At 27.2% G+C, this 115343-nt stretch carries 106 protein-coding genes and 4 tRNA genes (1 of these 110 running past the window's edge); 66 read left to right on the top strand and 44 right to left on the bottom strand.

Annotated features, from left to right (window positions below; all coding sequences use genetic code 11):
- The 10 genes from ACH5BK_RS11360 to ACH5BK_RS11315 form a co-directional block, all read left to right on the top strand.
- On the top strand, positions 1 to 303 hold the 3' end of the coding sequence (locus ACH5BK_RS11360) for a PhzF family phenazine biosynthesis protein (RefSeq protein ID WP_404307466.1). The gene continues 492 nt to the left of window position 1, outside the view; 303 of the gene's 795 nt are visible here — the last part of the coding sequence; its start codon lies beyond the left edge, outside the window; its stop codon occupies positions 301 to 303.
- Positions 304 to 411: 108 nt separating this feature from the next.
- Positions 412 to 894 (top strand): hypothetical protein, encoded by a 483-nt coding sequence (locus ACH5BK_RS11355; RefSeq protein ID WP_404307464.1) that lies wholly within the window; start codon positions 412 to 414, stop codon positions 892 to 894.
- An 85-nt stretch (positions 895 to 979) separates the two neighbouring features.
- Entirely contained in the window at positions 980 to 1324 is a 345-nt protein-coding gene (locus tag ACH5BK_RS11350; protein WP_404307462.1) for a DUF6394 family protein, read from the top strand.
- Entirely contained in the window at positions 1324 to 3789 is a 2466-nt protein-coding gene (leuS, locus tag ACH5BK_RS11345) for a leucine--tRNA ligase (protein WP_404307460.1), read from the top strand. The genes ACH5BK_RS11350 and leuS overlap by 1 nt, the downstream gene beginning before the upstream one ends.
- A 6-nt stretch (positions 3790 to 3795) precedes the next feature.
- On the top strand, positions 3796 to 4332 hold the full coding sequence (gene lptE / locus ACH5BK_RS11340; protein ID WP_404307458.1) for an LPS assembly lipoprotein LptE: 537 nt from the start codon (positions 3796 to 3798) through the stop codon (positions 4330 to 4332).
- A 5-nt stretch (positions 4333 to 4337) separates the two neighbouring features.
- Positions 4338 to 5507: a bifunctional folylpolyglutamate synthase/dihydrofolate synthase gene (locus ACH5BK_RS11335; protein WP_404307456.1), complete on the top strand. Its 1170-nt coding sequence runs from the start codon at positions 4338 to 4340 to the stop codon at positions 5505 to 5507.
- Positions 5497 to 6399, top strand: a complete 903-nt coding sequence (locus ACH5BK_RS11330; RefSeq protein ID WP_404307454.1) for a M23 family metallopeptidase — start codon at positions 5497 to 5499, stop codon at positions 6397 to 6399. The genes ACH5BK_RS11335 and ACH5BK_RS11330 overlap by 11 nt, the downstream gene beginning before the upstream one ends.
- A complete protein-coding gene (locus tag ACH5BK_RS11325) occupies positions 6345 to 6782 on the top strand; it encodes a polymer-forming cytoskeletal protein (RefSeq protein ID WP_404307452.1) in 438 nt (145 codons plus the stop codon). The genes ACH5BK_RS11330 and ACH5BK_RS11325 overlap by 55 nt, the downstream gene beginning before the upstream one ends.
- Complete coding sequence (locus ACH5BK_RS11320; RefSeq protein ID WP_404307450.1) at positions 6769 to 8883, top strand: TOTE conflict system archaeo-eukaryotic primase domain-containing protein; 2115 nt, start codon at positions 6769 to 6771, stop codon at positions 8881 to 8883. The genes ACH5BK_RS11325 and ACH5BK_RS11320 overlap by 14 nt, the downstream gene beginning before the upstream one ends.
- 12 nt (positions 8884 to 8895) lie before the next feature.
- Entirely contained in the window at positions 8896 to 10509 is a 1614-nt protein-coding gene (locus tag ACH5BK_RS11315; RefSeq protein ID WP_404307448.1) for a cation:proton antiporter, read from the top strand.
- 17 nt (positions 10510 to 10526) lie between these two features.
- Here ACH5BK_RS11315 and ACH5BK_RS11310 read toward each other — a convergent pair whose 3' ends face one another.
- Positions 10527 to 12239, bottom strand: a complete 1713-nt coding sequence (locus ACH5BK_RS11310) for a lysophospholipid acyltransferase family protein (protein ID WP_404307446.1) — start codon at positions 12237 to 12239, stop codon at positions 10527 to 10529.
- 150 nt (positions 12240 to 12389) lie between these two features.
- Here ACH5BK_RS11310 and ACH5BK_RS11305 point away from each other — a divergent pair, with 150 nt between their 5' ends.
- Entirely contained in the window at positions 12390 to 13094 is a 705-nt protein-coding gene (locus tag ACH5BK_RS11305; RefSeq protein WP_404307444.1) for a DUF445 domain-containing protein, read from the top strand.
- A 22-nt stretch (positions 13095 to 13116) separates the two neighbouring features.
- Here ACH5BK_RS11305 and ACH5BK_RS11300 read toward each other — a convergent pair whose 3' ends face one another.
- Genes ACH5BK_RS11300 through ACH5BK_RS11290 form a run of 3 tightly spaced genes read right to left on the bottom strand, consistent with a single transcriptional unit; the run spans position 13117 to position 17395 of the window.
- On the bottom strand, positions 13117 to 14256 hold the full coding sequence (locus tag ACH5BK_RS11300) for a response regulator (RefSeq protein ID WP_404307442.1): 1140 nt from the start codon (positions 14254 to 14256) through the stop codon (positions 13117 to 13119).
- Positions 14243 to 16123, bottom strand: coding sequence for a sensor histidine kinase (locus tag ACH5BK_RS11295; protein ID WP_404307440.1), 1881 nt, complete (start codon positions 16121 to 16123; stop codon positions 14243 to 14245). Before ACH5BK_RS11295 ends, ACH5BK_RS11300 begins: the two co-directional genes overlap by 14 nt.
- Before the next feature lie 12 nt (positions 16124 to 16135).
- Entirely contained in the window at positions 16136 to 17395 is a 1260-nt protein-coding gene (locus tag ACH5BK_RS11290; protein WP_404307438.1) for a PotD/PotF family extracellular solute-binding protein, read from the bottom strand.
- A 146-nt stretch (positions 17396 to 17541) separates the two neighbouring features.
- On the opposite strand from ACH5BK_RS11290, the gene ACH5BK_RS11285 reads away from it, so the two are divergent.
- Both ACH5BK_RS11285 and mfd read left to right on the top strand, forming a co-directional pair.
- Complete coding sequence (locus tag ACH5BK_RS11285) at positions 17542 to 17853, top strand: hypothetical protein (RefSeq protein WP_404307436.1); 312 nt, start codon at positions 17542 to 17544, stop codon at positions 17851 to 17853.
- Positions 17853 to 20840, top strand: coding sequence for a transcription-repair coupling factor (gene mfd / locus ACH5BK_RS11280; protein ID WP_404307434.1), 2988 nt, complete (start codon positions 17853 to 17855; stop codon positions 20838 to 20840). Before ACH5BK_RS11285 ends, mfd begins: the two co-directional genes overlap by 1 nt.
- Before the next feature lie 20 nt (positions 20841 to 20860).
- On the opposite strand, the gene ACH5BK_RS11275 is transcribed toward mfd, so the two are convergent.
- Together ACH5BK_RS11275 and ACH5BK_RS11270 are read right to left on the bottom strand one after the other, a co-directional pair.
- On the bottom strand, positions 20861 to 21193 hold the full coding sequence (locus tag ACH5BK_RS11275) for a hypothetical protein (protein ID WP_404307432.1): 333 nt from the start codon (positions 21191 to 21193) through the stop codon (positions 20861 to 20863).
- Positions 21194 to 21443: 250 nt separating this feature from the next.
- Positions 21444 to 22451 (bottom strand): endonuclease, encoded by a 1008-nt coding sequence (locus ACH5BK_RS11270; protein ID WP_404307430.1) that lies wholly within the window; start codon positions 22449 to 22451, stop codon positions 21444 to 21446.
- Between the two features lie 48 nt (positions 22452 to 22499).
- Between ACH5BK_RS11270 and ACH5BK_RS11265 the strand changes: the two genes are divergently transcribed.
- Positions 22500 to 23738: an NAD(P)/FAD-dependent oxidoreductase gene (locus tag ACH5BK_RS11265; protein ID WP_404307428.1), complete on the top strand. Its 1239-nt coding sequence runs from the start codon at positions 22500 to 22502 to the stop codon at positions 23736 to 23738.
- A gap of 13 nt (positions 23739 to 23751) precedes the next feature.
- Here ACH5BK_RS11265 and ACH5BK_RS11260 read toward each other — a convergent pair whose 3' ends face one another.
- Positions 23752 to 25863 (bottom strand): cache domain-containing protein, encoded by a 2112-nt coding sequence (locus ACH5BK_RS11260; RefSeq protein ID WP_404307426.1) that lies wholly within the window; start codon positions 25861 to 25863, stop codon positions 23752 to 23754.
- Between the two features lie 143 nt (positions 25864 to 26006).
- On the opposite strand from ACH5BK_RS11260, the gene ACH5BK_RS11255 reads away from it, so the two are divergent.
- The 21 genes from ACH5BK_RS11255 to ACH5BK_RS11155 all read left to right on the top strand — a co-directional run bounded on the left by ACH5BK_RS11255 (position 26007) and on the right by ACH5BK_RS11155 (position 46065).
- The gene (locus tag ACH5BK_RS11255) at positions 26007 to 26504 is read left to right on the top strand and encodes a copper chaperone PCu(A)C (RefSeq protein ID WP_404307424.1); all 498 of its coding nucleotides are present in this window, start codon (positions 26007 to 26009) and stop codon (positions 26502 to 26504) included.
- A 3-nt stretch (positions 26505 to 26507) separates the two neighbouring features.
- Positions 26508 to 26975: a hypothetical protein gene (locus tag ACH5BK_RS11250; protein WP_404307422.1), complete on the top strand. Its 468-nt coding sequence runs from the start codon at positions 26508 to 26510 to the stop codon at positions 26973 to 26975.
- Between the two features lie 3 nt (positions 26976 to 26978).
- Positions 26979 to 27548 carry an SCO family protein gene (locus ACH5BK_RS11245; RefSeq protein WP_404307420.1) on the top strand — a complete coding sequence of 190 codons (570 nt, stop codon included), beginning with the start codon at positions 26979 to 26981 and terminating at the stop codon, positions 27546 to 27548.
- A gap of 99 nt (positions 27549 to 27647) precedes the next feature.
- On the top strand, positions 27648 to 28121 hold the full coding sequence (locus tag ACH5BK_RS11240; protein WP_404307418.1) for a Spy/CpxP family protein refolding chaperone: 474 nt from the start codon (positions 27648 to 27650) through the stop codon (positions 28119 to 28121).
- On the top strand, positions 28093 to 28770 hold the full coding sequence (locus ACH5BK_RS11235) for a response regulator transcription factor (RefSeq protein WP_404307416.1): 678 nt from the start codon (positions 28093 to 28095) through the stop codon (positions 28768 to 28770). Before ACH5BK_RS11240 ends, ACH5BK_RS11235 begins: the two co-directional genes overlap by 29 nt.
- Positions 28767 to 30020 (top strand): ArsS family sensor histidine kinase, encoded by a 1254-nt coding sequence (locus tag ACH5BK_RS11230; protein WP_404307414.1) that lies wholly within the window; start codon positions 28767 to 28769, stop codon positions 30018 to 30020. The genes ACH5BK_RS11235 and ACH5BK_RS11230 overlap by 4 nt, the downstream gene beginning before the upstream one ends.
- On the top strand, positions 30008 to 31159 hold the full coding sequence (locus tag ACH5BK_RS11225) for an aminoacetone oxidase family FAD-binding enzyme (RefSeq protein ID WP_404307568.1): 1152 nt from the start codon (positions 30008 to 30010) through the stop codon (positions 31157 to 31159). Before ACH5BK_RS11230 ends, ACH5BK_RS11225 begins: the two co-directional genes overlap by 13 nt.
- 78 nt (positions 31160 to 31237) lie before the next feature.
- Entirely contained in the window at positions 31238 to 32635 is a 1398-nt protein-coding gene (locus tag ACH5BK_RS11220; protein ID WP_404307412.1) for a methyl-accepting chemotaxis protein, read from the top strand.
- A gap of 6 nt (positions 32636 to 32641) precedes the next feature.
- Positions 32642 to 33016: a response regulator gene (locus tag ACH5BK_RS11215; RefSeq protein ID WP_404307566.1), complete on the top strand. Its 375-nt coding sequence runs from the start codon at positions 32642 to 32644 to the stop codon at positions 33014 to 33016.
- A gap of 3 nt (positions 33017 to 33019) precedes the next feature.
- A complete protein-coding gene (locus ACH5BK_RS11210; protein WP_404307410.1) occupies positions 33020 to 35134 on the top strand; it encodes a PAS domain S-box protein in 2115 nt (704 codons plus the stop codon).
- Between the two features lie 3 nt (positions 35135 to 35137).
- Positions 35138 to 37696, top strand: coding sequence for a PAS domain S-box protein (locus ACH5BK_RS11205; protein ID WP_404307408.1), 2559 nt, complete (start codon positions 35138 to 35140; stop codon positions 37694 to 37696).
- A gap of 1 nt (position 37697) precedes the next feature.
- Positions 37698 to 39122, top strand: coding sequence for a hypothetical protein (locus ACH5BK_RS11200; protein ID WP_404307406.1), 1425 nt, complete (start codon positions 37698 to 37700; stop codon positions 39120 to 39122).
- 48 nt (positions 39123 to 39170) lie between these two features.
- Positions 39171 to 39995 (top strand): YmdB family metallophosphoesterase, encoded by an 825-nt coding sequence (locus tag ACH5BK_RS11195; RefSeq protein WP_404307404.1) that lies wholly within the window; start codon positions 39171 to 39173, stop codon positions 39993 to 39995.
- A gap of 1 nt (position 39996) precedes the next feature.
- Positions 39997 to 40629, top strand: a complete 633-nt coding sequence (locus tag ACH5BK_RS11190) for a 3-methyladenine DNA glycosylase (protein WP_404307564.1) — start codon at positions 39997 to 39999, stop codon at positions 40627 to 40629.
- 3 nt (positions 40630 to 40632) lie between these two features.
- Positions 40633 to 41424 (top strand): hypothetical protein, encoded by a 792-nt coding sequence (locus ACH5BK_RS11185; protein WP_404307402.1) that lies wholly within the window; start codon positions 40633 to 40635, stop codon positions 41422 to 41424.
- 5 nt (positions 41425 to 41429) lie between these two features.
- Positions 41430 to 41690: a hypothetical protein gene (locus tag ACH5BK_RS11180; protein ID WP_404307400.1), complete on the top strand. Its 261-nt coding sequence runs from the start codon at positions 41430 to 41432 to the stop codon at positions 41688 to 41690.
- Between the two features lie 25 nt (positions 41691 to 41715).
- The gene (ubiE, locus tag ACH5BK_RS11175; protein ID WP_404307398.1) at positions 41716 to 42426 is read left to right on the top strand and encodes a bifunctional demethylmenaquinone methyltransferase/2-methoxy-6-polyprenyl-1,4-benzoquinol methylase UbiE; all 711 of its coding nucleotides are present in this window, start codon (positions 41716 to 41718) and stop codon (positions 42424 to 42426) included.
- Between the two features lie 21 nt (positions 42427 to 42447).
- Positions 42448 to 43701, top strand: a complete 1254-nt coding sequence (xseA, locus tag ACH5BK_RS11170; protein WP_404307396.1) for an exodeoxyribonuclease VII large subunit — start codon at positions 42448 to 42450, stop codon at positions 43699 to 43701.
- Between the two features lie 120 nt (positions 43702 to 43821).
- A complete protein-coding gene (locus ACH5BK_RS11165; RefSeq protein WP_404307395.1) occupies positions 43822 to 44313 on the top strand; it encodes a chemotaxis protein CheW in 492 nt (163 codons plus the stop codon).
- A gap of 2 nt (positions 44314 to 44315) precedes the next feature.
- Positions 44316 to 44708, top strand: coding sequence for a response regulator (locus ACH5BK_RS11160; protein ID WP_404307393.1), 393 nt, complete (start codon positions 44316 to 44318; stop codon positions 44706 to 44708).
- Between the two features lie 7 nt (positions 44709 to 44715).
- Positions 44716 to 46065: a response regulator gene (locus tag ACH5BK_RS11155; RefSeq protein WP_404307391.1), complete on the top strand. Its 1350-nt coding sequence runs from the start codon at positions 44716 to 44718 to the stop codon at positions 46063 to 46065.
- 15 nt (positions 46066 to 46080) lie between these two features.
- On the opposite strand, the gene ACH5BK_RS11150 is transcribed toward ACH5BK_RS11155, so the two are convergent.
- A complete protein-coding gene (locus ACH5BK_RS11150) occupies positions 46081 to 46602 on the bottom strand; it encodes a peptidylprolyl isomerase (protein WP_404307389.1) in 522 nt (173 codons plus the stop codon).
- Positions 46603 to 46749: 147 nt separating this feature from the next.
- On the opposite strand from ACH5BK_RS11150, the gene ACH5BK_RS11145 reads away from it, so the two are divergent.
- The 6 genes from ACH5BK_RS11145 (at position 46750) to groL (ending at position 50730) form a co-directional block, all read left to right on the top strand.
- Positions 46750 to 47112 carry a (2Fe-2S) ferredoxin domain-containing protein gene (locus ACH5BK_RS11145; RefSeq protein WP_404307387.1) on the top strand — a complete coding sequence of 121 codons (363 nt, stop codon included), beginning with the start codon at positions 46750 to 46752 and terminating at the stop codon, positions 47110 to 47112.
- Positions 47113 to 47129: 17 nt separating this feature from the next.
- On the top strand, positions 47130 to 47513 hold the full coding sequence (gene panD, locus ACH5BK_RS11140) for an aspartate 1-decarboxylase (RefSeq protein ID WP_404307385.1): 384 nt from the start codon (positions 47130 to 47132) through the stop codon (positions 47511 to 47513).
- Positions 47506 to 47826, top strand: a complete 321-nt coding sequence (locus ACH5BK_RS11135) for a YbaB/EbfC family nucleoid-associated protein (RefSeq protein ID WP_404307383.1) — start codon at positions 47506 to 47508, stop codon at positions 47824 to 47826. Before panD ends, ACH5BK_RS11135 begins: the two co-directional genes overlap by 8 nt.
- Before the next feature lie 2 nt (positions 47827 to 47828).
- A complete protein-coding gene (locus ACH5BK_RS11130; protein WP_404307381.1) occupies positions 47829 to 48689 on the top strand; it encodes a polyprenyl synthetase family protein in 861 nt (286 codons plus the stop codon).
- Between the two features lie 141 nt (positions 48690 to 48830).
- Positions 48831 to 49088, top strand: coding sequence for a co-chaperone GroES (groES, locus tag ACH5BK_RS11125; RefSeq protein WP_254577254.1), 258 nt, complete (start codon positions 48831 to 48833; stop codon positions 49086 to 49088).
- 1 nt (position 49089) lies between these two features.
- Positions 49090 to 50730: a chaperonin GroEL gene (gene groL, locus ACH5BK_RS11120; protein WP_404307379.1), complete on the top strand. Its 1641-nt coding sequence runs from the start codon at positions 49090 to 49092 to the stop codon at positions 50728 to 50730.
- Positions 50731 to 50888: 158 nt separating this feature from the next.
- Here groL and ACH5BK_RS11115 read toward each other — a convergent pair whose 3' ends face one another.
- Positions 50889 to 51677: an AraC family transcriptional regulator gene (locus ACH5BK_RS11115; RefSeq protein WP_404307377.1), complete on the bottom strand. Its 789-nt coding sequence runs from the start codon at positions 51675 to 51677 to the stop codon at positions 50889 to 50891.
- Between the two features lie 104 nt (positions 51678 to 51781).
- Here ACH5BK_RS11115 and ACH5BK_RS11110 point away from each other — a divergent pair, with 104 nt between their 5' ends.
- The 3 genes from ACH5BK_RS11110 (at position 51782) to ACH5BK_RS11100 (ending at position 55457) form a co-directional block, all read left to right on the top strand.
- Positions 51782 to 52714, top strand: a complete 933-nt coding sequence (locus ACH5BK_RS11110; RefSeq protein WP_404307375.1) for a multidrug resistance efflux transporter family protein — start codon at positions 51782 to 51784, stop codon at positions 52712 to 52714.
- Positions 52715 to 52848: 134 nt separating this feature from the next.
- The gene (locus ACH5BK_RS11105) at positions 52849 to 54231 is read left to right on the top strand and encodes a methyl-accepting chemotaxis protein (protein WP_404307373.1); all 1383 of its coding nucleotides are present in this window, start codon (positions 52849 to 52851) and stop codon (positions 54229 to 54231) included.
- A 23-nt stretch (positions 54232 to 54254) separates the two neighbouring features.
- A complete protein-coding gene (locus ACH5BK_RS11100) occupies positions 54255 to 55457 on the top strand; it encodes an EAL domain-containing protein (RefSeq protein WP_404307371.1) in 1203 nt (400 codons plus the stop codon).
- Here ACH5BK_RS11100 and ACH5BK_RS11095 read toward each other — a convergent pair.
- Positions 55452 to 56960, bottom strand: coding sequence for an ATP-binding protein (locus ACH5BK_RS11095; protein WP_404307369.1), 1509 nt, complete (start codon positions 56958 to 56960; stop codon positions 55452 to 55454). The two genes, ACH5BK_RS11100 and ACH5BK_RS11095, sit on opposite strands and share 6 nt — an antisense overlap.
- 1 nt (position 56961) lies before the next feature.
- Positions 56962 to 57576, bottom strand: coding sequence for a chemotaxis protein CheC (locus tag ACH5BK_RS11090; protein ID WP_404307367.1), 615 nt, complete (start codon positions 57574 to 57576; stop codon positions 56962 to 56964).
- A 223-nt stretch (positions 57577 to 57799) separates the two neighbouring features.
- Between ACH5BK_RS11090 and ACH5BK_RS11085 the strand changes: the two genes are divergently transcribed.
- Entirely contained in the window at positions 57800 to 58573 is a 774-nt protein-coding gene (locus ACH5BK_RS11085) for an inositol monophosphatase family protein (protein WP_404307365.1), read from the top strand.
- Here the strand turns inward: ACH5BK_RS11085 and ACH5BK_RS11080 are convergent.
- Positions 58554 to 59165 carry a YkgJ family cysteine cluster protein gene (locus ACH5BK_RS11080; RefSeq protein ID WP_404307363.1) on the bottom strand — a complete coding sequence of 204 codons (612 nt, stop codon included), beginning with the start codon at positions 59163 to 59165 and terminating at the stop codon, positions 58554 to 58556. The two genes, ACH5BK_RS11085 and ACH5BK_RS11080, sit on opposite strands and share 20 nt — an antisense overlap.
- Before the next feature lie 127 nt (positions 59166 to 59292).
- Here ACH5BK_RS11080 and glmS point away from each other — a divergent pair, with 127 nt between their 5' ends.
- From glmS to ACH5BK_RS10990, 18 genes are all read left to right on the top strand, one after another.
- Positions 59293 to 61092, top strand: a complete 1800-nt coding sequence (gene glmS / locus ACH5BK_RS11075; protein WP_404307361.1) for a glutamine--fructose-6-phosphate transaminase (isomerizing) — start codon at positions 59293 to 59295, stop codon at positions 61090 to 61092.
- Between the two features lie 207 nt (positions 61093 to 61299).
- Positions 61300 to 62508: a methionine adenosyltransferase gene (metK, locus tag ACH5BK_RS11070; RefSeq protein ID WP_404307359.1), complete on the top strand. Its 1209-nt coding sequence runs from the start codon at positions 61300 to 61302 to the stop codon at positions 62506 to 62508.
- A gap of 21 nt (positions 62509 to 62529) precedes the next feature.
- Positions 62530 to 63399, top strand: coding sequence for an acetyl-CoA carboxylase, carboxyltransferase subunit beta (accD, locus tag ACH5BK_RS11065; RefSeq protein ID WP_404307357.1), 870 nt, complete (start codon positions 62530 to 62532; stop codon positions 63397 to 63399).
- A complete protein-coding gene (locus ACH5BK_RS11060; RefSeq protein ID WP_404307355.1) occupies positions 63399 to 64016 on the top strand; it encodes a thiamine phosphate synthase in 618 nt (205 codons plus the stop codon). The genes accD and ACH5BK_RS11060 overlap by 1 nt, the downstream gene beginning before the upstream one ends.
- A gap of 2 nt (positions 64017 to 64018) precedes the next feature.
- Entirely contained in the window at positions 64019 to 64477 is a 459-nt protein-coding gene (locus ACH5BK_RS11055; RefSeq protein WP_404307353.1) for a 23S rRNA (pseudouridine(1915)-N(3))-methyltransferase RlmH, read from the top strand.
- A 58-nt stretch (positions 64478 to 64535) separates the two neighbouring features.
- Positions 64536 to 64889, top strand: a complete 354-nt coding sequence (gene dksA / locus ACH5BK_RS11050) for an RNA polymerase-binding protein DksA (protein ID WP_404307351.1) — start codon at positions 64536 to 64538, stop codon at positions 64887 to 64889.
- A 15-nt stretch (positions 64890 to 64904) separates the two neighbouring features.
- Positions 64905 to 65918, top strand: coding sequence for a hypothetical protein (locus ACH5BK_RS11045; protein WP_404307349.1), 1014 nt, complete (start codon positions 64905 to 64907; stop codon positions 65916 to 65918).
- On the top strand, positions 65918 to 66850 hold the full coding sequence (locus tag ACH5BK_RS11040; RefSeq protein ID WP_404307347.1) for a tRNA dihydrouridine synthase: 933 nt from the start codon (positions 65918 to 65920) through the stop codon (positions 66848 to 66850). Before ACH5BK_RS11045 ends, ACH5BK_RS11040 begins: the two co-directional genes overlap by 1 nt.
- 90 nt (positions 66851 to 66940) lie before the next feature.
- Positions 66941 to 67756 (top strand): 50S ribosomal protein L11 methyltransferase, encoded by an 816-nt coding sequence (locus tag ACH5BK_RS11035; protein WP_404307345.1) that lies wholly within the window; start codon positions 66941 to 66943, stop codon positions 67754 to 67756.
- A gap of 3 nt (positions 67757 to 67759) precedes the next feature.
- Complete coding sequence (ftsH, locus tag ACH5BK_RS11030) at positions 67760 to 69784, top strand: ATP-dependent zinc metalloprotease FtsH (RefSeq protein WP_404307343.1); 2025 nt, start codon at positions 67760 to 67762, stop codon at positions 69782 to 69784.
- 97 nt (positions 69785 to 69881) lie between these two features.
- The gene (locus tag ACH5BK_RS11025; RefSeq protein ID WP_404307341.1) at positions 69882 to 70772 is read left to right on the top strand and encodes a PhnD/SsuA/transferrin family substrate-binding protein; all 891 of its coding nucleotides are present in this window, start codon (positions 69882 to 69884) and stop codon (positions 70770 to 70772) included.
- Positions 70769 to 72313 (top strand): ATP-binding protein, encoded by a 1545-nt coding sequence (locus ACH5BK_RS11020; RefSeq protein ID WP_404307339.1) that lies wholly within the window; start codon positions 70769 to 70771, stop codon positions 72311 to 72313. Before ACH5BK_RS11025 ends, ACH5BK_RS11020 begins: the two co-directional genes overlap by 4 nt.
- Before the next feature lie 326 nt (positions 72314 to 72639).
- Positions 72640 to 73920 (top strand): diguanylate cyclase, encoded by a 1281-nt coding sequence (locus tag ACH5BK_RS11015; protein WP_404307337.1) that lies wholly within the window; start codon positions 72640 to 72642, stop codon positions 73918 to 73920.
- 257 nt (positions 73921 to 74177) lie between these two features.
- Complete coding sequence (locus tag ACH5BK_RS11010) at positions 74178 to 75731, top strand: 2-isopropylmalate synthase (protein ID WP_404307335.1); 1554 nt, start codon at positions 74178 to 74180, stop codon at positions 75729 to 75731.
- A 163-nt stretch (positions 75732 to 75894) separates the two neighbouring features.
- Positions 75895 to 77898 carry a DUF1538 domain-containing protein gene (locus ACH5BK_RS11005; protein WP_404307333.1) on the top strand — a complete coding sequence of 668 codons (2004 nt, stop codon included), beginning with the start codon at positions 75895 to 75897 and terminating at the stop codon, positions 77896 to 77898.
- The gene (locus tag ACH5BK_RS11000; protein WP_404307331.1) at positions 77861 to 78190 is read left to right on the top strand and encodes a thioredoxin family protein; all 330 of its coding nucleotides are present in this window, start codon (positions 77861 to 77863) and stop codon (positions 78188 to 78190) included. Before ACH5BK_RS11005 ends, ACH5BK_RS11000 begins: the two co-directional genes overlap by 38 nt.
- A 5-nt stretch (positions 78191 to 78195) precedes the next feature.
- On the top strand, positions 78196 to 78615 hold the full coding sequence (locus ACH5BK_RS10995) for a heme-binding domain-containing protein (RefSeq protein WP_404307329.1): 420 nt from the start codon (positions 78196 to 78198) through the stop codon (positions 78613 to 78615).
- A 1-nt stretch (position 78616) separates the two neighbouring features.
- Positions 78617 to 81574: a DNA mismatch repair protein gene (locus tag ACH5BK_RS10990; RefSeq protein WP_404307327.1), complete on the top strand. Its 2958-nt coding sequence runs from the start codon at positions 78617 to 78619 to the stop codon at positions 81572 to 81574.
- 12 nt (positions 81575 to 81586) lie between these two features.
- Here ACH5BK_RS10990 and ACH5BK_RS10985 read toward each other — a convergent pair whose 3' ends face one another.
- From ACH5BK_RS10985 to ACH5BK_RS10920, 14 genes are all read right to left on the bottom strand, one after another.
- Positions 81587 to 82903: an MFS transporter gene (locus ACH5BK_RS10985; protein ID WP_404307325.1), complete on the bottom strand. Its 1317-nt coding sequence runs from the start codon at positions 82901 to 82903 to the stop codon at positions 81587 to 81589.
- Positions 82893 to 83054 carry a protein YpmT gene (gene ypmT / locus ACH5BK_RS10980; RefSeq protein WP_404307323.1) on the bottom strand — a complete coding sequence of 54 codons (162 nt, stop codon included), beginning with the start codon at positions 83052 to 83054 and terminating at the stop codon, positions 82893 to 82895. Before ypmT ends, ACH5BK_RS10985 begins: the two co-directional genes overlap by 11 nt.
- Before the next feature lie 23 nt (positions 83055 to 83077).
- Positions 83078 to 83785: a 1-(5-phosphoribosyl)-5-[(5-phosphoribosylamino)methylideneamino]imidazole-4-carboxamide isomerase gene (gene hisA / locus ACH5BK_RS10975; protein ID WP_404307321.1), complete on the bottom strand. Its 708-nt coding sequence runs from the start codon at positions 83783 to 83785 to the stop codon at positions 83078 to 83080.
- Between the two features lie 38 nt (positions 83786 to 83823).
- Positions 83824 to 84672, bottom strand: a complete 849-nt coding sequence (locus ACH5BK_RS10970; RefSeq protein ID WP_404307319.1) for a TIGR01777 family oxidoreductase — start codon at positions 84670 to 84672, stop codon at positions 83824 to 83826.
- Between the two features lie 23 nt (positions 84673 to 84695).
- Positions 84696 to 85304, bottom strand: coding sequence for an imidazole glycerol phosphate synthase subunit HisH (gene hisH / locus ACH5BK_RS10965; RefSeq protein WP_404307317.1), 609 nt, complete (start codon positions 85302 to 85304; stop codon positions 84696 to 84698).
- Between the two features lie 28 nt (positions 85305 to 85332).
- Positions 85333 to 85905, bottom strand: a complete 573-nt coding sequence (locus tag ACH5BK_RS10960; protein WP_404307315.1) for a ComF family protein — start codon at positions 85903 to 85905, stop codon at positions 85333 to 85335.
- Positions 85906 to 86017: 112 nt separating this feature from the next.
- Entirely contained in the window at positions 86018 to 87805 is a 1788-nt protein-coding gene (gene lepA / locus ACH5BK_RS10955) for a translation elongation factor 4 (RefSeq protein ID WP_404307312.1), read from the bottom strand.
- Positions 87806 to 87932: 127 nt separating this feature from the next.
- Entirely contained in the window at positions 87933 to 89048 is a 1116-nt protein-coding gene (locus ACH5BK_RS10950; protein ID WP_404307310.1) for an OmpA family protein, read from the bottom strand.
- A gap of 143 nt (positions 89049 to 89191) precedes the next feature.
- Positions 89192 to 90286: an OmpA family protein gene (locus ACH5BK_RS10945; RefSeq protein ID WP_404307308.1), complete on the bottom strand. Its 1095-nt coding sequence runs from the start codon at positions 90284 to 90286 to the stop codon at positions 89192 to 89194.
- A 54-nt stretch (positions 90287 to 90340) separates the two neighbouring features.
- Positions 90341 to 91273 (bottom strand): ribose-phosphate pyrophosphokinase, encoded by a 933-nt coding sequence (locus ACH5BK_RS10940; RefSeq protein ID WP_404307306.1) that lies wholly within the window; start codon positions 91271 to 91273, stop codon positions 90341 to 90343.
- Positions 91274 to 91424: 151 nt separating this feature from the next.
- A complete protein-coding gene (gene mnmA, locus ACH5BK_RS10935) occupies positions 91425 to 92459 on the bottom strand; it encodes a tRNA 2-thiouridine(34) synthase MnmA (protein WP_404307304.1) in 1035 nt (344 codons plus the stop codon).
- 164 nt (positions 92460 to 92623) lie between these two features.
- The gene (gene mnmA, locus ACH5BK_RS10930; RefSeq protein WP_404307302.1) at positions 92624 to 93721 is read right to left on the bottom strand and encodes a tRNA 2-thiouridine(34) synthase MnmA; all 1098 of its coding nucleotides are present in this window, start codon (positions 93719 to 93721) and stop codon (positions 92624 to 92626) included.
- 25 nt (positions 93722 to 93746) lie between these two features.
- On the bottom strand, positions 93747 to 94232 hold the full coding sequence (folK, locus tag ACH5BK_RS10925; RefSeq protein ID WP_404307300.1) for a 2-amino-4-hydroxy-6-hydroxymethyldihydropteridine diphosphokinase: 486 nt from the start codon (positions 94230 to 94232) through the stop codon (positions 93747 to 93749).
- Positions 94233 to 94245: 13 nt separating this feature from the next.
- Positions 94246 to 95271 carry a M24 family metallopeptidase gene (locus tag ACH5BK_RS10920; protein ID WP_404307298.1) on the bottom strand — a complete coding sequence of 342 codons (1026 nt, stop codon included), beginning with the start codon at positions 95269 to 95271 and terminating at the stop codon, positions 94246 to 94248.
- Between the two features lie 75 nt (positions 95272 to 95346).
- On the opposite strand from ACH5BK_RS10920, the gene aroQ reads away from it, so the two are divergent.
- Genes aroQ through sppA form a run of 3 tightly spaced genes read left to right on the top strand, consistent with a single transcriptional unit; the run spans position 95347 to position 97935 of the window.
- A complete protein-coding gene (gene aroQ / locus ACH5BK_RS10915; RefSeq protein ID WP_404307296.1) occupies positions 95347 to 95817 on the top strand; it encodes a type II 3-dehydroquinate dehydratase in 471 nt (156 codons plus the stop codon).
- Positions 95818 to 95828: 11 nt separating this feature from the next.
- Positions 95829 to 97052, top strand: coding sequence for a metal-dependent hydrolase (locus tag ACH5BK_RS10910; protein ID WP_404307294.1), 1224 nt, complete (start codon positions 95829 to 95831; stop codon positions 97050 to 97052).
- The gene (gene sppA / locus ACH5BK_RS10905) at positions 97045 to 97935 is read left to right on the top strand and encodes a signal peptide peptidase SppA (protein ID WP_404307292.1); all 891 of its coding nucleotides are present in this window, start codon (positions 97045 to 97047) and stop codon (positions 97933 to 97935) included. The genes ACH5BK_RS10910 and sppA overlap by 8 nt, the downstream gene beginning before the upstream one ends.
- A 79-nt stretch (positions 97936 to 98014) precedes the next feature.
- On the opposite strand, the gene ACH5BK_RS10900 is transcribed toward sppA, so the two are convergent.
- The 18 genes from ACH5BK_RS10900 to ACH5BK_RS10815 form a co-directional block, all read right to left on the bottom strand.
- Positions 98015 to 99217, bottom strand: coding sequence for an acetate/propionate family kinase (locus ACH5BK_RS10900; RefSeq protein ID WP_404307290.1), 1203 nt, complete (start codon positions 99215 to 99217; stop codon positions 98015 to 98017).
- Positions 99218 to 99248: 31 nt separating this feature from the next.
- Positions 99249 to 100244, bottom strand: coding sequence for a phosphate acetyltransferase (pta, locus tag ACH5BK_RS10895; RefSeq protein ID WP_404307288.1), 996 nt, complete (start codon positions 100242 to 100244; stop codon positions 99249 to 99251).
- Positions 100245 to 100563: 319 nt separating this feature from the next.
- Positions 100564 to 101184, bottom strand: a complete 621-nt coding sequence (locus ACH5BK_RS10890) for a 3'-5' exonuclease (RefSeq protein WP_404307286.1) — start codon at positions 101182 to 101184, stop codon at positions 100564 to 100566.
- Positions 101177 to 103018 (bottom strand): putative nucleotidyltransferase substrate binding domain-containing protein, encoded by a 1842-nt coding sequence (locus tag ACH5BK_RS10885; RefSeq protein ID WP_404307284.1) that lies wholly within the window; start codon positions 103016 to 103018, stop codon positions 101177 to 101179. The genes ACH5BK_RS10890 and ACH5BK_RS10885 overlap by 8 nt, the downstream gene beginning before the upstream one ends.
- A gap of 182 nt (positions 103019 to 103200) precedes the next feature.
- The gene (locus ACH5BK_RS10880; RefSeq protein ID WP_404307282.1) at positions 103201 to 104850 is read right to left on the bottom strand and encodes a cation acetate symporter; all 1650 of its coding nucleotides are present in this window, start codon (positions 104848 to 104850) and stop codon (positions 103201 to 103203) included.
- A complete protein-coding gene (locus ACH5BK_RS10875; protein WP_404307280.1) occupies positions 104850 to 105164 on the bottom strand; it encodes a DUF485 domain-containing protein in 315 nt (104 codons plus the stop codon). Before ACH5BK_RS10875 ends, ACH5BK_RS10880 begins: the two co-directional genes overlap by 1 nt.
- A gap of 351 nt (positions 105165 to 105515) precedes the next feature.
- Positions 105516 to 107165, bottom strand: a complete 1650-nt coding sequence (locus ACH5BK_RS10870) for a cation acetate symporter (protein WP_404307278.1) — start codon at positions 107163 to 107165, stop codon at positions 105516 to 105518.
- Positions 107165 to 107479: a DUF485 domain-containing protein gene (locus ACH5BK_RS10865; RefSeq protein WP_404307276.1), complete on the bottom strand. Its 315-nt coding sequence runs from the start codon at positions 107477 to 107479 to the stop codon at positions 107165 to 107167. Before ACH5BK_RS10865 ends, ACH5BK_RS10870 begins: the two co-directional genes overlap by 1 nt.
- A gap of 227 nt (positions 107480 to 107706) precedes the next feature.
- On the bottom strand, positions 107707 to 108339 hold the full coding sequence (locus tag ACH5BK_RS10860; protein ID WP_404307274.1) for a 3'-5' exonuclease: 633 nt from the start codon (positions 108337 to 108339) through the stop codon (positions 107707 to 107709).
- Positions 108339 to 110153 (bottom strand): DUF294 nucleotidyltransferase-like domain-containing protein, encoded by a 1815-nt coding sequence (locus ACH5BK_RS10855; RefSeq protein ID WP_404307272.1) that lies wholly within the window; start codon positions 110151 to 110153, stop codon positions 108339 to 108341. The genes ACH5BK_RS10860 and ACH5BK_RS10855 overlap by 1 nt, the downstream gene beginning before the upstream one ends.
- A gap of 94 nt (positions 110154 to 110247) precedes the next feature.
- Entirely contained in the window at positions 110248 to 112143 is a 1896-nt protein-coding gene (locus ACH5BK_RS10850; RefSeq protein WP_404307270.1) for a sodium:solute symporter family protein, read from the bottom strand.
- Positions 112144 to 112156: 13 nt separating this feature from the next.
- Positions 112157 to 112411 (bottom strand): DUF4212 domain-containing protein, encoded by a 255-nt coding sequence (locus tag ACH5BK_RS10845; RefSeq protein ID WP_404307268.1) that lies wholly within the window; start codon positions 112409 to 112411, stop codon positions 112157 to 112159.
- 178 nt (positions 112412 to 112589) lie between these two features.
- Positions 112590 to 113252 carry a response regulator transcription factor gene (locus ACH5BK_RS10840; protein WP_404307266.1) on the bottom strand — a complete coding sequence of 221 codons (663 nt, stop codon included), beginning with the start codon at positions 113250 to 113252 and terminating at the stop codon, positions 112590 to 112592.
- A complete protein-coding gene (locus ACH5BK_RS10835; protein ID WP_404307264.1) occupies positions 113233 to 114816 on the bottom strand; it encodes a cache domain-containing protein in 1584 nt (527 codons plus the stop codon). Before ACH5BK_RS10835 ends, ACH5BK_RS10840 begins: the two co-directional genes overlap by 20 nt.
- Positions 114817 to 114929: 113 nt before the next feature.
- A tRNA-Asp gene (locus ACH5BK_RS10830) sits at positions 114930 to 115006 on the bottom strand.
- Positions 115007 to 115023: 17 nt separating this feature from the next.
- Positions 115024 to 115099, bottom strand: a tRNA-Val gene (locus tag ACH5BK_RS10825).
- Between the two features lie 28 nt (positions 115100 to 115127).
- Positions 115128 to 115202, bottom strand: a tRNA-Glu gene (locus ACH5BK_RS10820).
- Positions 115203 to 115218: 16 nt separating this feature from the next.
- Positions 115219 to 115294, bottom strand: a tRNA-Lys gene (locus ACH5BK_RS10815).
- Between the last annotated feature and the right edge of the window lie 49 nt (positions 115295 to 115343).

Here is a 115343-nt window from a genome sequence, read left to right as displayed (position 1 = left end):
GTTAATTTAGATGAAATAAAGAAATTAGGACCTTTAGATGTAACTGTTACTGCAAAATCAAATGATTATGATTTTATTACAAGATATTTCTGGCCTGCAAATGGTGGAGAAGAAGACCCTGTTACTGGTTCTATGCACACAGGAGCAGCTCCTTTATGGGCAGAAATATTAAATAAAAATGATTTAATAGCTTTCCAAGCCTCTAAACGTGGAGGTATTTTAAAATGTAAAGTAGATGAAAAAAATGTTACTATTTTAGGTCAAGCAATTAAATATTTAGAAGGTTATATAACAATTAAATAGAAAATAATCAATAACATATAAAATTAATAAGCCCATAATATTGGGCTTTAAAGAAATTTTATATAAAATACATATCTTATATTTATAGATTATAAACCGGAGTTAATTATGAAAACAAACAAACAAGGATTTTTGTATCAATTCAATGATCTTACTTCAAGAAATGGTACAGATTGGTTTTTAGCTCTTACTTGGATTTTTGTATTTGAAATCATTTCTTCTATTATTGAATACAAGTTTTTAGACTACTCTCGAACTTATGTGATTGAAGTAGAACAAGGTATTTTTAGAGAGTTTATAATAGCTGTATTTGTTACTTTTTTCGTATGGCATTTTGTTTATAGTATTATACAAATGCAAAAAAATCAGTTTTATTTCTTAACTATGTATATTGCTTTAATTTTCTATTTTATTATTACAAATGATATGACTTTTAATCTATTATTTCATAATATTATAAACCCTTTTGAGTATAAAATAAATGGATTCACTCCATATACAATGGTGCAGATTTTTATAAAAATTATTATGTTTTACTTATTTATTATGATGATTAAAAGTTTTAAACATAGATTTTTAAATAATTCATAATATCAACAACAAAGCCATTTTTTACCTTTTATTAGATAATATATTTGTTTAAAATTTAAAATAGTACAACTATAAAAGGATAAAAATGGATTGGGGTAAAGTTACTTATATATTCTTTTCACTAATGTCACTTACTACAACAGCAGGTTTTTTATATGAACCAAATGCAATTGCATTATTTATTGCAGCAGGAGTAAATGTAATTTCAACAATTTTAAAAATTGGAGTTAGAAATCTTCTTGCAGCAGAGTTGTTAGCAAGTTCGTTAGTTGCTGATTTACACCTAATTCCAGCATTTATGGTATTAACTTTTATGCACGACTTACCTCTTGCAATTTCTTTAGCGATTGGTGCAGTAGTAGCAAATGTTTTCTCAATAGCTTTAGCCTTAATTGAGAGTGCAAAAATTCAAGATAAGGATGACTTTTAATGGAGTATAATTCAAAACAAGTTGAGCAAAAGTGGCAAAACTTTTGGTCAGAAAATAAATCATTTGAACCAAGTGATGAGCAAACAAAAGATAAAAAATATATCTTAAGTATGTTCCCATATCCAAGTGGTAGGATTCACATGGGACATGTAAGAAATTACTGTTTAGGTGATGCGTTTGCTAGATTTTATAGAAAAGAAAATTTTAATGTTTTACATCCAATTGGATGGGATAGTTTTGGTATGCCAGCAGAAAATGCAGCTATTAAACATAAACTTCATCCTAAAAAATGGACTTATGAAAATATTGACTATATGAGAGATGAACTTAAAGCACTTGGTTTATCTTTTAGCGAAACAAGAGAATTTGCAACATCTGATGAATTATACACAAAGTGGGAACAAGAGTTTATTATAAAAATGTTTGAAGAAGGACTTTTATATAGAAAGTCTACTACAGTAAACTGGTGTCCTCATGACTTAACAGTTTTAGCAAATGAGCAACTAGAAGAGGGTTGTTGTTGGAGATGTGGAACAGAAGTTGTACAAAAAGAGATGCCTGGTTATTATGTAGGTATTACTAAATATGCTCAAGAGTTATTAGATGATTTATCTTCTTTAGAAGATACTTGGCCTTCTCAGGTTTTAACAATGCAAGAAAATTGGATTGGAAGAAGTGAAGGATTAGAGTTTGAATTTGAATTATCAAAAGACTCAAGATATAAATTAAATAGAGAATTTAAAAAATACTCTGTATTTACAACAAGACCTGATACTATTTATGGAGTTTCATACTCAGCTTTAGCACCTGAACATCCAATTGTAAAATATATAGTAGATAATAACTTACTTCCTGATAACAAAATCAAAGCTATTAAAGAAATGCAAAAGGTAAGTGAAAGAGATAGAGCTACACAAGATAAACAAGGTGTTAGTTTAGAGATTGATGTAATGCATCCATTAACAGGAGAAAAAATTCCAGTATGGGTTGCTAATTTTGTATTAGCATCTTATGGTGGTGGAGCAGTTATGGCTGTACCTGCACACGATCAAAGAGACTTTGAATTTGCATCTCAATATTCATTACCTATAAAACAAGTTATAAATACACCAGAAGGTGAGATGATAAACCCAACAGAAGCCTTTACAGGTGAGGGTGAACTTATAAATTCTGAAAGCTTTACAGGGCTTAAAAATACAAAAGCTAAAAAAGCTATCATTTATCATTTTGAACAAAACTCAATTGGTACTAAAAAAATAAATTATAAATTAAGAGATTGGGGTGTTTCAAGACAAAGATATTGGGGAGCACCTATTCCATTTGTACATTGTGATGATTGTGGATTAGTTCCTGAAAAATCAGAGAACTTACCAATTGCTTTACCAGAAGATGTTGAAATCACAGGTGAAGGTAACCCACTTGATACACATCCTACTTGGAAACATACAACTTGTCCTTGTTGTGGAAAACCAGCAGTAAGAGAAACTGATACTTTAGATACATTTGTTCAGTCTTCTTGGTATTTCTTAAGATATGCTACAAATCCAAAAGTTTGGAATGAACAGGGTATTTCTAAAGCTGATAGTGATTATTGGATGGATGTTGATCAGTATATTGGTGGTATTGAACACGCTATCTTACACCTTTTATATGCAAGATTCTTTACAAAAGTATTAAATGATTTAGGATATACAAACTCAAGAGAGCCATTTAAAAGATTACTTACTCAAGGTATGGTACTTAAAGATGGTGCTAAGATGTCAAAATCTAAAGGAAATGTAGTTGATCCTGATTTAATCGTAGAAAAATATGGAGCTGATACAGCTAGAATGTTTATTTTATTTGCTGCACCTCCTACAAAAGAATTAGAGTGGAATGATTCTGCTGTTGAAGGTTCATTTAAATTCATCAAAAAGTTCTATGAGAGAGCTTCTAATGTAACTGCAAAAGGTATTGAAGAGTTTAAAAATATTGATCATTCATCATTATCAAAAGAAGAAAAAGAAGCTAGAAGAAAAGTATATGAAGCACTTCAAAAGTCAAATGATGTATTTGAAAAAACTTATGCTTTCAATACTCTAATTGCAGCTTCAATGGAAGCTATGAATGCACTTCAAGCACAAAAAAATGAAGCAGTATGGGCAGAAGGATATTATATCCTTACAAATATTTTAGAGCCTGTTATTCCTCATGCTTGTTGGGATTTAGCAAACGGCTTATTTAAAAGAGAAAACTTTAACAACTCTTTAGAAGTAAAAGAAGAAGTATTTGCTTTAGATTCAATTACTCTTGCTGTTACAATCAATGGTAAAAAAAGAGCAGAAATTGAAGTAGTACCTGATGCTTCAAAAGAAGATATTTTAGCCCAAGCAAAAGAAGAAGCTTCAAAATGGCTAGAAGGTAAAGATATAATCAAAGAGATTGTAGTAGCAAATAAATTAGTAAACTTAGTTATAAAGGGATAAAGAATAATGAAAAGTATGAATAATCTAAGGAAAGTACTATTTGTACTTTTCACTTTATTATCTACATCTTTTATTTTAAATGGATGTGGATACAAACCCTCAACATATTATGCTAAAAAAGAGATTGGTCAAAAGGTTTTTGTAAAGTTATTTGTAGATTTAAAAGATCCTAGAAATGCTGTAATTATAAAAGATTCTCTAAATCAAGTATTACTTCAAAAGTTAAATACAAATTTAGTTTATGATGAAGCTTTAGCTGATACTATTATGAAAATTAAAATTGGTTCAGTTAATATGCAAGAGTTACAGTATGATAAAGAGGGATATAATAAACTTTATAGAGCCCTTGTTACACTTAATATACAGTATAACAAAGTAAATGAAGAAGTGAAAAATATATCTTTAGAGGGGGAACATAACTTCTCTATTGACGATGGTACAACAATTACAGATACTAAAAGATTTGAAGCTATTAAAAGTGCTGCAAATGATGCTTTAGATGAATTTTTATCAAAGTTAGCAGTTTTATCTTTTGATAAGTAGTTTTTATGACTACTGATTTAAAGCAAGCTAACTTAGAAGAGTTTTTAAAGTATAAAACTCTTTATTATGACAAGATAGACTTTAGTACGGTAAAAAATTCTTGGGAAATACTAAGCCAAAAAATAAAACTTCCTTTTGTAATACATATTGTAGGAACAAATGGAAAAGGAAGTACTGGAAGGTTTTTATCTCATTATCTATATAAAAAAAATTATAAAACATTACACTATAGCTCACCTCATATTGTAAAGTTCAATGAAAGAATATGGATAGATGGAAGTGATGTAAGTGATGAAAAGCTAACTGAAGCTCATAACTTTTTACAAAATATATATGATGTAGATTTACTTTCAAAACTTACATATTTTGAATACACAACACTTCTAGCTATTTACTTATCAAAAGATATGGATTATTTAGTTTTAGAAGCTGGACTTGGTGGTGAGTTTGATGCTACAAATGTAGTACCAAATGATTTGTCTTTAATTACTACTATTGATTTAGACCATCAAAGTTTTTTAGGAAATAGTGTTGAGAAAATAGCTATTACAAAAATGCGTTCAGTTGATACTAAAATGCTTGTTGGCTATCAAATTCATGATGAAGTAAAACAAAGTGCTTTTGAAGTTCAAAAGCAAATTAAAGATGAAAGAAATAAAAATATAAATATAGAATTTGTAAAAGATTTTGATAAATATAATCTAAATGAAAAATTTGCATCGTACTTAAAAAGAAATTTACATTTAGTTATAAAGTGTTTAGAGGAACTTAAAATAGATATTGATATTTCTTTATTTGATGACGTAAAACTTTTTGGTAGATGTCAAAAAATAGCATCTAATATAACTATTGATGTAGGACATAATCCTCTTGCAGCAAGAGTTTTAAAAGAAGAGTTTAAAAATAAAAAAATTACTTTGATATATAATTCTTATGCCGATAAAGATTATGAAGAAGTTTTAAAAATCTTAAAACCCATAATAAAAGAAATATCTATAATTGATATTGATGATAAAAGAATGGCTGAAAAAAATAATTTATTGAAAATTATAAAAGATTTAAATATAATAAATCTTCAAACTATTGAAATAAAAGATGATAAAGAGTATTTAGTTTTTGGGTCTTTTCTTGTAGTAGAGAAATTTCTATCAATGATTGGTTTTAATGAAAAATAGATTAATAATTACTGTTTCGGATATAAAAGGTACTAAGTCATATAATTTACATCAGTTTATAAAAAAAATACTTTTATTTGTTATTATAGCAATTCTTCTTATATTAACTGGAAGTTTTGCTTTTATATCTTATTTAAGTAATGAAGTTGATGAAGTTAGAAAAGATAAAGAGAATCAGCTAAAAGTATTGGCACAAAAAGAAGAAAAACTTGTAGCACAAAATAAGTTTTATTCTATTCAAATAAAAAGTAAAATAAATGATATCGAAGAGTTAAGTTCAAAGCTTGATGAAATTCATACAATTATTGGTGTTGATAAAGACGCTACAACAGAAGAAATTACAAAAAAAACTCTTGAAGCTATGAATATCAATAAAAAAAGATATACCTTAAGGGTTATTCCAAATGGAAAACCTTTAGATAAAATTACAACTTCCTCAGGTTTTGGTTATAGAATTCATCCAATAACTAAAAAAAGGCAGTTTCATAGAGGTTTAGATATACCAGCAAGTAAAAAAACACCAGTTAGAGCTACTGCTGATGGTGTTATAGAATATGTACAATCAAGAAATATAGGCTCTTATGGTAGAGTTATTAGAATAAGTCATAACTTTGGATTTAAAACTGTATTTGCTCATTTAAATAAAACTATGGTAAATGTAGGTCAAGTTGTAAAAAAAGGTGAAATTATTGGTCTTACTGGTAATTCAGGTAGAAGTTCAGGTCCTCATTTACATTATGAAGTAAGATATGCAAATAAAGTTTTAAATCCTAAAAAGTTTATAAAATGGAATTTAAATAATTATAATTACATCTTTAAAAGTGAAAGGAGAGTGCAATGGGAGTCTTTAATAAGTCTAATAAAGGATCAACATCAAATGGAGCAACAGTAGTTGCTGCAGGCACTTGTATAATTGGTGGTATTAGTACAAAAGGTACAGTTCATATTGATGGAAAATTTGAAGGTGTTATTTTAGAAGCTGATGTTATATCAATTGGAACAGAAGGTGAGGTTATTGGAGATATTAAAGCTAATAACTTAGTAGTAAATGGTCTTTTTGATGGTAAGATTGATTGTAATGAAGTTCAAATTTTAGAAGAGGGTAGAGTTATAGGTGAAATGCGATATAACGAACTTGTAATTGACCCTAAGGGAAAGTTTGAAGGAAGAGGAATTAGAAAAAATTCAGAGCTTAAAAGTAGATATAATGAGATTGAACAAAAAATCAATAATATTGTAGTTGGTCCATCAGCAATTGCTCATGAAAAATCTTAAAATAAAACTAGAAGCACTTTATTCTCAAAAGAAGCAAATAGAAGAAGAGATTAATGCTGTAGAAGAACAAATTAAAGAAGAGCTAAAACAGAAAAAAAACTTTACAAAAGATGAAAAAATAGAAATTTTTAAATCTTTATTTGTAGCTAGAAGTGATATTTATGCGAAAAAATGGATAAGTAAAGATGGAAATAAACAAGGTTTTTATCCTGTAACTCAAACTTTCAAAGGGGAAGATTTTCTTCCTTTAACAAATCATGATATAGAAACACACTTAAGAGGCTTATCTCACTTAGCTACTTATTGTATAGACTCAAACAACAACTCTAAATTTATAGCTTTTGAAATACTTGATGAAGATAAATTTAAATTACAAATAGCATTAAACTCTTTAAATATTAGAGCTTATTATGAATTGAATTCGTATAATAGTTTAATAGCATGGATATTTTTTCAAGAGCCAGTTAGTTCAAAAATAGTATATAACTTTGGTAAATTTATAATGAAAAAAGCAAATATTTCTGCTAAGCTTTATCCTAATAAAGAGTTTGCTACAAAAGCCAGCTTAGGATATAGTCTTGAACTTCCTTTGCATTTAAATTATAGAAAAAAGAATAAAACTGTTTTTATAGATGCAAATACAAATAAAATATATGAAGACCAATGGATGGTTTTAAATAGTGCATTAAAAGTAGACAAACAAACTATTTATAAGTTTTCTCAAGTTAGTACTTCTGCTAATGAAGAAAAAGATTTTGGAAATATTGAGTTTCCACTTGATATGATTGAAATGGTTTTATTTGATTTTATTTATATTCCAACTGCTAAGCTATCAAAATCTTTAATAAATAAACTAAAATCTTTTGCATCTTTTGAAAATCCTCAAATAAAAGTATTATTAAGTTTGAGAAAACCTTTGTATAATACTCCTCGAATGATTCAAGGTTTTGAAGAAGATGATACTCATCTTATGTTACCAAGAGGTCTTAAATCAAAAATTATTGATTTCTTTAATGAAAATGCAGTTAAATATACATTTGATGATAAAAGACACTATGAGCAAATACAAACAAAAAAAGTAAAATTTACTTTAAGACCTGAGCAAGATGAGGCAATAAAACAGATTTTGAAGACAGATTTTTCTATTTGTGTTGCTCCTCCTGGTTTTGGAAAGACTTTATTGGGTGCTAAAATGTTTGAAAAAAGAGCAGTTAGTACGATAATAGTAGTAAATAAGAATATGCTTTTAAATCAATGGATTGAAAGATTTGTAGATTATTTTGAATATAATAAAAAAGATATAGGCTATTTAGGAAAAGGTAAAAACAAACTAAATGGCATAATTGATGTGGCAACTATGCAAAGCTTGAAAAATTCTCCTGAGGTAATAAATAACTATTCTTTTGTAATTGTTGATGAATGTCATCATATTCCAGCAGTTACTTTCGAACAAATAATAAAAAACTTCAAAGGGAAATATCTTTTAGGCTTAAGTGCAACACCAAATAGAAAAGATGGTTTACAGCCAATTTTATTTCAGCAATTAGGTGATGTAGCTTATGAATATAAGAAAAAAAGAACCCATAATAACAAACTAAAGATAGTAAGAACTAATTTTGTAAGTCAAGGTGATAATTATGCTACTATAATTAATGAACTTTGCCTTGATGGTGAGAGAAATAACTTAATAATTCAGCAAATAAAAGATAATATAACTAGAAAGATTTTAGTTCTAACAGATAGAATTGAGCATATTAATATTTTAGAAAATATGTTAAATAATGAAAATATTGAATATGTTAGCATCCATGGAAGTATGAATAAAAAAGAACAAGTTGAAAATATGAAAAAAGTTAGTAAGTCTTCTTTGATTTTAGCTACAACCTCATATTTTGGTGAAGGAATTGATTTTCCACATTTAAATACAATTTTATTTGCAACACCAATCTCATATTATGGAAGACTTGTACAATATTTAGGAAGAATTGGAAGAGGAAATCAAGAGTGTTTAGCCATTGATTTTTTAGATTCTAAAAATGCTATGTTAAACTCTGCTTATAAAAAAAGACTTGAAGGTTATAAGCAGATGCACTATAAATAAAGGAGAATATAAATGTTAGGGATTATTGTCTCAACAATTGCAATTGCATTAATAATAAATCTTATTTTAAAAAGATTTCATTTACCTACAATTATCGGATATATTTTTACAGGGACAATTATAGCTTATGCCTTTGAACTTCATGATGCTGTAAATAATCATACTTTAAAAGAAATAGCTGAATTTGGGGTTGTTTTTTTAATGTTTACTATTGGATTAGAGTTTTCAATAGAGCATTTAAAAAAGATGAAAAAAGAGGTTTTTGTTACAGGTAGTTTGCAAATAAGTGTAACTGCTGTATTTGTATTTTTAGTTTGTTATTTTGTAATAGGTCTTTCAACTGAAACTTCTGTAATTATTGGAGCTGCTTTAGCTTTATCTTCTACAGCTATTGTACTTAAAACTTTTAATGAAACGAAAGAAATAAATAGGCCTCATGGTAGACGTGTTTTAGGTATCTTAATTATGCAAGATATTGCAGTAATTCCTATTCTTCTTATGATATCTTTTTTTACAATGGGTGATGATAAAAGTGTAGGGTATATGATATTTGAAACTTTAATTGCAGCGTTTATTTTATTAACACTTCTTTATGTTTCAGGAAAATATTTACTTGAACCTTTTTTAACACTTGTTTCAAAAACAAAAACAGATGAACTTTTTGTAGGTTCAGTTCTTTTACTAGCAATTGGTTCTTCTTATATGGCTCATTATTTTGGTTTTACTTATTCTCTTGGAGCATTTGTAGCAGGTATGATGATAAGTGAAACAAAATTTAAACACCAAGTTGAAGCTGACTTAATACCTTTTAGAAATATTTTACTTGGGGTATTTTTTATTACAGTTGGTATGCAAATAAACTTTACTGTAATTGCTGAATATATTTGGATTATTTTACTTTTACTTCCAGTTTTAATGGGATTAAAATATATTATTATCTACACAATTGTAAGATTTGAAGATAATAAAAGAGTTGCTTTTAAAACAGCTTTATCTTTGATTCAAATAGGGGAGTTTTCACTAGCAATTTTAGAATTAGCTAGAAGTCAGGATTTAGTTGATCCTACTTATTCTCAAATATTAATAGTAACTATTGTAATTTCAATGGTTTTAACACCATTAATTTTAAAGAATTTATCAAAAGCAGCAGCAAAACTTATAAAAGAAGATGTGATGATGATAAATTCAGCACATCATGTTGATGAAGATAAGCAAAACCACGTTGTAGTACTTGGATATGGAAGATTTGGTCAATCAATTGTAAAAGAATTAAAAATGTTAGGACAAGATTATGTTGTAATTGAACATAATATGAAGTTTTATAAAATGGGTGAGCAAAGTGGTGAACCAATTGTATTTGGAAATGCTGCCCATAAACATATATTAAATTCTGTAAATATTAAAAAAGCTTCAGCTGTTATTGTTGCTGTTAATAATCCAGAAGCCTTACAGCTTATATGTCATGCTGTAGATGAGTTAACTCATAATGCAAAAACTATTATAACTGTTACAAGTGAACAAGATAAAAAAGTACTTGAAGGCTTACACTTAGAACATATTATTGTAGAAACTGATCAAATAGCTAAATCAGTTGTTGATGAAGTTATGTATTGTAGATTGGATTAATTTTATATAGATAAGGACTAATCCTTATCTATATATCTTTTTCTAGCACTCTCTTTTATTTTTGCTACTTCGACTATAATAAACCCATCGATACAATCAGCAAACTCTTGATCTATATTAAAATCACAAAATTTTACACCATCATCTTGTGCAATATCTGAGTATTGTTTATAAAGTGTAGGTACTGCACAATTCATATTTGAAAGAGTTGATTTTAGAAACTTAAAATCGCTTTTTTTATCATTTAAATCAAATAGTTCTTTAACTTCATTTATATTTGTAGAGTATTGATATGGAAGTTTTGCTGTTACTGGTGTATTTTTACACTTGAAGTAATGTGAATAATAATAAACCATCATATCTCTGGCTACTTTTGGTAAAGAAGCACTCATTGATACGGGGCCAAACATATATTTTATTTGTGGATTCTTTTTAAGATAAGCTCCAATTCCATACCATAGATAGTCTAAAGCTCTTGTACCCCAATATTTAGGTTGAACAAAACTTCTTCCAAGTTCAATTGAATTTTGTAAATATGGTATCATATCCTCATTGTAATTAAATAGTTTATTTGAATAGAAACCTTTTACCCCAATGTTTTTATAAATAAAATTAGAATTTCCAATTCTATAAGAACCAACTATTTCTAAATCGTTTTTATCCCATAAAATAATATGTTGGTAATATATGTCAAATTTGTCTGTATCTCTTTTTTTATTTATACCTTCACCAACTTTTCTAAAAGATATTTCCCTTAGTCTTCCTAACTCTTTTAATACAACAGAGTCTTCTGTATAATCATAAAGATAGATTTCTTTTCCATCTTTTGTTTCACCTATTAATTGTGAGTTTTTAAGCTCACTTAAAATATCAGCTCTTCTTTGAGGATGGGCAATTGCAGATTGAGTTTGGAAAAAAGATTTTCTCCCTTTTTTTAGAGCGTATAAGTGTTTTCTATATAAATTTACTAAAAATTTTTTATTTATACCTTTTGGTATGATATTTTCATTTGGAATAATCTCCCCAATTTTTATATTGATTCTTTTTGATTTCTTTTTGAACATTTCATTTGATAAAAGAAGTGTTGAGAAAGTTTTATTTAAAACAGAAACCGTATAGAAAGTTTTAGAGTTTTTAGCATTTAAATATATAGGAAGTATTGGCGCACCTGTATTTTGTGCAAAGTTTAAAAAACCTTTACTCCATGCAGGGTCTTTTATACCTTTTGAAGTTGCACGGCTAACTTCTCCTGCTGGAAAAATAATAATGGCTTCTTCATTATTTAAAGCTTCATATATTTTTTTTATATCATTTTTTGATTGTCTAAGTTTGTAATTATCAATTGGAATTAAAAGTGAATTTAAAGCTTCAAATCCTGCTAAAAAATCATTGGCAACAATTTTTACATCTTTTCTTACTTGAGATATTAGTCTTAATAAACAAAGTGCATCTAATCCACCTAATGGATGGTTAGCAATTATTACCACTTTTCCTGAACTAGGGATATTTTGTAAATCATTACTTGACACAGTGTAGTCAAAATCAAAATAGTCTAAAACTGCATCAACAAATTCAAAACCTTTTAGATGGTCATTTTTTGATAAGAACTGATTTATTGAGTCTTCATGAACTATTTTTCTAGCTATTTTAAATAAAGATTTTTTTAAAAAGTTCTGCTTTTTATTTATATTTGGAAACTTTTTTTCTATCTCTTTTTGTACATCTATCATTTATATTCTCCTTAATGTAATTGTAGTTTGCTTTGATTACAAAAAGGTAACAGTAACCTTTTTTAGTGACCATAAATAAAAGTAAATCTTTAAAAACTTTTCTTACAAAAATTATGTTAAAATTTCCTTTTTAAGAAGGGGATTTTACAAATGAATAAATCTGATATTACAAATTTAGCAGCTTTACTGCTTATGGCTTATGGCTACTCAAATGGCTATGATACTATTTTTACAGTAGGTCTTTTTGCATTAAGTGGTTCGCTTACAAATACATTAGCAATTTATATGCTTTTTGAGAAAGTACCATATCTTTATGGTTCAGGTGTAATTGAAAATAAATTCTCACAATTTAAAAAATCAATTCATGATTTATTAATGAATCAATTTTTTACAAAAGAGCATTTAAAAAGATTTTTTGAAGATGAGGTAAGCAGTGCTAAAAACACTGTTGATTTTGAAAAAATCTTAAATAAAACTGATTTTACACCTGCTTATGATTCACTAAAAAGTGCTGTAATGGAGTCGTCTTTTGGTGGAATGTTAGGTATGTTTGGTGGAGAGCAAGCTTTAGAGCCATTAAAAGAGCCTTTTACTAAAAAGCTTAGAAGTTCAATAGTTGATATTTCAAAAAGTGATTCTTTTCAAGCTGTTTTAAATGAAGCACTAAAATCAGATGATTTAAGTGATGATATTTACAATAAATTAAGTTCAATTGTAAATAAAAGATTAGATGAATTAACACCTAAAATGGTAAAAGAAATGATTCAAAAAATCATAAGAGAACATCTTGGGTGGTTAGTTGTTTGGGGTGCTGTTTTTGGTGGACTAATTGGTTTAGTTTCTACTTTTTTATAAAAGTACTATTTTATACCACTTGTTAATCATGATTAGCAAGTGGTAGTGTTATAGTAAACTTTGCACCTTTGTATGTTATACCTTCAAAGTCAAATACTTCATTTTCTACTTTTATATCACCTTTAAGTTTTTTAGTAATAATAGTTTTAGTAATATATAAACCTAATCCTGTACCTTCATCTTTTGATTTTGTAGTAAAATAAGGATCAAATACATTTTCTATTATATTTTCAGGAATACCACCTGCATTATCTTTAATAATTAATTCAATATTGTTATGATTATCTTCTTTTGCTGTAACTATAAAAACAAGTTTTTTTTGTAGTTTTTCGGCTGCTTTTAGAGCATCTTTTGCATTATTTAAAATATTAATTATTGCTTGTGTTAATTGGCTTGGATCTCCATAAGAGTTGATTTTATCATCTACTTCTTTCATTGTTTCAATAGTATTTGCTTCAAAAGAACTATGAACTAAATCTATACATTTATCTAAAAATCTTTTTACATTATAGTTATTATTATGCTCATTTGGTTTAAAAAAATCTGTAAAATCATTAATTGTATTATTTAAATACTCTGTTTGAGTCATTATATTTTCAGAACGTGCAAGAACACTTTCTTTATTTATTTGGTCAAGGTCATGTTCTATTATTAGACTACTTGCACAAGTAGAAATTATTGATAAAGGTTGTTTCCATTGGTGAGCAATATTACCAATCATTTCTCCCATTGAAGCTAGTTTTGAAGTTTGTAATAACATTTGTTCTTTTTCAAACAATTCTTCTTTTAACTTTATATTTTTTATAACACTTTCGATTTTATTTTCTAATAGAGTTAAATCAATAGGTTTTATGATGTATCCATCAACTTGTAGTTCAATTGCTTCTTGAAAAAAATCTATATCACTAAAAGCAGTTGTAAATATAATATGTTGTTCTTTATTTATCTCTTTTATTTTCTTAGACATTTCAATTCCATCCATAATTGGCATTTTAATGTCAGTTATAATAATGTCAGGCTTGTATTGTATAAACTGTTTTAATCCTTGTTTCCCATCATCTGCAAGATATAGGTTTTCACAGTAAAACTCTAATACTTCTGCTAATTCTTCTTGTACATTTTTTTCATCTTCTACATATAATATAGAGTTAACTTTTTGCATTTTTAACTTCCTCTTTATTAAATTCAATCATAATTACTGCACCATCATTTTTATTTGATGCAGATATTTTTCCATTCATATTATCTTCTATAATCATCTTACACATATATAAACCAATTCCAGTTCCTTCACCTTGTTCTTTTGTAGTAAAGTAAGGTTCAAAAACTCTTTCTATAATATCTTCTGAAAAACCTCCTGCATTATCTTGGAAAAGAATTTTATTTTTATCAATGATAATTTTAATTAAAGGTTTTTTGACTTGCTTTGATATAAATGAATCCTTTGAATTACTAAGAAGATTTACAATTACTTGTTGAAATTCTCTTTTAAATCCATTTATTACTAATTCTTGTCCTAAAATTTCTACTTTAATATTATAGTTTTTAAGTTGAGATGTTTGAATTTCTATAATATCTTCAATGGCTTTTTTCACTTTGAATTGTATTTTTTCTTTATCAATTCTAAAAAAGTTTCTAAAATCATCGATAGTTTTACTCATAAAATCTATCGTTTTTTTATTTTTATAAATAAACTCTTGAATATATTCATCATCTATTTTACCTTTTGCATAAGTATATTTAATTTTTTGAATACGTATACTTAATTCATTTAAAGGTTGTCTCCATTGATGTGCTATTGCACCTATCATTTCACCCATTGAAGCTAGTTTAGCTTGGTGTAATAAAACTTTTTCTTGTTCTCTTCTTATATTTATTTCATTTTCTACTTTTATTTCAAGATTATTTTTGTAATCTTGAGTTTGTTTTAAAAGTTCTTTAGTCTCTTTATTTCTTTGTTTATACATATCAGCTGATTGGATTAATTTACCTATATTATCATCATGAGTATAAGAAGGAATTGATACATCATCTTCCCCTTTAGAAAGTTTTTGAAACATTATTGTAAGCTCTTCTAAAGGCTTTTGTAACATACGAATAATAAGAATAAAGCTTAATATAACTAATGATATATAAATTATACTTCCATAAAAATTAAATTTCTTATTCAATTCTGAATAGTATTTAATCATTTCTTGAACAGAATCAATTTTTGTAAGGGTTAATGTTTTTAATTTTTCTGCATAAAAATAAATCTCATAAACATCTCCTGGCATTACTACTTTTGTAAGCATTGAATATGTTCTATAATGTTCAATTGTTTGATTTACATTTTTTTTGAATTCTTTAATTGTATTAGATATTTGATTAATTATCTTTTTATCAATTTTGATTGATTTTTCTAACATCTTAAAATTATTTTCTATAATACTAAAAGTATTTTTTATAAATTTTATATGTACTCTATTATCTGTTTCCAAATATCTTATAACAGCACGTTCTATTTCTAAAGAAGTTTTTCTTATTAAAATTACTTTTATTAATGAGTCTTTTTTCTCAGTAAATTTATAGATTTGTTCAAGTTCATTTTCTAGTTTTTTACTGTTATGTCTTAAGTCTTCTCTTAAAGTGAAATTTAAAGGTATTTGTTTTTTAGCTATCTCATAATTTTTCTTATACTGCTTTATATTATCTAAGAGCTTTTTATAGATATAAGAGAAATTATTGTTTTTAGAAATATTTGGTATAGAATGATTTGAAACTTTATTAAAATATTTTTCTATTGGCTCAATTAAACCTTTATCTGAGGACATTGTGTATTCTATTATTAACCTTTGTAAATGTTCAACATCTGATAATAAAATCAAAGTTGATTGTAGTGAAGAATTAGTATTTTTCAAGTTTTCTAAATTTTCAAATATATGTTTATTATTTAAATTTGAAATATAAGTTATTAAGATAAAAAATATTATTAATATAAAGGTAATTATATAGATTTTGTATTGAAATTTTATATTTTTAAATATCATATTTAATCCTGTTTAGTATGCTCTTCTAACAAGTTTATTCCACTTGTATAAAGTGTAATCAAAGTTAGGCATTACTGTATTCCAAACGGCAATATTATTAAATCTATTTATGTAAGATCCTCCACTTCTTTGCATACCTTTTTTCACTGATATTTTTCCATTAGTTCCATATAAATGAGTTTTTGCTTTTTTACCTTTGTACCAATAGTTCCATTCCTCTTGACTCATTAATGGTTTTGATCGTTGAGGGTTTGAAATATAATATCCTTGTCTTGCTATAAAAGCACCAGGCCACCCAGATAACCACCAATTCATGTAAGAATAAGCAGCTTCTTGTTTTTCTCCTTTTGATTCAGAAGATAAACACATAACTCCATACCAAGCTCTAAATCCTTCTTTAGGTGCTGCATAAATACATGGAATACCCATTTCATTTAAAGTACTAACTCCTGGAGAGAACATACTTTGTATATTCACTTCGTTATTTTTCATAAGTTCAATAGAGTGAGGTACAGAATTCCAAAAACCTCTAAAATGATTTTCTTTTTTGTATTTAAATAATACATTAAATAAAGCGTCAATTTCTTTAATAGTAAGATTTCCTATATCTTTATAATCAACTAAGCCTTGAGCTTTTGTAGCTAGTATTAAATCAAATAATCCAATAGATGGTTCATTTACAATAGCTACTTTTCCATTATACTTTTTATCAAGCAACCATCCCCAACTCTCACTTTCGTAAGGAGTACCTTGTTTAATTATATTTGAGTTATATCCAAATGAATCTACATTATGTACATAGGGCATAAAAGAGATTTGTTCACTAGGAGTTGAACCTAAAGTTTTATCATTTTGAATATATAAAATCTTATTTGGAGAATCACCTGGTGCAGTAGTAGAAGAAGGAGTAATTTTACCTGTTTTAGCTAAACTATTTATTTCATTCCAATAAGTTAACTTTTTTGTATCTATAGCTTGAATACTTCCTGAATTCCAAAGTAGCCTTGTACTGTTTGACCACTGTTCATATAGATCAAATGAACTTGGATCAGCAATTGCTTTTGTTAGAACCTCAGCACTTCCTCCTGGAAAAAACTCAATATTAATTTTTAATTCTTTTTGCGCTCTTAATCTTATTTGTTCTTGTAACGTAACATGAGTACCTAATACTTTTATTGTGGGATATTTGTTTTTTGCACTTAAAATTGCAGGAAAACCTAATATTGCTGTAGTAGCAGTTGCACTTTTTTTTATAAAATCCCTACGTTTCATTATTTATTACTCCTTAAAATTATATTATAACTAAAATAGTAGGTACAGTATAGATAGAAGATTATTTTTTAATAAATTCTTTAAAATTCCAAATTAATGATATTTTAAATACAATACGCACAAAGAAAAAGCAAAAAGGAAAATTTATGGCAGAAGAGAAAGTTGATGTATTAGTTTTACTTGATGTTGGTGGCTTAAAAGATGAAAAGAAATTAGAAAAGTTTTTAAAAAGAGAAAGTTTTAAAGCAGTTGAAGGAGAAAAACATGTATATACTTCTTTTTCAACAACAACTTTTTATACAACAAAAGCTTATATTTTAGAGGTATTTAAAGAAGGTCTTTTAAAAGCAGGTTTTGAAGAAGCAAATCTAGTATTTTTATTAAATGAAACACCTTACCCTCCTTATTATTTTGATAAAAATACTGGATTTTTTGAAGAGTTAAAAGAAGAGAAATAGTGAAAAGTATTTACGAATTTTTAAAAAACTTAAAAGATGAAAAAAGATTAAAAGAGTGTGAGCTTTTAATTGTAAATGATGATAAACAAGCTCAAATAGCAAATGATATTGTTTCTTATTTGGGTTTTACTCCTTTTGTATTATCTGATTTTAGAGCTAATTTTGGAGATGATTTATTATCTTTTAGTGAAGAGTTACAAGATATTACTAAAGCTTTAAATGGTTTTTATAACTATAAAAAGCAAAATAAAATTTTAATCTCACCTATTCGAACAATCTCTTATCCTATGCCAAAAGCACAATGTTTTGATAACTATGAAATAGCTTTTGCTGATACCATAAATCTTGAAGAGTTAAAATCAAAACTTTACAATTGGGGTTATTATTTTGTTGATATTGTAACCTCAGAAGCTGAGGTTTCTATAAGAGGAGATATTTTAGATATTTGTCCTTTAGGAAGTGAGTTTGGATATAGAGTATCTTTCTTTGACGATGAGGTTGAAAGTATTAGAAAGTTTGATATTGAAGATCAAAAGTCTTTTAAAGAAGAGATTGAAAGTTTTACAATTACTCCTGCTTTTTTAGCACTTGATGAAGAAACTTTTGAGGGTATTAATGAACAAGTTCAAAGTGTAGAATCTGATACTTTTGTAAAAGATATTCACTCCCTTGGGTTTTGGTATTTAAATGATTTAGGCGAGTATTTACCTCAAAATATGAATAGCTTTATTACACAAGAAGCTTTAGATGAGTTAGAAGAAGTTTATGTATTTGAAGATAAGAGACTAAATAAAGATAAGTTTTTAGCAACTCCTCAAATTTATAAAGCAAAAAACTATCAAGAAATAGCTCCTGCAAATGTAAAAGAGTTTATCTCTTTTCATGAGGGCAAAAAAGTAAATATTATCTCTTCATCAGAAGCTAAAATAAAAGCTTTTGATTTAGAACTTAGTGATACAAATATAAACTATATAATCGAACCATATATCTTAAATCTTATTGGTGATGATGAAATTATCATTTCTTTAAATAAAGAGATAAAAACAAGAAGAAAGAAAAGAGTAAAACTAGTACTTGATGAACTTCAAGAAAATGATTTTGTAGTTCACGAAAAACACGGTATTGGACAATATAAAGGAATAGAGCCTGTTACAGTTATGGGAGCTAAAAGAGACTTTGTTATTGTTATGTACGCAGGGGATGATAAGCTTTTAATTCCTGTTGAAAATATAGATTTAATTGATAGATATGTAGCTGATGGAAGTTCTTATGCAACTGTTGATAAGCTTGGAAAAGGAAGTTTTGCTAAGCTAAAAGATAAAGTAAAAGACAAACTATTTGCTATTGCGAATGATATTATCAAAATAGCAGCAGCAAGAGAGCTTATAAATGGTGTAAAAATAAATACAGATAAACAAGCCTTACTTGAATTCCAAAATAATGCAGGCTTTGAGTACACAAAAGATCAATCAAAAGCTGTTAGAGATATTTTTACTGATTTAAGTAGTGGCCGAGTTATGGATAGACTTTTATCAGGTGATGTTGGTTTTGGTAAAACAGAAGTTGCTATGAATGCACTTTTAGCTGTTGTTTTAGATGGTAAACAAGCTTTATTTGTGTGTCCTACAACACTTCTTGCTACACAGCACTTTCATGGAATGCAAAAAAGGTTCGAGCAGTATGGTTTTCCTATGGCTAAGCTTGATGGGAAAACTTCAACTAAAGAGAAAAACCATATCAAAAAAGGTCTTGAATCAGGTGAGATTAAACTAGTTGTGGGAACTCACTCACTACTTGGAGTTAAGACAAATGATTTAGCTTTAGTTGTTATTGATGAAGAGCATAAATTTGGTGTAAAACAAAAAGAGAAACTAAAAGCATTAAGAGAAGATGTTCATATTTTCTCTATGAGTGCAACTCCAATTCCAAGAACTTTAAATCTTGCCTTATCAAAACTAAAAGGTATGAGTGCTTTACTTACTCCGCCAAGTGAGAGATTAGGGGTTAGAACTTATGTTAAAGAGTATAGTGAAAAACTTATCAAAGAGATAATCTTAAGAGAGAAAAGAAGGGGTGGACAGCTTTTCTATGTTCATAATAATATTGCTTCAATTGAGGCTAAAAAAAGTGATATTGAAGAGATTATCCCAAATATTAAAGTTGAAGTTATTCACTCTAAGATAAAACCTGCTCAAGCTGAAAAAATTATTGATGCATTTGAAAACAAAGAGTTTGATATTTTACTAGCTACATCTATTGTTGAATCAGGTCTTCATTTACCAAATGCAAACTCTATTATTATTGATGGTGCTGATAGATTTGGTATTGCTGATTTACATCAGTTAAGAGGAAGAGTTGGTAGAAGTGACAAGGAAGGATTCTGTTATTATGTTGTAGAAGATAAAAAACAAATCACAAATGATGCAGTAAAAAGACTTGTTGCTTTAGAATCAAACTCATATTTAGGAAGTGGAACTGCACTTGCTCACCAAGACTTAGAAATAAGAGGTGGTGGAAATATCATAGGTGAAGCTCAAAGTGGTCATATCAAGCAAATAGGTTATGGTTTATATCTTAAGATGTTAGAAGAAGCCTTAGCTAGTTTAAGTGGTGAAACAAAAGAAGAGAATAAAACGGTTGATATTAAACTTGCTATTTCAGCATATTTATCTGATGAGTATATTACAGAAGATAGAGTAAGATTAGAGCTTTATAGAAGACTTTCAAAATGTCATGATAAAGAAGCTGTTTATGCTATTGAAGAAGAGATGGAAGATAGATTTGGTAAGCCAGATATTCCAACGAAACAGTTCTTAGAGCTTATTATGATTAAGATATTAAGTTTATCTAAGAAAATAAAAACTATTTCATCTTATGAAATGAATATAACATTTGTAAAAGATGATGATTCAAAAGAAACTATAAAATCACCATCTAAAGATGATGACGATATTATAGCAACTACATTAAAATATTTAAGAAAGTAGAAGAGAATTTTTCTCTTCTATTAATATTTAAAATCTTGAAGATTTTTACACATATAACAATTTAAGTTAATCTCACTTTTTTGACATGATACACAAGGGTGTTTAGCATATTCTCTTAAGTCTCTTTTTTCTGTACAATTTGGATTTTGTAATGCCATATATGATACATTCATAGATGGATCATAAGCTAAGTAATTAGCTATAGAAGTAGGTAGTTTTGTATTTCTTGCTAATGATCTTCTTACATTTGATGATACATGATGCTTTAATTCTTCCATAACTTTAATATCTTTAGTATTTAACGCTAATTTAATATTTTCGATAACTTCTGTATCTATACTATTTGCACTCATTTATCTTCCTTATAAAGGTATAACGAAAATTATAACATATAAAAATAATTTTGATACTAATGAAAATAAGTTTTTTAAGAATTTTAGAAAAAAAGAGAAAAGTTAAGCACAAAAACTTTTCTCTTTTATAAGGAGGAGTTAAAGGAAGCATACTACTGCTTACTCTATGAATAAATTAATGGGTTTAATTTATCTCTGAGTGTATTATAATATGAACTCATGTATAAAAAGTGTATTTTTTGTTAAGTTTTTAATCTTTTTTGAAATTTAACTCACAAACTACTTGCGCATGATCACTTTTTAAGATTGAACCAGCATGATTTTCTTCAATATGTTTATTGAATAATTCATAATTGCTTACCTTAGCAATTGCATTTTTATTTTTTTTACTAAAATGATTACTTATAAAAATAAAATCTAAAACATTTCCTTTTCCAATAAAATAACTTGTAGCTTCTCTTTGTATTTCTTTTTGTTCGGGATGAGGATTATATATTTTTCTTTCATGTTCATAGTAGGCATCTTTTAAAATAAATGTCTCTTTTCTAGTTTCATCATGATACTTGTTGTTTGATAGGGCATCAATAGTTAGTGCATGAAGTCTATCATTTAAATCACATACTAAAATATAAGGTTTATCTTTTTGTTTTTTCATATCAAAAAATAGTGAAGAAGCCTCGCAAAGTCTTTGTTTTAGTGATTTACTAAAGTTTTCTTTTAAAGCTTTTTGAACTTGTTGGTTTTTTTCTTCAAGGGTATGGTTTTCATTGAAGATATATTCAAACTCATTTTCTCTATTTGATTTTAGATGACAAACATATATTGTAATATCTTGTTTATTTGGAATTGTAATATCAGCTTTTATTGGAGTTCTTGCAAACTTAAAATCACTTTTAAAATGATGTTTTTTTAAACTTGGTGTATGTTTTTTGACACTTTTTATATTTGATATTGGGTACTTAGAAGCAAGTGCAACAGTTGTACTTACATATATGAGTTCATTTTTTTCATGAACTTTTGGTGTATCAACTGTTATAAAGTATTCAAAGCCTAGCTCTTTACATAAATCTTTTAGGGCATTTTGAGAGAATACTTCTTGAAAACCAATAACATCACAGTTCATTGATGTTATTTGGTTTTTAATCCAAGCTCTTTTCTCTATCCATTGTTCTTGGGTGAATTTGTCTTTTTTTTCATACCAACTATATGGTGGTTCTACAAATTGAAATAAATTAAATGTTCCGACTCTTATTTTCATAAATGAAGTATATCAAAGTTTTTAACAATCTTTGGTTATGATTACGCCATGAAAAAACAATATGATGTAATAGTAATTGGTTCTGGTGGAGCTGGAATGATTGCAGCAATAACTGCAAAAAAATTAGGATTTGATGTTTTACTTTTAGAAAAGCTAAGTTCCCTTGGTGCAAAATTAAAAGCAACAGGTGGAGGAAAGTGTAATCTAACTAATACTTTAAGTAAAGAGGATTTTATGAGCTCTTTTGGAAGAAATGGTAAGTTTATGATGACTGCTATTAATATGCTTGATAAAAATGATTTAAGAGAGTTTTTCTCAAGTATAGGTGTTCAAACAGATACAAAAGATGGTTTTAGAATTTTCCCTATTACTCATAACTCTTCTACAATTATAAATGCTTTACAAAAAGAGTTAGAAAGACTTGATGTAGAAGTCTTATGTGATTGTAAAGTTGATAGACTTTTATGTGATAATACAAAAATCACAGGAGTTCAAACACAAAAAGGTAATTTTGAAGCACCAAATGTAATAGTAGCAACAGGAGGACTAGGATTTCCTATGCTTGGAGCAAATGGTGATGGTTATGAGTTTGCAAAAGAGTTAGGACATAAAGTAACAGACCTTTATCCTGCTATGCTTCCTGTTTATACTAAAGAGACTTGGGTAGCAAACTGTACAGCTGATACTATTGCTAAAGCAATTGTGAGAATTGATTTAAAAAAAGCTAAAAAATTAAAAGCTGTTGGAGACTTGATTTTTACATCAAAGGGCTTAAGAGGTCCAGTTATTTTAGATTTTTCTAGGGAAATTACTCCTTTACTTGAAAAGTATGATGAAGTTCCACTTTTAATAAATATGGTAAAAGGTAAAAGTGAAGATGAGATTTTTCAACATTTGAAAAAGCAAGCCACTTTAAAGCCTGATGCAAATGTAGTTGAGCTTTTAAGTACTCTTTTACCAGCTTCTGTATCAAAAGAGTTATGTTTACAAGTAAACGCAAAACTTGATAAAAAGTTTAAAGACCAAGATGGTCAGACAAGAAATGATTTAGTAAAAATAGTAGCAAATACACCATTTACAGTTACTGACTCAGTAGGCTTTAAAAAAGCTATGATTACAAGAGGTGGAGTAAGCTTAAAAGAGATAAACCCAAATACAATGCAAAGTAAAATAGTTGATGGTTTATATTTCTGTGGTGAAGTTATGGATTTAGATGGACCATGTGGTGGTTATAATCTTCAATGGTCTTTTTCAAGTGGATTTTTAGCTGGGCATTTAAAAAGATAGTAAAAGCGTATATTTATACTACTTTTACTACTACTTGGTTTCTTCCATTTTTTTTTGCTTCATATAAAGCATCATCAGCTAGTTTATATAATTCATCTTCATTTTTAACTGTATTAGCTTGTTTCGTAACTAAGCCAATTGAGACAGTGATATTTTTTGATACTAAACTTTCTTTATGCTCAATATTTAAGGCTTCAACTTCTTTTAAAAATTTATTTGCAAACGTTTCTGAACCTTGGGTATTTTCACTTATAAATAAAACACCAAATTCTTCTCCTCCTAACCTAAAAGAATAATCTCCACCTCTTTTACATAGACTTTTTAAAGCTTTTGCTACTTCTTTTAAAGCTTCATCTCCTTTTTGGTGTCCATAAGTATCATTATATTTTTTAAAGTAATCAATATCTAACATCATAAATGTAAGAAAAGATTTATTTCTTTTAGCTCTTAATAGTTCATCTTTAATTACTTCATTAAAGAATCTTCTATTTCTTAATCCTGTTAACTCATCTGTTATTGATAAGTATTCAACTTTCTTTTTATCTGTAATATCATGTCTTATAGCTGTATATCCAACTATTTCTTTATTTTTATATATAGGTTGGATTATTGCATCTACCCAATACTCTTTTCCATCTTTTCTTAGATTTTTTATTTCACCTTTCCATACTTTACCACTATTTAAAGTTTCCCACATTTGTTCATAAAATTTTTTAGGAACATCTGGATGACGGATTATATTATGTGAGGAACCTATAAGTTCTTTTTTTGAATATTTAGAAATATTACAAAAAGCATTACTAGCATTTGTTATTATTCCTTCTTTATCTGTAGAAGAGGTTATAACATTTTCATCTATGATATCTAAATAGTTTTTTTGTTTAAGAATAGCTTTATTTCTTGATTTTAGAGTCTGATTTAAACTATTTGCTAAGTCTTCAAATTCATCATAAGTTAGTAGAGATGTATTTATTTTTTTACTTTTTTTTGATGCTGTTTTAAAGGAACCTATTAAGTTTATTATATTCTTTTTTATTTTGTCAGACATATTTTTTGAGATAAAATAAACTAATATAAATAGACTAATAGAAACTAATACTAAACTAATAATTTGTAATATAATACTATTTTTTACTTCTTTTTGTCTTAGCTCAATATGGCTATTAACTTCATCTATATATAAACCAGTTCCAATAATCCAACCCCATTTATGGTATTGTTTTACAAAAGATATTTTAGGAAATTCTTTTTTTGTATTTAGCTTTCTAAAATTATATTGAAAAAAATCACCTTTTTTCATACTTTCTAGTTGAATATTAAATAATTTAGTATTTGTATAATCTTTGGGTTTATCAAGTTTTACTCCATTAAAAATTAAAGCTTTTTTATCAATTCTATTTACAAAAATATATCCTTCTTTTCCATATCTAATATTAGCAATATCAGTTAAGATAGTATCTTGTATATCTTTGACTACATCATCTATATATTCACCTGTTCCAATATGCCAATTATAAGGTGAAAATAATTTTACATAACTTAGTTTTGGATATTGAATATTATCTTTTAAATCAGGTTTAACAAAGTGAGTTTTTAAAAAACCTTCTTTTTTAGTTAATGCTATTTTTGATTGTTCTTGAATAAAGGCTTTACCTTTTTTATCTTTTAAGTTCCAATTATTTATATTTTTATTTAACATTGATTTTGTATTAAAAAGTATTGCTTCCCCATCATTTTTATTTATAAAAAAGTAAGATCTTTTATTTGTAAAAGAAATATTCTTTAAAGCTGTAACAATTAAATATTTAATTTCTTCATCACTTTTAATGTTTTTATTATCTTCATATATCGAATTAGCTATGGTATGAGCAAGAGCTACTCTTTTTTTTAGGTTTTCTTTTATTTTATTATTAATTTCTTTTTCTTTTTTTTCTATATTTTTATAAACTCTTAAAACTTCAGTTTTTATTTCACTTTTTTTTAGTTCAATAAAATCTTCTTTTACATGTTTTATTTCTTCTTCAAAGCTTTTATATTGAAAATAAACAGAAATAATAAAAGTAAAAGATATAGAGATAAATGCTATTAAAAGATTTGTTCTAGTTGTAATATTTGTTAACTGCATTTTTTTTCCATATAATTTTTTTATGTCTAGTATAGTGTAATACTGTTAAATTTATACTATTTCTATGTAAAGAGTATGTTAAGAGTTTATAATTAATATATAATTAACACATAAATGATATATTATGGAAAAAGGAAACTCCAATGAAAAGAAAATTATTCTCATTACTATTTTTAAGTGCAACATCAATTTTTGCATCAGCACTTAGTGTAAAAGACGCTTATGTAAGAGCAACTCCACCTAATCTTCCAAATAGTGCAGCTTTTATGGAAATAACGAATAGTTCTGATAAAAGTATATCTTTAATTAGTGCAACTTCAAGTGCTTCAAATATTGTAGAGTTACATACTCATGATATGAAAGATGGTATTATGAAAATGTATCAAGTTCCAAAAATTGAAATAAAAGCTAACTCAAGTACTGTTTTAAAACCAGGTGGTTTTCATATTATGTTAATTGATTTAAAGACAAAACCTTTAAAAGAACAAATGCAAGTAGAAATTGATTTAAGTTTTTCAAATGGGCAAAATATAAAAGTTTTTGCACCTGTTAAAAAAGTAATGGCTGGAATGATGATGAAAAATCATGGAATGAATAATAAAGAAAAAATGTCTTGTGGCGCAGGAAAATGTGGAAAATAACAAATGAATAAAACTTTATTAGTTCAAATATTTGTAATTGCTTCAATTGTTGCAGGATATTTTTTAATAGATTTCAACAAAGTGTATAATTATTTTAAAGGTGAAGTAAAATATACAGTTCAAGATAATAGTTGTGATTTACACAAATCTGCTTGTACTATAGTTTTAGAAGATGGAAAAGAGTTTACTCTTGAAGTTTTCCCAAAAGAGATACCTTTGATGAAAAATCTTACATTTAAACTTAAAAGTAGTGAAAAGAATTTAGAAAACATCTCTTTAAATATTTACGCAACAAATATGTTTATGGGATATTTTGACTTAAAATTTAAAAACTTAGGAAATGGCTTATATGAAGCTAAAGGTACACTTCCAACTTGTCCTGTTGGAAATATGAAATGGAATGCTGATATAAGTTTAGAAAAAATAAATCAAAGAGTTGGAGCAAGGTTTCAATTCCAAACAACAAGGTAAAACATGAAAAAATTATCATATTTAATTTCTGCATTAATAGCAGTAGGTATCATAGTTTTAATAGAACCGTATATTAATGATGTAAAAGAGAAAAATAAATACTCTTTTGAAGTAGATTCAAAAGATGGAAAAATAACTTTAGATGATTATAAAGGAAAAGTTTTAGCAATTTATTTTGGTTATACTTTTTGTCCTGATGTTTGTCCTACTTCTTTAAGTTCACTGGCTCATGCTTTAAATAGTTTTGATAGGCAAAAAGTTGAACAAAATTTTGAAGGTTTATTTATTTCAGTTGATCCCAATAGAGATAAACTTGAAGATTTAGCTTCTTATGCTACATATTTTCATCCTACTTTTAAAGGTGCAACTTCAAATAAAGAAAATATTGATGATATTGTTCAAAGATATGGCACTTACTATAAAAAAGTAGAATTAGAGAACTCTTCAATGGGATATTCTGTTGCACATACTTCATATATTTATTTTTTTGATAAAAATGGTAACTTTGTAAAAAAAGTTGATCACTTTTCAAATCCTGAACAGTTAAAAGAGGTTTTAAAGTCTTTACTTTAAACCTTTTTTATATGTTTGTTAAACTTACATTAAACTCATATTCAAATAGTATTAAAATATCAATGTCATAATTTTATCAGAACAAAAAAAGGATAAAAAATGACAACAAAAACAAAAATCTTATCAGTACTAGTTTTAAGTACAACTTTAGCTACAGGTGCATTTGCTTATGGAAATAAAGGTGAGTGTAATATGCAAAATAATCACAAAATGATGAAAAAACATATTTCCCATAAAAAAATGAGAAACCCAATTTTTTCAACATTAAAAAAGTTAAATCTAAGTGATTCTCAAAAAACACAAATTAAAAAAATCATGCAAGATTCAAAAAAACAAAAGCAAACAATAAGTGATGCATTTACTAAATCTAATTTTGATAAAGAAAAATATATTAAAATTATGAGTGAAAAAAGACAGAATATGCTAAAATCAAGAGCTTTAAAAATAGAAAAAATATATGCTGTATTAGATGACACACAAAAAGAACAGTTTAAAACTTTAATAGATTTAAAAGCTCAAAAGATGCAAAAAAAAGGTATGAATTTTGATAAAAATTGCAATGGTAGAGGATGATTTAGAACTTGCAGATGTTTTAACTCAATACCTAAAAAAGTTTAATATAGAAGTTACAAATTATGAAGAGCCTTTTCTGGCTCTTTCATCTTTGAAGTTAAATACTTTTGATTTAGTTATCTTAGATTTAACTTTACCAGGAATGGATGGCTTAGATGTTTGTAAAGAGATTGTAAAAAACTTTGATATACCCATAATAATCTCAAGTGCTAGAAGTGATATTACTGATAAAGTAACAGCTTTACAACTTGGAGCAGATGATTACTTACCAAAACCTTATGACCCTAGAGAACTTGAAGTTCGAATAAAAACAATTCTTAGAAGATTTAATCATACTAAAGATAATGACTTAAAAGTGAAAAAAAAGTTTATCTTAGATGAAGAAAAAAAACAAATAAGTAAAAATGAAAATTATGTTAAACTTACAGCAGCAGAATATGAAGTTTTATCTCTTATGCTAAAAAGAGAAAATTTCGTAATTTCAAGAGAGGAAATTTTTGAAAATTCTGATTTATTAAATCAAGACTATGAAAGTTCAGGTTCACTAGCAGTAATAATAAATAGAATTAGACAAAAGATAGAAGATAATCCAAAAGAACCTAAATATCTTCAAACAATTAGAGGAATGGGGTATAAATTTACACAATGAATAAATCATCAATATTTTTCACAATAACAGTTAGTTTTATAATTTCAATTGTTTTAGTGATTGTAAGTTTCTTTTTATTAATGACACACAATTATAAAACACAAGAAAAAGAGTTAATGGATAGATATATCCCAATAGTAAAAAGAGTAATGCTAAAGCATCATAGAGGTGGTTTAGATATGGATTTTGCAAAGGGCTTAAAAGAGTATAATTATGAACTTTTTACAAATAAAGGCAAAATAAATGCTATTACATATAATCCAGAAACGAAAGTTTTACTTCATAGGAAATCTAAAAAAAGAAAAACAATCTTTAGAGTTTTAAAGTTAAATGATTTTAATTATATTTATATGAAGAAAAAAGGTGAAACAATTCTTGTAAAAGATAATACAGTAAGTTCTCATAATTCAAATATTTATATAATTTTAGTATTTGCGATAGTTATTATAACTATTATTTTGATGTATTTAATCACACTTAGAAAACTAATGCCACTAAAAATCTTAAAAGATAAGGTAAAAACTTTAGGCGATGAAAACTTTGATTTTGAGTGTTGTAACCTTGATGGAAAAGATGAAGTTTCACTTTTAGCTGTTGAGTTTAAAAATGCAGCTAAAAAATTAAAAGATGTAAAAGAATCAAGAAATGTATTTATCAGAAATATAATGCATGAATTAAAAACACCAATTACAAAAGGAAAGTTTTTAGTTGAACTTGAAAAAAATGATGAAAATGATGAAAAATTAAAAGAGGTTTTTATAAGATTAGAAGCTTTAATAAATGAATTTGCCTCAATAGAAGAACTTATTTCCTCAACTAAAAATGTAGAAAAAAAAGTCTATTTTATTGATGATATAGTTGATAATGCAAAAGATATTTTAATGGTTGAAGATGAGTCTGTAATCAAAAAATATGAAAATAAAAAAATTGAAGTTAATTTTAAACTTTTTTCAATTGCTATTAAAAATCTAATTGATAATGCTTTAAAATACTCACCTAATGAGAAAGTAACTATAAAAAGTGATGGTTGGGATTTAATTTTTGAAAATGAGGGAGAGCCTTTAAAGTTTGATTTAGAAAAATACTTTGAACCATTTTTTAGCTCAGAAGTAAATAATAAAGACTCTTTTGGTTTAGGTCTTTATATAATTTTTAATATTTTAAAAGCAAATCATTATACTTTAGAATATAGTCATGAAAATGGCATAAATAGATTTATATGTAAAAAGGATGAAGTATCTACGATATAGCAATTATAGGTGCAGGAGCAAGTGGTTTGATGTTTGCTTCAAATTTAAATAAAAGAGTATTTAAAAATGTTTGTATGATTGAAGCAAACGCAAAAATTGGTGCAAAAATAAAAGTTTCAGGTGGGGCTAAATGTAATATTACAAATGAGCTTGTAAGTGAAAAAAACTATTTAGGTGATAGAAGTCTTGTAAAGAGTCTATTAAAGGACTTTTCAAAAGATGAAACTTTAGAGTTTTTAAATAAAAATGCAGTTTTCCCTACACTTAATCCAAAAATTGTAAAAGGAACATATTTTTGTAAATCCTCTCAAGATGTTATAGATATGTTTACAAAGCTAACTTCTCATATCAAAAAATATTTAAATACAAAAGTTTTAGATATTTCTTATGAGAATGAAGTTTTTAAAATCAAAACAAATCATAAAATAATCGAAGCAAAAAAAGTTGTAGTAGCAAGTGGTGGTTTATCTTATGCAAGTTTAGGAGCTAGTTCTATTGCTTTTGATATAGCTAAGAAATTTGGACATACAATAGAAAAGTTAGAGCCTGCACTTGTAGGTTTTACAGTTCAAAAAGATCAATTTTGGTTTAAAAACCTATCAGGAATTTCAACTTATGTAAATAGTTATATAGATGGAAGAAGATTTGAAGGTTCTTTTTTATTTGCTCATAAAGGATGTTCAGGCCCTGTAGTTTTAACAAGTTCTCTTTATTGGAAGAAAGGAAAGTTAGCAATTGATTTTTTACCTAAAACTGATTTATCAAAGTTATTAAAAGGTAATAAAAAAATTTCATCAGCTTTGCCTTTTGCTAAAAGATTTACGAGTGAATTTTTAAATTCAATAAACTTAAAAGATAAACCTATAAGTGAATTAAGTCAAGAAGAAAAAGAAAAGTTAGAGCTTTTAAAATATTATGAATTTTCACCTGCTGGTAACTTTGGCTATACAAAAGCAGAAGTAACAAAAGGGGGAATAAACACAGATGAAATAAATCATTATAACTTTGAAAGTTTAAAGCAAAAAAATCTTTATTTTATTGGTGAGTGTTTAAATATAACTGGTGAACTAGGAGGCTTTAACTTCCAAATATCATTTAGTGAGGCTATAAGATGTGCTAAAAATATTAAAAATAATTAAAAGATTTAATTATTTTTATATACCATTTATCAAAAATAAGATAATATTTCCTTAAATAAGTACTTATAAGGTTAGTTTATGTTTTTTGGTAATAAAAAATTAGAAAATGAAATAGTTTCATTACACTCTCAAATAAAAGAACTCAAGAAGCAACTTGCTCAAAAAGATAAAGATATTGAGCAGTTAAATGTGCAATTAAATAATAATCCTTATGAAAAAGATTATGATAACTGCAAAAAACAACTAGAACTTTTTAAAGAAACAGCTTTACTTTCTCAGGAAGAAGGTTTAGTAGTTTTCTCTCCTTTGGATGAAATATTTTTTGTTAATAATATCGCAAAAGCAAATATTTCTGATTATTCTGTTGTTTTAGAAGCAGTTAAAAGTAAGAGTGAAACTTTGATTATGGATGATTGTGAAGCTAGTATTTTACTTAAAGAATTTGAAGGTTATAAAATAGCTTCTTTAAGAAAAACATCTATTCATGATAATAAAGAAGGTGGATTATTAGAAAGACATAATAAAAACATGACTAACTCTTTAAGTTCTACTCAAAAAACATATACATCTTTACTTGAAGATTTACAAGCAATGATGAAAGAATCAAAAGATACAGCTACTGGTTCAACAAAAGGACTGAATCTTACAACAGAAATTGTAGATGATACACAGTACCTACAAGAAGAAATCCAAAAAGAAAATGATATTGTAAACTCATTAGTTTCAAAAAGTAAAGATATCGCAGAAGTAATTACACTTATTCAAGAAATTGCCTTCCAAACAAATATATTATCTCTAAATGCAGCAGTAGAAGCAGCAACAGCAGGCGAAGCAGGTAAAGGCTTTGCAGTAGTTGCACAAGAAGTAAGAAACTTAGCAAGTAGAAGTGCTGATGCAGCAACTCAAATAAAAGATGTTGTGGATTCAATTCAATCGGATACAGCAAAAATAAAAAGTAGTTCAGAAGTTGTAGGAAAAGGTGTAGTTGAAACTAAAGAAAGAGTAGATACTTTAAGTGACTTAATGAATTCATTCCAAAGAAATGCAAATAGATCAGTATATGAAGTAGAAAATATATCAAATACAATTTTTATTAATTTAGCAAAATTAGATCATGTTATATATAAAAACAATTTATATCAATTAATTTTTGGAGGAGAACATAGTTTTAAAGCTGTTGATCATCATAATTGTAGATTAGGGAAATGGTATGACACTGGATTAGGAAAAGAAGAATTTAGTTTTGTTCCTTCATACAGACATTTAGAAAAATACCATGCTGTTGTACATGATGAAGCTAATCTTTTAGCTAAAGAGTGTTCTGGAAATTCTGTATCGTGTTCTAAGCAGCTAATTGAAGATAAAATACAATTAGTTGAAGATGCGAGTGCAAATGTATTTGTTTATCTTGATAAAATTTTAGAAGAAAAAAGTCAATCAACTATGAAAGAAGCAGCAAAAAAGCTTTTTGATTAAAGGACAATAATGAGTAAATATAAAGTTTTAATAGTGGATGATGAAAGAGAAATTCTTTCTATGTTAAGTAGATATTTTAACAGAAGTGGAGATTTTGATGTTACAACACAAACTAACCCTGTTTTAGCAATTGATAATTTAAAGAACACTTCTTATGATATTGTACTTCTTGATATTATGATGCCTCAAATGAATGGATTAGATGCCTTAGAAAAAATTATGGAGATAAATAAGAACCAAAAAGTTATTATGATGACAGCATATTCCACTTTAGATAAGGTTTTAAAATCTCATAAGCATGGAGCAACACATTATGTAATGAAACCTTTTGATTCTTTAGGTGCTTTAGAAAAAAAAGTTTTAGAAGTAATAAAGTCATAATTTATGATAGATAAAAGCCTATTAATTAGGTTGTTCTCATGTTTTGTATTACTTTCATTTATTACTGTAATAATAGTTAAAAATAAAGAAGAAGAGAGTTTAAATACTGCTCTTTTTAAAGAAAAACAAAATTTAAAAAAAAGTTATAGTCACTCTTTTAAAAGATTAAAAAATAAAGTAGATTTGATTTTTTTTAATAACTTACATGATGAAAATATCTATACAGCTTTTATAAATAAAAATAAGAAAAAACTTTTTTCATATTTAAAGAATGATTTTTTTTATTTGAAGTCTCATGGTTTAAAACAGTTGTCTTTTTATACTAAAGAAAATAAACTTTTTTTTAAAATGAATAAAAACATTGACTCTAATAGTCTTGATTTAATTCCTTTTTCTCTTAGAAAAAAAGAATTGGATTTTTATGAACTTTTGAAACAAAATAATGTGATTAGTTTTACGAAACCAATTTTTAATAAAGAATTAGATTTTATAGGTTCTTTAAAATTAGAATTTTCTTTAAATAGTTTAATAAAAGATATCTCTGAACATTCAGATTTTAATACTTTTTTTCTTTTATCAAAAAAGAGTTTTAATAGTGAACATTTTAATAAGTTTCTTTTAAATAAAAACTATTTTATAAGTTCTGATAATTTTACTTTAAAAAGATATTCTTTAAAAAATCTTAAGGATATTAAAAAGTCGTATAAACATAATATTGAACTTGATATGAAGAATAAAGAAGAGTTTAGTTTTATTTATTCTTCATCAAAGGTTTTAAATGCAGCTTTTTTTATTCCTATTAAGAATATAAATAGTTATACAGATGTTTATTTATTTGCTTTTATAAATAAAGAAAAAACTATTTATAATCAAATCTCAAATAACTATTTTTGGATATTAATATTAGTTCATTTTATTTATTTGTTTATATTATTTCTTATTTATAAATATTTTAGAATGAAAAAACTTAAGAATAGTGTATCTAAAAAATATGAAGATTTATTATTATCAATAGATAAATATGTAGTTATGGTTCATACAGATACAAAAGGAATAATAACTTATGTATCACAAGCTTTTTGTAATATTTGTGGCTACTCAAAAGAAGAACTTATAAATAGAAATATAAATATTCTAAGACATCCAGATGTTTCTCCTAAGTTCTATGAAGCATTATGGAAACAGTTACATGAGAAAGGTTATTGGGAAGGTGAAATTAAAAACTTAGATAAGTTTGCTAACTCATATTGGGTAAAAGGAAGTATTGTTTCAAAATATGATAGTAACAATAGGTTAATAGGTTATATATCTATTAGAGTAAGCACTACAAATTCTAAACAATTAAAAAAGATAAATAATTTATTAAAAGAGGACTTATCTAATAAACTAAATGAAATAAAAATGAAAGATAAAGACTTATTAGATAATACTAAAGTTGCTTTAATGAGTAAGGTTTTAGATGCAGTAGCCCATCAATGGAAAACACCAATATCTAATATCTCAATTAATTTAGCAAATTTAAAAGGAAAAATTAGAACTAAAGAAATAAATAAAAAAGATATTTATATTTTAAGTGAAAACATTGAAAAAGAGTTAAAAACTTTATCTATAAGTTTAAATGAATTTAAGTCTTTTTTCCCAAAAAATAGTTATGGTGATAAATATGATATTAATAATGTAATTGAAGAAGCAGTTTCAAGTTTAAAAGAGGATATTAGTAGATTAAATACTACTGTATCTTTAAGCTCAAAAGAAAACCTTCTTTGCTATGGGATTCATAATGAATTTAAACATATATTTATTAACCTTTTAAAATATTCTTTGAATAAAGTTGAAGTACATAAAATAAAAAACCCTACTATTGATATCTCTGTTATAGAAGATAACAATGAAATTATAATTAAATATTGTGATAACATATCAGTTGAAAATAGAGTGATAAAGAAAATATTTAATGAAGAGTATATTAAAAACTTTTCACAAGAGGATATTAATATTTATATAACAAAACTATTGATTGAAAAATCTGGTGCAAGTGTATGGTTTGAAAAAAATAATAATGGTTTAGTTTTTTATATAAAATTAGTATCAGAAGATAGAAGAAAAAAAGAAAGGTAAAAAATGAAATTGAATTTTTATAGTAAACTTTTCTTAACTTTTATTTTATTCGCAAGTATTTTACTTACATTTTCTTTATATACATTCAAAAAGTTTTATGAAGAAGATATAAAAAATAGAAATATAAATACTATTTTTAAAAGTTTAGATATACATCAAGAAACATTTAATAATAAACAAAAAAAGCTTGAAAATGTACTTATTAAAATTAGTAAAAGTCAAGCTCTTAATAATTATGAAAATGAAAAAGATGATACTTTAATAAAACAATTACTAGAGCACTATAAAGTAAGTCAAAAAATTATTCATAGTTTTACTCTTATTGATTTAAAAGGAAATGAAAAGTTAAAATATATTTTTGATAAAAACTCTTTAATAAAAGAAGCTTCAAGTTTATATAATATAAAAAGAGAAGAGCTTTTTAGAAATATTATTACAAAAAAAGAAAGCTCTTTTTATCATTCAAATATATATTTAAAAAAGCAAAACAATGAATTATATTTTCCTTTAGTTCCTTTACAAAATATTGTTTTAAGAACAAAGAACTATTTTTTAATGTTAGAATTTGAAATAATGGAAGTTTTTGATGAACAACAAAAAAAATCATTTACTTATTCTTATATTGTTGATGAAAAAGGAAATTTTTTAGTTCATGAAAATAGTAAATATAATTGGTCTTCATATTTTACCCCAAATTATACTTTAGAAAAACTTTTTGATAATCAAGCACAAAATATACTTTCAAAAAATGATTTAATTTTTGATAAATATTTATCTAAAAGATTTTATATCTCAAATGATAAGTACTTGATATTTATAGTAAAATTAAAAAAATTATTTCCCCAAGAGAATTCAAAAAGATTTGAAGAACATTTTGAATCAATTTTATATATAGGATTATTAATTGCTATTGTTTTGACAATACTCTTAAGTGAGCCTATTTCAAAACTAAATAGAAAAATAATAGAAGAAAATAAAGATTTAGATTTAAGTGTAAAAAAAAGTTATTTAGAGTTAAGTGATAGTTTAAAAACAATTGATAATCATATTATGTCAATAAGACTTGATAAAAATGGAATAATCTCAGATGTAAGTAATGCTTTTTGTGAAGTGTCTGGTTTTTCAAAAGGTGAATTAATAGGTCATCCTCATAGAATATTAGTAGATCAAGAATTAGATGACAAAAAATATCAAGAAGTTTTAGATTATATAAAAAAAGGTAACTCTTATAATTTTGAACTTAAATGTTTAAAAAAAGATGGAACTTATTTTTGGTCTGAATCTTTTATTGAACCAAATTTTGATATTAAAAATAAGCTTATTGGCTTTACTATTATTAGAAATAATATAACAGACAAAAAGACTATACAAAAACTATATGATGATTTAAATACACAAGTAAATCAATACAATACTATTTTTGAAAATGTTAATAGTGCTATAGCCTTAGTTGATTTAAATGGAAAGTTTAAAAAAGTAAATAGAAGTGTTTCAGATTTATTTTTATATGACCATCACGAAATTTTATCAATGAACTTTTTTGATTTTATACATAAAGATTCTAAAGTTTTCTTAGAAAAACTATTTGATGAGACATTACAAATTGGTTCAATAAAAAATATAGAAAAAATCTTTATAAATAAAAATGGAGAAGAGATTCATTTAGAATTATCATTGAGTTTACTTTATGATAGAAGACATATCATTTTAGTTATGAATTCATTAGAAGATAAAAGAAAGCTTCAAGAATTAAATCAAAATTTAGAAGATAGAATTAGTGAAGAAGTAGAAAAAAGTAGACAAAAAGATAAAATACATCAAGAAGAACAAATAAAAAACGCAAAATTAAGTTCAATAGGAGCCTTAGCTGCTGGAATAACTCATGAAATAAATACACCTTTGACATATATAAAAGGAAACTTTGAAATGATGGGTTATGATATAGAGGATTTACCATCTAGTGAAATAAAAAATAGAATGCTAGAAGATAGTATAAAAATAAATGATGGTATTGATAGAATAGCAAATATTGTTGAGTCTATGAGAGAAATTTCCCAAAGTTCAAATGAAAAGAAAGAGAGTGTAAATATTTATTCCACTTTAATAACTGCATTAACGATGGCATATAATAGATCTAAACAAATATGTCCTATTTTATTAAATGATGAAGAGTTTTCTTTAGGAAATATTGATAAAAATAAATATGTATTTAATTGTAATGTTCAAAAACAAAGAATGGAGCAAGTATGGATTATTATTTTAAATAATGCCTTAGATGAATTAGTAAAAATTCAAAATTATGAAAATAGATTATTACGAATAAAAGTTTTTGAAGAAAAAGATTGTGTTGTTATTCAGTTTATAGATAATGCAGGTGGAATAAACAATGATATAATTGATAAAATTTTTCAACCTTTTATTTCATCAAAAGAGCATAGTGGAATGGGAGTAGGATTAAATATTGCTAAAAAGATTGTAGAACAGCAAAAAGGTGAAATTGTAGCATTTAATGAACATAGTGGTGCAGTTTTTGAAGTAAAATTAAAAAAAGATAAGGATTAAGATGAAAAAAATTGTATTATTAGCAATAGTATTAATATTATTAGCTTTAGCACCATTAGGAGTTCAAAATATTATTAATGAAGAAGTTAATAAACAAACACTTCTTTTAAAAGACAAGGGAATAAACGTTGAGGTTTTAACTCAAGAAGGTTATTTAGAAACAAATAGAGAATTTAGCTTAACAATCAAAAATGAAAAAAAGTTTAAAAACTTTTTAAAAGAAAGTTTAATTGAGAAATATCCTTCTTATGAAAAATTAATTAAATCTCTTTTTAATGAAGAGAGTAAAGAATTAGATGAATTTATAAAAGGAATTGTTTTTAAAGGAAATATTAATAATTCAAATATAAATTATAACAGTGATATTAATGTGAATATATATCTTGATAAATTTTCAGATGAAATTATGAATAAACTTAGAGAGAATAAAGAAAAAAATCAAGGAATTTTATCCTTTTTACATAGAAAAGCTTTAGCCTTTGATGTTGTTTTAAGTAATAAGGCAAAATTCAAAAAGTTAACACTTAAAGATATAGATGAACAATCTATTGATAAAAGTTCAAACGGCAGAGTAAAAGTATTATCTTACTTTATTGAAAATAAGTCTACAGATGATTTATTAAAAGCTCATATAAACCTTGATAAGTTCTTAGTAGAAGCATCAAATAGAATAAATGACTATCTATTAGAAATAAGCTCATTTAATCATGATATTACATACTTAAATGAATATATTAATAGTTCAGATTTAAAACTTGAACATTTGATTTTTACAGCAAAAAAGTCAAATTTAGATTTAAGTGATTTATCTTTAAAGACTAAAGGTGAAGTAGAAAATGCTTTATATAAATCACAGTTAAATATCAAAACAAATGAGATTTTAATAGGTTCAAAATATAAAAAAGCAACTTTAGATAATTTAGCACTTGATATTGAAGTAGGTGATATGAATTATGAAAATGTTAAAGCCTTAAATAGTGCATATCTTGATGTAGAATTAATAAGTTTAGATACTACTTTAACAAAAGATGAAAGAGCACAAAAGATGTCTTATGTGATTGATAATTTTATTAAATCTATTAATGATGTTTTAAATTCTGGAGCAACGTTAAATGCAAAACTTGATGTAAATAATTTCAAAAATAATATGTTTTTGTTTAAAAAGTTAGATTTAGATGTGAATTTAATTTTAAATAAAAATAAACTTTCTTTCCAAACTTTAGACAAAAAAGATATTTTAGCAAATGTTGATGGAAATGTAGTTTTATTATTACCTAAAGATGATTTTATTAATTTTATGAAAAAAATAAATCCATCTGTAGCAATGCTTGTAAATGCTTATTCTAAAACACAAAATAGTGATGTTTTATTTGATGTAAAAATTGATAAGGGAATGATAACAGTAAATGATAAAAAGCTAAACTAAAACTTTTACTTGATACAATTTGCCAATTAAAAGTCTACAAGGAAAGTTTTGAGATTAGCATTTATAGGTGATATAGTAGGAAGACCTGGAAGAAGAATAATAAAAGAGAATTTAGTAAAAATAAAAGAAGAATATAATATTGATTTTGTTGTAGCTAATGCAGAAAATGCAAGTCATGGTTTTGGTTTAACTATCAAAAACTGTGATGAATTGTTTAAAGCAGGAGTTGATGTAATAACAGGAGGAAATCACTCTTTCGATAAGAAAAAAGAGATGTTTATTCTTCTTGAAACAAAAGCAGTACTAAGACCTGACAATTATCCTGAGGGTGTTCCTGGAAGTGGTATAAAAATTTGCGAAGTTGAAACTTCAAAAGGACTTGAAAAAATAGCAGTAGTAAACTTAATGGGGCAGTTTTCAATGCCAACTGTTGAAAATCCTTTTAACTGGGCAAAAAAAGTAGTCTCAAAGCTTCATGAAGAAGGTGTAAAAAATATTTTTATTGACTTTCATGGAGAAGCTACAAGTGAAAAAAGAGTTATGCTTATGATGTTTAAAAACCAAGTAAGTGCTATTTGTGGAACACATACTCATGTGGGAACAGATGATTTGCAGATATTTGAAAACACTGCTTATTTGACAGATATAGGACTTACAGGTTGTAGAGATAATGTTATTGGAATGGATTCTTATGTTCCAATACAAAAAGCAACAACTGGTCTTGGGGGACATTTTGAAGTACCAAATTCTTGTAAAACTATTTTACAGATGATGATAGTTGATATAGAAGATGGGAAGGCAGTAGATTCTTTCAAAATAAAAAAACTATGTGATAAAAAAGAACATATAATCACAAAGGCAATGCTTGACTGAGATTAATAACTCTTATGATTTATTAGTTTATCTAAAAAATCAAGATTTAATTCCACATAATTTAGAGTATTGGTGGCCTAATAATAATGATTTTGAAATATTACTAGGTTCAATACTTACTCAAAATACTAAATGGCAAAATGTAGAAAAATCACTTGAAAATTTACGAAACCTTGATTTACTAAGTTTAGAAAAAATAAGTGAAGTTGAACTTAGTTTATTAGTAGAAGCAATAACTCCAAGTGGTTTTAAAAATCAAAAATCAAAAAGGCTTATACTTTTAGCAAAAAATATACTTGATGAATTTGGCTCTTTTAATAGTTTCAAAGAAAATGTAACAAGAGATTGGTTACTTAATCAAAAAGGAATAGGTCCAGAAACTGCTGATGCAATTTTATGTTATTCTTGCCATCAAGAATATATGGTTGTTGATTCTTATACTAATAGATTATTAAAAAGATTTGGATATGAGTTTGAGTCATATTACGATATACAGACATGGATAGTATATGGAATTAATGAAAATTACGATAAAATAGCCAAACTTTATGGCTATGAAATTAGTTTAAATAAACTTTATGCAAGGTTTCATGGCAAAATTGTCGAGTTTATGAAACGCAATCCAAAGGGTTAATTGATGATTATAATTCCACAAACAAAAGGTGGTGTAGGTAAATCTACAGTAGCAATGCAAGTAATTGCTCCATATTTATATAAAAAACATGGTAAAAAGATTACTTATATAGAAGTTGATGATGAGAATAATGATAGTAGGTCTTTTACAAGAACAGAAATTGTAAATAAAAGAATGCTTGGAACTAATAGAATAACTGAATTAGATGAGCTGATTTTAATGGATGATAATCATGAAGTTATAGTTGATGTAGGTGGAAATAAAACTTCTACATTAGTACTTGATGAGATTAAAAAAGTAGGTTCATTTGGAAATGTAAAATGGATTATTCCTTTAGGTGATGGTGAGCTTGATGGGAAAAATGCAATAGCAACCATGAAAAAAATCAAAAAAATTGAAAAAAATCCTGAAGAAAATCTGATATTTGCTTTAAATAGAGCTATTTCTATGGATGAAGATTATTATCAAGAACAATATATAAACTTTTTTGGTCATAAATATTTAGACTCAAACTCAGTTATTTGTGATTTTGTAAAAGATCCAAAATATTTCCCTGTTCAGAATGATAAAGTAATTACAATGAGTAGATACTTGGGTTCTACAGTTTGGGAAATGGCTTATAATAACACTGATTTTGGAGCAAAAGCTATCCAAGCAAAAGAGATGGGTGATATTGAAAGTGCAAGAAAATATCTTTTCTTTAGAAGAATTCAAACAGAAGCAAAAGATTATGTAATCAATGTATTAAATAGAATTTTTTGTGATTTAGATCAGTGGATTGATATCAAGAAATGAGTGATATGAGTTTTAAACAAGCAAAAGAGCTTGTTGAACGAATGGAATTTTCAGAACTTTCTTTAAGAAAGGCAACTAAAAATTTAGAAAAAACATCTAAAAACTTTGAACAGTCAAATGATTACTTTCATAAAACACTTCAAAAACAAGAAGATGTTTTAAATATGTTACCAAAAGCAGATAAAAAAATTTCGCTTTTATATTTGGCATTGGCTGTAAATATTGGATTTATTTTAGGTCTTTTAGTTGGTAAATTTATTTTTTAAAAATATGAATAGGATTTAATAAATTATGGGTAAACAAGAAAAAATTGTATCAATGTTTAATGACATTGCTGGAACTTATGATGTAGCGAATAGAGTTTTATCAATGGGTATTGATAAATCATGGAGAAATAAAGCTTGTAATAAAACATTTGAACTATACAACAAAAAAGAGATTGAAAAGATAGTTGATGTTGCTTGTGGTACAGGTGATATGATTATGTTTTGGAAAAAAATTGCAAAAGAAAATAATATTGCTTTAAAAAATATTGTTGGTATAGATCCAAGTGTTGGTATGATGGAAGTAGGGAAAAAGAAACTTCCTGATGTTGAATTTATTGAAGCTTTTGCTACAGATATGCCACTTGAAAATGAAAGTGTTGATATTATTTCTATTTCTTACGGAATTAGAAATGTAGTTCAAAGACAAGAAGCTTTTGATGAATTTGCTAGAGCTTTAAAAAAAGATGGATTAGTTGTAATTTCAGAGTTTACAAAAAATGAAAAAACAAACCCACTTGATTATTTAACAGACTTTTATATAAATAAGATTTTACCAACTTTAGGTGGGTTAATTTCAAGAAATAAAGAAGCTTATACTTATTTACCAGACTCTATTGATGAGTTTTTAACAAAAGATAATCTATGTAAAGAGTTAAAACAAGCAGGATTAGAACCTGTTCATGTTAAATCTTTTTCTATGAATATTTCTACATTAATCATCGCAAGAAAACTATAGTTTCTTGCAATAAGGATATATATGAATTCTCCTTTAAGTGTAAGCTCACTAAATGCACAAATAAAATCTCTTCTTGAAACTACTTTTATTAAAGTGTATGTTGAAGGAGAAGTTTCAAATTTAACTTATCACAATTCAGGACACATTTATTTTTCTGTAAAAGATAGTACTTCTACTATTTCATGTGTAATGTTTAGAGGTAATGCAAAATATTTAAAATTTCAACTTGAAGTTGGTCAAAAGATAGTTATTACAGGAAATATTACTGTTTATGCCCCAAGGGGTAACTATCAGCTTTTATGTAGCAAAATTGAACCATCAGGACAAGGTGCTTTAGCTTTAGCTTTTGAACAATTAAAAAATAAGTTAGAGCAAAAGGGTTATTTTAATCCTGAAATCAAAAAACAACTTCCAAAATATCCTAAAAAAATAGCTTTAGTTACTTCACCTACAGGGGCTGCAATAGAAGATATGAAAAAAGTAGCTCATCATAGATGGCCTTTAGTAGAGTTTATTTTAATACCTACTTTAGTTCAAGGTGAGGGTTCGGCTTATGATATTGCTCAAAGCATAAAATATGCAGATACTTTAAACTGTGATATTATGATTGTAGGTCGTGGTGGAGGAAGTATTGAAGATTTATGGGCTTTTAATGAAGAAATTGTAGCAAATGCAATTTATGAAGCTACTACACCTACTATTTCAGCTGTAGGGCATGAAATTGATTATCTTATTTCTGATTTTGTAGCAGATATGAGAGCTGCTACTCCATCAAATGCTATCGAAATAGCACTTCCTGATATAAATGAACATAGAATATATTTAGATAGTTTGGCAAATGAATATATAAATAAAACAAAAAGAGTTCTTGAAATTAAGCAACAAAATCTTACAAATCTAAAAAGCTTATTTGAACAGAACTCTCTTGATTCAAAATTTAGTTTTATTGAGTCTCAAATCAAACTTTTAAAATCTTCGTTTCAAGCAGATATATCTCAAAAAATTGTAGTAGCAAATAATAATTTGAGCTTTTTAAAGACAAGCTTTTCAAATACTTTTGAACAAACAATCTCAAAAATGCAAAACCAAGTAAATATGTTAAAAAATAGTTATGAGCAAAATCATCCAAATAATAAAGATAAAAAAGGTTTTGTTCAAATAACAAAAAATAACAAAGTTATTTCTCTTGAGGAACTGAAAAAATCAGATAAAATATCTCTTCAAACACCCAAATATATTGCTACATGTACAATTGATGATATACAAAAACAATAATTATTTAAGTTTAGAAAAGATAAAATAAGCATAACTTATAGTATAACATGTAATCTTTGTATTTATTGCATTACATATAATTTATAATTAACTAATAATATAGCTTTTAAAGGAAACCTTATGGAAACTAAAGAACAAGAAAATGTAGAAGTTATTGATTATGCCAATACAAGTGAATTTATGACATTTGAACTTGGCGCAATGAAATATGCAATAGAACTACCTAAAATTAGGGAGATTTTAACTTATCCTGAAAACATTACTGTTTTACCAAATACTTCTGGGTGGGTAAAAGGACTTATTAATTTAAGAGGTGAAGTTGTTCCTATTTTAGATGTAAGAATTAAATTTAATACAAGCGAAGAGCCTGTTTATGATGAAAATACTTCTGTTATCGCTGTAATAACAGAAGATAGTAGAATGATTGGTATTGTTGTTGATTTAGTTGATGATGTTCAAAGATTAGATACTAGTACTTTAGCACCTGTTTCAGAAATGGGTTCTGCAATTCCTGCAAAATATTTAAAGGGTTATGTAAGACTAGATAATAATGAAATGCTTGTAATAATGGATATTGAAAAAGTAGTGGCAAAAGAAGAGTTAAAAGACTAATTATGACAGATATGATAGAAAGACTAAGAGAATTAAAAATTCTATTTGTTGAGGATGAAGTTGATTTATTAGATATTATTACTGATGCCTTAGATAGTTTAGCTGTTGAGTATTTAACAGCTGAAAATGGAGTCGAAGCTTTAGAAATAATAGATAATAATCCAGATATTAATATTATTGCTACAGATATTAATATGCCTCAAATGGATGGTCTTGAATTAATTAGAATATTAAAAGAAAAAAGAAAACTTACTACTTCAATTATTGTAATGTCAGCTCATTCTGAGTCTGAATATATTCAAGAAGCTGAAAAACTTGGAGTAGATCATTATCTTGGAAAACCTTTTGATTTTATAAATTTTATAAATTTGATTTCAAGTATGGAAATTAAATAAAAAACTTATGGATAAAAAACTTTTAAAAAAATTAAAAATATTATATGTAGAAGATGATACTCTTGTAAGAAATGAATTACAAGAGTTATTATCAGATTTTTTTCAAAAAGTTTTTGTTGCCAAAGATGGGCAAGAGGGTTTAGAAATATATTTCAATTATAAAAATGAAATTGATGTAGTTTTAACAGATATTAATATGCCAAGTTTAAATGGTATAGATATGTTAAAAAAAATAAGAGAAGATTCTAAAAAAATTCCTGTATTTATAACAACTGCATATTCAGATAATGATTTATTAGCAAAAGCTATTAAACTTAAAGTATATGAATATCTAGTAAAGCCAATAGATGTAAGATATTTATTAAATCAAATGAATGAATTAGCAAATATTTTATATCAAGAATCATTAATTCATAAACAAAATAAAGAATTAGAAGAATACAAAAGAGTAATTGATGCAAGTAGTATAGTTGTTAAATGTGATGAGTATATGAAAATATCTTATGTAAATGATTTATTTTGTCAAACAACTTCTTATGATAATACCGAATTATTAGGACAAGACTTTAAAATTTTAAAGCATCCTGATGTTTCTAATGAGATTTATACTAATATTTATAATCAAGTTTTAAATGGTAATGCTTGGCATGGAGTATTAAAAAACCTTACAAAAGAACATAAAACTTTTACTACTGATTGTTATATAATTCCTGTTAAAAATGATTTATCAGAAATCACAGGTGCAATTTCTATTCAAAGAGATATTACAGAAGAATTAGATAAAAAAAGAAATATACAATTATCATTGATGAAAGATAAAAGTGAAATCTTTATTAGAAGTAAAGAAGGTTCTGCTGAACAAAATATGATTATCAATAATTTGAAAAAAGAATTAAGTATTTTAAAAAGAGAATTAGATAAATCTAAAAAAGATATTGAAAAATATATTTATTCACTTGAAAAATATAGTTTACATAATAAACATCTAAGAACTGAGCTTGCTGGATATAAAAAACAAGCTAGTGAACATACTAGTATGCTTAAAATTATGAATGAAAATTCTCAATTAGAATATAAAGTTAAAAAATTAAATAAAAAATGTGATGATCTAATTGAGAAGTATGAAAAGCAATTACAACAAATAAAAATAGATTATCAATTAGAAATTGATGACTTAGAAGAAAAACTTACTGATATTACTCAAAAATATGAAGTTATTGAAACTGATGATGCTTTAATTGAGAAACTTGAATATTGGAAACAAAAAGCTCAAACAGAAATGCTAAGAATTGAAAATTTAGAAAAACAAATAATTGCTTATGGAGATAAAGAGTTTATGAAAAAAGTTTTTAAATAGAAGCTAAGTTAGCTTCTATTTAATAGTAATTGATTCTATTTTTTGATCTACTAAAGGTTTGTTTCCTTTTACAGTTGGTACACTTTCTATTTTTTTTACAATATCAAAACCATTTTTTACATAACCAAAAATAGTATGTCTTCCATTTAGCCAGTAAGTAGGAACAGTTGTAATAAAGAATTGACTTCCATTTGTATTTCTACCTGCATTAGCCATTGCTAAAATACCTGCTTTATCAAATAGTGCTTTAGATGAAAATTCATCTTCAAAAGGTTTACCCCAAATAGATTCTCCACCTCTTCCTGTTCCTGTTGGATCTCCACCTTGAATCATAAAGTTTTTTATAACTCTATGAAAAATTAAACCATTATAATAACCATTTTTTGCATGAGTTACAAAGTTTTCAACTGCTTTTGGTGCAAGATTTGGTCTTAGTTCTACCTCAAAAGAACCTTTATTTGTTTTAAATACAGCAATTGGATTTGCTGCTTCTAAAAGTAACACGAATGAACAAAGAATAAATAAAATTCTTTTCATAATTATCCCTTATAATTTTATTTTGTAGGAAATTAGTATATTATGTTTGGTTTAAAAAAAAATTAAAATCAATTTTTTATTAAAATTTAAAAAAAAAGTGTTAAAATTCGCTGAATTATTGTAAAATGCGAACAAAAAGGAAAAATAATGTCTATGCCATCAATTCCACAACCTACATTTTATATATTTAAGTGTGAACAAGCATCACCTCCTGGGATGCCAAAACCTTCATGTGTAAATGAAAATACTAGAGATTTATTTAATCATACAGCACAAAGTATGATGCAAAAAGGATTGATGGGACCTGTACAGGTTGTTAGAACATCATGTTTAGGTAGATGTCAGATGGGACCTGTTATGTTAGTAGAGCCAGGACATTATATGTACTGTCAGTTATCTAAGGAAAAAATAGATAGAATAATTGAAGAACATATAGTTGGTGGAAGCCCTGTTGAAGAGTATTTAATACCAAAACAGTACTGGGGTGAACCAGTTAATTTAGGAAGTTAAAAAGAGGAATTAAATATATGACATTTGATATGCTATATAGTAAAATTCATAGAGCAACTGTTACAGATGCGAATTTAAACTATGTTGGATCAATTACAATAGATGAAGAACTTATGCAAGCTTCTCATTTAAGAGTTGGTCAAAAAGTTGATATTGTAAATATTAATAATGGTGAAAGATTTCAAACTTACGTAATAAAAGGTAAGGCTGGAAGTAAAGATATGTGTTTAAATGGTGCAGCTGCAAGAAAAGTTGAAATTGGTGATAAAATTATAGTTATTGCTTATGCTTCATATAATGAAGCAGAATTAGAAAACTATAAACCAACAGTTGTAATTGTGGATGAAAAAAATAATATTGATATGATAACAAATGAACTAGTAGGATCTGATCATGTTTGATGGAATTGACTTAAAAAATCTTGATTTAAATTCGATGATGAAGCAAGTTCAAGACATGGCTGACAATGCAAAAGAAGAAAATGCAAATAAGGTATTTACTTCAAAAGCAGGCGGAGGAATGGTAGAAATTTCTATAAATGGAAACTCAGAAGTAATTGATTTACAAATCGATGATTCGCTACTAGAAGATAAAGACTCTTTACAAATTCTACTTATTTCAGCAATGAATGATGTAATTAAACAGTCTGATGAAAATAGAAAAATGATGGCTATGAATATGATGGGTGGTATGAATCCATTTGGCCAAAAGTAAATATGAAAGAACTTTTAAATAAATTTGAAGATTACTTACAAAGTAATCTTCCAATATCGAATACATTTCATCCCCATTTTGAAAAAGCTTTAGGTGATATGCTTCAAGCAGGTGGTAAAAGATTTAGACCAATGCTTTTACTTTCAGTTGTAAAATCAAATAAAAGCTTACTTATCTCAAATTCTATGCCTGTAGCCTTAGGTTTAGAAATGCTTCATACTTATTCCCTTGTACATGATGATTTACCATCAATGGATAATGCAGATTTAAGAAGAGGTTTTCAAACACTTCATAAAAAGTATGATGAAGTAACAGCTGTTTTAGTTGGAGATGCTTTAAATACAGAGGCCTTTAGACAAGTTTCAAATGCCCCTTTACATAATGATGTAAAAATTGAATTGATAAAAACTTTAAGTAGTGATGGTGGAATAAATGGAATGATAATAGGTCAAGCAATTGACTGTCATTTTGAAAACCAAAAACTAGAACTTAATCAATTGGAATTTTTACATATTCATAAAACTGCAAAATTGATAGCGTGTGCTTTAAAAATGGGTGCTATTATAAGTGAGTATGATTTAGAAACTCAAGATAAACTTTATAATTTTGGAATTGATTTGGGATTACTTTTTCAAATTCAAGATGATATTATAGATGAAACTTGTACCGAAGAAGAAGCAGGAAAAACAACTCAAAATGATGAAGCTAAAAATTCATTTGTTAATTTATTAGGACTAAAAGGTGCTATAAATGCAGCAGATGAATTAGCTTTAAAATGTGAAAATACACTTGAAACTTTAGATAATAATTTAAAAAACTCTCTTGAAGAGCTACTATTAAAGTACATAAATAGACATAAATAAGAGTTTTTTCAAACTCTTAGTCATTTTAACTCAAAGTACTTGACAATTAATCAAAAATTTTATAAAATTTTAGCACTTAAAAAATTAGAGTGCTAAAAGTACAAATAATAATTATAATAAAACTTAATAAAAGGAAATACTATGAATTTTAAACCACTAGGTAAAAGAGTTTTAGTGCAAAGAACAGAAGTTGAAGAGAAAACTGCAAGCGGAATTATTCTTGTAGATTCTGCAAAAGAAAAACCAAACACGGCAATAGTTAAAGCGATTGGTTCGGAAGTAACTGAATTAAAAGAGGGTGATACTATTGTATTTGAACAGTTCAGAGGAACTGAATTCACTTTAGATGGTGAAGATTATTTAGTATTAGATATTGAAAATATTATAGGAGTTATGTAAGATGGCAAAAGAAATTTCATTTAGTGATAATGCAAGAAATAAATTATATACAGGTGTTGAAAAACTAGCTGATGCTGTAAAAGTTACAATGGGACCAAGAGGAAGAAATGTATTATTACAAAAATCTTTCGGTGCGCCAAATATTACAAAAGATGGTGTTTCAGTAGCAAGAGAAATTGAACTTGAAGATACATTAGAAAATATGGGTGCTCAACTTGTAAAAGAAGTTGCTTCTAAAACTGCTGATGAAGCAGGTGATGGTACTACGACTGCTACAGTATTAGCTAATTCTGTATTTAAAGAGGGATTAAGAAATGTAACTGCTGGTGCAAATCCTATTTCATTAAAAAGAGGTATGGATAAAGCAACAGAAGCAATTTTAGCTAACTTAAAAGCTTCTTCTAAAGTAGTTGCTAATAAAACTGAAATTGAGCAAGTTGCTACTATTTCTGCAAATTCTGATACAGCAATTGGTGCTATGATTGCAGAAGCTATGGATAAAGTTGGTAAAGATGGTGTTATTACAGTTGAAGAAGCTAAAGGTATTTCTGATGAGTTAGATGTAGTTGAAGGTATGCAGTTTGATAGAGGTTACTTATCTCCTTACTTTGTAACTAATTCAGAAAAAATGATTACTGAGATGGAAAATCCATTTATTTTATTATATGACAAAAAAATCTCTAACTTAAAAGAGATGTTACCAATCTTAGAATCAGTTAACCAAGCAGGAAGACCACTTTTAATTATCGCAGAAGATGTAGATGGTGAAGCATTAGCTACATTAGTTGTAAATAGATTAAGAGGTTCTTTAAATATTGCAGCTGTTAAAGCTCCAGGATTTGGTGATAGAAGAAAAGCTATGTTAGAAGATATTGCTGTATTAACAAATGGTACAGTTATTTCAGAAGAAATGGGAATGAAACTAGAAACTGCTGAATTCTCTTGTTTAGGTACTGCTGCTAGAGTTGTAATTGACAAAGATAATACTACTATCGTTGATGGTACAGGTTCAGCTGATATGGTAGCTAATAGAGTTAATCAAATCAAAGCAGAAATTGAAAATACAACTTCTGAATATGATAAAGAAAAATTACAAGAAAGATTAGCAAAACTTTCTGGTGGTGTTGCAGTAATCAAAGTAGGTGCTGCTACTGAAACTGAAATGAAAGAGAAAAAAGATAGAGTTGATGATGCCTTATCTGCAACAAGAGCTGCTGTTGAAGAAGGTATTGTTCTTGGTGGAGGAGCTGCATTAATAAGAGCTGCTGCTAAAGTATCTTTAGACTTAGAAGGTGATGAAGCTATTGGTGCTGATATTGTTTTAAGAGCTATTAAAGCACCTATGAAACAAATCGCATTAAATGCTGGTTTTGATGCTGGTGTTGTTGTAAATGAAGTAGAAAAATCAGATAATGAAAACTTTGGATTTAATGCTGCAACTGGTGAGTATGTAGATATGTTCGAAGCAGGTATCGTAGATCCTGCAAAAGTTGAAAGAGTAGCAATGCAAAATGCAGTATCTGTTGCATCTTTATTATTAACAACTGAAGCAACTGTAACTGATATCAAAGAAGATAAAGCATCTGCTCCTGCAATGCCTGATATGGGTGGAATGGGCGGAATGCCTGGAATGGGAATGTAAGTAAACGTTAAAAAAGAGTGAATATTTTCACTCTTTTAGTTTACGCAGAGGAAGTGGTCGAAGCTTAGCAAAGCCACGAAGTCCGAGAGACAACTCTAGAGTTTCTTGACATTTTCAAGAAACTCACACTCTTATATCTAATTTAAAATAATCACAATTTATAAACTATTCAATTTTGAAGGGGTATATCCATAATATCTTTTAAATACTTTTATCATATATGATTGGTCTGTAAAACCTGATTCAAAAGCTACATGAGATAATGGAATATTTTTTTTGATTAAATCTTTTGATAAGTTTACTTTTTTTATTTGAATATATTGATTTGGAGTAATACCAATATGTTTTTTAAACTCTTTAATTAAGTGATATTTTGTAATTCCTACTTCTAAAGCTATATCTGACAATGAAATTTCTACTTTTTTATCATAGTCATTTATAAATTCTATTGCTTTATTGATTGTATTTTTTGAGCAAGTTATATTTGCTATAGAAGGGATTTTATCATTTGTATGATATTTTAAGATATATTCAATAAACTGAATTATATAAGTCTCAATATCAATATTATTATAATTTTTATTACTTATTAGATTGAAGATAAGATTAAAAAGTTTTACAGCTTTTATATCAGTTATTATAGGATTAAATAAAATATTTTTTACTAGGTTATTTTGTGTTAAGTCTTTTGATATATCATTTATTAGTTCCCTATCAATCATAACATTTAAGTATGACCAACTACTATTTTTTGTTGAGTGTAGTTCATAAGGATTTACAACTTGTAATGTACCTAGTCCTAAGTTAAATTTATCTTTTTCATTTTCATATATGTGCTCACCTTTATATATCAAACTAAAAGAGTATTCTTCATGGAAATGTTTATTTAATGTAATATTTTTAAATTTATTATTGATAAATGATACTTGTTGTTCTATGCTTTTCATTATGATACTTTCTTTTATGATTATACTATATAAAATATTTGCATATCAATATTTTACTATAGAAAAAATTCAAATAAAGGTATATTTGATAAAAAAGGTTTTTTGTGAGTAAATTAACACTTAAGATAGTAGTTTATGGTTTATTAGCATCATTATTCTTTAGTTCAACATTTATTTTTAATAAGTTTATTGCTCAAGATGGAGGACATTGGTTTTGGTCTGCAACTCTTAGATATATTTATATGCTATTACTTTTATGTATTGGATTTTATATTTTTAAAGGATATGGGTATTTAAAATCTTTATTTATAGAGTTTTATAATTACTTTTTATTTTGGAGTATTTCAGGCTCAATCGGATTTGGTGTATTTTATGCTTTGATTTGTTATGTTGCAGATAGTTCTCCCGCATGGGTTGTTGCTACTACTTGGCAGTTTACTATTATAGCTACTCTTTTTATTTTATTCTTTTTTGGTAAAAAAATATCAAAATTAACATGGTTTTTTGTAGTGATTATTTTTATTGGAATAAGCCTTATTAATATTACATACATAAGCATAGATAACATTACAACACAAATTTTTAATATATTCTTGATTCTTATAGCAAGTTTTGCATATCCTATTGGTAATCAGCTGGTTTGGGAACTGCAAAATAATGAATCTCTTTGCCAAATAAGAAAAGATATAATAAGAAATACTTTCTCAAAAGTTTTTTTATTGTCTTTAGGAAGTTTACCTTTTTGGCTTATTTTATTTATAGTTCTTGATGTAGATAAACCTTCTGTTAATCAGTATATTTCTATGCTATTAGTAGCAATTTTTTCAGGTATTATGGCTACTTCATTGTTTTTATATGCAAGAGCAAAAGCAAATAGTTCCTCAAAAATTGCACTTGTTGACTCTACTCAATCAGGGGAAGTATTGTTTACATTAATATTTGAAATAATATTTTTAACAGTTTTACTTCCTTCTTCAATTGGAATAATAGGTATCTTTTTTACAATAATTGGTCTTGTTGGATTATCTTTTATTTAGTCATATATAACTTCTTTATACTCCTATTAAAAAGTTTTAATCAACTAAAATAATTTTAAAGTAGTGTTGATTCTAATCAATAATCATTTGAATTAATTTTGTTAAACTTCAACTTATTAATATTAGGAGAATATATGTTTAATTTAAAATCATTATATTTTAGAATGACAATTATACATTTAATGGGAATCTTTTTACTTCCTTTAAATGCGTTATTATTTACAAGTGATTATATTTCACAAATTATTCAAATACTACTTGCTTTAGCATTGATTGTACATGAATTAGATGAAAGAAAAAATGGAAATAACTTATCAAAAGAACTAATTAAATTTTTAAGAAATATGGATAATAAAAATGTTTCTTTAAAGATAAATACTTCTATGGCTAGTGAATACTCGGAGATAAAAGATGTTGTAGATATAAGAGAAGAACAGCTTATTTTAAAAGAGCAAGAAGAGTCAATTTTGATTCAAGAAGCAAAACAAGTTATGAATAAGCTTAAGCACGGAGATTATTCAGAAATTATTACTTCAAAAACATCAAACCCTTCTTTAGAAGAGTTTAAAGAGAGTGTAAATGATATGATTCTTGAAACAAAGCAACATTTTTCATCTATGAATAATATTTTAGAAAAATATATAAACTATGATTATACAAAAGAATTAAAATTAAATAAAATATCAGATGATAGTGAAATGAAACTTTTAGTAATAGCTATAAATAAACTAAAAGAGGCAATTACACAAATGCTTTTAGAAAATAAAACAAATGGAAAAACTTTACAAAGCTCAGCTGATATATTACTAAATAATGTAGATAAACTTAATAATTCTTCCTATGAAGCAGCTAGTAGTTTAAATAATACAGCTGTTGTTTTAGAAGATATTACTCATAATATAATGGAAACATCAAACAAAACTCTTGAAATGTCAAGTTTATCAAATGCAGTTGTTAACTCTGCGAAGTGTGGAGAAGATTTAGCATTTAAGACAAATAATGCAATGGATGAAATTAATAAACAAGTTACTGATATTAATGAAGCTATTTGCGTTATTGATCAAATAGCTTTTCAAACAAATATTCTTTCATTAAATGCAGCTGTAGAAGCTGCAACAGCGGGTGATGCTGGAAAAGGTTTTGCAGTTGTTGCTCAAGAAGTAAGAAACCTAGCAAATAAAAGCACAGAAGCAGCAAAAGAAATAAAACATCTTGTAGAAAGAGCAAACATAAAAGCTAATGAGGGAAAAAGCATAGCTCAAGATATGATTGAAGGGTATAATTCTTTAAATAATGATATTAATAAAACTATCGACATTATAGGAACAGTATCTAGTATTTCTAAAAATCAACAAACAGGAATTCATAAAATAAATGATGCTATGAATATATTAGAAGAACAAATTAAAGCTAATACAGAAGTTTCATCTCAAACAAATACAATTGCTAAAAAAACCTCAGATATTGCTAATAAAATTTTTAATAATGCAAATGAAAAAAAATTTGAAGGAAAATAATCAAAGAATAAGGATAAAAGTATATGGAAAATAATTTCAAAAAAGTATTAAAACATTACCAATTTAATGAATCTGATTCTAAAGAATTGATGAAAATTAAAGATATTGCCTTAAAGTATATTGATGAATTATTATTAGGTTTTTATGACTTTATTTTTAAATTTGATCATGCAAGAATGTTTTTAAATAATAAAGAAATTCAAAAAAGACATGAAGTGGGAATACAAAACTGGTACTTAAGTCTTTTTTGTGGTAATTATGATGCTTTTTATTTTGAAAAACTAAATTATATTAGTGAAGTACATGTTAAAATAGGTCTTCCTACTCATTATGTAAATGCAGCTTTTAGTTATATTAGAAGATTTATGAAAGATGTTTTGATAAAAGAAAAAATGTTTAACTCTTTAAACTCTTTAGATAAAATAATAGATATAAATTTAGATATTTTAACTGTTGTTTATAAAGAAGAAGAACAAAGTAAACTTGTAGATGAAATTTTATTTCTAAAAAATGCAGTGGATGAGGGTAATATTGTACCTTATTTTCAAGCTATCTTTAATTCAAAAACATTAAAAATTGAAAAATATGAGAGTTTAATGAGAATCAAAACAAAAGATAATAGTGAGGTAGTTTCTATTTTTAAATATTTAGATTTATCTAAAAAAATCAATTTATATGAAAAAATGATGTATCTAATGTTTGAAAAATCTTTTGATGTTTTTTGTAATAAGGGTTTTGAATTTAGTTTGAATCTATGTTATGAAGATATACAAAATGAAAGCTTTAGAAATTTTATTTATGAAAAAGTAAGAAGATGTAAAAATTCAAATTATATAATATTTGAAATTTTAGAATCTGATTGTATAAAAGATTTTTCAGTAGTTCAAGAGTTTATTTATACAATAAGAGCTTTTGGATGTAAAATAGCAATTGATGATTTTGGTAGTGGTTATTCAAGTATGGAAAATATTTTAAAACTAAAACCTGATATTATTAAAATAGATGGTTCTTTAATAAAAGATATAAATACTTCTTTAGAGTCAAAAAAAATAGTAAAAAATATCGTAAGAATGGCAAAAGACCTAAAAGCCTATACTGTAGCAGAATATGTTCATTCAAAAGAGGTTTTTAATATAGTAGTAGATTTAGAAGTAGATTTTTTACAAGGTTTTTATTTAGCTAAACCTCAAAGGTTTATTAAACAAAATAATGAAAAAAATCTATAATTTATGTAAAGGTAACTCAATAGTAAAACAAGCCCCTTTATACTTCTTTTCTTTATGTGTAAAGTTTAAATTATTTACAACAATTGAACCATCCATACTATCTGTTATGATTCTATGAGTCATAAAAAGACCTAGTCCTGTACCTTGAGATTTATGTTTTGTTGTAAAATAAGGTTCAAATACTCTATCAATAATATCATTATCTAATCCTTTGGCATTGTCATATATTCTTAAATAACCATAATTATTTACTTTTTCAAGCTCAATAAAAATATATTTTTCATCAATTTTTCTTTCATCTAAGGCATCTCTTGCATTTGCTATTATATTTACAATTGCTTGTGTTAATTCGTTTGGATAGCCTTTCATTATTATGTCTTCATGTTTTTTATTGATAACAATTTTTATATGGGAAGTTTTTATAATCCCTTCAAGTAGAGATAAGTCTTTTTGAATTATATCACTTAAGTCAAATATTGTTTTTTTCTTATCGTCTTTAATAAAGTTTTTAAAATCATCAATTGTTTGAGATAAGTGAGCTGTTGTATTCATTATTTGATCTAAAGCATTATCTAGTGTTTTTTCATCAAGTTTATTAAGTTCTTGGTATAGTTTTAATCCACTAGCCGTAGTGGAAATTAAACTTAAGGGTTGTCTCCATTGATGTGCAATATTTGCTATCATTTGTCCCATATCTGCAAGTTTTGCTTGTCTAGTTAATAATCTATCTTTTTCTTTTATATTACTTATATCGATAAAAGTTGATATTTTTTTCTTTTTGTTATCAAGTTGAATTGCTTGCCCACTTACTAGTGCAGGAAAAAACGTATCATTCTCTTTTTTTATATAAATTTCATAAGTTCTAATATCATCACAAGCAAGATTTCTTTTAACTAAATCTTTACTTTTTTCACAAACAAAATCTAAAATATTTTTATTTTGTATAGAGTTTTCATCTTTTATTTTTAAAAGCTTTCTACCATAATTATTTATGATTTCGCAGTTACCATCTTCATCAGATATTATTAAACCTTCTGTTAAAGCATTTATCATTCTTTGAAATTCATCATTTTTTTCTTCTAGTTCTTTTTTAGATTTCTTTAATTTATAGTTTGTTTCTCTTAATAATGTTGTGTCATAAACGTATACAACAACTAATTCTTTTTCTAAATCAAAAGGTGAGATAGTAATACTTTGTTGCATATTGTAAAATACAGAATCAGCAATATTATTTAGTTTTATATCAAAAAGATAGTTTATTTGTTCACTATTATAAAAAGTTGATGAGTTTATTCTTAGAGTTGTTTTGATTTTTCTTGTAAGCATTTTAGAATTGATATTTCCGTAGAAGTCTAAAAGATTTTTATCTTTTATTTCATTTGCTTTTATTTTGGTATGTATTTCCATCCATTTATTCCAAAATTTTACATTTAAATTCTTGTCTAAAATTAGAATACCACTATTGATAGTTTCACAAATTAAGTTAAATTGATTTTCAAACATATTAATACTCATCAAGTATTTTATCTATGGTTTGTTTTATATGAATAATAGATTCATCTGTTGCTAACATTAATAAATGACCATAAATATTTTGTTCTGAAAAATTAAGTTCAGTGGAAATAATAATTACTTTTTGATACTGTTCTATTAAATTATCTTCAAGTTGAGAAGCATTTTTTATGATTCTTATGCTGGGTGGTGAAAATGAAACATACGAGTCCATTTCTTTTACAAGTGAGCTTATAGTTGTAGAAGACAAAATGTTTGTAATTTCCAAAATGATATCACTAATTTCTTCATCTTTTAAATCTTCATTATCAATCAAATCAAATTCTTCAGAAAGATTCAGTGCAGACTGTCTATCAATTATAAATAAATTTTCTCCACAAAAGTCACCATTTATTAATTGAGTTGAAACAAAATGTTCTTCATCATTTAACTGTTTGTTTAGATAAGTTTTTAATTCACTTACATTAATAATATTTATATTTGGTATTGCTAGTGTAGCAAAAGCATCTATTATATCTGCAATTGCACTACTTGCAGAGCCATAAGCTATATTCATTAATTCTTGTAAACAATCTTTTTGGTCTTCATTTAAACTTATATCACTCATTCTAAACTCTTCTTATTAATATATAATTATATAAAATAGCATACTCTAAAAGCCTAATTTATAAGATATTAGAATATTATTATTTACTTTTATTTATTATACAAAAAGTTTATAAAAATTGTATCAAAATTTTAAACTATGTATTAACTTAGTTTAATCAACTATAAAAATAAGGAAATTAATAAATATTAGATAAAATAAAAAAAATTTAAAAAGAGTGAATATGATTGAAAAAATAATAGAAATAGTAAAAGAAGCTTCTTTAATTTTAAAAGAGGGATATTATAAAAATAAAGATGTGAATTTTAAAGGAAAAAAAGATTTAGTAACGAAATATGATGTAGCAGTTGAAAACTTTTTAAAGGATAAATTATCAAAAGAGTTTAAAGATTTTAATGTAATAGCAGAAGAATCAGATAATAGTAATTTAGAGTTTAAAAACTCAATCATAGTTGACCCAATTGATGGAACAACAAATTTTGTAAATCAAGTGCCACATACTTGTATATCTTTAGGTGTATATAAAAATAAAAAACCTTTTATAGGTGTAGTTTACAATCCAATTTTAGATGAATTATATACAGCACAAGTTGGTTTAGGCGCATATTTAAATGGTAAAAGAATTGAAGTTTCAAAAGAAGATGATCTTCAAAAAGCACTTTTATCAACAGGTTTCCCATACACAAGTGGTACTTGTGAAAATGATTTAAATGATGTAGTGAAAAAAATAAAAGATATATTGCCTTTATGTCAAGATATAAGAAGACTAGGTTCTGCTGCACTTGATCTATGTTATGTAGCACGTGGCATTTATGAAGGTTATTATGAAATGAATTTAAAAGCTTGGGATGTTAGTGCTGGGCTTATTATTCTTCAAGAAGCAGGTGGTATTGTAAGTAATATTAAAGGTGAAGAATATACACTATTTGAAGATAAATATATTGTGGCTTCAAATAGTTATATTCATGAGGCTTTAATTAAGAATCTAAACCTTTAAAATAATCATTTTGAAGATGTTTTAAAGATTTTTGATGCATCTTCAAATATTTATTATTTGTTTTTTTTACATATTTAAAAAATTCAATCCCTTTAATAGTAATACAAAGTTCTAAATCTTCTTTTTTATTAAACTTATCAAGTTCATGAAATGTTTCTATATATTTATCTTGATAATTATCTAAAATATTTACAAAAAAGTCTTTATTAACTTTCGAATTATTTACAATTAGTTTATCATTTTTATTTTTCCCCACAGCTGGACATAAATAATCAATATAAATATTATTATCAATATTTGCACTAAGAGGATATGTTCTACAAATTGATGATCTTTTCTCATAAATTCCACATCTAAAATCTTTTAAATGTGGACAGAAATCTTTTCCATTGGTAAGTATTATGACAGGTTTTAAATACCCTAACTCACCAAAAATAAAAAGAATAGGGTAGTTTTCATAAATTTCTTCAAAGTCTGATAGTATAATTTGTGAAAAAACAGTACCTTTTCTTCCATCACAACAATTAGCTTCACAAGTTTCACATGAAGAAAAAGTAAAGTAGTCATTATTTGTTTTTATAAATTGTTTCATAATTTGATTGTATCAAAAAAAAATTATGCAAATCTAAATCGATGAATAAGTTAATTTATACTAAAAGGGGTTTTTTAGTAATTCTTAAATATAATCGCACAATATATTTTCACTAAAAAGGTATTTCATGTGCGGAATTGTTGGTTACATTGGTAAACAAAATACAAAAGAGATTTTACTTGATGGATTAAAAGAGTTAGAGTATAGAGGTTATGACTCTGCTGGTATTGCTTTACTAAATAAAGATAAGATTGATGTATATAAAGCATTAGGTAAATTAAGTAACTTAAGGGAAAAAACTTCTTCTTCAACTGATAGTTACGAAATTGGAATAGGTCATACAAGATGGGCAACTCATGGAAAACCAACAGAATTAAACGCACATCCACATTTAGGTGAATACTCTTATGTAGTTCATAATGGAATTATTGAGAACTACAAAGAATTAAAAGAAGAGTTAATTCAAAAAGGTCACAAGTTTGTATCCCAAACAGATACAGAGGTTATAGTTCATCTTTTTGAAAACTATAACAATAAATTAAATGATACAACAAAAGCTTTTCATAATACAATTGAAAGATTAGAAGGTGCTTTTTCAATTCTTTTAATCTCAAAAGCTGATCCTAAAAAAATCTTTTTCTTTAAACATGGTAGTCCTTTAATAATCGCAAAAGGAAATGAAGAAAACGAAGTTTTATTTGCTTCATCAGATGCTCCTTTAATTGGTTTAGCAAATGATGTAGTTTATTTAGAAGATGGAGTAGGTGGTATAGCAACTGCTGAAAATTTAGAGTTTTTTACAGATGATTATTCTTGGTCAACTCTTCCAACATCTAAGCAATATGCTCAAAAAGATGGTTATAGATTTTTTATGGAAAAAGAAATTTATGAGCAAAGTGATGTTGTAAGTGATTGTATGTTAGGTCGTGTAAAAGATGAAGAGATTTTCTTTGATGAGATAGACGCTTCAATTATTGAAGGAATAAAAGAAATAAAAATTTGTGCTTGTGGTACTTCTTATCATGCGGGTATGACTTCTGCTTATTTATTTGAAAGACTTTCAAAAGTTAAATGTAATGTAGAAATAGCAAGTGAATTTAGATATAAAGAGCCTTTATTAACTGATGATACTTTATTTATTGTTATTTCCCAAAGTGGTGAAACTGCTGACACTTTAGAAGCTTTAAAAATGGCTAAAAAAGCAGGACTTAAATCACTTGTTGTATGTAATGTAGATAACTCATCTATGACAAGAGTAGCTGATTATAAGATTCTTACAAGAGCTGGAATTGAAAAAGGTGTTGCGTCAACAAAAGCTTTTTCAACGCAAACTGTTGTTTTATGGATGTTAGCTCTATATTTTGCAAAACAAAAAAATGTGATAGAAAATGATGTTTTACAAAATGAGCTACATGCTTTAAGAGAAGTTCCAAAGTCTTTAATTGTAAATGATAAAATTCATGAAAAAACAAAAAGATTATCAAAAAGATATTTACATGGACATGGTTTCTTCTTTATTGGAAGAGATGTATTCTTCCCATTAGCTTTAGAAGGTGCGTTAAAATTAAAAGAGATTTCATATTTACATGCAGAAGGCTACCCAGCAGGAGAGATGAAACATGGACCTATTGCATTAGCTGATCCAGAGTTATTTACAATTGCATTAATGCCTCAAAATTTACTTTATGACAAAATCAAATCAAATGTTGAAGAATTAAGTGCTAGAGATAGTACTATTTGTGCAGTATCTCCACTTGATTTTGAACTTGCTGATGATTTTATAAAAACTGAAAAAACAGATCATTATATGTTAGAGTTTTTTGAAATGTTAGTTGCTTTACAACTTCTTTCTATGGAAATATCTATTAGACTAGGAAATGATGTAGATATGCCTAGAAACCTTGCAAAAAGTGTAACAGTAGAATAAAAAATTCTACTTTACACATATAAAAGAATATTTTAGATAAAATTTATCACTTTTTTACAATTTTTGTAATTAAGAAAATTCAAACTTTTATTTTTATTTTTATATATTTTTTAACTTTAAACGCAGTTTGAAAACAAAAATGGAAAACAAAAGAATGGAAAACAATAAGACATTGTTCTTTGGAAAACAAAAGGATGGAAAACAAAAATGGAAAACAAGACACAGTATTTATTTACAAGTGAAGTTGTAAGCCCTGGGCACCCAGATAAATGTGCAGATATTATTGCTGATTCAATTGTTGATAAATTAATTATTGAAGACTCAAATAGTAGAGTCGCATCAGAAGTATTTGTAGCAGGAAAAGATATCGTTATTGGTGGAGAAGTAAAATCAAATTGTCAATTAACTAATGAAGATTATGAAAAGATTGTACTTGAAGCACTAGCTAAAATTGGTTATGATGGAAAATCATCATTTACTAATGAACAGTGTTTACACCCTGATGATGTGAAAGTTCAGGTTTTATTAAATCAACAATCAGCAGATATTGGTCAAGGTGTTGATCAAGAAACTGGTGAAATAGGTGCAGGCGACCAAGGAATTATGTTTGGTTTTGCATCTACAGAAACAGCAGATTATATGCCTGCAGCCATAACTTATGCAAGAATGTTATGTGATAAAGTATATAATTATGCTTTAAAACATAATCATAAACTTGGAGTTGATATTAAAACACAAGTTACAGTTGATTATGGAACAAAAGAAAATTTTGAGAATTGTAAACCTCAAAAAATTCATACAATAGTTGTAAGTGCACCTTCTGTTGAAGGTATGCCAATAACAGAAGTAAGAGAGTTAATTCAAGGTTTAATTGATGATACTGGATTACCTACATCTATGTATGATAAAGAAAAAACAATTATTCATATTAATCCAACAGGAAGATATGTAAATCATTCATCATTACACGATAGTGGATTAACAGGAAGAAAACTTATTGTTGACTCATTTGGTGGATATGCACCTATTGGTGGTGGAGCTCAAAGTTCTAAAGATTATACTAAAGTTGATAGAAGTGGTTTATATGCAGCTAGATGGTTATCTAAACATATAGTTGCAGCTGGACTTGCTACAAAAGCTTTAGTACAGATTTCATACGCAATTGGAGTTGCTAAACCAACTTCTGTATCAGTTGATACGTATGGAACATATACTAAATATGATGATGATAAGTTATCTACTTTTGTTATGGAGAATTTTCCATTAACACCAAGATGGATAACTGAAAAGTTTAATTTAGATAAGCCAAGTGCACAAACATTCCTTTATGCAGATGTTGCATCAAGAGGTCAAGTTGGTCAAAGTGATTATCCTTGGGAAAAATTAGACGAATTAGACAAATTTAATAATTTATAATTTACAAAAAAAGGGTCAAAAATGGATTTAAAAAATTTATTTAGCAAAATTTCTTTTGATAGTAGTTCAAAAGAACAACCTACAAAAAAAGATGCTCCAAGTCATTGGGTAAAGTGTCCGGAATGTAGTTCTTTAATGTTTTTTAAAGAGGTGGAAAATCAAGATAATATTTGTCCAAAATGTAACTTTCACATGAGAGTTGGGGCAAAAAGAAGAATTGAAATATTAACTGATAAAGATAGTTTTGTTGAATATGATGAAGATTTAAAACCTAATGATCCTTTAAAATTTGTTGATAAGACTTCTTATAAAAAAAGAGTAGAACAAGCTGAAAAGAAAACAGGCAGAACTTCTTCTGTTGTAAGTGGTGAAGCTACTATAAATGAAATTCCTGTACAAATTGTTGTATTTGATTTCTCATTTATGGGTGGTTCATTAGGTTCAGTTGAAGGTGAAAAAATCGTAAGAGCAGTTGATAGAGCTATCGAAAAACATCAAGGTTTAATTATTGTATCAGCTTCGGGAGGTGCCCGAATGCAAGAATCAACTTTTGCATTAATGCAAATGGCTAAAACATCAGCTGCATTAAAAAGATTAGATCATGCAAAACTTCCTTATATATCAGTATTAACTGATCCAACAATGGGTGGAGTTTCTGCTTCTTTTGCATTTTTAGGTGATATTATAATGGCTGAACCAGGTGCTTTAATTGGATTTGCAGGACAAAGAGTTATTAAACAAACAATTGGAGCTGATTTACCAGAAGGTTTCCAAAGAGCTGAGTTCTTACTTGAAAAAGGTTCAATAGATATGGTTGTAAATAGAAGTGAAATGAAAAAAACATTAGCTGATTTACTTACTATGTTTAAAAAAGAGAAAATTGCTAACTAATGATGAGTAATTTTGAAGAAGTTTTAGGCTTTGAGCTTAAAGCTTCAAACCTTCTTTATGTTTTATGTGATTATGAAACTCTACAAAAAAAATCTTTAACTCTTGAAAAATTTGTTCAAATATGTAAAAATCTTGATGTAAAAATTGTACAATATAGAGATAAAATATCTTCTAATTCTATCCAAAAAGAAAATTTGATTTATTTAAAAAAAAGTTTAAATATACCTATCCTTATTAATGATAAAATTGATTTAATAGAATTTGCAGATGGTTTACATTTGGGGCAAGAAGATTTTGAAAAAATCCATGCTAATAAAAAAATAGCTATTAAATTAATACGAAATAAAATTGGTAAAAAACTTTTAGGTCTTTCAACCCATAATGAAGTTGAAATTTTGGAAGCAAATGATTTAGACTTAGATATGATTGGATTAGGTGCTTATAGAAATACAACTACAAAAAATGTTTCAACTCTTTTAGGAGATAAGATTACATATTTAGCAAAAATATCTAAACATCCAGTTTGTGCTATTGGTGGGGTAAAGATAGATGATAAAATAAAAAATGTTAGTTTCAATGTAGTTGGTTCTGATATTTATTCAAATATTAAGGATTAACTTTGCAGAAAATAAATGTATATATGATAGCAAAACCTTCAAAAGATGAATTTGATAAATTAGTAAATGAATTTTTAAAAATGTCATCGAAATATGCAAAAGTTGAATTTCATTATATTTTTAATAAAACTATTTCAAAAGCACAAAATATAGGTGAAAAAGAAGCACAACAATCTTATAGTGAGGCCTATGAACCTTTATTAAAAGGTTATAATGTAGCTTTAGATGTTTTAGGGAAAAAAGTAGATTCTTTTAAATTTGCTAACATAATTGAGGGTAAAAATGAAATAAATTTCTTTATTGGTGGAGCGTATGGTTTTCAAAGAGAGTTTCTAAAGAAATGTGATAGTATAATATCTTTGAGTGATTTAACAATGGCTCATAAAGTTGCTAATTTAGTTTTAGGGGAACAAATCTTTAGAGCATTAAGCATAAATAATAATCATCCATATCATAAATAACTTATATATTATATAAATTTTTGTATAATTTCAAAATTTAAAAATAAGGGTATATTAAGTGGCAAATACAAAACAGATTGAGGAATTAAAACAGACTTTACTTGAAAGAAAAGAATTAATTACTAATAGTATTAATGATAGTAGAGAAAGTATCAACTCTTTGAAAAATGCTGAGTGTAATGATGAGTTTGATTATGCTGAAGTTTCTAGTGATAGCTTTAAAGAAGGTATTATTGCTAACCAACAAGTAAAAGAACTTGAAGAAATAGAAGATGCTCTAAAAAGAATTGAAAAAGGCACTTATGGTGTTTGTGAAATGTGTGATGAATCAATTGCAATTGGTAGATTAAGAGCAAAACCATTTGCAAAATTTTGTACACCATGTAGAGAGATTTACGAAGTAGAAAAATAGTAAAAAGGATTAGAGATGGGTTTTAAGAAATATGTTATTTTTTCTGTGATATTTATCATAGCTGTTTATGGTTATGCATTTAGTTTAGAGTTGGGAAATTATAAAGTTACAATACTTGATATTTCACTTACTTTACCAGTTGCAGCTTGGATTATAGTACCTTTAGTAATATTATTTATCGCAACAATAGGACATATAGTGTTTTATGGTTTACTAAATATATTTAAACAAAGAGCTATTGATAAAGATCATGAAACTATGATAAATATGATTAAATCAAATTTATTAGAGAAAAGTTTCAACAAAAGGTTTAAGACAAAAGGTTTCAAAAACTTAGCTTCTATTCTTAATCAATTTAACTTAAGTGTTAAAGATAAAACATTCTCATCAAATGATGAAGAACTAAATAAAACTGTTGCAGCTATTCAAGATATAAATGCTGGTAAACATGTTGCTGATAAAAATATTAAATTTAGTGAAATTTCTTCTATAAATAATAGAAATTTAATAAATAAGGTAAATGAACAACCTGATTTTGCTGTTGATGTAGTTAAGAAAAATGAAAATTATTCAGAAAATGTGGTTAAAGCTGCATTTGAAAAAGTACTTGAAGAAAAAAGTATGACTACAGTTAAAAAGATTTATAAAAACATAAAGCTTGATAAACACTTAGCAAAAAGACTTTTTGAAAAAGATGCAGCAAACAATGAGTTTGGATTTACACCTGAAGAGATTTTAAAAATAGTAAAAGATTTAAATTATACAAAAGAAGATTATATGTCTTTAGCTAAAAACTATGAGGCTATTTTACAGCCAGATCAAATTATTGCATTATTTGAAAAGCTTTCATCTGAACTTGATGAAGCAACACCTGCTTATTTACATGTATTATTTGAATATGAAATGATTGATAAAATTAGAGATGTTATAGCACCAACTGCTGATAATGAATATACTGCATTCAAAGCTTTATTAGAGTTAAAAGATGCAGGTAAACACTACGATTTAGAGTCAATTTCTTATAAATAATGAAAAATAAAATAGATTTTAGCAAACCTCTAGTGGTATTAGCACCACTAGCTGGGTATACAGATTTACCTTTTAGATCTGTAGTAAAAAAATTTGGTGCAGATATTACAATATCTGAGATGATTTCTTCAAATGCATTAGTATATAAATCAGAAAAAACTTTAAGAATGATTGAAAAATCTCCAAGTGAAGATCCTTATATTGTGCAAATTGCAGGTAATAAACCTGAATTAGTAAGAGATGCTGTAGAAATACTTAATGATATAGATGGTATTGATGGTATTGATTTAAATTGTGGTTGTCCTGCCCCAAAAGTTTTCAATCATGGTTCAGGTTCAAATCTTTTAGGAGATTTAAAAAAACTTGAAGAAATATTATCAACAGTTAAAAAATATTCTAAAAAACAATATACAACAGCAAAAGTTAGACTTGGAGTAAATGAAAAAATACCAGTTGAAATTGGGAAAGCTGTTGAAGCTTGTGGAGTTGATTTTGTTTCAGTTCATGGAAGAACAAGAGCAGGAAAATATAAAGCACCAGTTGATTATGATGCAATTAAAGCAATGGTAGAAGCTGTTTCTATTCCCGTAATAGCAAATGGTGATATAAAAGACTATGAAAAAGCAAAAGAAGTTTTAGAATATACAAAAGCTAATGGTGTTATGATAGGTCGTGGTGCTATTGGTAAACCTTGGATATTTTATCAATTAAAGCATGGTATTGAAGATATATCAGAAGAAAAGAAAAAAGAAATTATTTTAGAACACTTTGATTCTACTTTAGATTTCCATGGAGAACATGGAGCTTTAATGTTTAGAAAACTTTTACACTCTTATTCAAAAGGTTACAAAGGTGCCCATGAATTCAGAGATATTATAAATCGAGTTTCAGATAAAACTGTTATGAGAGATATGATAGAGAACTTCTTTTAAGACTTTTAATTATATTCAAAAAATTATTTAGATAAAATATCTTATTTTTACGAGAGATAATTCAAATCGTATAAACTATAAAGGATATATTTGTCTGAATATTATTATGAATTAACAATAAAACCAGAAAAAAACTACGAACTTTTTTTAGATTTACTTAGTTCTTTAACTAATCAAGCTATTGAAGAGCTTGATGGTACATTAATAGCTAGAAGTGAAGATGATTTAGCTGATGTAGAAGTAGGAATACAAAAGTTTGCTCAAGCACTTGATACAACTTGCCATACTACATGTTTAAAAAAAGAAAATATTGACTGGATAAAGCAGTATCAAGAATCTGTTAAATCAGTTCAAATAGGTAATTATTTTATTAGACCATCATGGGAAGAAAAAAATGATGACAAAATAAATATCATTATCGATCCTGCATTATCTTTTGGTTCGGGTCATCATGAAACTACATCTTCTTGTATAGAAGCTATTGATAAATATGTACTAAATAAGCAAAGTGTATTAGATGTTGGAACAGGAAGTGGTATTTTAGCAGTTGCTGCTGCTAAAAAACAGTGTAGTGTTGATATCTGTGACACAGATGAAGTATGTATTAAAGATACTCAATCAAATTTTAAGTTAAATGATGTAAGTTTTAATAATTCATGGATTGGATCTGCTAATTTAGCAAAAGAAAAATATGATGTAGTAATTGCTAATATTGTTGCTGATGTTTTAAGTATGATTGCAGGTGACTTAAAAAAATGTTTAAAAGACGAAGGTATTTTAATAATTTCAGGTATTTTAGATAAACACCTTGCTAGAGTTCAAAGTAGATTTAAAAATTTAGAACAAATAGAGTTAATCCATAAAAATGAATGGGTTACAATAGTATATAAAAATAAGGAGTCATAGTTTATGAATAATAAACCTCAAAATAACAATAATGGTGGAGATAATAACAACTTTTTTAATAATAATCCATTATTAGTATTTGTAATTTTTTCAATAGTTACAATTTTTGCTTTTAAAGCATTATTTCCAGAAGATCAAATGGGATCTTCAAATTCACAAGTAGCAGCATTTGGACAATCAAAAAATAAAACTGTTCCATATTCTGATTTAAAACAATTAATTTCAACTGGAAAAATTGAGTATGTTGGAATTGGTAATACTCAAGTTAAAGCTATTTCAAAAAATGGTAATCAAGTTATTACTTATACTGCAAGAAGAGTTATTCCTGATGATACGTTAATTCCTACATTAGAAAAAAATGGAATTGCTTATGGTGGAGTAAATGAAGAGAATGTATTAGCTGATATTCTTTTTGGTTGGGTTTTACCTATTTTTATTTTCTTTGCTATTTGGATGTTTATTGCAAAAAGAATGCAAAAATCGATGGGTGGTGGTTCAGGAGGAATTCTTGGAATAGGGTCTTCTAAAAAGATGATTAATTCTGAAAAACCAAAAGTAAAATTTGAAGATATGGCTGGGAATAAAGAAGCTAAAGAAGAAGTACAAGAAGTAGTTGATTTCTTATCTGATCCAGAAAGATACGTAAAACTTGGAGCTCAAATTCCAAAAGGTGTTTTATTAGTAGGACCTCCTGGAACTGGTAAAACATTATTAGCAAAAGCAGTTGCTGGGGAAGCAGATGTTGAGTTCTTATCTGTATCTGGTTCTGCATTTATTGAAATGTTTGTTGGAGTTGGTGCGTCAAGAGTTAGAGATTTATTTGAACAAGCAAAAAAGTCTGCTCCTGCAATTATTTTTATTGATGAGATTGATGCAATTGGTAAAAGTAGAGCAAGTGGTGGACCAATGGGTGGTAATGATGAGAGAGAACAAACTCTAAATCAATTACTTGCTGAAATGGATGGTTTCTCAACTGAGGCTGCTCCTGTTATTGTACTTGCAGCGACAAATAGACCAGAAGTATTAGATCCAGCATTATTAAGACCAGGAAGATTTGATAGACAAGTACTTGTTGATAAACCTGATTATGAAGGAAGAATTGAAATTCTTAAAGTTCATATTAAAGATGTAAAATTAGGTGATAATGTTGATTTAAAAGAAGTTGCTAAAATGACAGCAGGACTTGCTGGTGCAGATTTAGCAAATATTATTAATGAAGCTGCATTACTTGCAGGTAGAGCAAAAAAAGATCAAGTTGAACCAAGTGATTTTAAAGAAGCAGTTGAGAGACAAATTGCTGGATTAGAGAAAAAATCAAGAAGAATTTCTCCAAAAGAAAGAGAAATTGTAGCTTATCATGAGTCAGGTCATGCATTAATTGCAGAGATTACAAAAGGTGCTAAGAAAGTAAATAAAGTATCTATTGTTCCAAGAGGTTTAGCGGCACTTGGGTATACATTAAATACTCCAGAAGAAAATAAATACTTAATGCAAAAGCATGAGTTAATTGCAGAAGTTGATACATTATTAGGTGGTAGAGCTGCTGAAGAAGTATTTATTGGTGAAATTTCAACTGGTGCAGGTAATGACCTTGAGAGAGCTACTGATATTATTAAATCTATGGCTTCAATTTATGGTATGAGTGATGTTGCTGGTCTTATGGTTTTAGAAAAAAGACAAAATCAATTCTTAGGTGGTCAAACTCAAAAAGACTTCTCTGATGATATGGCTAAAAATCTTGATGAACATGTAAAATCAGTACTTAATGAAAGATATGAAGCTGTTCTTCAAGCCCTAAGAGATAACAAAGAAGCAATTGAACAAATGACACAAGAGTTATTAGAAATTGAAGTTATTTCAGGACAAAGAGTAAGAGAAATTATCAAAGAAAATGGTGGAGAAGTTTTTGAAGATGAAGATTTACATTCAGGACCAATCAAAGATAATGTAGAATCAGAAGAAACTCAACAACTAGACAATGAAGAGAAGATAAATAAAGAAGAAAATACAGAATCTAAAAATGATTAAATAGATATTTAAGAGTTTATCTTCTATAAAAAGTAAGCTAAAGCTTACTTTTTATTTACTATAATTTTTTATATAATATAAAATATTTAGGCAAAATTTGACTTTCTTACTTAAAACAATAATTATTCTAAGCTTAACCCTTAACTTATATTCAAGTGATAAAAATTACAAATTTGAATCTACTTATGGTTTTACTCAAAATGGAACTATTTTAAACCGATTTAAAGATGCAAGAGTAGCTATGAAAACATGGCTGGAAGATATTGCAGAATCTTATGAAGGAAAATTAACTTTGAGGTTCTACGATAATGATAGAGTTTTATACAATGATTTTAAAAAAGGTAAAGTAGAAATGATTGTTTTAAATCTTCCTTTTTATTTTAAATATGAATCTGAAATTAATAATGATGCCATTGATTTATGGTCTATTGCAATGAGTAAAGATAGATATATTAAGTATTATCTTATAACATCTAAGGATAGTGGTATTAAAAGTTTTAAAGATATAAAAAATAAATCAATTAGTATTAATATAACTGACAATGTAGGTAGTATTTGGTTAGATAAAAATTCTTTAGTTTATTTTAAAGCTTCATATAAAGATATATTTTCAGAAGTGCATCTAGCTTCTAAAGAATCAACTGCTTTACTAAATGTATTTTTTAAGAAAAGGGATTTAGCAGTAGTTACAAAAAAAACATGGGATACAATGATTGAATTAAACCCTGGAATATTAGATAAAATAAAAATTATAGAAGAAACAAAACAAAAACATTTACCTTTTATAGGATTTTTTTCTAAATATGCTAATAAAACATCTATAGATACTTTTTTTGAGCTTAGTGAAAATCTTAAAGAATTAAAAGGAAGTAGACAAATTATTGAACTTTTAAAATTTGATTCTGTTTTTAAAGTTGAAAAAAACTCTTTAACTGGATTAAAAAATTATTATAGAGAATATGAGTTTTTAAAAAAGAAATATAAATGAAAAGTATTATAACAAAAGTATTTTTACTGATATTTATTTCTATTTTTGCAGTATTATCAGTCTTTTCTTATCAAGCAGTAGAATTACAAAAAAAATCTATACTTGATAATCTTAAATCAAATGCAAAAAGTATTGCTTCTTCTATTACTTATGTAAATACAGATTATATGGTAATTGATGATGAAATAAAGCTTTTAGAATTTTCTTATGAGTATATTCAAACATCAAAAGAACTTCAAGCTTTAAGTATTTCAAGAAAAAATGGTAATAGTATTATTGTAACTAAGACAAAATGGAGTGTAGAAAAAAATATTGAACAAAACTTTGATTTTGAAGAAGAAGCTAGTATTATGTATTCAAAATTTGCACAAAAAAATGTGTTTGCTTATAAATATCCTATTATTCTTTCTGGTGTTAAATGGGGCTGGATTGATTTAGAACTTTCTTTAGATGAATATGATAAAAAATTAAATAGTATGTATAAGCAATTTATGTATTTAGCTATTACTATGCTTATTGTTGCATTTTTTGTTTCATACTATATAGCTAAAATGGTTAGTAAACCTATTGTAAAATTAGAGCAAGTATCAGAAATTATTTCAAATGGAGATTTAAGTAAAAGAGTTGAAATAAACTCTTCTGATGAAATTGGCCGACTTACAAAGAGTTTCAACAAAATGGTTGATAACTTAGAACAATCACAACAAAAATTAAAGAAATCACATGATGATTTGGAATTAAGAGTACATGAACGAACAAAAGAATTAAGAAATCTAAATGATAATCTTGAATTTAGAGTTAAAGAAGAAATTAATAAACAAAAAGAACAAGAGCAAATTCTTATACAACAATCTAAATTAGCAGCAATGGGTGAAATGATTGGAAATATTGCACATCAATGGCGACAACCTTTAAATGCTTTAGGATTAGTAATGCAAAATATTCATTTTTCTTACCAAATGGGAGAACTTGATGATGAGTTTATGCAAAGATCTATTGACAAAGTTAATACTTTAACTAAAAATATGTCAAAAACTATTGATGACTTTAGAAACTTTTTTAAACCTACAAAAGAGAAAGCTTGTTTTAATTTAAAAGAATTAGTATTAAAATCAAGTTTATTAGTAGAATCTGCATTTAAACATTATGAAATTGATATAAAACATAATCATTTTATTGATATAAATGTATATGGTTTTGATAATGAGTTTTCACAAACTATTTTAAATGTTTTAAATAATGCAAAAGATGCAATAGTAGAAAATAAAGTAAAAAATGGTTTAGTAACAATTTCTTTACAAAAAAGTGAAAAATATGGAATTGTTATAATTCAAGATAATGCAGGTGGAATACCTCTTGAGATAATGGATAAAGTTTTTAATCCTTATTTTACTACAAAAGAGGAAGGTAAGGGAACGGGAATAGGTCTTTATATGTCAAAAATTATAGTTGAACAAAATATGGATGGTAAATTAGAAGTTATGAATGATGATAATGGTGCAATATTTACTATAAGTATTCCTTTATATGAAGAAAAATAGTTACAAAATAAAAATTTCTTATTAAAATATAAAATTATATATCATTTCTATTAACAAATTATATTGTATAAAAAGAATATAATAATAAAAAAGAAAGAAGAGAATTTTAAGACTATAACTAAGAATATTTTACCTACTATAGACTTTTATGCAATTTCAAATTTTATTAGAAAGAATAAAAATTAAAAAGAAAAAACTTATAATTATAATAGGTGTTTATAAAATAAAGTTATATTTCAATTTAAAAAAAATATAAGCTTAAATATAGATAATCTTAATATTATTAATGTTAAAATTAATAAAATAATTAGGTATAGCCAAAAATAATGAAGAAAATTAATAAAGAATTGTTGTCAAGTCTTACTGTACTTTATGTAGAAGACGAAGATATGATTAGAGATGAAGTAACTTATTTTTTTAATAGAAATATACCAAATTTTTATACTGCTAAAAATGGTGAAGAAGGCTTAGAACTTTTTTATAAAATAAACCCTGATTTAATTATTACAGATATTCAGATGCCAAAAATGAATGGTATTGAAATGTTAAAAAAAATCAATAAGAGAAGTTTACCTGTTATTGTAACTACAGCTTATTCTGATTTAGATTATTTTTTAAAAGCAATTGAACTTCAAGTTAATAAATTTGTAATTAAACCTATTGATTTAATGCAATTAATTTATGATATTCAAGATTGTTTTTTAACTACACATTTAAGAGATCAACTCTTTGAAAAAGATAATCTTTTAGAAATAGTTGATGAAAATGTACTTCTTTCTATTACTGATAAAGATGGGAAAATTATTGATGTAAGTTCTGCTTTTTGTGAATTTGTAGGTTACTCAAAAACAGAATTAATAGGAAGCAAACATTCTCTTTTAAGACATGAAGATACTCCTGATGAATTCTATGAAAATATGTGGAGTCAAATTATTTCAGGTAAAACTTTTTCTTCAGAGATTAAAAATAAAAAGAAGAATGGAGATATTTATTGGGCAAAACTTACAATTACTCCTGTTTTTAATAATGGTGAAATAGTTAATTATACTGCAATTAGACAAGACCTTACAGATAACAAAAAATTAGAATTACTATCAATACAAGATGACTTAACAAAACTATATAATAGAAGGTTTTTTAATGAAACAATTGAAAAAGAAATTAGAAGAGTTAAAAGAGAAGGAATTTATTTAAGTCTTTTATCTTTAGATATTGATCATTTTAAAAAATATAATGATACTTATGGACATCCTAAAGGGGATGATATCTTAATGCAGGTAGCTAAAAACTTAGAAGAAACTACTTCAAGAGCAACTGATTATGTGTTTAGAATGGGAGGGGAAGAGTTCTGTATAATATTTTCGAATTTAGATATTGATGAATCAATGGCTTATGCACAAAAAATTGTAAGAAATATTGAAAATTTAAAAATTGAGCATAATCAAAATACAGCAAGTAAATTTGTAACTATTTCAGCAGGTTTAGTTGTTCAAAAATCAGAACATATTGAAAATCAAGAACAATTATATAGAGCTTCTGATAAAGCACTATATAAAGCAAAAATAAATGGTAGAAATCAAGTTTATTTATCAAATGACTCAAAATAGTCTTGACAAATCTTGTTTTATTAATTATACTTAAGCCAATTAATTTATTCAGGAGAGAAAATGAAAATTTTTGATTTTTACAACAATCATTTTATAAAAAGTGTTAACTCTCTTCTTCTACTTAAAATCTCTCTCTAATTTTAATCAAATTAGACTTCATATATTTAAATAATTCAAATATAAATTAAACCGTTATAGTTTTCTTTTTTATAAAATAAAAAAAGATATAATATTGTATATTTTAAAGGGTAAATACAATGGATAAAAATAAAATTATAGTTTTTGATACTACATTAAGAGATGGTGAACAATCTCCTGGTTGTTCGATGAATACAGAAGAAAAGATAAAAGTTGCGTTACAATTAGAAAAGTTAGGTGTTGATGTTATAGAAGCTGGTTTTGCAGCTGCAAGTCCAGGGGATTTTGATGCAGTTTCAAGAATAGCAGAACAGGTTAAAAATTCTTCTATCTGTTCTTTAAGCAGAGCTATTGAAAATGACATAAAACAATCAGGTTTAGCAGTCTCAAAAGCTCCTTTACATAGAATACATACTTTTATTGCTACTAGTCCTATTCACATGCAATATAAGTTAAAAATGAGCCCAGAAGAGGTTATTAAAAGAGCAGTTCATGCAGTTGAATATGCAAGAACATTTGTTGATGATGTTGAATTTTCATTAGAAGATGCAGGAAGATCTGAAATTCCATTTATGAAAGAAGTAATGGATGCAGTTATAAATGCTGGAGCTTCTACAATTAATTTACCTGATACAGTTGGGTATAGATTACCACATGAATTAGGTGCAATGGTTAAAGAATTATCAGATTTTGCAGGAGATAGAGCAATTATTTCTGTTCATAATCATAATGATTTAGGTTTAGCAACTGCAAATACTTTATCAGCAGTTGAAAATGGTGCTAGACAAATTGAAGTAACAATTAATGGTTTAGGTGAAAGAGCTGGAAATTCATCATTAGAAGAAGCTGTAATGGCTATTAAAACTAGAAGTGATGCTTTTGGTGGTTTATATACAAATATAAATACTGCGGAAATTTATCCAACTTCAAGATTAGTTGCTACAATAACTGGTGTTGAACCACAACAAAATAAAGCAATTGTTGGTAAAAATGCCTTTGCTCATGAAAGTGGAATTCATCAAGATGGTGTATTAAAACATCAAGAGACTTATGAAATTATGAAACCAGAAGATGTAGGTGTATTTAAAGAATCAACATTAATTTTAGGAAAACATTCAGGAAGAGCAGCATTTAGAGATAAGATTGTACATTTAGGATTTGATAAGGTAAGTGATGAAGAGTTAAATTCTGCCTTTGAAAGATTTAAAGTCTTAGCTGATAAGAAAAAAGATGTTACTGATGATGATATTAGAATGTTAATAACTGATGAGTCATTAAACTCTGATAAAACTTATGAATTAGTAGGATTACAAATTTCTGACTGTTCAAATGGAATGCCAATGGCAGCAGTATCAATTAAACATAATAATACAGTTATGCAAGATGCAAATATTGGTGAAGGTACAATGGATGCAATCTTTAAAACAATAGATAGATTAACAGGAATAAATGGTAGTTTACAAAGCTATAATGTAACTTCTGTTACAGAAGGAAAAGATGCACTTGCAAAAGTTACAACAAGAGTAATTTTTGATGAAAATTCACCTTCTTTTGTTGGACATGGATTAAGTATTGATACAATGTTAGCAACAGCAAAAGCTTATTTAGGAAGTGTAAACTCTTACCTTTCTCAAAAAGAGAGATTAGCCAAAAAAAGTGAGCATCAAGTTTAATATTATAAAGTAGTTCTTCTACTTTATAATAATTTCTTGTATATTTAAAAATAACTCACAAAAGCCTTTAAACTTTATCCCACAATTCAGTAAAAACAATGTAAAATAGAACTATTAACTAAAATTATTAATAATTTTAGAATTAGTAGGAGACATAAAATATATGATGCAATTTAACTTCTTTTTGAAGCTATTAAAAGAGTCATTTAGGGATTTAATTCCTATTGTTGTAGTTATTCTTTTCTTTCAACTAGCAATTATTCAAGCTATACCTGATGGTTGGGTAAGCACTGCGATTGGATTAGGTATTGTTGGAGTAGGTTTAGCAATTTTTTTACAGGGACTTGAAATTGGTATTTTCCCTGTAGGTGAAGGTTTAGCAAGGGATTTCGCAAAGCATGGTACAATGCTTTGGGTACTATTTTTTGCTTTTTTAATCGGGTTTGGTACAACTATTGCAGAACCTGCACTTGCTGTAATTGCTGATAAAGCAGCTTCAATTTCTAGTGGTCGTATAGATGCAACTATGCTTAGACTTGTTGTTGCAGGTTCTGTTGGGTTTGCTATTTTCTTGGGTGTTTTTAGGATTTATAAGGGACATCCTATTCACTATTATATCATTGCTGGATATTTATTAGTTGTAAGTGTTACTTTTTTTGCACCAAAAGAAATTATTGGTTTAGCGTATGATTTAGGTGGAGTTACAACATCAACTGTAACAGTTCCTTTAGTTGCAGCACTTGGAATTGGACTTGCAACAACTATTAAAGGTAGAAACCCTGTTGTTGATGGTTTTGGTCTTATTGCTTTTGCTTCTTTAACTCCTATGATTTTCGTACAAATTTATGGAATAGCAGTTTACAATTTAGTAGATGCAAAAGATGTAGCAACTGTTGCTGTTGAAGCTGCTGTATCGAGTAATGCTACAATTTCTTTTTCTTCACTATTAATGGGATTAGCAAATGTTGTAAAAGATGTAGCACCTATTTTATTTATTATTTTATTTTTTCAATATGCTGTATTAAAAAAGAGAATTGAAAATCTTAAAACAGTACTTTTAGGTTTTGTTTTAGTTATTTTAGGTTTAGATGCTTTTATTCTTGGACTTGAAATGGGGCTTTTCACATTAGGTGAAACTATGGCTTATCAATTAACTAAATCTGATTCTGTAATGATGATTTATGCTTTTGCCTTTGCTATTGGATTTTCAACTACAATGGCAGAACCTGCACTTATGGCAATTGCTAAAAAAGCAAAAGATATTTCAGATGGTAAAATTAATGACTTTATTTTAAGAATATTTGTAGCTTCTGGTGTTGCTATTGGTATTGCTTTAGGAGCCTTTAGAATTGTAGATGGAGGACATATTCACTACTATATTATTGTTGGATATATGGTAGTAATTATTCTTACATTTATTGCACCTAAATATATTATTCCTATTGCTTATGATAGTGGTGGAGTTACAACATCAACTGTAACAGTTCCTTTGGTTGCAGCACTTGGAATTGGACTTGCTACAAATATTGAAGGAAGAAGTCCACTAATTGATGGTTTTGGTCTTATTGCTTTTGCTTCATTATTTCCAATGATTACAGTGATGTTGTATGGTATTATTACTGAGAAAATTGGTGTAAAATCAGATACTGAAATTGAAAAAGAAGAGTTATTAAAAGATGCATTAATTGATGCTGAGAATATGGATTTAGCAACTGTTAATATTGATGGTTCATCAGTGAGACATTCATTAGATTTAGAGTTTAGTGCTGTTGTTATAATAGTTCCAGTTGATAAAAAGCTTGATGCAATTTCTGCAGCACATAAAGCAGGAGCTTCTGGAGTTACAGTTTTAAGAGCTGATGGAATAGGTTTAGAAGAAATGGCCAATTTCTATAGAACAAACTTTGAAGCAAATGATACTTTACTTTTATTTTTATTACCTAAGTATTTAGTAAATGAGGTAATTAAATCAATAATTCATTCTTTACATATTACAACTACTGGAAAAGGAATTGCTTTTGCTTTCCCTCTAACTCACATGAAAGGTATTTCTTTAAGTAAAGAAGATATTTTTAGAGAAAAAGCTTATGAAGTAAATATTGATGAGCAAGATAATAAAGAAATTGAAAATGATACAAGTAACGAATCTGATACAACTTCAAAATAGTATTAATACAGGGGAACCTGTATTAATATATTTCTCTGGTGAAAATTGTTCTGTTTGTAAAGTATTAAAACCCAAAATTGAAGAAGAAGTAAAAAAGAACTTTTCAAAGTTTAAAATCTATGAAGTAAAAACTGATTTATATAAAGAAATTACAAGCCATTTTACGGTATTTTCTATACCTACAATATTGGTTTATTTTGATACTCATGAGTTTAGGAGATATGGAAGAAATATCTCTGTATCTTATTTTATAGAAGAATTAAAAAGACCATATAATTTAATGTATGAGTAGGTTTTATGAAAAGAACACTTTTGATTTTTCTTATTGTATTTATTGTAATGCAATTTATACAAACTGAACAAAAAAACTTTCCTATCGATAAATCTTTAGAAATCCAAGCTCCTTCTGAAATAATGACAATGTTTAAGCAGTCTTGTTATGATTGTCATTCTAATAATGTAAATTGGCCTTGGTATTCTAAAATTGCACCCTTTTCTTGGATTATTAGTGAACATGTAAATGATGGAAGAAAATGGTTGAATTTTTCTGAATGGGAAGCTTATTCGCAAGAAGAAAAAAACAAAAAGTTAAAAGGTATTTATAGAACAGTATATGCTGTAATGCCATTACATTCATATCTTTGGCTTCATGAAGAAGCTGATCTTACAAAAGAACAAAGAAAGCAAATAAGAGATTGGACGGGAGTTAGAAAGTAAAGTGAGAGAAGAAGTAGCAGAACTTTTAGCTGATAAAAAAACATTATTAACTATTACATATTTTAAACTTCAAGAACTATTTGAAAAAAAGTATGGAGAGAATACTGTAGTTCTTATGGAAATAGGGACTTTTTTTGAAGTTTATGAAGTTAATAATGATGAAATGCAAATAGGAAAAGCTAAGGAAATAGCTGAACTATTAAATATTCAACTAACAAGAAAAAATAAAACAATCCTAGAAAACTCTCCTGAAAATCCTATTATGGCAGGAGTCCCTGCTATATCCTTTGAGAAACATTTATCAAGAATAATAAGTGAACAAAAATATACAGTAGTAGTTATAAAACAAAAGGGTTTACCTCCTAAAGTATCAAGGTATTTAGATACTGTAGTAAGTCCTGGAACAAATTTTGATTTTGTAATAGATCAAGATGAAAATAATATTACTTCTTTAGTTGTTGAACAAATAAAAGGTATTTATTTAGTTGGATATAGTGCTATTGATGTAACTACTGGAAAGTGTTATTATAATGAAGTTCATGGGACAAGTGAAGATAAGTTTTATGCTTTAGATGAAGTATTTAACTATATGAATATGCACAAAACTAATGAAGTAATTGTAAGTTTTGCAGATAAAAATATAAATCAAAAAGAAGTAATTGATTATTTAGAGTTAAACCTAAAAACTTTTCATATAGGTTCTTTTAGACCAAAAATAAATTATCAAAACGAATTATTTAAAAATGTTTTTGATATTCAGTCTTTATTAACTTCAATTGAGCATTTGGATATGGAAAGAGTTCCTCTAAGTACAGAAGCATTAGCTATTTTAATTGATTTTGTAATAGGACATGACTCAAATATAGTTCAAAAACTTTCTCTCCCTCAAAAACTTGATGTAGGAAAATATATCTATTTAGGAAACAATGCACTAGAACAGTTAAATATAATTGAAACTAGTCATAACCCAAGTTTAATAAAACTGATGAATAATACTTCAACAGCAATGGGAAAAAGACTTTTAAAAGAAAGACTTACTCATCCTGTAAAAGATACAAAAGAAATATTAAGAAGGTTTAATCTTTCAAAAGAACTATTTGATTATCACGGGCCTATAGAGAATGAATTAGCAAATATTTATGATATTGAAAGATTAACTAGAAGAATTAAACTAAGCAGACTTCATCCTTTTGAATTAAACTATTTATATGATTCTCTTCTTAGTATAAAAGAAGTTGTAACTTTTATGGAAAATTACAAGTTTTTAACACCTCCTTGTAGTAGTTCAGAACTTAGTTTATTTATTCAATCAATTGATTCAACGTTTGATTTAACAGTATCTGGTAAATATATGTTAAAAGATGTTGAATCAAATATGGTTTGTGAGGGAATAAATGCTCAAATTGATGAATTAAATAATGAAAATATTGAACTTTATTCAAAGCTAGAACTTCTTAGAAAACATATTTTAAGATTTTTAAATGCAAAAGACGACTCAAATTTTGTTAGTATAAATAGGCTTGATAAAGAAGGCTTTTTTCTTTCAATGACTAAAAATAGATTTAATCTTATAAAAGAAGAATTGTTAAATTCTCATATAATTATAGATGATGATTTACTTTTATTTAAAGATTTTACAGTAAAAATGCAAACAAATTCTGTTAAGATATTTTGTAGATTAAGTGAGAGTGTAAGTGATAAATATGTTCATAATTTAAAAAAAATAGTTGAATTAAATAAACTTGTATTTAAAGATAAACTACTTGAATTTGAAAAGAAGTTTTCGAAACTTTTAGAAGAGTTAGTTCAGTTTATTGCAGAGGTAGATTTAACAGTATCAAATATAAAAACAGCAAAAAAGTATAACTATACTTGTCCAAAGATTGTAAAAACTAAAGATGAAGAGAACTTTATTGAACTTATTGATTTAAGACATCCTATTATTGAAGCAAATGAAGATCAAGGTATTTATGTACCAAATGATATTATCTTAGGACAGCTATCTTATGCTTCAAAAGAGTATAAAGATAATGTGATTATCAAAAACTCAAATCCAGTTAATATCAAAGATAATAAAATGCATGGAGTTTTACTTTATGGTATTAATTCATCAGGTAAATCCTCACTTATGAAATCAATCGGAATAGCAGTTATATTAGCACAGGCAGGTTTTTATGTACCTGCAAAATCTATGAGGTTCTCAATCTTTGATGCTGTATATACTAGAATTAGTGGTGCTGATAATATAGCAAAAGGTTTATCTTCTTTTGCAGTTGAGATGTTGGAGCTAAAAAATATTTTCAATAGAGCAAGTAAAAAGTCACTTATTTTAGGAGATGAAATTTCTCATTCTACTGAAACAATGAGTGGCTTAAGTATAGTAGCAAGTGCTATTTTAAAACTAGCAAAATTAGAATCAATTTTTGTATTTGCGACACATTTACACCAACTTCCAGAGATAAAAGAGATTCAACAGCTTAAAAATATTATCTCTTTACATTTATCTGTAATGTATAAAGATGATGAAGATAAACTTATTTTTGATAGGAAATTAGCATTTGGTAGTGGTTCATCTATGTATGGATTAGAGTATGCAAGATCACTTCACATGGATAAAGAGTTTTTGAGTGTTGCTAATGATATAAGAAAAAGATTAACAGATGATTATGATAAAATAGAAAGACTTACTCATAGAAAAACATCTAAATACAATAAAAATGTATTTGCTTCAACTTGTGTGATATGTGGCAAAGCTTGTGATGATGTTCACCACATTAAAGAACAAGCAAAAGCAAATAAAGATGGATTTATTGAGCATATAAACGCAAATCATAAATACAATCTTATTCCACTTTGTAAAGAACATCATAAAATGGTACATGATGGAAGTATTAATGTAAATGGTTTCGTAGCAACTTCAAATGGATTGGAACTTCATTATACTATGCTTGAAGATTAAGAAGATAGAGTATTAATCTTCTTGTACTTCAGGTAGCTTATTTGCTAAAATAATTGCTATTAATCCAATAATAGATAAAACTAAAATAACACCACTAAGTCCAATAAATGAAGTTAATGCTCCAATAAGTCCACTAGCTAATAGAATAAGTCCAATTAGTGTATTACTTACAGCTACATAATCTGTTCTTTTATTTCCCTCAGCTAAATCAACAATATATGTTTTTCTTCCTATTCTAATACCTTGATACCCTATACTTAATATAAAATATATAATAGGCATTAACCAAATATATGAAAATAAATCTTTATAAAAAAAGTCAATAGCTACAACTAAAAATCCCATAGATGTAGAAATACTAGCTCCTAGTATCATAACTTTTCTACTTGATTGATCAGAAAATTTACCCCAAAAGTTTGCTGAAAGCATATCTGCTAAACCATTTGATAAAATAAAAAGACCTAATAAAAAGGCATTTGCATCACTATTTTGTTGAGCCATAACTACAAAAAAAGGTGCACTTAAAACAGCACATAAAAATAAGGCTCTAGTGATTACAAAAAGTCTAAAAGGTTTATCAGTTTTTAAAATTGATAATTTACTTATAGCCACGCTAAAAGCATTTCCTCCTCCATCAGTTTCTCCTTCAAACTCTTTTATTCTTAAATATGTAAGAGATGCTAATATCCAGAAAAAACCTGCAATTGAAAATAAAACTCCAAAGTTTTGAGGAGAAAAAGGTTTTTGTGAATTTACTAAAAGGTATATACCAAAAGCTACAACTAAGATACTTGAAAGCATTGCCGAGTAGCCATTTAGTGTACCTCTTCTGGTTTTGGGTATAGTTTTTCCTACTACATCTTTTGCTGCAACTGAGCATAATCCTCTTGATAAACTCATCGCAATTAATAAAGCTATGATTGTTAATCCAGCATCTAATCCTTCCATCTTCCATGCTACAATAGCAATTAAAATCATACAAACTGCTTGTAAAAAAGTACCAAGTGACCATATATATTTTCTAAAAGGCAGTTTTCTTATAAAAGCAGCAATAAATAGTTGAGGTATTAATGAACCAGACTCTTTTATTGGAACTAAGAAACTTATTAAATACATGGGTACACTAAGGCTTTCCATCAACCAAGGTAGAACTACTTTTGCATTAGCTACAGCATCTGCTATTTTATTAAAAAAATAGCTTATTAAGGTTATAAAAAAGTTTCCAGGAACTACTTTACAAGCACTTTCATCTATTGCTTTACAAACTCTAGCATCTTCTTCATTTACAAGTTTTTCATATATTGAATCTATTTTAGTTTTATTTGACATGATTATTTTTCTTCATTTGAATGATATTTTTAATTAGTAAGCTTATAAATATTAGTGATATACTTATATTTATATAGAAGCCTTGCATATTGTCTTTTCTAAAAAAAGTATATGCTAAGGCTGAGAATATTAAAGAAATCACTAAACACATTTTAGTTTTCCTTATATTAAATTTTATAAGGCTTTAAAACCTTCTTCTAAATCAAGTGTCCCCTCATAGAATGCTTTTCCTACAATAACACCTGCAATGTTTCCATTTTCTTTACAGTTAGTGATGTCATTTATATCTTTTACCCCACCACTTGCTATTGTGTCAACCCCTGAAGCTAATGCAATTGATTCTGTAAACTCAACGTTTACACCACAAAGCATACCATCTTTAGAAATATCTGTACAAATAATAGCTTCAACACCTGCATTTGCAAACTCTTTTGCTAAGTCAGTTGCCTTCATAGTTGAAACTTCTGCCCAACCTTCAACAGCTACCATTCCGTTCATAGCATCTATTCCAACAGCAATAGGATATTTTGCTGCCATATCTTTTACAAATTGTGGATCTTTTACAGCAATTGAACCTAAAATAAGTCTATCAATTCCAAGTTCAACATACATTTTGATAGTTTCTTCATCCCTGATTCCTCCACCAACTTCAATCTTTAAGTTACAATTTTCTTTGATTTTTTTGATTTGCTCTAAGTTTGCTGGTTCACCTGCAAATGCTCCATTTAAATCCACTACATGAACCCATTTAGAACCTAATTCTTCAAATCTTTTTGCAACTTGCCAAGGCTCATCTGAATAGATTTTTGCACTATCCATAAGTCCTTTACTTAATCTTACAGCTTTTCCGTCTTTTAAATCAATCGCTGGTAAAATATCCATACTTTTTATATCTCCTGTTTTTTAATTCTTCTTTTCTTTTAGCATAAATCTTTTATTGTTTCATCAATAGTTTTGTATTTAAATTCAAAACCTAAATCCATAAGGTTTTTAGGAATAGCACTTTGCCCATCAGTTAAAACTTTAGCACCTTCACTAAATATTATATTTAAAACAAATTCAGGTACTGGAAGTATAGTAGGTCTTTTTAGTGTTTTTCCTAAAGCAAGAGTTAGACCTTTATTTGTTGTTGGATTAGGGGCTGTAAGGTTGAAAATATCTTCATGATTATTTTCAATTACAAATTTATAAGCATTTAGTAAATCTTCAATATGAATAAAACTAAAAGCTTGTTTCCCGGTTCCTATAACTCCCCCAAGTCCAAGTTTAAAAGGTGTAATCATTTTTTCTAAAGCACCACCATCTTTTCCTAAGACTATACCAAATCTAAAGATAGATACTTTTGTACTTTCACTTCTTGCTTTTAAGGCTTCTTCTTCCCAGTCCTCAGCTAATTTTCCTAAAAAGTCACTAGTATGAACTCCATTTTCATCATAAGTTTGCTTATTATCATAGATACCAACTGCAGACGTTGATATAAGTTGTATAGGTTTATTTTGAACTTTTTTTATTGCTTTAACTATTGCTTGTGTTGTATCAATTCTACTTGAGTAAAGTAGTTTTTTATAACTTTCACTCCATCTATTGATAATATTTGCACCTGCAAGATTTATTACTATATCACTTTGATTTATAATCTCTTCTAATCTTTGTTGATTAGATAAGTCACCTCTAGCAATAGGCAATACTTCATAACCTAAGTTTGTAAAATACTTTTTAAGATTTGTTCCTACAAATCCACTTGATCCTGTTATTGCTATTGTTTTCATTTGTGACTCCTTTTATATAAATACTATTTTATTTTTATAAAGTTTTCTAAAATCTTAATACCATTATCATGAGATTTTTCTGGATGTGGTTGGAAACCGTAAACATTATCTTTATTTACTGCACTTACAAACTCATATCCATAAACTGTTTTACCTATAATATTCTCTTCTTTTGTTTGTGCATGATAAGAGTGCACAAAATATAAATATGGATTTTCAAGTCCTTCAAATAAAGAGTGCTCTTTGTTTATTATTGTATTCCATCCCATGTGAGGTATTTTTATATCCTCATGCATTTTAGATTTATCAAACTTTACAACCTCCCCATCTATTAAACCAAGACCTTGTGTATGACCAAACTCTTGTGAACTCTCAAATAGAAGTTGCATACCAAGACAAATACCAATCATAGGTTTTCCAGTTTTAGAAAACTCATAAATTGCTTCTTTCATACCTGTCTCATTTAGGTGCTGCATTGCATCTGCAAAAGCACCAACTCCTGGTAAGATTACTCTATCAAAATTTTTTAGTTCATTTGGATCTTTAACAATCGAAGCTTTTGCATCTATTAGATGACAAGCATTATAAACACTTGCTAAATTTCCCATGTTATAATCAATAATTCCTATCATATATACCCTTTAATAAAAATTTATTATACTAAAGTTTTGCATCAGCTAGGGTTAAAGAGAATAGCACTTGATTATTTCTTTTTTCTAAAGCTTTTTTTGCTTCTTTAATTGTAGCACCTGTTGTGATTAAATCATCACATAAAATTGTCGTTTGATTAGATATTTTTGTACATTTAAACCTTCTTGGATTTTTCTGTCTAAATTCAAGGTCTTTTCCTGCATATTTGACTATGTTTTGTGCTTTTAAGCAGTTGTATTTAGGCTTGATATTTTGTGAGTTTAGATACCGTGCTAATATTGCTGTATGAGAGAATTCATGTCTTACATGATCATCAATAGGAATTGCTAGAATATTTTGAAAATAAGTGAAATTTTGTGCAAATTTATAAAATGACAACTTAGCTAGAAGATTAAAAACTTTATCTCCATGAAAATAGTACTTCGAACTAATAAGTTCTTCTATATCACTAAGAGCATAAAAAGAGTAGTTATAAAAATCTTTTTCAATTTCTCTTTTGTGAAAAGAGGGGTGTAATAGGGTCTTTTGACACTTTTTACATATAATTTGAAAAGATAGGTTTTCACATAGGATACATTTCATAATCAATATAATAACATAAAAAATTATAAAAGTATATAATATTAAAATTACTGAAAAACTTAATAGACTAAGTTAATCAATAATTTTTATTTTAAATTTAAAACTACAGAAATTAGATTTTTAAAACAGCCATAAATGCTTCTTGTGGTACATTTACTTTACCAATAGCTTTCATTCTTTTTTTACCGGCTTTTTGTTTTTCTAATAGTTTTCTTTTTCTCGTAATATCCCCACCGTAACATTTTGCAGTTACGTTTTTACCTGTTGATTTTACTGTTTCTCTTGCGATGATTGTTGTACCAATACTTGCTTGGATTGCTACTTCAAATAATTGTCTTGGTATCATTTCTTTTAAAGCTTTGATAAACTCTCTACCTTTTGTTACAGCTTTTTCTTCAGGTACGATAATAGATAGGGCATCTACTACATCTCCTGCAACTCTAACATCTAATTTTTTAAGATTTCCTGGTCTAAATCCAATTGGTTCATAATCAAATGATGCATAACCTTTTGTAGTTGATTTAAGTTTATCATAGAAATCCATTACTATTTCATTCATTGGAATATCATATTCTAATAATACTCTTGCTCCAAGATAATCCATTTTTACTTGAATTCCTCTTTTATCATTTAAAAGTTTTATCACGTTTCCTAAGAACTCATCAGGTACTAAAATAGTAGCTTTTACATAAGGTTCGAAAATTGTTTCAATATAGTTTGGCTCTGGTAATTCAGAAGGGTTTTGAATATCAATTCTCTCTCCATCTTTTTGTAAAACTTCATATACAACAGTTGGTGCTGTTGCTATTAAATCAAGATTAAATTCTCTCTCTAACCTTTCTTTGATTACTTCCATGTGAAGCATACCTAAGAAACCTGTTCTAAATCCAGAACCAAGGGCAGCTGAACTTTCAGGTTCAAAAGAAATAGAAGAATCATTTAGTTGAAGTTTAGTTAAAGCTTCTCTTAAGTCTTCAAATTTATCAGTTTCAATTGGATAAAGTCCAGCAAATACAAAAGGTTTAGCAGGTTCAAATCCATCAATTGCCTCAGGTGTTGGCTCTTTTGCATCTGTCATAGTATCACCTACTGCAATACCATCAAGTGTTTTAAGTCCAAGTACAACGATTCCAATTTCACCTGTTTTTATTTCATTTGTATTTTGTCTTTTTAGTGGATGTGGATACATTAAGTTAAGAACAGGATGTTCAACTTTAGTATTCATCATTTTAAGCATTTGACCTTTTTTGATACTTCCTTCATATACTCTTACAAGTGCTAAGGCTCCAAGATAATTATCAAACCAAGAATCATAAATAAGTGCTTTAGTTGGAGCATTTTCATCACCTTGTGGTGCAGGAACTCTATCTACAATTGAATCAATTAAGTCTCTTACACCTAAACCTGTTTTTGCTGAGATTAGATTGTTTTCAGTACAATCAAGTCCAATAGCATCTTCAACTTCTTCAAGAACTCTATCTGGATCTGCTGATGGTAAATCAATTTTATTTACAACTGGTAATAGTTCTAAATCATTATCCATTGCTATATAAACATTTGCAATAGTTTGAGCTTCAACACCTTGAGTTGAATCTACAATAAGTAAAGCACCCTCAGATGAAGCTAATGATCTACTCACTTCATAAGAGAAATCAACGTGACCTGGAGTGTCAATTAAATTAAGAACATAGTTTTGTCCATCTTTAACATAATCAAGTCTTACACTTTGAGCTTTGATTGTAATACCACGCTCTTTTTCAATATCCATTGTATCCATTACTTGTGCAGACATATCTCTATCTGCTACTGAACCACATTCTTGAATAATTCTATCTGCTAATGTAGATTTTCCGTGGTCAATATGAGCAATAATACTAAAGTTTCTAATATTTTTCTGCAAGGCTAATCCTATTTATTTAATTATATATTCGCGATTATATCTAAAATTATGTAAGTTTATAGTTAAAAGAGAAAAGAAGGAGTAATTACAAGGTTTAGAATAATTCTAAACCTTATAAAAAGAAAAATTACTGATTAATAAGACCAATAACTCTTCTATTTTTTGCTCTACCTTCTGCTGTAGTATTTTTAGCAATTGGCTTTGTTTCTCCATACCCAATTGGTGTAAGTCTTGATACATTAATCCCAGAATTCTTAAGTTCTTTGATTATAGAGTTAGCTCTTTTTAGAGATAATATTTCATTGTATTTATTACTTCCTTTTGAGTCTGTATGTGCTTCAATTGTTGCAGTAAGTTTTTTATTTTCTTTTAAAATCATCGCAAATTTATTTATTTGATTTAGATATTTATCATTGATTTTTGCTGAGTTATAATCAAAATTAATTTTTAAATCAATTGTTGCTACACAACCTTCATTATTTACTTTTATACCTTCTGATGTGTTAGGACATTTATCTAATCTATTAATAACACCATCATTATCATCATCTAGCTCACACCCATTTTCGTTTACTTGAACACCCAGAAGTGTATCAGGACATAAATCTTTAGAGTTTAAAACACCATCCTTATCATCATCTCCATCTATAACTACAGGTTTTTTTTCTTCCTCAACAAGTGGTACTTTTGCTACAATTGGTTCTTTATATTTTTTACCAAGAGGTAAAGCTAATCCTAATGTATACATAATATCATTTCTACTATTTTCAAAAGCATATAAATGTCTAATATCACTTTTTATAGCCATTCCGTAATAAGGAATATCATATCTTAAACCAAGACCCCAGTTAAAAAATATAGAGTCTTTATTTTCCCCTAATTCTTGAGAAACATCTTGATTTCCTAGACCAGCTAGTCCATAAGCAGATAATTTATCAGTAATACCATATTTTTTAATGGCATTTAAGAAAATAGTATTCATGTTTGTATTTGAACCAGTTGAATATTCAACACTTTGGCTTCTTAAAAAACCTAATTCTACTTGGTCTATCATCATACCTTCTAAATTTTTAGCAATGGATAAACCACCATTTAAATAATTATCGTCTTTAAGTTTGTTACTTGAATCACTTAAAATTCCTGCTGCATAACCTGTAACTTCATATTCATAGTTTTTACTTGGATTACTTGCTGAAAATAATAAAGAAGATGAAATTATTGTTGTTAGTATAATTTTTTTCATCTAAAATCCTTTAAAAAATAATTTGTCAAATTATATCATAAAGAACGTACAAAATAAGTTAAATAGTATTTTAAATAAGAAAACTTAGTAAAAAAAAGGGCATAGTAAAAACTAAGCCCTTTATATTACAAGATATTTGAAGTTTATTTAGAGATTACAGCTGTAACTCTTCTATTTGCTGCTCTACCTTCAGCAGTTTTATTTGATGCTACTGGTTTAAGCTCACCATATCCAATAGCTCTTAATCTTGTAGCTTCTACATCTAAGTTAGTTAAAGCTTTAATTGTAGCTGCTGCTCTTCTTTGAGATAAGTTTTGGTTATAAGCTTTTGTACCTACTGAATCAGTATGTGCTTCAATTGTTGCTTTTAATTTTGTATTACTATTCATAACTTTAGCAAATTCAATAATCTTTGAAGTGTATTGCTCTTTAATTTCTGTTGAGTCATTGTCAAAATTGATTTTTAAATCAACTAATGTCATACATCCAACATTATTTACTTCTGCGTCTGCCATAGTATTAGGACATTGATCTAATCTATTTACTACACCATCTTTGTCATCATCTAATTCACAACCTTGTGCATTTACAACTGCATTAGGAACTGTATTAGGACATTGATCTTTTTCATCAATAACCCCATCATTATCAGAATCAAGAGGAGCAGGTTCAACTACCTTTTTTACTACTGGTGCAGGAGCAGGAGCTGCAACTTTTCCAAATGGAATTGATAAACCAACATTGTATAATAGTGTATTATCACCATGGTCTGTTTCAATAGCATGTCTTAAGTCAATTTTTACAGCCATATCATCATAAAATTTGATTTTAACACCAGCACCATAGTTACCAAATAGTCCACTTTCATTACCTGCGAACTCATCATTGAAATACTCAACTCCCGCACCAACTAATGCATAAAAAGAATAAACTGAATTTAAATTATATTCTTTTACTAAGTTAGTAAATACTCTAGTAACTCCTGTATCTCTATTTGCATTCTGATAATTTACGTCTTCAATTGATCTTAAAAAACCAACTTCAACTTGATCGAAAATAGAATCTGTTTGGTTAAAGCCAATAGCTAAACCTGCATTACTATAACCTTTTGGTAAATCAGTATTATGCTCAGAAAAAGCTGTTGAGAACATAGGTGTAACTTCATATTTATATTCTGTCGCATTTGCACTTACTATCATAGAAGCACATGCTATAGTTGAAAGAATTATTTTTTTCATTTTTTACCCTTGTTATAATTTTTGTTATTATAGCATAAATCGTTTTATATATTATTAAGCTATGAAAATAGAATTAACAGACTCGTTATTATGGATTCTTCTAATTGTTTCTCCTATCATAACAGAAGCTGATAAAACAGTTACCTTTTTAGCGTCTTTTTGTGTAGGAATTGTGTCAGCAACAACTAATTCATCTAAAACACCTTTTTCAATTCTTTCATAAGCTGGTCCAGAAAGTACTCCATGTGTACAACAAGCCATAACAGAATTAGCTCCTCTTTTCTTTAGTACTTCAGCTGCTTTTACTAGTGTTCCAGCAGTATCAACCATATCATCAACTAAAATAACATCTTTATCTTTTACATCACCAATAATATTCATAACCTCAGATACATTTGCTTTTTCTCTTTTTTTATCTACGATTACTAAGTCATAACCTAATTTATCAGCATAAGATCTAGCTCTTGCTACTCCACCAATATCAGGACTTGCGATAATAGGGTTTTTGAAGTTTTTAGATTTTATATAATCTACAAATAAAATAGAACCAAATAAATTATCTGCAGGAATATTGAAGAAACCTTGAATTTGTGCTGCATGTAAATCAATAGTTACAATTCTATCAATTCCAGCTGCTTCTAATAAATCAGCAACTAATTTTGCAGTAATAGGAACTCTTGGAGCTGCTTTTCTATCTTGTCTTGCATAGCCATAATATGGAATTACTGCTGAAATTGACTTTGCACTTGATCTTTTTAGTGCATCAACCATAATTAGAAGTTCCATTAAGTTATCGTTAGCTGGAGCACATGTTGGTTGACAAATAAATACATCTTGTCCTCTTACACTTTCTGTAATTTGAACAGAGATTTCTCCATCACTAAATCTATTTAAAGTAGCACTTGAAACTGGAACACCTAAATAATCCGCAACTTTTGCTGTAAACTCAGGATTAGCTGAACCACTAAAAAGTTTAAATGTTGACATATAATTTTCCTTGAATGATTGTTGTTAATATCGTGTGATTTTATCTAAAGAGTACTTAATGAATTGTTAGAAGTTTAAAAGTAGGATTTATAAAAGGTAGTTAAATAAAAAGAAGAGCATAATTCTTCCTTTTATTTAAAAATAAAATGTCTTATTTCGTAGTCTTGATCCAGCCACTTCCAATAACTTTTTCTTTTTCATAAAAGACTGCAAGTTGTCCAGCAGCTACACCAAATGCAGGCTGATGAAGTTTTATAATAGCTGAATCATTTTCAATTTTTACTTTACATGGAATAGATACAGATCTATATCTTAGTTTTACAGTACAGTCAAATTTTTTGTCTGTAATATACATATTTAAATTTTCTGCAATAACTTCATTTACTTCTAATGCTGTTTTTTTACCAACTACAATTGTATTGTCTTTAGCATTGAGTTTTGTAACAAAGTGTGGTTCTTGAGCCCCATGAACAGTAAAACCTCTTCTTTTCCCAATTGTATAATGTGCATAACCTTTATGTTTACCAATTATATTTCCATTTTCATCTAATACATCACCTTCTTGGTCTATTTTTGCATGTTTTTTTACAATATCTGTATAGACTGTATCAACAAAACAGATTTCTTGAGATTCATTTTTTTCTGTGATTTTTTTGTATGTAGAGTTTAACTTTGCACCAAATTTAATAATATCTTCTTTTTTGTAAGTACTTAGTGGGAACATCATTGATTTTAATGCTTCAACTGGAACTTGGGATAGGAAGTAACTTTGGTCTTTTGATTTATCATCAGCTTCGTAAATGAATTCTCCATCTGTTTTTGCATAGTGTCCTGTTGCAAGAAAATCTGCACCTTTGCTTTTAGCAAAGTCAAGCATAGCGCCAAATTTAATTTGTCTATTACATTTAACACATGGATTGGGAGTTGTACCCTCTATATATGAGTTTACAAAGTAGTCATAAACTTCTTCTTCAAATTTATTTGCTAAATCTAATACATGATATTTAATATTAAGAAATTTAGAAACATTTTCAATAAAATCTAAGTTCGATTCATGATAACCATCAGTTCTATTATGAAGCTTTAGATAAACACCTTCAACTTCATAACCTTCTTGTTGTAGCATGTAAGCAGTAACAGAAGAGTCAATTCCTCCACTCATACCTACCATAACTTTTTTTTGCATTTATAATCCTTTTTAAAGGAATAGTCACAAACTCTCTATTTGCCCAATTTTATATAAAATTTATTTTTTGGTTTTAGGCGTATCTTGAAAGGATCGCTTTCTTCCGAATGTTAATTACCAATCTTTAAATAGTAAAGATTAGTAAAAAACGCGATTATATCATATTATTTATAATCACTTATAAATCCACCACCAAGACAGTATTGTCCATCATATAGAACAAGACTCTGACCTAAAGTTACAGCTCTTTGAGGTTTATCAAATTTTACTAATACTTTATCTTCATTTACTTCTACAACTGTGCATTCTTGTTTTTGTTGTCTATATCTAACTTGTGCTGTTAATTTATCTCCTATCTTTGGAGTTTTTTCTAGAACCCAGTGTACATGAGAAGCTTGCGTATATTCACTCATAAGCAATGGATGGTTTGTGTCTTGAACAACTGTTAAAGTATTATCTTCAATATTTTTCTTTGCAGCATACCATGATTTGTGAGTATTATTTTCACCTTCATTTCCTTTGATACCACCAAGACCAATACCTTTTCTTTGACCTAGTGTATAGCAAATAAGACCTTTGTGCTGTCCTAAAACTTTTCCATGCTCATCAATCATATCACCTGGAATTGCTTTTAGATGTTGCGTTATAAAATCATCAAATCTTTGATTACCAATAAAACAAATTCCTGTACTATCTTTTTTATCACTTACAGGTAAGTTATGTTCTCTTGCAATTTCTCTAACTTCTGTTTTTGTTAAATCTCCAAGTGGAAACATAGCTTGACTTAGTTGTTCACTTGATAGAGCATGCAAGAAGTAACTTTGATCTTTTGAGCTATCTTTTGGAGTATCTAATACATAATGATCTTCATATTTTGCAATTTTTGCATAATGTCCAGTTGCAATAAAGTCAGCACCCATTTTTTTTGCTTCATTCAAAAATACATTAAATTTAATTTCTTTATTACATAAAATATCTGGATTTGGAGTAAGACCTTTTTTTAAACCTTCTAAAAATATATCAAATACTTTTGTTCTATACTCTTCTACAAAGTCTTTACCTTTTACTTCAATGCCAATTAGTTCACCTACTTTTTTAGCATCTTCAAACTCTATACGATTAGGACATTGGCTTCCTTTGATTCCATATTCCCAGTTACGCATAAATAAGCCTACTACATCATAGCCTTGTTGTTTTAATAGTAATGCTGTAACAGAAGAGTCAACACCACCTGACATTCCAACAACTACTTTTTTCTTCATTTATTTACCTTTTTTAATTCACGTTTTATAATTTATTCATATATTTTAAAGGAATAATCACTGATTCTCTATTTGCCCAGTCTTTATGAGGGATAATAAGGTGTTCTGAATTTATTTTTTTCTTTTCAAAAAATATAATATCTATATCCAGAGTTCTAGGCGCATCTTGAAAGGATCGCTTTCTTCCAAATCTATTTTCTAATCTTTGCATGTTTTTAAGAAACTCGTTAGGACAAAGATTAGTTTTAAGCGCAATTATACCATTTAAAAAATCATTTTGTTCTAAGTAACCAAAAGGAGGATTAATAAGTAAGGGACTTGTCATAAGAATATCAAATTTTGTATTTTTGCATAATGATAAGAATAACTTATCAAAAGTTTGTTTTACATTTCCAATATTTCCCCCAATACCAATAGTTACATGATATTTTTTATTTGAAGTTTTTTTTGAATAAAATGGAAAATTTGGTGTTTTTAAAAGTGTTAACTTTTCATTTAATTTTTTTTTCAAATTTTTCTCTTTTTTATAAAATTATTGCTTTTCCATTTTTCATTACAACAGTGTCCTCAATTCTTACACCAAATTCATCTGGTAAATAAATTCCTGGTTCTATTGTAAATACCATATTATCTTCAATAATAACATCTGACCTTGAATTTATATTAGGAAATTCATGTATATCAAGTCCTACTCCATGACCTGTACTGTGTACAAAATATTTTCCGTATCCTGCTTTTTCTATTATATCCCTAGCTAATTTATCAATTTGACTTGCTTTCATTCCAGTTCTAGCTTTATTGATAGCTGTTAGTTGAGCCTTATAAACTAAGTCATAAATTTTTTGATGTTTTTTATTTTTAAAATTTTGTTCTCTTTTAAAAGTAAAGCTTTCAAAATCTACACTAGAAGTACAAGTTCTGTCTGAACAATACCTTTTATACTTTACTCCTGCATCAACTAAAAGTAGGTTGTTTAGTTTTAGTTTTTTATTTGTTGGAAGTGCATGGGGTTTTGCTGCATTTTTATTTATAGCAACTATTGGATCAAAACTAAGTTCAAGTTTTCCTGCTTGACTCATTTTTTCAATTGCTTTAAAATGTAAAAACTCTTCAGTTTGATTAAAGCCATTTTTTCTAATATATTTAGCAAAAGAAGTAAAACCTTTTCTTCCCAATGAGGCTGCTTTTTTTAGATATTTAATCTCTTCATTAGTTTTAATAATTCTATTTTCTTTTGAAAAGTTAGCCTTTGGAATAAAATCAGTTTTTAAATCAGCTGTTAGATTAACGTAAGTTGCATATTTAAAATCATTTGGATCAAAAAATATTTTTTTAACTTTATTTTTTTTTAATATTTCTTTTGCACTTTGTATTAAATCATTAGATTCAATAACTGCACAGTTTTTAGTATATTCTTTAGCTTCAATTGTATATCTAGCATCAGTGATAAAATATTTTTCTTTTCCTAAGTTTAAAAAAATTACATTGTCACATGAAAAATTAGCTTCAAAATAAATAGCATTTTCATTTAATAAAATAAAATTTCTCATAATCCCTCTTTCTTTGGTATGATTTAACATAAATTTAAATATAATCTTACCTAAAATTTATAAAAGGAATATAATATGAAAATAGCAGTAATTCAAGGACCAAACTTAAATATGTTAGGAATTAGAGAACAACATATTTACGGTCCAATGAGTTTAGAACAAATTCATGAGCAGTTAAAAAATGCAGCGGCTCAAAATGGAGTAGAATTAGAATTTTTCCAATCAAACTTAGAGGGTGAAATTGTTGATAAAATTCAAGAATGTTTAGGTGAGGTTGATGGTATCATGATTAACCCAGCAGCATTCTCTCACACTTCAATAGCAATTAAAGATGCATTATCAGCTGTAGAATTACCAACAGTTGAAGTTCATATTTCAAATATTTATAAAAGAGAAGAATTTAGACAAAAATCAATTACAGCTGGTGCAGCAACAGGTGTAATTACTGGATTTGGACCATTTGGATATCACATGGGACTTATAGCTTTAATGCAAATTATTTCTGAAATTAAAGCTGTAGAAGAGTCTTCTCAAAACGCTGAATAAATAGAACTTTTATGAAAATAATAAGTTCAAAGTGGGTTGTAACCTGTGATGAAAATAATAGCATCATTGAAAATGGTGCTATTGTTTTTTCTGATAAAATTATAGATGTAGACACTAAAGAAAATATTCAAAAAAAATATCCAAATATTGAAATTCAAGAAGAAAAAGAAAATTCTGTATTAATGCCAGGTTTAATCAATTCTCATGTTCATTTAGAGTTTAGTGCAAATAGTACAACTCTTAAATATGGTAATTTTATGAATTGGCTTAATTCTGTTATTAAAAATAGAGAAGTTTTAATTGAAAAAGCAAATAAAAAACTTATTGAAGATAAATTAAAAAAGATGAAAAAAACTGGTACTACAACAATTGGTGCAATTTCTTCTTATTCTTTTGATTTAGAAGCTTGTATTTCTTCACCTTTAAATAAAGTATTTTTTTGTGAGGTAATAGGAAGTAAACCTGATATGGTTGATACTTTATTTATTGATTTTAAAGCAAGACTTAAAAATATAAAACAGTATGCCAGTTCTAATTTAATACCAGCAGTTGCTATTCATTCACCTTATTCAGTACATCCTTTTTTATTAAGGGAGACTTTAAATATAGCAAAACAAGAAAATTTAGCTGTAAGTTCACATTTTTTAGAATCACCAGAAGAGTTTGAGTGGTTACATAAAGATGAGGGTTTATTTATAGATTTTTTTAAAAATTTTTTAGGACAAGATAAGGCAGTTACAAAACCTATGGAATTTTTAAATCAGTTTAAGGGAGTTGATAAATTATCTTTTACCCATTGTGTAGAAGCTAGTAATGCAGATTTAGAGAAAATAAAAGAATTAAATGCTTCAATTAATCATTGTGTTACTTCTAATCGTATCTTAAATAATACAAAAATTGATATGAAGAAATTAGGTGGTATAAATATAAGTATTGGTACAGATGGATTAAGTTCTAATAACTCTTTATCTATGTTTGATGAATTAAGAAATGCATTAATGATTCATGTGGATGAAAATATTATAAAACTATCTCAAAAACTTTTAAAAGCTGCTACAGTTGGTGGAAGTAAAGCTCTAGGTTTAAATAAAGGTGTTATAGAAAAAAATGCTGATGCTGATATTATCTGTTTTAAATTACCAGATGAGGTAAATAATAAAGATGATTTAGCTATGCATATTATTCTGCATACAAAATTTGTAGATAAAACAATTATAGGAGGAAGAAATGTTTAATTTTTTTAAAAAACTGTTTTATCCTATTATTGCTGTATTAGATTTTATTACAAAATATTTTAAAACAGTTGTATTTTTAACTATTGTTTATTTTATTGTATACGGTACGGGTAATAATAGTGAAAACAATAATAATTACGAAGTCGCTAATTTACAAAAAATAGTTTTATTTGGACCTATTTTAGATGTAAATAAGACTTTAGAAGATATTCAAAAAGCAAAAGAAGCTGATAATATTAAAGGTGTTTTACTTGAAGTGAATTCTCCTGGTGGTGCTGTTGCTCCTTCTGTTGAATTAGCTTATGCAATTAAAGAGTTAAAAGAAGTAAAGCCTGTTGTTGTTTATGCTAGTGGTGTAATAGCTAGTGGATCATATTATGCTTCTATTTGGGCAAATGAAATTATTGCTAATCCTGGAAGTATGGTTGGTTCAATTGGTGTTATTATGCAAGGTGTAAATACAGAAGAATTAATGGCTAAGATTGGTATTTCAACTCAAACTGTAAAAGCAGGGAAATATAAAGAGTCAGGAACACCAACTAGAAAATGGTTTGATTATGAAAAAGAACAGTTACAATCTATAATAGATGATACATATAATATGTTTATTTCAGATGTAGCAAAGGCAAGAGGTTTAAAAGTTGAAAATCATAAAAATTTTGCTGATGCAAAAGTTTTTACATCAAGACAAGCTAAAGTAGTGGGACTTGTAGATGAAGTTGCTACTATTTCTTATGCTAAAGAAAAGTTAGAAAAATTATCAAAAGTTGAGTATCCTATTTGGAAAAAGCAAGATAAGTTTGAAAAGTTTATAGATAAAATTATAAATGAAACAGTTTCAAAAGTTTCTATGACTTTTGTAAATTCTTTAAAAGCTTATTAGATAGTATTTGTATATTAAAAACAAAAAAGGGATGAAGATAAACTTCATCCCTTTTTTTATGGAAAATTTAAAAAATAAATTATTTTTCAAGTCCTGAAACGATTTTGAAAGTGTCATTAGCAATAACGTATTCTTCATTAGTAGGAATAACAAAAATTCTTGAAGAAGAGCCATTTGTCGCAATATCTCTTGCTTCTCTTGATCTTTTGTTATTTTTAACTGGATCAATAACTAGACCCATTGCATCTAATCCAGCACAAACTTTTTCTCTGATTAATGCAGCATTTTCACCAATTCCACCAGTGAAACATAAAGCATCTATTCCGTCTAAAGCTGCTACATAAGCACCTACATATTTTTTAATATTATATGCAACCATATCTACAGCTAATCTACAATTATCATCACCTTCTTGCATACCTTCTAATACTTCTCTTAAATCAGAAGATTTTCCAGAAATACCTAAAATACCTGATTTTTTATTCATAATATTTAAAGCTTCATCAATAGTAATGTTTTCTTGACTCATCATATATTGTAATGCACCAGCTCCAACATCACCAGCTCTTGTTCCCATCATTAAACCTTGAACAGGTGTAAGTCCCATAGATGTATCAATACATTCTCCATCTTGAACAGCAGAAACAGAAGAACCATTTCCTAAGTGACATACAATAATTCTAGTATTATGTTTTTTATCTAACATTTTTCTTGCTTCATTTGAAACGAAGAAGTGAGAAGTTCCATGGAAACCATATTTTCTAATACCATGTTTAGTATATTGATCTTTTGGTAAAGCATACATATAAGCATAATCAGGCATAGTTTGGTGAAAAGCAGTATCAAATACAGCTACATTAGGTTTTCCAGGCATTAATTCTTGACAAATTTCCATTCCCATAATATTTGCTGGGTTATGTAATGGAGCAAGTGGAATTAATTTTTTCATAGTTTCAATTACTTTATCTGTAACCATTACAGATGAAGCAAACTCTTCTCCTCCATGAACTGCTCTATGACCAATTGCTTCAATATCATCAATAGAATCAATTACTTTACCTTCACCATCAGTTAATGTTCTTAAAACAAGCTCAATAGCTTCTTTATGTGTTGGCATATTTACATCAATTTTTAATTCTTGATCATTACCAAACTCATGTTTTAAAAGACCATCAATTCCAATTCTTTCACAAATTCCTGCTGCTAAAGTCTCTTTTGTAACTGGGTTCATTAATTGATACTTAAGAGATGAACTTCCTGCGTTTAAGATAAATACTAACATATTTTGCTTCCTTTTCTTTTTATAGATTTAATTATTTAATTTGAGTTGCTGTAATAGCTACTAAGTTTGCGATATCATCAACTGAACAACCTCTTGAAAGGTCATTTACAGGTTTTGCTAAACCTTGAACAACTGGTCCATGAGCTGCAGCACCTGCAAATCTTTGAACTAATTTATATCCAATATTTCCTGATTGTAAATCTGGGAATACAAGAACATTTGCTTTACCAGCTACTTCTGAACCTGGTGCTTTTTTAGCTCCAATTGCTTCAACAATTGCTGCATCAGCTTGCATCTCACCGTCAAATGAGAAGTCAACATTTCTTTCTTGTAAAATATCAACAGCGTATTGTACTTTATCAACTAATGGATGATTTGCACTACCTTTTGTTGAAAATGATAACATAGCAACTCTAGGGTCTAACCCAACTACAGAATTAGCAGTTGCAGCAGTTGCACAAGCAATATCAGCTAATTGTTCTGCATTTGGTTCTGGAATAACTGCACAATCTGCAAAAAGAATTAAACCATTGTCTCCAAACTTTCCATCAGCAGTTTCCATAATAAATGCAGATGATACAGTATTGATACCAGGTGCAGTTTTAATAACTTGAATAGCAGCTTTTAAAACATCAGCTGTAGGAGAGTTAGAACCTGCAACTAAACCATCAGCATCTCCAAGTCTAACCATCATACAACCAAAGAATCTAGGTTCATTTAACATGATTTCAGTAGCTTCTTCTCTTGTTAAACCTTTCTTTTTTCTAAGTTCAACTAACTCATCAATATATTTATCAATGTTTTCAAACTTTCTAGGGTCAACAATTGTTGCTCCTTCAATATTTGCATCACATGATGAAGCATCAGATTTGATTGTTTCTTCATTACCTATTAATACAACATTTGCAGTTTTCTCTTCAAGAACTTTTTGAGTAGCTTTTAATACTCTTTCATCTTCTGTTTCTGGAAGAACGATAGTTCTTAACTGTAACTTTGCTTTTTCTTTAATGCTTTTAATTAAACCCATTAAGTTATCCTTTCTACTTTAAAAACTTGTGAAAGATTATAATTTATAACCATAGCAAAAAAATAGCATTGGTTTATAATCTTGATCATTTATATTGTATATTATATTTTTCGAAAAGTACATAAAATATACATAATATTTGATAAAAAAAGAAAATGTGCAGAATCGTAATAAAATATGCTCTAAATGGCTCTTAAGTGTTATATTTTACTTTATTAATGTACAGTTATTGTACAAAATGAATAAAAAGTTAACGTTTTAAGTATCTACCAAAAGTAAATGTAACACTTTTGGTAGTTTAGCATAGTTTAAGTTTTCTTTATTGTATTTTTAGTTTTGGAATATTTTTTAATTTTAAAAATATTAACGAAGTCATAAGTGCATCATTATATGCATCATGTTTTCCCATAACAGGAATTTGTAATTCATTCATAATTGTGTCAAATCTTAAATCTATATTTCCTTGTGGTATAGCTTCTATTTTATAGTCATGATAGACTGCTGATACTTCAATTCTTCTATTAGGTAGTGTAATTCCAAGTTTTGGCTTTATATATTTGTTAATCATAGCAATATCAAATTCTAAAAAATATCCTACTAATGTTCTATTTCCAATATAATCTAAAAATTCATATATTACATCATTTATATCTTCTGCATCTTCTAAATCAATTTCTCTGATATGATGAACTTTAATAGCATCTTCTTGTAGCTTTGTTTTAGGTTTGACAAATTTAACAAACTTTTTACTTGAAACTACTGTATTATTTTTTATTATAACTGCACCAATAGATACAATTTCATCTACTTTTGGATCTAATCCTGTAGTTTCACAGTCAAAACAGACATACTCTTCCTCATGAGGAGCATCAAACAAATGCAAATACTTCTCATTATTTAGATTTTTTTTATTAAAATAGTTTTTTATACTTCTAAACATAGTTCAACTTAAAATGATATTCTAATTTTTTCTTCAATTTATTAATAATTTTAAAAGAGTCTTTTAATAAATCTTTTTGCATTGTATTTAGATCATCTGGATTAATATAATTATTAATAGTTTCTTTCTTATCTATTTTTTCAAGGTTTGACTTTAATTTTAGGTTTGATAAGAAATTAAATGCCATTATAATTTCTTGGGAAAACTCATCATCTAATACACCTAAATCTTTTAGTGCTTTTACTCTCTTAATAGTATTAGTATTAAATAGTTTTTTTTCTAAACATAAGGCTCTTATACTTTGAACTAAAATAAAAATACCACCTTTTTTGATATCTATTTCATTTTTATGTTTTTTATCATTACTATCAAATACAAAACCATCAAAGAATCCAAGAGGTACATCAAAGTTCATTATTACTTTTGCAAATTGCGAATTAAATGTTTGTGTATCTCCTACTACTTTAAATAAGTACTCTTTTAAATCTAAAATTATTTGTTTTTCACCTGCTACACAAATAGAATCATAAAATATTGCAGTATTCATCATATTGTCAGGGTTTGGTTCATTTACCCATGAATATATTAAATTTTTAAATTCTTTAATTTTTCTTGTCCAGTAAGGGTTTGATACCATAATATTCCCTTCACATCTTGGAAAACCAAAATCAACTAAAGTTTCTGTAAAATTATGAGTAAACTCTTTTAGTTTTTCATCACTTATTTCACAATCATCACTTAGTATTAAAGCATTATCTTGGTCTGTTCGTAGTATTTGTTCGGCTCGTCCTTCACTTCCCATCACTACTAAACATGATTTGCCAATTAATTCATCAGGAGCTAAGAAACTAAATAGTTTTGCTAGAAGTTTTTTATTTAGTTGATTTATCAATTTAGAAATAAACTCTATTTTCACACCTTTTGCATTTAAAGATTTAACAATTTTTATAAAAGATAAAGACGCTTGTTTTAATTCTTCAATAGTTTCAGCTTTTATGATTTCATTTGAAACTGAAAAAGTATTTGTTGCGAAAAATGATGATAAAGAAATTTGATCTAGTATTCCAGTTATTTCGTCTTTATTATTTTTTACAACAACTCTTTTTAGACCATGTTTAGCCATGATAAGTTGTGCATTAAATAAAAAGTCATCTTCATTTACATATACTAAACCTTTTGAAGCAATTTTTATAATCTTATCATCAAAATCCATTCTGTTTAAAATTACTTTTTGTCTAAAGTCAGAATCAGTAACAATATACATCTCATTATTTTCATCTTTTAATAATAATGTAGGTACTTTTTCATCTTTTATTATTGTTGCTGCTTCAAAGATTGTTTTTGTTGTATCTGTAATTACTGCTCTATGGATATTTGCATCTTTTACTTTTGCTACCATGATGTTAGCTATTTCTTTATTTTTCTCTTGATTTACATGATTGTTTAATTTTTGAGATATTGATTGAAAAAAATAGCTTTCTAAATTTTGATTTTCATGGAGTGTTTTTATAAATATTTCTCTTGGTAAAGAGTAACAAATAGTTTCTTGTGCAGTTACAAAAGTATGTTTACAATAGTTCTCAATTAACGATATGGGATCAAATATTTCATTTTTTGAAAAAATTGATAATACTTCATCTTCATGCTTTTCTTGAACAATACCTTTTAACACAAAATATAAAAATTTTGGTTCTTGCCCTTGCTTTTGTATAATTTCATCTTTTTTAAAATATACAATATCAATATGTTCTGAAAAATCATCTACTTGAACTTTAGTTAAGTGTTCAAAAGGATGAATTGAACTTAAAAATGCTTTTTGTTCTAATATACTCATTTATGTTTCCTAATTTCACTTTATATATTTTAGCTAATAAAAAATAAAATAATAATTACTAGAATTAAATAGTGTTAAATATTATATAAGTAAATTTTATAGTAATGTTATAAGTTAAATTTTAAAATTTGTAGTTAATAGTAAATATCAAAGAAGAATACTTCTTTGATATTTTAAAAGGCCTAGTGATCAACAGCACCAGCTGCACCGATACCAGTATTTGCTCTAATATTCTGAGCTTTAAATAATTTTTTCTCCGCTTTCCCTTTTTCTGAATTATCAGTTTTTGAGAAAAACCAAATAGCAACAAATGCAATTGTTACAGAGAATAGTGCAGGGTGTTTATAAGGGAATAATGCTTGCTCATTTCCTAAAATCTGTACCCATACAATTGGTCCAACGATTACAAGAGTAACAGCAGAGATAAGACCACATAAACCACCTAAAAATGCTCCTCTAGTTGTCAGTTGAGACCAATAAATAGATAAGAATAAGATTGGGAAGTTAGCAGATGCAGCAATACCAAATGCAAGACCAACCATATAAGCAATATTTTGTTGTTCAAATGCAATACCTAAAGTAACACCAACAATACCAACTACAATAACTGTATATTTAGATACTTTAACAACTTGCTCATCTGTAGCTTTAGTATTAATTACATTTGCATAAAGGTCATGTGAAATTGCTCCCGCTGCTGATAATGTAAGACCAGAAACAACTGCTAAGATTGTAGCAAATGCAACAGCTGAAATAAATCCTAAGAATGCATTACCACCTAACATGTGTGATAAGTGAATAGATGCCATATTATTTCCACCAAATAGTTTACCATCAACATAGTATGCAGCACCTGCATCAGAGTTTAAGAATGCAATAGCACCAAAACCAACAATTGTAATGATAATCCAGAAGTAACCAATAAAACCAGTTGCATAAACAACAGATTTTCTAGCTTCTTTTGCATTTCCAACCGTAAAGAATCTCATAAGTACGTGTGGAAGACCAGCAGTACCAAGCATTAAAGCCATCCCTAAAGAAATAGCAGAGATAGGATCTGAAATAAATCCACCTGGAGCTAAAATAGACTCACCAGCACTGTGGTTTTCAACTGCTTTAACAGCTAAAGATTCAAAACTAAAGTCAAAGTGGTATAAAATCATTATAGCCATAAATGAAACACCAGATAAAAGTAAACAAGCTTTAATAATTTGAACCCAAGTAGTTGCAAGCATACCCCCAAATGTTACATAAATAATCATCATAACACCAACAAGGATAACAGCATACTCATACTCTAATCCAAATAATACTTGAATTAATTTACCAGCACCAACCATTTGTGCAATAAGATATAAAACAACAACTGAAATAGTACCAAATGCAGCTAATGTTCTAATTTGCTTTTGACCAAGTCTGTATGCAGCAATATCTGTAAATGTAAACTTACCTAAGTTTCTTAACTTCTCTGCCATAAAGAAAAGAATAATTGGCCAACCAACTAAGAATGATACAGCATAGATAACTCCATCATAACCTTTCATATAAATAAGACCAGATACACCTAAGAATGCAGCTGCTGACATATAGTCACCTGCAATTGCTAAACCATTTTGGAAACCTGTAATTCCTCCACCAGCTGTATAAAAGTCACTTGCTGATTTTGTTTTTTGTGCAGCCCAGTATGTTAAACCTAATGTTCCTAAAATAAATATAAAGAACATAATAATTGCTGGAATATTTAATTCTCTTTTTGTAGCTTCAAAAGATGCATCACCTGCTGCAAATGCTGATAAAGCAATAACTGAAATAATCGCTAAAATTCTAAACATTACACTAAATCCTTTACATCTTCTTTAATTTCATTTGTTAGATCTTCAAACTCCCCATTTGCTCTTCTAACATAAATCACTGTTGTGATAAAACTGATAATTAAAATAGCTAATGCAATAGGAAATGCAATAGTTGTCATACCTTCACCTATTTTAGTCGCTAAAATCTCTTTGTTAAATGCAATTGTTAATATATATGCATAAAACATTACTAATACAAAAATTCCTAATTTGATACCAAAACTATTTCTTTTTGAAACTAGTTCCTGATACTTAGGGTTATTGTCAATCCTCTCTACTAACTTTTCATTCATTCTGCTTCCTTTTTTTATTGTATAAACTAGTCATACAAAAAACTAATTCTCATTGTTACTAAAGCTAATTTTTTTATAGCAATAAAGTAGCAAATAAGAAAAATCACTATCTATTATACATTTTAAAAATTATTTGTGAAGGAAAAAAATTGATTAAATATGTAAATAAAATGTAAAAAATGTAGAAAAGTAACAAAAAAAGCAATTATTATGTATTGATATTAATTATAATATTTAAGGTTTTTTTTATAGTTTCAATAAGTTTCATAAAAGTTATATTTATAATGGGATAATTAGTAATACTTATATTTTAAGTGTTACTAAAGAGAAAAAATCTCTTTAGTAATTGGTTTAGTGATCAACTGCTCCTGATGCACCAATACCTGTTTGTGCTCTAACATTTTGTGCTTCAAATAATTCTTTTTCATCTTTTGCTCTTTGTGAATTATCTGTTTTAGAGAAGAACCAAATAGCAATAAATGCAATAGTTACTGAGAATAGTGCAGGGTGTTTATAAGGGAATAAAGCTTCTTCATTTCCTAAAATTTGTACCCATACAATAGGACCTACAATAACTAAAACAACAGCTGTTAATAGTCCAATGAATCCACCAAGATATGCACCTCTTGTTGTTAATCCTTTCCAATAAATAGATAAGAATAAAATAGGGAAGTTAGCTGATGCAGCAATAGCAAATGCAAGACCAACCATAAATGCAATATTTTGATTCTCAAATGCAATACCTAATACAACACCTATAATACCAATTGTAATAACTGCTATTTTAGAAACTTTAATTTCTTGTTCTTCTGTAGCATTTGGGTTTATTACACAAGCATAAATATCGTGTGAAATTGCAGATGCACCTGCAAGTGTAAGACCTGCAACTACAGCTAAAATTGTAGCAAATGCAACAGCTGAAATAAATCCTAAGAATACATTACCACCTACAATATGAGATAAGTGAATAGCAGCCATATTATTTCCACCAAATAATTTACCATCAACAAAATATGCAGCTCCTGCATCAGAATTTAAGAATACAATTGCACCTAGTCCAATAATAGCAATTACTAAATAGAAGTAACCAATAAAACCAGTTGCATAAACAACAGATTTTCTAGCTTCTTTAGCATTTCCAACTGTAAAAAATCTCATAAGTACATGAGGAAGACCAGCAGTACCAAGCATTAATGCTAATCCTAAAGAAATAGCAGAAATTGGATCAGAAATAAATCCTCCTGGTTCCATAATTGCTTGACCTTTTTCATGAGTTTCAACTGCTTTTGTAGCTAAGGCTTCAAAAGAGAATCCAAAATGGCTTAATACCATGAATCCCATAAATGAAACCCCTGATAATAATAATACTGCTTTAATAATTTGAACCCAAGTAGTAGCTAACATACCACCAAATGTTACATAGATAATCATCATTACACCAACAAGAATTACAGCATATTCATACTCTAATCCAAATAATACTTGAATCAGTTTACCTGAACCAACCATTTGTGCAATTAAATATAAAGTTACAACTGACAGAGAACCAAATGCAGCAAGAGTTCTAATCTCTTTTTGCCCAAGTCTGTAAGCTGCAATATCAGCAAATGTGAATTTACCTAAGTTTCTTAATTTTTCAGCCATTAAGAATAAAATTACAGGCCATCCAACTAAGAATCCAACTGCATAAATTAATCCATCATAACCACTTAAGTAAACAAGACCAGAAATACCTAGGAATGATGCTGCTGACATATAGTCACCTGCAATAGCCATACCATTTTGGAAACCAGAAATTCCTCCACCTGCTGTATAAAAATCACTTGCAGATTTAGTTTTTTTAGCTGCCCAATATGTAATACCTAAAGTACCACCAACAAAAATAAAGAACATAATAATTGCTGGAATATTTAGTTCTCTTTTTGATGCTTCGAAATTTGCATCTCCTGCAGCAAATAATGCCACAGCAAAAATTGAAATTAGTGCTATAATTCTAAACATTACATAATATCCTTTACATCATCTTTTATTTCATTAGTTAAGTCTTCAAACTCACCGTTTGCTCTTTTAACATAAATTAATGTTGTAATAAAACCAATTATGATAATTGCAGCAGCCACTGGGAATGCATAAGTCATAACACCTTCACCTGTTTTTATACCAAGTAATGTTGGATCAAATGCAATAGTTAAAATATATGCATAAAACATTACCAATACAAAAATTGCCAATTTTAGAGAGAATGCATTTCTCTTTTGTACCAACTCCTGATATTTAGGGTTGTTTTTGATTCGTTGTACTAACTCATCGTTCATTTTGCCTCCTTAGTTATTTTATTTAAATTAAAACACTAAATTCACTGAAAATAGCGAAAATAGCATTAATGTAGCATTTAAATAAAAATAAGATTAATTATACATATATAAATTTATAAGGAAATATCATTTATGTAATTTAAGTGTAATTTAATTAGAAATATTTGTAAGTGTAACTTTTAGAAGCTAATAAAAAGAGAAATTAATAACGTTTTAAATTCTCTTTTTTAATTAGTATAGAATGTAGTTTTTGCTGGAGTTAAATCTTTTAGTTTAATAAACATCATTGAAGTCATAATTGCATCATTTAGTGCATCGTGTTTTCCAAGAGGTGGTAAATCTAATTCCTTCATTATGGTGTCAAACTTTAAATCAATAAATTCATATTCACTAGATTTTTTTCTAGTTTTATAAAACATTGATGAAACTTCTATAGTTTCATTTGGTAAGGAAATACCAATATATTTTTTTGTATATTTTGAAATCATAGCTACATCAAATTTTATATAATAACCAACAATTGGACGATTACCTATAAAGTCAAGAAGTTCATATATTGCATCTTTAGGATCAATGGCATTTTGTAAATCAATAGGTCTTATATGATGAATTTTTATAGATTCTGCATCAATTTTTATTGAAGGCTTTACAAAGATATTAAGAGTTTTTCTCATTAAAATCTTATTTCCTTTTATTATAACTGCACCAATTGAAAGAATCTCATCTTTTTTGGGGCTTAATCCTGTTGTTTCACAGTCTAAACAAACATATTCATCTTTTTTAGGTTCATCAAAAAGATATTCATATTTTTTATCTTTTAAAGATCTTTTTTTCCAGTTCTTAATAAAATTTGTAAACATTATGAAATCTTATCAATTTTAAATGTATAGTTTATAAACTTTTTGAAGTCTATGACAATTTTGAATGAATCTTTTAGTAAATCTCTTTCTATTTTACCAAGAGCATGAGTATCAATCTCATTGCTAATTTCTTTGTTTTCTTGTAAGTAACCTAAATGTGCATTTAGTCTTAAAGTATTTACAACATCAAAAGCTTCAAGAAGTTCAGCAGCTCTATCTTTCTCTAATATTTTTCTTTGTTCTAGTATTTTTATTCTTCTTACAGTTGTAGTCTCTCTAATCCTTTCTCTTAATGCTAAGCTTCTAATTCCTTGTACAATTGGGAAAACTGCAGTCTTTTTAATATCGATTGTGTGTTTTTTTGTCATAAAATTTGCTACTGTACTTGGTGTATCAAAAGTTAAAGTAGCTTTTGCAAAATAAGCCATAAATACATCTTTATCATGAAGCTTATTGAATAAATCGTCTTTTAAATTTATTAGAAGTTCTTTATCTCCTGCAACGGCAAAAGAATCGAAGAAAATTGCTAAATCCATATAGTTTTGCATATCAGGAGCTTCAATCCATCTTGCAGTCTCTTTTTTATAGTCATTAACTGTTTTACACCAAAATGGATTTGATACCATTATATTTCCTTCACATGGAGGATAACCAAAATCAATTAAAGTTTCTGTCATCTTTTCCATATAAGGTCTATATTGTTCAACATCAATACCATCATTTATTACTAAAGCATTATCTTGATCTGTTTTAATAATTTGTTCATTTCTTCCTTCACTTCCCATTACAATAAAGCAAGCATTTTTTTGTAGTTCTTCTGGAACTATTAACTTAAAAAGTTTTTTGTATACTTTAGTATTTAATTGACCAATTAAATTAGAAATATGGTGTACTTTTACACCTTTTGCTTGAAGTGATTTAATAATATCTAATAAATCTTTACTTGCATTTTTTAAATCTTGAATTGTTTTAGATTTTTTTATTTGTGTATCAACAATATATGTATTGTTGGCAAAATGAGAAAGAACATCAATTTGTTCTAGTATCCCTTGCATTTCTCCTTGGGAGTTTATTACACCAACTCTTTTTATATTTCTTTTTATTAAAACAGATAGTGCATCAAATAAGTAATCATCATTAAATACAGTCATTAAAGGAAATATTGCAATATCTTTAACAGGAATACTTAAATCTCTTCCTTCAAGTAAGACTTTTACTTTTAGTAAAGAGTCAGTAATTATCCCATACTCTTCATTTCTTTTAACAATAATTGTAGAAGTTTTGTATTCCATAGATTTTTCAATAGCATCAAGAAGTTTAGTATTTTCTTCAACTATACATGCATCGTGTACTAAAGCATCGTCAACTTTAGCAATCATAAAAGAAGATAATTGTGAAGTATATTCTTTATCTTTTAAGGTTTTAATTCTATTTACTAAATTTTCTAAAAAAAAGTCTTTAAAAGCTTTATTATTTTCTATTAAATTTAAAAAAGCTTTTTTTTCTAATTCATAGCATATTAAATCCTCATGAACTTTAAAAGTGTTTTTACTTTCTCCATAAATTAAGGAGTTTGCATCAAAGGAGTCTTGCTGATGATAGTCCATTACAACTTCATCTTCTTTATATTCATAAACTGTTCCTTTTATGATAATAAAAAAATAGTTTGGGATTCTTTCAGGAGTTATTAAAATTGAATCTTTTGCATAATAAGCTATGTCCATGTGTTTTATGCAAATGTCAAGTTGTTCTTGTGATAATACTTCAAATGGGTGTATATTTGATAAAAATGCTTCTTGATCTTGTAGACTCATGTAAAAAATCCTTGATAGTTAGTGTTTTTTTATATTAATAAAATAGTAACATAAAAAAACACTAAAAGTATACCCAAGGGTATACTTGTTAGTTTTAGTGATCTACAGCCTCACCAGCTCCTGAAGGGATTCTGATTTTCTCTACTAGATCTTGAATTTCTTGTGGTGGTTCTGGTGTCATTCTAGAAACAACTACTGCCACGATTAAGTGAAGTAATGTACCAATTGTACCAATACCAGTTGGATGAATTCCTAAGAAGTAATCTTTTGGATCTCCACCTAAGAATACGAAGTAAATAATGTAACCGAATGTGAAAATTAAACCAGTTAAAATACCTGCAATCGCACCTTCTTTGTTCATTCTCTTATCAAATACCCCAAGGATAATTGTAGGGAAGAATGCTGCCGCTGCTAAACCGAATGCAAATGCAACAACTTGTGCAACAAATCCTGGAGGGTTAATTCCTAAGTAACCAGCAACACAAATTGCAGCTACCGCTGAAATTCTTGCCCACATTAACTCTGTTTTCTCATTTAATGTAGATTTACCAGTCTCTTTATCTTTAAATAATACTTGTCCCATTAAGTCATGAGAAATTGCAGAAGCAATTACAAGTAATAAACCTGCTGCTGTAGATAATGCTGCTGCAAGACCACCAGCTGCAATAAATGCAATTACCCAGTTAGGTAAGTTTGCAATTTCAGGGTTAGCAAGTACCATAATATCTCTATCAACGTATAACTCATTTGCAATTCCATTACCTTTAGCTAATTCAGCTTCAGATGCAGGTCCAACAGGATTTGTAGTTAATCTATGACCATCTTCTGCTCTTTTATCACCATCGAATGCAGGCTTACCTTTAGCACCTTCGAAAGCTTTTCCAGTAGCATATTGGATTTTACCATCGCCATTTCTATCGTTCCATGCGATTAATCCACCATTTTCCCAAGTCTTAAACCAGTTACCATCATTTGGTGTACCATCATCATGTTTTAGTTCACCTGCAACAAATGCTTTATACTCAGTATTTTGTAAGTTTTTAATTAAGTTCACTCTTGAGAATGAAGACACAGCTGAAATAGTTGTATACATTAATGCAATAAAGATTAACGCCCAACCAGCAGAAATTCTAGCATCTTTAACAGTTGGAACTGTAAAGAATCTAACAATAACGTGTGGTAAACCAGCAGTACCTAGCATTAATGCAGTAGTTAACATAAACATATTCCATAAGTTACCTGGTTGAGTATACTCATTGAATCCTAAATCAGAAACAGCGGTATCTAAAGCATGCAATAGATAGGTACCTTCTGGGATTGTTTGTACTCCTGTATCAAATGCAAATGTAGTTTGACCGAAAATACCTAATTGTGGTAAGAACGTATCAGTAACTTGTAATGATAAGAAAATTGCAGGAATCATGTATGCAAAAATCATTACTACATATTGTGCAACTTGTGTATATGTAATACCCTTCATACCACCTAAAACTGAGTAGAAGAATACAATTGCCATACCAATTAATACACCTGTATTTACATCAACTTGTAAGAATCTTGAGAATACGATACCAACACCTCTCATTTGTCCAGCAACATAAGTAAACGAAACGAAGATTACTGAAATAACCGCAACTAATCTTGCTGTATCAGAATAGTATCTATCTCCAACAAAATCAGGAACTGTAAATTTACCAAATTTTCTTAAGTAAGGTGCTAATAACATTGCTAGTAGAACGTATCCACCAGTCCAACCCATTAAGTAAGCACCACCATCAGAACCTTTAAATGCGATAATACCTGCTAAAGAGATAAATGATGCAGCAGACATCCAATCCGCAGCAGTTGCCATACCATTTGCTACAGGATGTACTCCTCCACCTGCAACATAAAAGTCTTTAGTTGATCCAGCTTTTGCCCAAAGTGCAATACCAATATAAATTGCGAATGAAATACCTACGAATAGGTAAATTAATGATTGTAATTCCATCTTTTCTTTCTCCCTATTCGTTTACGCCGTATTTTTCATCGATACTTGTCATAACCTTTACATAAACAAAGATTAAGATAACAAATACGTAAATTGCACCTTGTTGTGCAAACCAATAACCTAATTTAACACCACTAATTTCAATAGCGTTAAGTTCATTAATGAATAAAATTCCACATCCGAAAGAAACAATAAACCAAACTACTAATAGTTTAAGAATCATTGAAATATTTTCTTTCCAGTATGCTTGTGCTTTTTCTGGACTCATATTCTGCTCTCCTTATTGATTTTGACATTAAACTTAATATGTTTAATAATCTAACATTGAAAGTATAATAAGTGTAGATAGCAAAAAGGTAGCAATTGAAAAAAAAATTTTTAAAGTTTATTTGAACGTAGGATTAGCGTAGCAAAATGGCTTTTAAAAAGCCATTTTATGGGAATTTTTAAGAAGAGTAATATCTGTCAATTTTGTAGCCAAGACCTCTGATGTTTTTTATAAAATCTTCTTTTAATGCTTTTTTTAATCGTGAAATTTCTGCTCTAATAGTTGGATTGTCAATATTTTCTCCATCCCAAATATCAATTCTAAATCTTTCAAAGTCAACAATCATATTTATATTAAGAGCTAAAATATGAATAATTTCTAATTGTTTTTTTGTTAAACTTTGTGGTTCTCCACTAAAATATAGAGTTTGTTTGTCTTTTGAGTAAGAATAGTTTTCAGAAAATCTAATATGAGAAGTATTATTTTGTTCTTTTTTTAATATCAGGTTTATTTTTATCCCTAATTCTTCTAAGTGGAAGGGCTTTTTTAGATATTCTCTTGCTCCTAATTCATAAGCTTTTGATATATCTTCTATGTCAATAAGTGCAGATATAAATATTGTTGGAATAAATATCTTTTTTTTGTTTAAATCTTCAAGTATTGTAAATCCATCTTTTGAAGGAACATTAATATCTAATATTAATAAATCAAAAGAACTATCAATATTATCAATTGCATCTTGACCATCAGTAAAGTTTTCTACCATGTGTCCAATATTCTTTAAATATTCACATATTGCGTTATTTAACATTAATTCATCTTCAAGTAGTAGTATCTTCATTTATTTTAAACCTATAAGTAAATTTTGTTTCTTTTTCATTAGACTTTAGTGTTATAGTAACATTATTTTTATCACAAATTTCTTTTACTATTTTTAAACCTAAACCAAAGCCACCTCTTGCATTGTTTTCTCTATAGAAATCATCAAAGATTTTATTTTCATATTCAATCTGTTTTGAATTTGTTGTTACTGAGAATTCAACTTCAATATCGTTTATATAATCAAGTCTAACAAATATAGGAGATTTTGGATATGAATACTTTATTGCATTTGATAAATTATTATCTATTACTCTTTGTAATTCTGTTTTATTAAATTTAATATATATATCTTCTTCTATATTATTAATAAAATATAGTGAATTTGAAACTGCAATTTCATCAAAAAAATCTATTCGATGAAGTAGGATACTAGAAAACTCCAAATATTCTTTTTCATAAATAACTCTATCTTTTTTTATTAAATATGAAAGATCATCATATATATATTGAATTATTTTTGCACCAGATTCAATGTGAGTAATATATTTATTGTTTGGAGTATTCATTTTTAGTAAATCTATATTCGTTTGAATTATTGATAAAGGCGTGTTTATTTCATGTACAGAGTTTTTTATAAAGTCTTTTTGTGATTGAATAAGTTTTGTTAATTCTTTTGTTTTTTCATCTACTTTATACTCTAGATTTTTATTTAAGTCTTCAAGCATGTGTGTTTTAAGTTTAATATTATTCATTGCATCTGTTGCATAGTTTGCAATAATCTTAAATTCACCAAAGATAATTCTATTTTGATTAATAGGTTCATCATTATTTTGTGATTCTTTAAAATACTTACCTATTTCTTTTACATCATTCACAATTAATATTGTCGCATTTTTATAAATAAAAATAGAGTAAAGAACTAGCATTATTGTTAAAGATGTTATTTGAAGTGTATAATCAGACATTTTTTGATTGTATTCTTCATTTTTCATTCTAACTAACTTATCAATTTCATCTAAATATACACCTTTTCCTATTGTCCAGTTCCAATGTTTATATGAATTAGAATAAGATATCTTATTAGCATTTTTTGCTATGTTTGGTTTATACCAAGAATACTCAACATAACCACCCATATATTTTTTAGAATTATCAATTAGTTCTTTAATTACAAGCTTACCATTTCTATCTTTCATATTAATTCTATTTTTGCCTATATCTTTTTTGGCAACTGGATGAAAAAGTAGGGTACCATCAAAATTATAAATAAAAATATAGTCATTTATATTTTTTGATTTTTTCATTTGTGAAATTGCTTCAAGTACTTCTTCTTGTATTTGTTTCTCAGGTTTAATATTTTTATATTTTTGATGATAATACTCTATAAAACTAATTACTGAATTAATATCATTTTTTAAAAGTTCTTTTTGATTCTTAGTAAAGTCTTCTTTTAATGCTACTATCTTTTCTTGTAATTCTTCATGAGCATTATCTATAATAATAAAAGTAAAAAATGAAATAAGTACAACAATAAATAAAATACTATAAACGATAAGGTGATATAAACTTTTTGCTTTAAACATATATTTTGTGCTTCCTAAAATAAACTATAATAGAATAGCTTTTTTTTTATAAAATAATACTTTGAAGTGATATTTGATTTGATATTAAAAAGTAAGTGGGAAGTTTTAAATCATGGCGCGGATGACGAGACTCGAACTCGCGACCTCCTGCGTGACAGGCAGGCATTCTAACCAACTAAACTACATCCGCATGATTTATTATATTAATGGTGGTCGATATAAGACTCGAACTTATGACATCTACCTTGTAAGGGTAGCGCTCTACCAACTGAGCTAATCGACCGAAATTATAAAATATTTTGAAATTGTAATGGTGACCCCTAGGAGACTCGAACTCCTGTGGCATGGATGAAAACCATGAATCCTAACCGCTAGATGAAGGGGCCAACAATGAAAAAATAATGGTGACCCGTGAAGGATTCGAACCTTCGGCCACCTCCTTAAAAGGGAGATGCTCTACCAGCTGAGCTAACGGGTCAATAAAAAGTGGCGCGGATGACGAGACTCGAACTCGCGACCTCCTGCGT

The organism is Arcobacter sp. YIC-80 (assembly GCF_044841725.1).
Lineage (GTDB): Bacteria > Campylobacterota > Campylobacteria > Campylobacterales > Arcobacteraceae > Arcobacter_B.
Note: the sequence above shows the minus strand (reverse complement) of the source record. Positions and strands in the feature narration are given on the sequence as shown.

Excerpts from the sequence above, each read along its gene's own strand:
- ACH5BK_RS11355 (WP_404307464.1), top strand. The coding sequence starts at position 412 with ATGAAAACAAACAAACAAGGATTTTTGTATCAATTCAATGATCTTACT.
- ACH5BK_RS11350 (WP_404307462.1), top strand. The coding sequence starts at position 980 with ATGGATTGGGGTAAAGTTACTTATATATTCTTTTCACTAATGTCACTT.
- leuS (WP_404307460.1), top strand. The coding sequence starts at position 1,324 with ATGGAGTATAATTCAAAACAAGTTGAGCAAAAGTGGCAAAACTTTTGG.
- lptE (WP_404307458.1), top strand. The coding sequence starts at position 3,796 with ATGAAAAGTATGAATAATCTAAGGAAAGTACTATTTGTACTTTTCACT.
- ACH5BK_RS11335 (WP_404307456.1), top strand. The coding sequence starts at position 4,338 with ATGACTACTGATTTAAAGCAAGCTAACTTAGAAGAGTTTTTAAAGTAT.
- ACH5BK_RS11330 (WP_404307454.1), top strand. The coding sequence starts at position 5,497 with ATGAAAAATAGATTAATAATTACTGTTTCGGATATAAAAGGTACTAAG.
- ACH5BK_RS11325 (WP_404307452.1), top strand. The coding sequence starts at position 6,345 with ATGGGAGTCTTTAATAAGTCTAATAAAGGATCAACATCAAATGGAGCA.
- ACH5BK_RS11320 (WP_404307450.1), top strand. The coding sequence starts at position 6,769 with ATGAAAAATCTTAAAATAAAACTAGAAGCACTTTATTCTCAAAAGAAG.
- ACH5BK_RS11315 (WP_404307448.1), top strand. The coding sequence starts at position 8,896 with ATGTTAGGGATTATTGTCTCAACAATTGCAATTGCATTAATAATAAAT.
- ACH5BK_RS11310 (WP_404307446.1), bottom strand. The coding sequence starts at position 12,239 with ATGATAGATGTACAAAAAGAGATAGAAAAAAAGTTTCCAAATATAAAT.
- ACH5BK_RS11305 (WP_404307444.1), top strand. The coding sequence starts at position 12,390 with ATGAATAAATCTGATATTACAAATTTAGCAGCTTTACTGCTTATGGCT.
- ACH5BK_RS11300 (WP_404307442.1), bottom strand. The coding sequence starts at position 14,256 with ATGCAAAAAGTTAACTCTATATTATATGTAGAAGATGAAAAAAATGTA.
- ACH5BK_RS11295 (WP_404307440.1), bottom strand. The coding sequence starts at position 16,123 with ATGATATTTAAAAATATAAAATTTCAATACAAAATCTATATAATTACC.
- ACH5BK_RS11290 (WP_404307438.1), bottom strand. The coding sequence starts at position 17,395 with ATGAAACGTAGGGATTTTATAAAAAAAAGTGCAACTGCTACTACAGCA.
- ACH5BK_RS11285 (WP_404307436.1), top strand. The coding sequence starts at position 17,542 with ATGGCAGAAGAGAAAGTTGATGTATTAGTTTTACTTGATGTTGGTGGC.
- ACH5BK_RS11275 (WP_404307432.1), bottom strand. The coding sequence starts at position 21,193 with ATGAGTGCAAATAGTATAGATACAGAAGTTATCGAAAATATTAAATTA.
- ACH5BK_RS11270 (WP_404307430.1), bottom strand. The coding sequence starts at position 22,451 with ATGAAAATAAGAGTCGGAACATTTAATTTATTTCAATTTGTAGAACCA.
- ACH5BK_RS11265 (WP_404307428.1), top strand. The coding sequence starts at position 22,500 with ATGAAAAAACAATATGATGTAATAGTAATTGGTTCTGGTGGAGCTGGA.
- ACH5BK_RS11260 (WP_404307426.1), bottom strand. The coding sequence starts at position 25,863 with ATGCAGTTAACAAATATTACAACTAGAACAAATCTTTTAATAGCATTT.
- ACH5BK_RS11255 (WP_404307424.1), top strand. The coding sequence starts at position 26,007 with ATGAAAAGAAAATTATTCTCATTACTATTTTTAAGTGCAACATCAATT.
- ACH5BK_RS11250 (WP_404307422.1), top strand. The coding sequence starts at position 26,508 with ATGAATAAAACTTTATTAGTTCAAATATTTGTAATTGCTTCAATTGTT.
- ACH5BK_RS11245 (WP_404307420.1), top strand. The coding sequence starts at position 26,979 with ATGAAAAAATTATCATATTTAATTTCTGCATTAATAGCAGTAGGTATC.
- ACH5BK_RS11240 (WP_404307418.1), top strand. The coding sequence starts at position 27,648 with ATGACAACAAAAACAAAAATCTTATCAGTACTAGTTTTAAGTACAACT.
- ACH5BK_RS11230 (WP_404307414.1), top strand. The coding sequence starts at position 28,767 with ATGAATAAATCATCAATATTTTTCACAATAACAGTTAGTTTTATAATT.
- ACH5BK_RS11220 (WP_404307412.1), top strand. The coding sequence starts at position 31,238 with ATGTTTTTTGGTAATAAAAAATTAGAAAATGAAATAGTTTCATTACAC.
- ACH5BK_RS11210 (WP_404307410.1), top strand. The coding sequence starts at position 33,020 with ATGATAGATAAAAGCCTATTAATTAGGTTGTTCTCATGTTTTGTATTA.
- ACH5BK_RS11205 (WP_404307408.1), top strand. The coding sequence starts at position 35,138 with ATGAAATTGAATTTTTATAGTAAACTTTTCTTAACTTTTATTTTATTC.
- ACH5BK_RS11200 (WP_404307406.1), top strand. The coding sequence starts at position 37,698 with ATGAAAAAAATTGTATTATTAGCAATAGTATTAATATTATTAGCTTTA.
- ACH5BK_RS11185 (WP_404307402.1), top strand. The coding sequence starts at position 40,633 with ATGATTATAATTCCACAAACAAAAGGTGGTGTAGGTAAATCTACAGTA.
- ACH5BK_RS11180 (WP_404307400.1), top strand. The coding sequence starts at position 41,430 with ATGAGTTTTAAACAAGCAAAAGAGCTTGTTGAACGAATGGAATTTTCA.
- ubiE (WP_404307398.1), top strand. The coding sequence starts at position 41,716 with ATGGGTAAACAAGAAAAAATTGTATCAATGTTTAATGACATTGCTGGA.
- xseA (WP_404307396.1), top strand. The coding sequence starts at position 42,448 with ATGAATTCTCCTTTAAGTGTAAGCTCACTAAATGCACAAATAAAATCT.
- ACH5BK_RS11165 (WP_404307395.1), top strand. The coding sequence starts at position 43,822 with ATGGAAACTAAAGAACAAGAAAATGTAGAAGTTATTGATTATGCCAAT.
- ACH5BK_RS11160 (WP_404307393.1), top strand. The coding sequence starts at position 44,316 with ATGACAGATATGATAGAAAGACTAAGAGAATTAAAAATTCTATTTGTT.
- ACH5BK_RS11155 (WP_404307391.1), top strand. The coding sequence starts at position 44,716 with ATGGATAAAAAACTTTTAAAAAAATTAAAAATATTATATGTAGAAGAT.
- ACH5BK_RS11150 (WP_404307389.1), bottom strand. The coding sequence starts at position 46,602 with ATGAAAAGAATTTTATTTATTCTTTGTTCATTCGTGTTACTTTTAGAA.
- ACH5BK_RS11145 (WP_404307387.1), top strand. The coding sequence starts at position 46,750 with ATGTCTATGCCATCAATTCCACAACCTACATTTTATATATTTAAGTGT.
- panD (WP_404307385.1), top strand. The coding sequence starts at position 47,130 with ATGACATTTGATATGCTATATAGTAAAATTCATAGAGCAACTGTTACA.
- ACH5BK_RS11135 (WP_404307383.1), top strand. The coding sequence starts at position 47,506 with ATGTTTGATGGAATTGACTTAAAAAATCTTGATTTAAATTCGATGATG.
- ACH5BK_RS11130 (WP_404307381.1), top strand. The coding sequence starts at position 47,829 with ATGAAAGAACTTTTAAATAAATTTGAAGATTACTTACAAAGTAATCTT.
- groES (WP_254577254.1), top strand. The coding sequence starts at position 48,831 with ATGAATTTTAAACCACTAGGTAAAAGAGTTTTAGTGCAAAGAACAGAA.
- groL (WP_404307379.1), top strand. The coding sequence starts at position 49,090 with ATGGCAAAAGAAATTTCATTTAGTGATAATGCAAGAAATAAATTATAT.
- ACH5BK_RS11115 (WP_404307377.1), bottom strand. The coding sequence starts at position 51,677 with ATGAAAAGCATAGAACAACAAGTATCATTTATCAATAATAAATTTAAA.
- ACH5BK_RS11105 (WP_404307373.1), top strand. The coding sequence starts at position 52,849 with ATGTTTAATTTAAAATCATTATATTTTAGAATGACAATTATACATTTA.
- ACH5BK_RS11100 (WP_404307371.1), top strand. The coding sequence starts at position 54,255 with ATGGAAAATAATTTCAAAAAAGTATTAAAACATTACCAATTTAATGAA.
- ACH5BK_RS11095 (WP_404307369.1), bottom strand. The coding sequence starts at position 56,960 with ATGTTTGAAAATCAATTTAACTTAATTTGTGAAACTATCAATAGTGGT.
- ACH5BK_RS11090 (WP_404307367.1), bottom strand. The coding sequence starts at position 57,576 with ATGAGTGATATAAGTTTAAATGAAGACCAAAAAGATTGTTTACAAGAA.
- ACH5BK_RS11085 (WP_404307365.1), top strand. The coding sequence starts at position 57,800 with ATGATTGAAAAAATAATAGAAATAGTAAAAGAAGCTTCTTTAATTTTA.
- ACH5BK_RS11080 (WP_404307363.1), bottom strand. The coding sequence starts at position 59,165 with ATGAAACAATTTATAAAAACAAATAATGACTACTTTACTTTTTCTTCA.
- glmS (WP_404307361.1), top strand. The coding sequence starts at position 59,293 with ATGTGCGGAATTGTTGGTTACATTGGTAAACAAAATACAAAAGAGATT.
- metK (WP_404307359.1), top strand. The coding sequence starts at position 61,300 with ATGGAAAACAAGACACAGTATTTATTTACAAGTGAAGTTGTAAGCCCT.
- accD (WP_404307357.1), top strand. The coding sequence starts at position 62,530 with ATGGATTTAAAAAATTTATTTAGCAAAATTTCTTTTGATAGTAGTTCA.
- ACH5BK_RS11060 (WP_404307355.1), top strand. The coding sequence starts at position 63,399 with ATGATGAGTAATTTTGAAGAAGTTTTAGGCTTTGAGCTTAAAGCTTCA.
- ACH5BK_RS11045 (WP_404307349.1), top strand. The coding sequence starts at position 64,905 with ATGGGTTTTAAGAAATATGTTATTTTTTCTGTGATATTTATCATAGCT.
- ACH5BK_RS11040 (WP_404307347.1), top strand. The coding sequence starts at position 65,918 with ATGAAAAATAAAATAGATTTTAGCAAACCTCTAGTGGTATTAGCACCA.
- ftsH (WP_404307343.1), top strand. The coding sequence starts at position 67,760 with ATGAATAATAAACCTCAAAATAACAATAATGGTGGAGATAATAACAAC.
- ACH5BK_RS11020 (WP_404307339.1), top strand. The coding sequence starts at position 70,769 with ATGAAAAGTATTATAACAAAAGTATTTTTACTGATATTTATTTCTATT.
- ACH5BK_RS11015 (WP_404307337.1), top strand. The coding sequence starts at position 72,640 with ATGAAGAAAATTAATAAAGAATTGTTGTCAAGTCTTACTGTACTTTAT.
- ACH5BK_RS11010 (WP_404307335.1), top strand. The coding sequence starts at position 74,178 with ATGGATAAAAATAAAATTATAGTTTTTGATACTACATTAAGAGATGGT.
- ACH5BK_RS11005 (WP_404307333.1), top strand. The coding sequence starts at position 75,895 with ATGATGCAATTTAACTTCTTTTTGAAGCTATTAAAAGAGTCATTTAGG.
- ACH5BK_RS11000 (WP_404307331.1), top strand. The coding sequence starts at position 77,861 with ATGATACAAGTAACGAATCTGATACAACTTCAAAATAGTATTAATACA.
- ACH5BK_RS10995 (WP_404307329.1), top strand. The coding sequence starts at position 78,196 with ATGAAAAGAACACTTTTGATTTTTCTTATTGTATTTATTGTAATGCAA.
- ACH5BK_RS10985 (WP_404307325.1), bottom strand. The coding sequence starts at position 82,903 with ATGTCAAATAAAACTAAAATAGATTCAATATATGAAAAACTTGTAAAT.
- ypmT (WP_404307323.1), bottom strand. The coding sequence starts at position 83,054 with ATGTGTTTAGTGATTTCTTTAATATTCTCAGCCTTAGCATATACTTTT.
- hisA (WP_404307321.1), bottom strand. The coding sequence starts at position 83,785 with ATGGATATTTTACCAGCGATTGATTTAAAAGACGGAAAAGCTGTAAGA.
- ACH5BK_RS10970 (WP_404307319.1), bottom strand. The coding sequence starts at position 84,672 with ATGAAAACAATAGCAATAACAGGATCAAGTGGATTTGTAGGAACAAAT.
- hisH (WP_404307317.1), bottom strand. The coding sequence starts at position 85,304 with ATGATAGGAATTATTGATTATAACATGGGAAATTTAGCAAGTGTTTAT.
- ACH5BK_RS10960 (WP_404307315.1), bottom strand. The coding sequence starts at position 85,905 with ATGAAATGTATCCTATGTGAAAACCTATCTTTTCAAATTATATGTAAA.
- ACH5BK_RS10950 (WP_404307310.1), bottom strand. The coding sequence starts at position 89,048 with ATGAAAAAAATTATACTAACAACAATAATTTCATCTTCTTTATTATTT.
- ACH5BK_RS10945 (WP_404307308.1), bottom strand. The coding sequence starts at position 90,286 with ATGAAAAAAATAATTCTTTCAACTATAGCATGTGCTTCTATGATAGTA.
- ACH5BK_RS10940 (WP_404307306.1), bottom strand. The coding sequence starts at position 91,273 with ATGTCAACATTTAAACTTTTTAGTGGTTCAGCTAATCCTGAGTTTACA.
- mnmA (WP_404307304.1), bottom strand. The coding sequence starts at position 92,459 with ATGCAAAAAAAAGTTATGGTAGGTATGAGTGGAGGAATTGACTCTTCT.
- mnmA (WP_404307302.1), bottom strand. The coding sequence starts at position 93,721 with ATGAAGAAAAAAGTAGTTGTTGGAATGTCAGGTGGTGTTGACTCTTCT.
- ACH5BK_RS10920 (WP_404307298.1), bottom strand. The coding sequence starts at position 95,271 with ATGAGAAATTTTATTTTATTAAATGAAAATGCTATTTATTTTGAAGCT.
- aroQ (WP_404307296.1), top strand. The coding sequence starts at position 95,347 with ATGAAAATAGCAGTAATTCAAGGACCAAACTTAAATATGTTAGGAATT.
- ACH5BK_RS10910 (WP_404307294.1), top strand. The coding sequence starts at position 95,829 with ATGAAAATAATAAGTTCAAAGTGGGTTGTAACCTGTGATGAAAATAAT.
- sppA (WP_404307292.1), top strand. The coding sequence starts at position 97,045 with ATGTTTAATTTTTTTAAAAAACTGTTTTATCCTATTATTGCTGTATTA.
- ACH5BK_RS10900 (WP_404307290.1), bottom strand. The coding sequence starts at position 99,217 with ATGTTAGTATTTATCTTAAACGCAGGAAGTTCATCTCTTAAGTATCAA.
- pta (WP_404307288.1), bottom strand. The coding sequence starts at position 100,244 with ATGGGTTTAATTAAAAGCATTAAAGAAAAAGCAAAGTTACAGTTAAGA.
- ACH5BK_RS10890 (WP_404307286.1), bottom strand. The coding sequence starts at position 101,184 with ATGTTTAGAAGTATAAAAAACTATTTTAATAAAAAAAATCTAAATAAT.
- ACH5BK_RS10885 (WP_404307284.1), bottom strand. The coding sequence starts at position 103,018 with ATGAGTATATTAGAACAAAAAGCATTTTTAAGTTCAATTCATCCTTTT.
- ACH5BK_RS10880 (WP_404307282.1), bottom strand. The coding sequence starts at position 104,850 with ATGTTTAGAATTTTAGCGATTATTTCAGTTATTGCTTTATCAGCATTT.
- ACH5BK_RS10875 (WP_404307280.1), bottom strand. The coding sequence starts at position 105,164 with ATGAATGAAAAGTTAGTAGAGAGGATTGACAATAACCCTAAGTATCAG.
- ACH5BK_RS10870 (WP_404307278.1), bottom strand. The coding sequence starts at position 107,165 with ATGTTTAGAATTATAGCACTAATTTCAATTTTTGCTGTGGCATTATTT.
- ACH5BK_RS10865 (WP_404307276.1), bottom strand. The coding sequence starts at position 107,479 with ATGAACGATGAGTTAGTACAACGAATCAAAAACAACCCTAAATATCAG.
- ACH5BK_RS10860 (WP_404307274.1), bottom strand. The coding sequence starts at position 108,339 with ATGTTTACAAATTTTATTAAGAACTGGAAAAAAAGATCTTTAAAAGAT.
- ACH5BK_RS10855 (WP_404307272.1), bottom strand. The coding sequence starts at position 110,153 with ATGAGTCTACAAGATCAAGAAGCATTTTTATCAAATATACACCCATTT.
- ACH5BK_RS10850 (WP_404307270.1), bottom strand. The coding sequence starts at position 112,143 with ATGGAATTACAATCATTAATTTACCTATTCGTAGGTATTTCATTCGCA.
- ACH5BK_RS10845 (WP_404307268.1), bottom strand. The coding sequence starts at position 112,411 with ATGAGTCCAGAAAAAGCACAAGCATACTGGAAAGAAAATATTTCAATG.
- ACH5BK_RS10840 (WP_404307266.1), bottom strand. The coding sequence starts at position 113,252 with ATGAAGATACTACTACTTGAAGATGAATTAATGTTAAATAACGCAATA.
- ACH5BK_RS10835 (WP_404307264.1), bottom strand. The coding sequence starts at position 114,816 with ATGTTTAAAGCAAAAAGTTTATATCACCTTATCGTTTATAGTATTTTA.